The 115,343-nt window shown below is 32.7% G+C and carries 106 protein-coding genes and 18 pseudogenes (2 of these 124 cut by a window edge); 32 read left to right on the forward strand and 92 right to left on the reverse strand.

The genetic code is table 11. The features are described 5' to 3' along the window. A protein-coding gene (locus tag JFU54_RS00560) for an MFS transporter (RefSeq protein ID WP_078205158.1) crosses the window boundary here: on the reverse strand, positions 1-392 show its 5' end (the start). 790 nt of this gene lie to the left of the window's left edge; the window shows 392 of its 1,182 coding nt (coding positions 1-392); it begins with the start codon at positions 390-392; the stop codon falls past the left edge of the window. Between the two features lie 100 nt (positions 393-492). Between JFU54_RS00560 and JFU54_RS00565 the strand changes: the two genes are divergently transcribed. Beyond that, on the forward strand, positions 493-1,368 hold the full coding sequence (locus tag JFU54_RS00565) for a LysR family transcriptional regulator (protein ID WP_078205159.1): 876 nt from the start codon (positions 493-495) through the stop codon (positions 1,366-1,368). 554 nt (positions 1,369-1,922) lie between these two features. On the opposite strand, the pseudogene JFU54_RS00570 reads toward JFU54_RS00565, so the two are convergent. From JFU54_RS00570 to JFU54_RS00615, 9 genes and pseudogenes are all read right to left on the reverse strand, one after another. Beyond that, positions 1,923-2,528: pseudogene (locus JFU54_RS00570) on the reverse strand (APC family permease); the annotation flags it as partial. Further along, positions 2,510-4,851, reverse strand: a pseudogene (locus tag JFU54_RS29355) (type IA DNA topoisomerase); the annotation flags it as partial. The pseudogenes JFU54_RS29355 and JFU54_RS00570, both read right to left, overlap by 19 nt. 895 nt (positions 4,852-5,746) lie before the next feature. After that, positions 5,747-6,886, reverse strand: a complete 1,140-nt coding sequence (locus JFU54_RS00585; protein WP_078205162.1) for an ABC transporter permease — start codon at positions 6,884-6,886, stop codon at positions 5,747-5,749. After that, a complete protein-coding gene (locus JFU54_RS00590; protein ID WP_078205163.1) occupies positions 6,867-7,589 on the reverse strand; it encodes an ABC transporter ATP-binding protein in 723 nt (240 codons plus the stop codon). Before JFU54_RS00590 ends, JFU54_RS00585 begins: the two co-directional genes overlap by 20 nt. A gap of 4 nt (positions 7,590-7,593) precedes the next feature. Then, the gene (locus JFU54_RS00595) at positions 7,594-8,835 is read right to left on the reverse strand and encodes an efflux RND transporter periplasmic adaptor subunit (protein ID WP_201038182.1); all 1,242 of its coding nucleotides are present in this window, start codon (positions 8,833-8,835) and stop codon (positions 7,594-7,596) included. Positions 8,836-8,839: 4 nt separating this feature from the next. Next, positions 8,840-9,070 carry a hypothetical protein gene (locus JFU54_RS00600; protein ID WP_151304135.1) on the reverse strand — a complete coding sequence of 77 codons (231 nt, stop codon included), beginning with the start codon at positions 9,068-9,070 and terminating at the stop codon, positions 8,840-8,842. A gap of 229 nt (positions 9,071-9,299) precedes the next feature. Further along, positions 9,300-9,707: a GtrA family protein gene (locus JFU54_RS30295; RefSeq protein ID WP_078205166.1), complete on the reverse strand. Its 408-nt coding sequence runs from the start codon at positions 9,705-9,707 to the stop codon at positions 9,300-9,302. Beyond that, complete coding sequence (locus JFU54_RS00610; RefSeq protein WP_139359389.1) at positions 9,688-10,668, reverse strand: glycosyltransferase family 2 protein; 981 nt, start codon at positions 10,666-10,668, stop codon at positions 9,688-9,690. Before JFU54_RS00610 ends, JFU54_RS30295 begins: the two co-directional genes overlap by 20 nt. Before the next feature lie 13 nt (positions 10,669-10,681). After that, on the reverse strand, positions 10,682-12,946 hold the full coding sequence (locus JFU54_RS00615; protein WP_201063439.1) for an ArnT family glycosyltransferase: 2,265 nt from the start codon (positions 12,944-12,946) through the stop codon (positions 10,682-10,684). A 239-nt stretch (positions 12,947-13,185) separates the two neighbouring features. On the opposite strand from JFU54_RS00615, the gene JFU54_RS00620 reads away from it, so the two are divergent. Together JFU54_RS00620 and JFU54_RS00625 are read left to right on the forward strand one after the other, a co-directional pair. Then, positions 13,186-13,872, forward strand: coding sequence for a response regulator transcription factor (locus JFU54_RS00620; RefSeq protein ID WP_078205168.1), 687 nt, complete (start codon positions 13,186-13,188; stop codon positions 13,870-13,872). After that, positions 13,869-15,389 carry a sensor histidine kinase gene (locus JFU54_RS00625; protein WP_201063442.1) on the forward strand — a complete coding sequence of 507 codons (1,521 nt, stop codon included), beginning with the start codon at positions 13,869-13,871 and terminating at the stop codon, positions 15,387-15,389. Before JFU54_RS00620 ends, JFU54_RS00625 begins: the two co-directional genes overlap by 4 nt. A 422-nt stretch (positions 15,390-15,811) precedes the next feature. Here JFU54_RS00625 and JFU54_RS00630 read toward each other — a convergent pair. From JFU54_RS00630 to JFU54_RS00655, 6 genes and pseudogenes are all read right to left on the reverse strand, one after another. Next, positions 15,812-16,498: pseudogene (locus tag JFU54_RS00630) on the reverse strand (IS6 family transposase). 82 nt (positions 16,499-16,580) lie between these two features. Next, on the reverse strand, positions 16,581-17,333 hold the full coding sequence (gene aiiA, locus JFU54_RS00635; protein WP_078205170.1) for a quorum-quenching N-acyl homoserine lactonase AiiA: 753 nt from the start codon (positions 17,331-17,333) through the stop codon (positions 16,581-16,583). Between the two features lie 291 nt (positions 17,334-17,624). Then, positions 17,625-18,098, reverse strand: coding sequence for a GNAT family N-acetyltransferase (locus tag JFU54_RS00640; RefSeq protein WP_003193530.1), 474 nt, complete (start codon positions 18,096-18,098; stop codon positions 17,625-17,627). A gap of 171 nt (positions 18,099-18,269) precedes the next feature. Then, on the reverse strand, positions 18,270-19,358 hold the full coding sequence (locus JFU54_RS00645) for a saccharopine dehydrogenase NADP-binding domain-containing protein (RefSeq protein WP_201063444.1): 1,089 nt from the start codon (positions 19,356-19,358) through the stop codon (positions 18,270-18,272). 120 nt (positions 19,359-19,478) lie between these two features. After that, positions 19,479-19,790 (reverse strand): ArsR/SmtB family transcription factor, encoded by a 312-nt coding sequence (locus tag JFU54_RS00650; RefSeq protein WP_000995770.1) that lies wholly within the window; start codon positions 19,788-19,790, stop codon positions 19,479-19,481. 65 nt (positions 19,791-19,855) lie between these two features. Then, entirely contained in the window at positions 19,856-20,050 is a 195-nt protein-coding gene (locus tag JFU54_RS00655) for a hypothetical protein (protein ID WP_002128171.1), read from the reverse strand. Positions 20,051-20,449: 399 nt separating this feature from the next. On the opposite strand from JFU54_RS00655, the gene JFU54_RS00660 reads away from it, so the two are divergent. Beyond that, on the forward strand, positions 20,450-20,725 hold the full coding sequence (locus tag JFU54_RS00660) for a hypothetical protein (RefSeq protein ID WP_002165394.1): 276 nt from the start codon (positions 20,450-20,452) through the stop codon (positions 20,723-20,725). A gap of 355 nt (positions 20,726-21,080) precedes the next feature. Here JFU54_RS00660 and JFU54_RS00665 read toward each other — a convergent pair whose 3' ends face one another. From JFU54_RS00665 to JFU54_RS00680, 4 genes are all read right to left on the reverse strand, one after another. Then, complete coding sequence (locus tag JFU54_RS00665; protein WP_002131164.1) at positions 21,081-21,314, reverse strand: hypothetical protein; 234 nt, start codon at positions 21,312-21,314, stop codon at positions 21,081-21,083. A 265-nt stretch (positions 21,315-21,579) separates the two neighbouring features. Beyond that, on the reverse strand, positions 21,580-21,726 hold the full coding sequence (locus JFU54_RS00670; protein ID WP_000738549.1) for a BC1881 family protein: 147 nt from the start codon (positions 21,724-21,726) through the stop codon (positions 21,580-21,582). A gap of 551 nt (positions 21,727-22,277) precedes the next feature. After that, positions 22,278-22,739, reverse strand: coding sequence for a CarD family transcriptional regulator (locus JFU54_RS00675; RefSeq protein ID WP_002169666.1), 462 nt, complete (start codon positions 22,737-22,739; stop codon positions 22,278-22,280). A gap of 217 nt (positions 22,740-22,956) precedes the next feature. After that, on the reverse strand, positions 22,957-23,865 hold the full coding sequence (locus JFU54_RS00680) for an acyl-ACP desaturase (protein ID WP_201038186.1): 909 nt from the start codon (positions 23,863-23,865) through the stop codon (positions 22,957-22,959). 488 nt (positions 23,866-24,353) lie between these two features. Here JFU54_RS00680 and JFU54_RS00685 point away from each other — a divergent pair, with 488 nt between their 5' ends. From JFU54_RS00685 to JFU54_RS00695, 3 genes and pseudogenes are all read left to right on the forward strand, one after another. Continuing rightward, a complete protein-coding gene (locus tag JFU54_RS00685; RefSeq protein ID WP_078205173.1) occupies positions 24,354-24,839 on the forward strand; it encodes a GNAT family N-acetyltransferase in 486 nt (161 codons plus the stop codon). A gap of 356 nt (positions 24,840-25,195) precedes the next feature. Continuing rightward, positions 25,196-25,495 (forward strand): hypothetical protein, encoded by a 300-nt coding sequence (locus tag JFU54_RS00690; protein ID WP_002204046.1) that lies wholly within the window; start codon positions 25,196-25,198, stop codon positions 25,493-25,495. A gap of 460 nt (positions 25,496-25,955) precedes the next feature. Then, positions 25,956-26,332, forward strand: a pseudogene (locus tag JFU54_RS00695) (hypothetical protein). A 919-nt stretch (positions 26,333-27,251) separates the two neighbouring features. On the opposite strand, the gene JFU54_RS00705 reads toward JFU54_RS00695, so the two are convergent. Together JFU54_RS00705 and JFU54_RS00710 are read right to left on the reverse strand one after the other, a co-directional pair. Then, positions 27,252-28,082 carry an ABC transporter permease gene (locus tag JFU54_RS00705; RefSeq protein WP_002169659.1) on the reverse strand — a complete coding sequence of 277 codons (831 nt, stop codon included), beginning with the start codon at positions 28,080-28,082 and terminating at the stop codon, positions 27,252-27,254. Then, on the reverse strand, positions 28,075-29,280 hold the full coding sequence (locus JFU54_RS00710; RefSeq protein ID WP_002169658.1) for a quaternary amine ABC transporter ATP-binding protein: 1,206 nt from the start codon (positions 29,278-29,280) through the stop codon (positions 28,075-28,077). The genes JFU54_RS00705 and JFU54_RS00710 overlap by 8 nt, the downstream gene beginning before the upstream one ends. 246 nt (positions 29,281-29,526) lie before the next feature. Here JFU54_RS00710 and JFU54_RS00715 point away from each other — a divergent pair, with 246 nt between their 5' ends. After that, on the forward strand, positions 29,527-30,384 hold the full coding sequence (locus JFU54_RS00715; protein ID WP_201063447.1) for a glycine betaine ABC transporter substrate-binding protein: 858 nt from the start codon (positions 29,527-29,529) through the stop codon (positions 30,382-30,384). After that, positions 30,369-30,494, forward strand: a complete 126-nt coding sequence (locus JFU54_RS30005; RefSeq protein ID WP_277956394.1) for a hypothetical protein — start codon at positions 30,369-30,371, stop codon at positions 30,492-30,494. The genes JFU54_RS00715 and JFU54_RS30005 overlap by 16 nt, the downstream gene beginning before the upstream one ends. Before the next feature lie 143 nt (positions 30,495-30,637). On the opposite strand, the pseudogene JFU54_RS00720 reads toward JFU54_RS30005, so the two are convergent. Next, positions 30,638-31,148 (reverse strand): annotated as a pseudogene (locus JFU54_RS00720) (ClbS/DfsB family four-helix bundle protein). 80 nt (positions 31,149-31,228) lie between these two features. Here JFU54_RS00720 and JFU54_RS29585 point away from each other — a divergent pair. Further along, positions 31,229-31,591, forward strand: coding sequence for a helix-turn-helix transcriptional regulator (locus JFU54_RS29585; protein WP_215559711.1), 363 nt, complete (start codon positions 31,229-31,231; stop codon positions 31,589-31,591). A 98-nt stretch (positions 31,592-31,689) separates the two neighbouring features. After that, the gene (locus JFU54_RS29590) at positions 31,690-32,187 is read left to right on the forward strand and encodes a WYL domain-containing protein (protein ID WP_252195580.1); all 498 of its coding nucleotides are present in this window, start codon (positions 31,690-31,692) and stop codon (positions 32,185-32,187) included. A 24-nt stretch (positions 32,188-32,211) separates the two neighbouring features. Here the strand turns inward: JFU54_RS29590 and JFU54_RS00730 are convergent. From JFU54_RS00730 to JFU54_RS00770, 9 genes and pseudogenes are all read right to left on the reverse strand, one after another. Continuing rightward, positions 32,212-32,463 (reverse strand): annotated as a pseudogene (locus JFU54_RS00730) (siphovirus Gp157 family protein); the annotation flags it as partial. 13 nt (positions 32,464-32,476) lie between these two features. Next, complete coding sequence (locus JFU54_RS00735; RefSeq protein ID WP_201063658.1) at positions 32,477-32,626, reverse strand: hypothetical protein; 150 nt, start codon at positions 32,624-32,626, stop codon at positions 32,477-32,479. A 96-nt stretch (positions 32,627-32,722) separates the two neighbouring features. After that, entirely contained in the window at positions 32,723-32,881 is a 159-nt protein-coding gene (locus tag JFU54_RS29595) for a hypothetical protein (protein ID WP_242311614.1), read from the reverse strand. A gap of 473 nt (positions 32,882-33,354) precedes the next feature. Then, a complete protein-coding gene (locus JFU54_RS00745) occupies positions 33,355-33,519 on the reverse strand; it encodes a hypothetical protein (RefSeq protein WP_002187337.1) in 165 nt (54 codons plus the stop codon). Between the two features lie 184 nt (positions 33,520-33,703). Continuing rightward, positions 33,704-33,847 carry a hypothetical protein gene (locus tag JFU54_RS00750; protein ID WP_201063449.1) on the reverse strand — a complete coding sequence of 48 codons (144 nt, stop codon included), beginning with the start codon at positions 33,845-33,847 and terminating at the stop codon, positions 33,704-33,706. Between the two features lie 2,120 nt (positions 33,848-35,967). Further along, positions 35,968-36,153 (reverse strand): hypothetical protein, encoded by a 186-nt coding sequence (locus JFU54_RS29600; protein WP_242488123.1) that lies wholly within the window; start codon positions 36,151-36,153, stop codon positions 35,968-35,970. Positions 36,154-36,483: 330 nt separating this feature from the next. Further along, the gene (locus JFU54_RS30175; protein ID WP_307838303.1) at positions 36,484-36,777 is read right to left on the reverse strand and encodes a hypothetical protein; all 294 of its coding nucleotides are present in this window, start codon (positions 36,775-36,777) and stop codon (positions 36,484-36,486) included. A gap of 166 nt (positions 36,778-36,943) precedes the next feature. Beyond that, a pseudogene (locus JFU54_RS00765) lies at positions 36,944-37,910 on the reverse strand (tyrosine-type recombinase/integrase). Between the two features lie 8 nt (positions 37,911-37,918). After that, complete coding sequence (locus JFU54_RS00770; RefSeq protein ID WP_201038189.1) at positions 37,919-38,527, reverse strand: recombinase family protein; 609 nt, start codon at positions 38,525-38,527, stop codon at positions 37,919-37,921. Positions 38,528-38,977: 450 nt separating this feature from the next. On the opposite strand from JFU54_RS00770, the gene JFU54_RS00775 reads away from it, so the two are divergent. From JFU54_RS00775 to JFU54_RS00790, 4 genes are all read left to right on the forward strand, one after another. Next, positions 38,978-39,430, forward strand: a complete 453-nt coding sequence (locus JFU54_RS00775) for a CBO0543 family protein (RefSeq protein ID WP_078205186.1) — start codon at positions 38,978-38,980, stop codon at positions 39,428-39,430. A gap of 138 nt (positions 39,431-39,568) precedes the next feature. Further along, positions 39,569-39,868, forward strand: coding sequence for a hypothetical protein (locus JFU54_RS00780; protein WP_201063451.1), 300 nt, complete (start codon positions 39,569-39,571; stop codon positions 39,866-39,868). Positions 39,869-39,997: 129 nt separating this feature from the next. After that, positions 39,998-40,330, forward strand: a complete 333-nt coding sequence (locus tag JFU54_RS00785) for a hypothetical protein (RefSeq protein WP_016097133.1) — start codon at positions 39,998-40,000, stop codon at positions 40,328-40,330. Positions 40,331-40,734: 404 nt separating this feature from the next. After that, complete coding sequence (locus tag JFU54_RS00790; protein WP_201063453.1) at positions 40,735-41,016, forward strand: hypothetical protein; 282 nt, start codon at positions 40,735-40,737, stop codon at positions 41,014-41,016. A 235-nt stretch (positions 41,017-41,251) separates the two neighbouring features. Here the strand turns inward: JFU54_RS00790 and JFU54_RS00795 are convergent, their stop codons facing one another. Both JFU54_RS00795 and JFU54_RS00800 read right to left on the reverse strand, forming a co-directional pair. Beyond that, complete coding sequence (locus JFU54_RS00795) at positions 41,252-41,476, reverse strand: hypothetical protein (protein ID WP_078205188.1); 225 nt, start codon at positions 41,474-41,476, stop codon at positions 41,252-41,254. Positions 41,477-41,679: 203 nt separating this feature from the next. Then, on the reverse strand, positions 41,680-42,129 hold the full coding sequence (locus JFU54_RS00800) for a helix-turn-helix domain-containing protein (RefSeq protein WP_078205189.1): 450 nt from the start codon (positions 42,127-42,129) through the stop codon (positions 41,680-41,682). Between the two features lie 195 nt (positions 42,130-42,324). Here JFU54_RS00800 and JFU54_RS00805 point away from each other — a divergent pair, with 195 nt between their 5' ends. The 3 genes from JFU54_RS00805 to hfq all read left to right on the forward strand — a co-directional run bounded on the left by JFU54_RS00805 (position 42,325) and on the right by hfq (position 43,883). Further along, positions 42,325-43,419: a response regulator aspartate phosphatase gene (locus JFU54_RS00805; RefSeq protein WP_201063455.1), complete on the forward strand. Its 1,095-nt coding sequence runs from the start codon at positions 42,325-42,327 to the stop codon at positions 43,417-43,419. Further along, positions 43,416-43,556: a hypothetical protein gene (locus JFU54_RS00810; RefSeq protein ID WP_170972660.1), complete on the forward strand. Its 141-nt coding sequence runs from the start codon at positions 43,416-43,418 to the stop codon at positions 43,554-43,556. Before JFU54_RS00805 ends, JFU54_RS00810 begins: the two co-directional genes overlap by 4 nt. A gap of 141 nt (positions 43,557-43,697) precedes the next feature. Further along, complete coding sequence (gene hfq / locus JFU54_RS00815; RefSeq protein ID WP_078205191.1) at positions 43,698-43,883, forward strand: RNA chaperone Hfq; 186 nt, start codon at positions 43,698-43,700, stop codon at positions 43,881-43,883. A 464-nt stretch (positions 43,884-44,347) separates the two neighbouring features. Here the strand turns inward: hfq and JFU54_RS00820 are convergent, their stop codons facing one another. From JFU54_RS00820 to JFU54_RS00880, 13 genes and pseudogenes are all read right to left on the reverse strand, one after another. Beyond that, positions 44,348-44,761, reverse strand: coding sequence for a hypothetical protein (locus JFU54_RS00820; protein ID WP_137057965.1), 414 nt, complete (start codon positions 44,759-44,761; stop codon positions 44,348-44,350). A 549-nt stretch (positions 44,762-45,310) separates the two neighbouring features. After that, positions 45,311-45,604 carry an ArsR/SmtB family transcription factor gene (locus tag JFU54_RS00825; RefSeq protein ID WP_151304208.1) on the reverse strand — a complete coding sequence of 98 codons (294 nt, stop codon included), beginning with the start codon at positions 45,602-45,604 and terminating at the stop codon, positions 45,311-45,313. Between the two features lie 93 nt (positions 45,605-45,697). Continuing rightward, positions 45,698-46,108, reverse strand: a complete 411-nt coding sequence (locus JFU54_RS00830; RefSeq protein WP_078205194.1) for a disulfide oxidoreductase — start codon at positions 46,106-46,108, stop codon at positions 45,698-45,700. A gap of 33 nt (positions 46,109-46,141) precedes the next feature. Beyond that, on the reverse strand, positions 46,142-46,435 hold the full coding sequence (locus tag JFU54_RS00835) for a hypothetical protein (RefSeq protein WP_201063458.1): 294 nt from the start codon (positions 46,433-46,435) through the stop codon (positions 46,142-46,144). Positions 46,436-46,510: 75 nt separating this feature from the next. Continuing rightward, positions 46,511-46,711: a hypothetical protein gene (locus JFU54_RS00840; RefSeq protein ID WP_078205195.1), complete on the reverse strand. Its 201-nt coding sequence runs from the start codon at positions 46,709-46,711 to the stop codon at positions 46,511-46,513. 65 nt (positions 46,712-46,776) lie between these two features. Then, on the reverse strand, positions 46,777-47,418 hold the full coding sequence (locus tag JFU54_RS00845; protein WP_201063460.1) for a thermonuclease family protein: 642 nt from the start codon (positions 47,416-47,418) through the stop codon (positions 46,777-46,779). A gap of 419 nt (positions 47,419-47,837) precedes the next feature. After that, a pseudogene (locus JFU54_RS00850) lies at positions 47,838-48,308 on the reverse strand (topoisomerase C-terminal repeat-containing protein); the annotation flags it as partial. A 693-nt stretch (positions 48,309-49,001) separates the two neighbouring features. Then, entirely contained in the window at positions 49,002-49,394 is a 393-nt protein-coding gene (locus JFU54_RS00855) for a DUF1878 family protein (RefSeq protein ID WP_201038194.1), read from the reverse strand. 123 nt (positions 49,395-49,517) lie between these two features. Continuing rightward, positions 49,518-49,796, reverse strand: a complete 279-nt coding sequence (locus tag JFU54_RS00860) for a hypothetical protein (protein WP_113709166.1) — start codon at positions 49,794-49,796, stop codon at positions 49,518-49,520. A gap of 41 nt (positions 49,797-49,837) precedes the next feature. Continuing rightward, the gene (locus tag JFU54_RS00865; protein ID WP_242488124.1) at positions 49,838-50,425 is read right to left on the reverse strand and encodes a VanZ family protein; all 588 of its coding nucleotides are present in this window, start codon (positions 50,423-50,425) and stop codon (positions 49,838-49,840) included. Between the two features lie 1,295 nt (positions 50,426-51,720). Continuing rightward, positions 51,721-52,335, reverse strand: coding sequence for a hypothetical protein (locus JFU54_RS00870; protein WP_242489399.1), 615 nt, complete (start codon positions 52,333-52,335; stop codon positions 51,721-51,723). Between the two features lie 421 nt (positions 52,336-52,756). Further along, positions 52,757-53,395 carry a nuclease-related domain-containing protein gene (locus JFU54_RS00875; RefSeq protein WP_078205199.1) on the reverse strand — a complete coding sequence of 213 codons (639 nt, stop codon included), beginning with the start codon at positions 53,393-53,395 and terminating at the stop codon, positions 52,757-52,759. Between the two features lie 16 nt (positions 53,396-53,411). Then, a complete protein-coding gene (locus JFU54_RS00880) occupies positions 53,412-53,795 on the reverse strand; it encodes a hypothetical protein (protein WP_078205200.1) in 384 nt (127 codons plus the stop codon). 125 nt (positions 53,796-53,920) lie between these two features. Here JFU54_RS00880 and JFU54_RS00885 point away from each other — a divergent pair, with 125 nt between their 5' ends. Together JFU54_RS00885 and JFU54_RS00890 are read left to right on the forward strand one after the other, a co-directional pair. Further along, positions 53,921-54,505: a hypothetical protein gene (locus JFU54_RS00885; RefSeq protein WP_201063461.1), complete on the forward strand. Its 585-nt coding sequence runs from the start codon at positions 53,921-53,923 to the stop codon at positions 54,503-54,505. After that, positions 54,489-55,103, forward strand: a pseudogene (locus JFU54_RS00890) (hypothetical protein). The gene JFU54_RS00885 and the pseudogene JFU54_RS00890 overlap by 17 nt, the downstream one beginning before the upstream one ends. Before the next feature lie 53 nt (positions 55,104-55,156). On the opposite strand, the gene JFU54_RS00895 reads toward JFU54_RS00890, so the two are convergent. From JFU54_RS00895 to JFU54_RS00990, 21 genes and pseudogenes are all read right to left on the reverse strand, one after another. Beyond that, positions 55,157-55,792 carry a hypothetical protein gene (locus JFU54_RS00895; protein WP_002069133.1) on the reverse strand — a complete coding sequence of 212 codons (636 nt, stop codon included), beginning with the start codon at positions 55,790-55,792 and terminating at the stop codon, positions 55,157-55,159. Further along, the gene (locus tag JFU54_RS00900; RefSeq protein WP_078205203.1) at positions 55,792-56,421 is read right to left on the reverse strand and encodes a hypothetical protein; all 630 of its coding nucleotides are present in this window, start codon (positions 56,419-56,421) and stop codon (positions 55,792-55,794) included. The genes JFU54_RS00895 and JFU54_RS00900 overlap by 1 nt, the downstream gene beginning before the upstream one ends. 306 nt (positions 56,422-56,727) lie before the next feature. Continuing rightward, the gene (locus tag JFU54_RS00905; RefSeq protein ID WP_201039947.1) at positions 56,728-57,444 is read right to left on the reverse strand and encodes a transposase; all 717 of its coding nucleotides are present in this window, start codon (positions 57,442-57,444) and stop codon (positions 56,728-56,730) included. Positions 57,445-57,460: 16 nt separating this feature from the next. Then, positions 57,461-60,751 (reverse strand): DEAD/DEAH box helicase, encoded by a 3,291-nt coding sequence (locus JFU54_RS00910; protein ID WP_201063462.1) that lies wholly within the window; start codon positions 60,749-60,751, stop codon positions 57,461-57,463. Positions 60,752-60,827: 76 nt separating this feature from the next. Beyond that, positions 60,828-61,055, reverse strand: a complete 228-nt coding sequence (locus tag JFU54_RS00915) for a hypothetical protein (RefSeq protein WP_078205207.1) — start codon at positions 61,053-61,055, stop codon at positions 60,828-60,830. 15 nt (positions 61,056-61,070) lie between these two features. Next, the gene (locus JFU54_RS00920) at positions 61,071-62,162 is read right to left on the reverse strand and encodes a DUF6094 domain-containing protein (protein ID WP_201038198.1); all 1,092 of its coding nucleotides are present in this window, start codon (positions 62,160-62,162) and stop codon (positions 61,071-61,073) included. A gap of 114 nt (positions 62,163-62,276) precedes the next feature. After that, on the reverse strand, positions 62,277-62,411 hold the full coding sequence (locus JFU54_RS30010) for a hypothetical protein (RefSeq protein WP_277956395.1): 135 nt from the start codon (positions 62,409-62,411) through the stop codon (positions 62,277-62,279). Between the two features lie 20 nt (positions 62,412-62,431). After that, positions 62,432-62,844: pseudogene (locus JFU54_RS00925) on the reverse strand (DUF6018 family natural product bioysynthesis protein). Positions 62,845-63,440: 596 nt separating this feature from the next. Further along, positions 63,441-63,661: pseudogene (locus JFU54_RS00930) on the reverse strand (IS4 family transposase); the annotation flags it as partial. Between the two features lie 485 nt (positions 63,662-64,146). Beyond that, positions 64,147-65,034: a DMT family transporter gene (locus JFU54_RS00935; RefSeq protein WP_002065479.1), complete on the reverse strand. Its 888-nt coding sequence runs from the start codon at positions 65,032-65,034 to the stop codon at positions 64,147-64,149. Positions 65,035-65,178: 144 nt separating this feature from the next. Next, a complete protein-coding gene (locus tag JFU54_RS00940) occupies positions 65,179-65,925 on the reverse strand; it encodes an SDR family NAD(P)-dependent oxidoreductase (RefSeq protein WP_201038199.1) in 747 nt (248 codons plus the stop codon). Continuing rightward, positions 65,922-66,662, reverse strand: coding sequence for a 2OG-Fe dioxygenase family protein (locus tag JFU54_RS00945; RefSeq protein ID WP_002065477.1), 741 nt, complete (start codon positions 66,660-66,662; stop codon positions 65,922-65,924). The genes JFU54_RS00940 and JFU54_RS00945 overlap by 4 nt, the downstream gene beginning before the upstream one ends. 511 nt (positions 66,663-67,173) lie before the next feature. Further along, positions 67,174-68,286 carry an RNA-guided endonuclease TnpB family protein gene (locus JFU54_RS00950; protein WP_201038200.1) on the reverse strand — a complete coding sequence of 371 codons (1,113 nt, stop codon included), beginning with the start codon at positions 68,284-68,286 and terminating at the stop codon, positions 67,174-67,176. 11 nt (positions 68,287-68,297) lie between these two features. Beyond that, positions 68,298-68,696: an IS200/IS605 family transposase gene (gene tnpA, locus JFU54_RS00955; protein WP_201038201.1), complete on the reverse strand. Its 399-nt coding sequence runs from the start codon at positions 68,694-68,696 to the stop codon at positions 68,298-68,300. A gap of 515 nt (positions 68,697-69,211) precedes the next feature. Next, positions 69,212-69,307: pseudogene (locus JFU54_RS00960) on the reverse strand (helix-turn-helix domain-containing protein); the annotation flags it as partial. A 272-nt stretch (positions 69,308-69,579) separates the two neighbouring features. Beyond that, positions 69,580-70,035, reverse strand: a pseudogene (locus tag JFU54_RS00965) (Rpn family recombination-promoting nuclease/putative transposase); the annotation flags it as partial. Between the two features lie 43 nt (positions 70,036-70,078). After that, on the reverse strand, positions 70,079-70,780 hold the full coding sequence (locus JFU54_RS00970; RefSeq protein ID WP_201038202.1) for a YrrS family protein: 702 nt from the start codon (positions 70,778-70,780) through the stop codon (positions 70,079-70,081). A gap of 238 nt (positions 70,781-71,018) precedes the next feature. Next, entirely contained in the window at positions 71,019-71,453 is a 435-nt protein-coding gene (locus JFU54_RS00975; RefSeq protein WP_002013690.1) for a hypothetical protein, read from the reverse strand. A gap of 654 nt (positions 71,454-72,107) precedes the next feature. After that, a pseudogene (locus JFU54_RS00980) lies at positions 72,108-72,332 on the reverse strand (DDE-type integrase/transposase/recombinase); the annotation flags it as partial. Between the two features lie 23 nt (positions 72,333-72,355). After that, a complete protein-coding gene (locus JFU54_RS00985; protein ID WP_201038203.1) occupies positions 72,356-72,850 on the reverse strand; it encodes a hypothetical protein in 495 nt (164 codons plus the stop codon). Between the two features lie 53 nt (positions 72,851-72,903). After that, positions 72,904-73,296 (reverse strand): transporter, encoded by a 393-nt coding sequence (locus tag JFU54_RS00990; RefSeq protein ID WP_002187379.1) that lies wholly within the window; start codon positions 73,294-73,296, stop codon positions 72,904-72,906. 487 nt (positions 73,297-73,783) lie between these two features. Between JFU54_RS00990 and JFU54_RS00995 the strand changes: the two genes are divergently transcribed. Then, positions 73,784-75,166, forward strand: a complete 1,383-nt coding sequence (locus JFU54_RS00995; protein WP_201063463.1) for an alpha/beta hydrolase family protein — start codon at positions 73,784-73,786, stop codon at positions 75,164-75,166. A gap of 123 nt (positions 75,167-75,289) precedes the next feature. On the opposite strand, the gene JFU54_RS01000 is transcribed toward JFU54_RS00995, so the two are convergent. After that, positions 75,290-75,850 carry a GNAT family N-acetyltransferase gene (locus tag JFU54_RS01000; protein ID WP_201038205.1) on the reverse strand — a complete coding sequence of 187 codons (561 nt, stop codon included), beginning with the start codon at positions 75,848-75,850 and terminating at the stop codon, positions 75,290-75,292. 647 nt (positions 75,851-76,497) lie between these two features. Next, positions 76,498-76,716 carry a hypothetical protein gene (locus tag JFU54_RS01005; RefSeq protein ID WP_002144183.1) on the reverse strand — a complete coding sequence of 73 codons (219 nt, stop codon included), beginning with the start codon at positions 76,714-76,716 and terminating at the stop codon, positions 76,498-76,500. Positions 76,717-77,080: 364 nt separating this feature from the next. Between JFU54_RS01005 and JFU54_RS01010 the strand changes: the two genes are divergently transcribed. From JFU54_RS01010 to JFU54_RS01020, 3 genes and pseudogenes are all read left to right on the forward strand, one after another. Continuing rightward, positions 77,081-78,181: a response regulator aspartate phosphatase gene (locus JFU54_RS01010; protein WP_151304197.1), complete on the forward strand. Its 1,101-nt coding sequence runs from the start codon at positions 77,081-77,083 to the stop codon at positions 78,179-78,181. Continuing rightward, a complete protein-coding gene (locus JFU54_RS01015) occupies positions 78,181-78,339 on the forward strand; it encodes a Phr family secreted Rap phosphatase inhibitor (protein WP_002144187.1) in 159 nt (52 codons plus the stop codon). The genes JFU54_RS01010 and JFU54_RS01015 overlap by 1 nt, the downstream gene beginning before the upstream one ends. A gap of 701 nt (positions 78,340-79,040) precedes the next feature. Next, a pseudogene (locus JFU54_RS01020) lies at positions 79,041-79,715 on the forward strand (hypothetical protein). Between the two features lie 252 nt (positions 79,716-79,967). Here JFU54_RS01020 and JFU54_RS01025 read toward each other — a convergent pair. From JFU54_RS01025 to JFU54_RS01040, 5 genes are all read right to left on the reverse strand, one after another. Beyond that, entirely contained in the window at positions 79,968-80,681 is a 714-nt protein-coding gene (locus JFU54_RS01025; RefSeq protein WP_201063464.1) for an ABC-2 family transporter permease, read from the reverse strand. Between the two features lie 15 nt (positions 80,682-80,696). Continuing rightward, positions 80,697-81,422: an ABC transporter permease gene (locus JFU54_RS01030; protein ID WP_201063466.1), complete on the reverse strand. Its 726-nt coding sequence runs from the start codon at positions 81,420-81,422 to the stop codon at positions 80,697-80,699. 2 nt (positions 81,423-81,424) lie between these two features. Continuing rightward, positions 81,425-82,330 carry an ABC transporter ATP-binding protein gene (locus tag JFU54_RS01035; protein ID WP_002204111.1) on the reverse strand — a complete coding sequence of 302 codons (906 nt, stop codon included), beginning with the start codon at positions 82,328-82,330 and terminating at the stop codon, positions 81,425-81,427. A gap of 148 nt (positions 82,331-82,478) precedes the next feature. Next, positions 82,479-82,610 (reverse strand): hypothetical protein, encoded by a 132-nt coding sequence (locus JFU54_RS30015; protein WP_002016818.1) that lies wholly within the window; start codon positions 82,608-82,610, stop codon positions 82,479-82,481. A gap of 351 nt (positions 82,611-82,961) precedes the next feature. Continuing rightward, on the reverse strand, positions 82,962-90,560 hold the full coding sequence (locus tag JFU54_RS01040) for a non-ribosomal peptide synthetase (protein ID WP_201063468.1): 7,599 nt from the start codon (positions 90,558-90,560) through the stop codon (positions 82,962-82,964). A 366-nt stretch (positions 90,561-90,926) separates the two neighbouring features. Here JFU54_RS01040 and JFU54_RS01045 point away from each other — a divergent pair. The 3 genes and pseudogenes from JFU54_RS01045 to JFU54_RS01055 form a co-directional block, all read left to right on the forward strand. After that, positions 90,927-91,268 (forward strand): annotated as a pseudogene (locus tag JFU54_RS01045) (aldo/keto reductase); the annotation flags it as partial. A 639-nt stretch (positions 91,269-91,907) separates the two neighbouring features. Further along, positions 91,908-93,560, forward strand: a complete 1,653-nt coding sequence (locus JFU54_RS01050; RefSeq protein WP_201063471.1) for a pyridoxal phosphate-dependent decarboxylase family protein — start codon at positions 91,908-91,910, stop codon at positions 93,558-93,560. 103 nt (positions 93,561-93,663) lie between these two features. Further along, positions 93,664-94,308, forward strand: coding sequence for a GNAT family N-acetyltransferase (locus JFU54_RS01055; protein WP_201053979.1), 645 nt, complete (start codon positions 93,664-93,666; stop codon positions 94,306-94,308). 309 nt (positions 94,309-94,617) lie between these two features. On the opposite strand, the gene JFU54_RS01060 is transcribed toward JFU54_RS01055, so the two are convergent. Both JFU54_RS01060 and JFU54_RS01065 read right to left on the reverse strand, forming a co-directional pair. After that, a complete protein-coding gene (locus JFU54_RS01060; protein ID WP_201053978.1) occupies positions 94,618-95,028 on the reverse strand; it encodes a hypothetical protein in 411 nt (136 codons plus the stop codon). 97 nt (positions 95,029-95,125) lie between these two features. Continuing rightward, positions 95,126-95,323 (reverse strand): helix-turn-helix transcriptional regulator, encoded by a 198-nt coding sequence (locus JFU54_RS01065; RefSeq protein WP_201053977.1) that lies wholly within the window; start codon positions 95,321-95,323, stop codon positions 95,126-95,128. Positions 95,324-95,487: 164 nt separating this feature from the next. Between JFU54_RS01065 and JFU54_RS01070 the strand changes: the two genes are divergently transcribed. Beyond that, entirely contained in the window at positions 95,488-95,847 is a 360-nt protein-coding gene (locus JFU54_RS01070; protein ID WP_201053975.1) for a helix-turn-helix domain-containing protein, read from the forward strand. Positions 95,848-95,950: 103 nt separating this feature from the next. Here the strand turns inward: JFU54_RS01070 and JFU54_RS01075 are convergent. The 11 genes and pseudogenes from JFU54_RS01075 to JFU54_RS01110 all read right to left on the reverse strand — a co-directional run. After that, positions 95,951-96,142: pseudogene (locus JFU54_RS01075) on the reverse strand (tyrosine-type recombinase/integrase); the annotation flags it as partial. Between the two features lie 463 nt (positions 96,143-96,605). Further along, positions 96,606-97,760 carry an HNH endonuclease gene (locus JFU54_RS01080; RefSeq protein WP_201053973.1) on the reverse strand — a complete coding sequence of 385 codons (1,155 nt, stop codon included), beginning with the start codon at positions 97,758-97,760 and terminating at the stop codon, positions 96,606-96,608. A gap of 509 nt (positions 97,761-98,269) precedes the next feature. Further along, positions 98,270-98,542 carry a hypothetical protein gene (locus JFU54_RS01085; RefSeq protein ID WP_000850455.1) on the reverse strand — a complete coding sequence of 91 codons (273 nt, stop codon included), beginning with the start codon at positions 98,540-98,542 and terminating at the stop codon, positions 98,270-98,272. Positions 98,543-98,721: 179 nt separating this feature from the next. Continuing rightward, positions 98,722-98,850, reverse strand: coding sequence for a hypothetical protein (locus tag JFU54_RS30020; RefSeq protein WP_277956396.1), 129 nt, complete (start codon positions 98,848-98,850; stop codon positions 98,722-98,724). 1,112 nt (positions 98,851-99,962) lie between these two features. Further along, positions 99,963-102,203, reverse strand: a complete 2,241-nt coding sequence (locus JFU54_RS01090) for an NACHT domain-containing protein (RefSeq protein WP_201063473.1) — start codon at positions 102,201-102,203, stop codon at positions 99,963-99,965. Beyond that, positions 102,175-103,164: a metallophosphoesterase family protein gene (locus JFU54_RS01095; RefSeq protein WP_201063475.1), complete on the reverse strand. Its 990-nt coding sequence runs from the start codon at positions 103,162-103,164 to the stop codon at positions 102,175-102,177. The genes JFU54_RS01090 and JFU54_RS01095 overlap by 29 nt, the downstream gene beginning before the upstream one ends. 1,328 nt (positions 103,165-104,492) lie before the next feature. Then, a complete protein-coding gene (locus JFU54_RS01100; protein ID WP_201063477.1) occupies positions 104,493-104,834 on the reverse strand; it encodes a hypothetical protein in 342 nt (113 codons plus the stop codon). A gap of 324 nt (positions 104,835-105,158) precedes the next feature. Beyond that, positions 105,159-105,314, reverse strand: coding sequence for a hypothetical protein (locus JFU54_RS01105; RefSeq protein ID WP_176544595.1), 156 nt, complete (start codon positions 105,312-105,314; stop codon positions 105,159-105,161). A 648-nt stretch (positions 105,315-105,962) separates the two neighbouring features. Beyond that, the gene (locus JFU54_RS29605) at positions 105,963-106,220 is read right to left on the reverse strand and encodes a 3'-5' exonuclease (RefSeq protein ID WP_242489400.1); all 258 of its coding nucleotides are present in this window, start codon (positions 106,218-106,220) and stop codon (positions 105,963-105,965) included. After that, positions 106,217-106,375, reverse strand: coding sequence for a hypothetical protein (locus JFU54_RS29610; RefSeq protein ID WP_242489401.1), 159 nt, complete (start codon positions 106,373-106,375; stop codon positions 106,217-106,219). Before JFU54_RS29610 ends, JFU54_RS29605 begins: the two co-directional genes overlap by 4 nt. Before the next feature lie 29 nt (positions 106,376-106,404). Continuing rightward, entirely contained in the window at positions 106,405-108,258 is a 1,854-nt protein-coding gene (locus tag JFU54_RS01110; RefSeq protein WP_242489402.1) for an ATP-dependent helicase, read from the reverse strand. A 489-nt stretch (positions 108,259-108,747) separates the two neighbouring features. Between JFU54_RS01110 and JFU54_RS01115 the strand changes: the two genes are divergently transcribed. Together JFU54_RS01115 and JFU54_RS01120 are read left to right on the forward strand one after the other, a co-directional pair. After that, a complete protein-coding gene (locus JFU54_RS01115) occupies positions 108,748-109,107 on the forward strand; it encodes a hypothetical protein (protein WP_201063479.1) in 360 nt (119 codons plus the stop codon). 113 nt (positions 109,108-109,220) lie between these two features. Next, positions 109,221-109,928: an IS6 family transposase gene (locus JFU54_RS01120; protein WP_201053972.1), complete on the forward strand. Its 708-nt coding sequence runs from the start codon at positions 109,221-109,223 to the stop codon at positions 109,926-109,928. A gap of 358 nt (positions 109,929-110,286) precedes the next feature. On the opposite strand, the gene asnB is transcribed toward JFU54_RS01120, so the two are convergent. Continuing rightward, positions 110,287-112,110, reverse strand: coding sequence for an asparagine synthase (glutamine-hydrolyzing) (asnB, locus tag JFU54_RS01125; protein ID WP_201063481.1), 1,824 nt, complete (start codon positions 112,108-112,110; stop codon positions 110,287-110,289). A 401-nt stretch (positions 112,111-112,511) separates the two neighbouring features. Between asnB and JFU54_RS01130 the strand changes: the two genes are divergently transcribed. After that, entirely contained in the window at positions 112,512-113,081 is a 570-nt protein-coding gene (locus JFU54_RS01130; protein ID WP_201063483.1) for a TetR/AcrR family transcriptional regulator, read from the forward strand. Positions 113,082-113,137: 56 nt separating this feature from the next. Continuing rightward, positions 113,138-113,365 (forward strand): annotated as a pseudogene (locus JFU54_RS01135) (IS4 family transposase); the annotation flags it as partial. Positions 113,366-113,878: 513 nt separating this feature from the next. On the opposite strand, the gene JFU54_RS01140 reads toward JFU54_RS01135, so the two are convergent. The 3 genes from JFU54_RS01140 to JFU54_RS01150 all read right to left on the reverse strand — a co-directional run. Continuing rightward, positions 113,879-114,406 (reverse strand): nuclear transport factor 2 family protein, encoded by a 528-nt coding sequence (locus tag JFU54_RS01140; RefSeq protein WP_137076830.1) that lies wholly within the window; start codon positions 114,404-114,406, stop codon positions 113,879-113,881. Positions 114,407-114,560: 154 nt separating this feature from the next. Then, entirely contained in the window at positions 114,561-114,953 is a 393-nt protein-coding gene (locus JFU54_RS01145; protein ID WP_042889832.1) for a nuclear transport factor 2 family protein, read from the reverse strand. 4 nt (positions 114,954-114,957) lie between these two features. After that, on the reverse strand, positions 114,958-115,343 hold the end of the coding sequence (locus tag JFU54_RS01150; protein WP_201038232.1) for an MBL fold metallo-hydrolase. 436 nt of this gene lie beyond the right edge of the window; 386 of the gene's 822 nt are visible here — the last part of the coding sequence; its start codon lies off the right edge, out of view; its stop codon occupies positions 114,958-114,960.

Here is a 115,343-nt window from a genome sequence, read left to right on the forward strand (position 1 = left end):
GCCATCGCTTTACCTTTTTTGTCAGGAGATGCTAGGTGAGCAGCATAGTTTGTTGCGACAACCGTGAACAATCCGCCACTCATCGCCAATATAATCCGTGATAGCATCGCCAGAATAAAGTTGGAACTTAAAAATGCAATTAGATTTCCAATGAAAAAGATGAACAAAGAAATTGAAAGAACCTTTTTTCTATCCCATTTAGCTGTTAATAACACTAAAAAGAACGCTCCTAATGCATAGAAAATGGAATATATTGAAATTAATTGTCCTGCCGCTGATATTGAAACATCTAAATCTTTAGCAATAATTTCTAGAACACCAGAAACAACAAATTCTGCGGTTCCAGTTAAGAATGCCCCTAACGCTAAAAGATATATCATTAATTTATTCATAAATTCATCTCCCACTAATTTCTTTTTCTTTCCCTAGTTTAAAACACATGTTATCATGAGTAAAATTGATATTTTTAATATAGGAGATGAGTAAAAACTCATGACAATTGCGCGTTTCGAAGTTTTTTCTAAAGTTGTCGAGCTTAGCAGTTTTACGAAAGCAGCCAAAGCCCTGCACATAACACAGTCGGCTGTCAGCCATGCCATCGCTAGTCTTGAAAGTGAATGGGCAGTTAATCTTTTAATCAGAGAAAAAGGAAAAGATTTAGCTCTTACTGAAATTGGAACTAAAATTTTAATTCAGGTCCGTGAAATTTTAAACAGAATGGAACATATTAATCAGGAAATAGCCTTACAAGCGAATTTAGAAATAGGAACGATTCGCATTGGAAGTTTTACAAGTGCATCAGCATGTCTTTTACCGAAAATCATTTCAAAGTTTCATAGGAAATATCCCAAAATTGAATTGAAATTATTTGAAGGATCCTATGAAGAAATTATTGAATGGCTTAAAACGGGGGTAATTGATGTCGGATTTATAATTGAACATGATTTAGATTGTGAATTTGATACCGTTCCACTTATTGAAGATACAATAGCTGTAGCATTCCCGGATAACGGAAGATTCTTAGGGAAAGACGTTATTCAAATTGAGGATTTGAATAACGAACCGTTGATTATGCCAAAAGGAATGTATCAATTATATATAGAGGCAATTTTTAAGAAAGCGAAGGTACAGCCTAATGTACGCTTTGAAGTGCAGGATTGTAATACGATTGCAAACATGGTTAATGAAGGTCTTGGGGTTACAGTTGGTTCAGAGCTATTTCTTAAAACTCAGCCAAATATTTACACAAAAAGGTTACAATTAGCAAGTTTAAGGAAAATAGCATTAGCTTGTATGTCAAAACAGGACACACCCCCGGCAGTTCAATCCTTTTTAAAAGTAGCAACCGAGGTTTATAGTCTTTCATAATTTTACTCTAATTTATTATTGGAGATTCACATTACTATAAATGCTTTAATAGGAATCCATTTTGAATGATGACTTGGTTTGATCGGAATTTACGTCTTCCTTTCAAACCAAAATAAGTCCATTTCTAAAAAAGTATTTTAAAAAGTTCTCCAATTTTATATTTTAAAAAAGACATTTAATTTCTGCTATCTTACCTAATCTTATTATAAATTCAGCCCATTTATTTCTGGTTGATCATTCTGCTTATTCCATATAATGACCCGTTTATTAAACAAGAACAATCCTGCATTTCAAGCAGGATTTTTGATCAAACTTTTTTATAAACGTTACGACTTTCCATTCGTTATCAAGACCTAATTACTAAAAAATGTTTAAAATAAACTCCTCTAACATATCTAATATGTTAGAGGAGTTTTTAAATAAATTAATTACAAAACGTTCACTTTTATTGACACTATAACCTTTGCTTTTGTGGTTATTAGCATTCATACTTACAAGTACCTTAGATACCTTTTCCTTAAACAATCTTGGCTCTAAATTCAAAAGGACTACAGTTATTTAATTTCTCTTGAAATTGGTTTCTCATTTAAATTACTATGTTTTATTGAATAAACGAAATATATTATTACTCCAATAGTTATCCAAATGCAGAAGTACAACCATGTTCTTAATGGTAAATTTAACATCAAAAATACACAACTTGCAATTGAAATGATTGGCAATATAGGTACAAATGGTACCCTAAAGCCGCGCTTAAAATTCGGATGAGTTTTGCGAAGGATAATAACTGATACTCCCACCATTGAATACGTTACCAAACCACTAATATTAACTAAATTCGCTAATTCTTTTAAATCAATAAACCCAGCTATAAAAGAACTTCCTATTCCCACCAAGCCTATTGTAAAAGTCGGTTCTCCAGTATTCTTATTAATTTTCGCGAGTGATTTGGGTAACAGTCCATCACGACCCATTGCAAAGAATACTCGTGTTGCTGCATACATAGAAGAGAAAATAACAGCCATAAGACCAATGACAGCTCCTACAGCAATTACACCAGCGACCTTACCTTGTCCTACTACTTCCATTACATAAGCCATTGCTTCAGGTACATTTAATTCTTTATAGGAAACCATCCCTGTCATAACAAGGCACACAACTTCTTGATCTGACTTGTTGTGATTCTTTTTTCAAGTATCGTACCTGAAATAATGAAATCACAACCTTTTTTATAACGTTCACACAAATAGTTCGTTTTACCTATTATTACTCTCTCTTGGCATAAAGGACATTTACCTACCGTACGATCATCTGTGTTTGGGAATTCAAAACAAATGCTAAGGTCCGGCTTTAATCTAATTGCAGCTGTGAATTCTCCTTTTTCCCCACTAAAACCATTAATGAAGTCTGTTACATTATTATTCACTAGTTTTTTAATCTGGCTATCGGATAATTTCTTGCCTTTAATTTTGGCTGGCAACATAAAATCGCATCCGTTTTGATGTTCTGAGCACCCAAAAAACGTTTTGCGGTTTAGAATTTGTCCCTTCTGACACTTTGGACACTGACCTAGCGATAATTCTTCAACTGTAGGCAAACTAAAGCTGATTTCACCGTTAATAAATGCTAGATAAGCAGAAAACTCTTTGCCATTAGATTTAAATCCTTTTATAATGTACGTTTTATTCTCTTCAAACAGTTTTTTAACTTGTGCTGCAGGAATCGCTTTTTCTTTTATTTTTTGGCAAGACAATATTACAGTTCGGGTGATTGCTGCAACCGAAAAATTCCCCCCTATCTAAAATAATTCCATTTCTACAAGGACATTGGCAAACCTCTATTTGTTGCTTCCAGGTCTCTATTAGATTGTACGAAATGGTATCAGGAATTTTTATAATCTCTTGCGTTATTTTTTGTACAAACGCATTTGTATGTAAAATGAAGTCTTCATAACTCATTTCATTCTTTTCAATACGGTATATCATCCCTTCCATTTCAGCTGTGTATTGGATCTTTGACTTGTTGGACAGGAAATTGTTCAATAAAAGCACGACCAATTGGAGTTGTAGTAATTTTCCTTTTTTCAATGGCTATATAGTTCTTCTCATTTAAAGCTGGGATAAAAGTCGCTTCGGTTGCAACGGTTCCAATTCGCTTTCCTTTCATCAGTTCTTTTAAATGTTCGTCATCAATTTTGCGTCCAGCTGTTTCCATGAAAGTCAGAATTGAGCTTTCTGTGTGTAGCGCGGGTTTCTTTGTTTTGGATTCAAGTAACTCAAAATCGCAGATTTGAAGTTCATGTCCTTTCTGCAGAATAGGAATTTTAAATGCTTCCACACTTTCTTCTTCTTTTTCCTCTTGAAATACTTCTAGAAACCCTTTTTCCCTAAGTACACTTTCTTTTGTTTGATAGATATCACCCATCGAGTCAATAAGCGATACGTCTCTTACTAGATACACTGCAGGACTCATGAAATTACCCACAAAGCGTTTTACTACAAGATCATATAGCTGTTTTTCAATGTCTGGACGGTCTCCCCCGTTATATTGTTTTGTTGTCGGAATGATAGCAAAATGGCTTGATACAAGCTCATCATTGAATGTTTTATGTTTTGTATTAATTGCCTCGATATCTACTAGTTGTACCAATGACGAATAGTGACTCGTTGCTAATGAGTGCATAACACCTTTCACACGCTCTACTTGTTCTGTAGGTAAATGCCTAGAAGAAGAATGTGGATAGGTAATAAATCCTTCTTCATACAAGTTCTGAATATGTTTTCTTGCGGTTTCTGCATTAATCTGCAGATGAGCATGAGCATCTTTGTATAAATCCGTTAAGTTATATAATAATTTAGGGTTCTTCTTTCGATTTCCTTCTTTAAATTCTTCCACCACGAGATATTGACCTTTCAAGTTTTCTCCCAAACTTCTTAATGGCGATGGGTTTAACACCTGGTTTTCTGTTTTCATAACCGGAGTAAGTCCTAAATCTGTTACTAGTTGCAGATGATAATAAGATTGCTCTCTATAATTTTCAATCGCTACCTCACGTTGTCGTATCTCATTTAATAAACACATCTGTACACGTCCAGAGGATAGCAAGAACTTATTCTGTGCTAATTTCGTTGTACATCCCCTCGTTATGTTCATACCTAATAGATAGTCCAAGTACTGTCTTGCTTTAGCAGAATACGCCAGTCCATCGTATTTTGATGCGCTTTCTAATCGATTGAGAGCTACCTCTAGTTCTGCCGCTTCATAAGAGGATTTATATACACGAGATTGCTTTTTATTCACTCCTGCATATTCGTATACTTCCCTATAGATTAACTCTCCTTCGCGGTCCGCGTCACATATGTTAACCGCATGGTCAACATCATGTCGTTGCAGCAGTTTAACAAGTATTTGTAATTGTTCAGCATTTTCTTGTTTCACCTTATAAGCTGACTGATAAATTAAAGGTAAATGCTCTAACATAAACTTCGGTGTTATCTGTAATCTTATGGTGTTCATAGTACAATAACATGAGGTTTGATAACGCCCTTCTGTCTTCGTTTTGTCCCCAAGTAAAAAAGTTCTTTACTAATAATTATTGAAATTCTATATTTCCTGACTAAATAAAGAATTTTTTTACTCATTATTTCAAGAGAAAATTAGGTCTAAAGTTTAACTTGAGTAAAGAACTTTTTTCTTTTGGATTTTTATGCTTCATATTTTTTTAACAATTACAATACCTGACATAAAAAGTACCTTCATCTATAAAAGAGTATTCTTTTACCTGTAAGTTGTAAAACGTACCTTATGGCTTACGAAATATTAATGATAAATAATTTTCCCAGCCCAAAATAACCTAAAATATCGAATCTTCCTTTATATACTTTTATCTATTTTAACGAATTCCCCAAAAGAATTCTCCTTCCTCAAGCGTGTAAAGGGCGTAGCCCAACGGTAGGTGGGAGATGAATTTCGGTTTGGCATAGCCAAAAACTTTTGATAAACTAGCTATATGAAGTTCTTTGATAACTTGATATATGAGGTTGCAGGAAGAAAATAGAGTGCGAAAACCAAGCCATTCGGTTCCTGCGTAAAATATCAACCGTACCAAAAGAGCGTCCAAGCGTTGGACATCTAGGGGTGGAACACCCCGAAGTAACGCTCAGGGAGACGAAAGGGTACTTTCGTCGTGGAACTGAGAAGCTCCCACTTCAAGCTTTGCTAAGTGGCGAGTAGTTCACATAAGATAATATCAACTTCGATGTATTTATTACTACTCCTTTATGAATCAGTATCTTTTTATATAATTACATTTTTAGAATCCTGTTTTCTTATATAGTAAAAAACAAAGCAATCGCTGGACACGATCGCTTTGTTTTTTCTATTCATATCGTAGTGCTTGAATTGGGTCAAGTTTAGACGCTTTATTCGCCGGAAATACACCGAATACAACTCCAACTAATAAAGAGAAAACAAATGATAACAGCATAACCGGTATAGAGTACGCTATTGTTGTACCTGTGGCTAGTGTAAATATTTGAGCACTGATTACCCCAATCCCTATTCCAATTATTCCACCGAACGAACTTAACACAACTGCTTCGATAAGGAATTGAAGCAGAATATTTTTACGCTTTGCTCCAATTGCTTTTCTAATGCCTATTTCTTTCGTACGTTCTGAAACTGATACGAGCATAATATTCATGATACCAATCCCGCCTACGATAAGAGAGATTGCTGCACTTCCGCCTAGCATTAATGTCATAGTATCATTGACTGATGACGCAGTTTCCATTAAATCTTTTGGACTTGATACACTATAACTATCAGTATCACCTAAGATTGAATGCATCGTTCTTTCAATGCGGGTCGATATGAAATTAATCATATCTTCATTTTTCACCTTCACATATGTTGTCCCAACATTCGTAGTAGCAGCTAAACGCTGTCCGGTGCTAAGAGGGACAATAATTGTACTATCTCCGCTTGTTCCTAATGAACTTCCCACTGATTCAAGAACCCCAACAACTTTATAGGATGTTCCGTTCACTTTTACTGATTTACCGACCGGGTCTCCTAAACCGAATAATGTTTGTGCTGTGTCTGAACCAAGTACTGCAATTTTTGAATGATTCCCCTGATCTAAGTCTGCAATGAAACGACCAGATTGCAGCTTTAAATCGCGGACCTCTAAGTAAGAAGAAGTTGTTCCAATCATTGATACTTGTGTATTCGTTTTTTCATGTTTCACTGTTACTCTTCCTGACACTGTTGGTGCAATTGCTTTAATACCATCGATATCCTGAATTTGTTTTGCGTCCGTTTCTTTAAATGTAGCATCTGAATCCGTAACTGTTACAGTCAATACATTTGTACCTAAGCTGCCAATTTGATCTTGTACCTCTTTTGTCGATCCTTGTCCTATCGCAACCATGACTATAACAGAGGATACACCGATAATAATCCCTAGCATCGTTAAGAATGCTCTAACTTTATTTGCTCTAATGCTTTTCAGTGCCATTTTGAGTGTCTGCAAACCATTCACCTCCATTCTCATAGAGCTGTCCATCGTGAATCCGAACGACACGGCTTGCTTTCTTTGCAACATCTAAATCATGCGTAATAAGAATAATGGTATGCCCTTGCTCATTTAATGAATTCATAATTCCTAATATTTCTTTACTCGTTTTACTATCAAGTGCTCCAGTCGGTTCATCTGCTAGTAGAATAGGAGGCTGTCCAGCCAACGCACGTGCTATTGCAACACGTTGCTGTTGCCCACCCGACAATTGAGAAGGCAAATGATTCGCTCTATCTGCCAATCCTACTTTTCGTAATGCTTCTAATGCCGTTTCTCTTCGTTCTCCCGCTTTCATGCCTCGGTAAATGAGTGGAAGCTCGACATTCTCAACTGCTGTAAGCTTCGCTATAAGGTTGAAATTTTGAAAAATGAAACCGATTTTTTCATTTCGAATAGTTGCAAGTTGAGAGCTTTTCATTTTCCCTATCTCTTCATTATCTAGTAAGTATTCACCTGAATCCGGTCGATCTAAGCATCCGATCATGTTCATAAATGTTGATTTTCCAGAGCCTGATGGTCCTATGATAGAGATAAAATCCCCCTTTTGAATATCGAGGGAAACACTTTTTAGAGCCATTACTGTTTCGCCGCCAAGTTCGTAGACTTTCTTCATGTTCTTTATTTGAATAATTGGCTCTACCATAATATTAACGCCCTCCTTGTCCGCCGCCAGCTGGAGCTCCGCCGTTAGATCTTCCTCCAAACTCACCACCAGGTCTTCCTTGGAAATTGCCGCCACCAAATCCCTCTTGAGAGTTTCCGCCAGGCATCATCATAGGTCCTTGAGAAGAATTCCCTTTAGATTGAATTCTCGGTATTTGCACCGTATCTCCTTTTGCTAACCCTTTTGTAATTTCTACATGCGTATCATTTGAAATACCAGTTTCTACTGTCACTTTTTTTGTTGACTGTGTCGCATCGTCTGAAGATGTAGGAACTAGTACATATTTTTCATTTCCGTTTGTATGCACCGCTTCTACTGGAACGTATAATGCGTCTTCTTTACTTTCTATTGAGATACTTGCCTCAGTCGACATACCAATTTTCATATTTTTCGGATCTTCAATTTGTACAGTTACGTCAAATGTAGAAACGCCTTTTTCAGCTGTTCCTTTTGTTGCTACATTTGTTACCTTTCCGCTAAATGTTTCCTCTCCGAATGCACTTGCTGTTATTGTTACCGCTTGACCTTCTTTTACTTTCGGTACATCTAATTCATCAACACTAAGCGTTGTTTGCAAAGCGTTGTAATTTGTTATGTGTGCAATTGGATCCGCAGCCTGTACAGAATCACCGCTTGCAACAGAAAGACTTGTAATTGTCCCAGTTACTGGAACTTGCAAAATACTTCCATCTGTAAAGGTTACGAGTGTTGCACCTGCCTCTACAACATCACCTTCCTTCACACTAACACTATCAGCTGTCAAGCCACTTCCACCACTTGCTTTATCCGAACCTGCACTATTATTCCCTCTCGTTACAGGTGATGTATATCCATTTGCATCTTCCATACGAAGAAGAATTGTTCCTTGTGACGCTTTGCCGCCTTTTTTCGCACTAACTGATTTAATTTCCCCATCATATGGAGCCGTAACAACAGCACCATTTTTAAATATTACAAGTGTGTCACCTTTTTTTACTGTATCTCCAGCCGCTACACTTATACTATCCACAATAAGGATTGTATCTTTCGCTGTTACATCTTGATCTGTATTTGCTGTAACCGAACCCGATCCACTAACTGCTACTTCCAGTTTCCCTTGTTGCACTGTCGTTGTTTGAGATGCAGCCACAACACCTTGTGTTTTATCTGTTTTATGTAAAAAGAACCAAGTGCTTGCTCCTCCTATTACAACAATAATGGTTGAAATGATAATCCACTTTTTCAAAATTCTATTCTCCTTCCCATTGTTGAGTTTGCCCCGATTGTTCTTGCCCCGGCTGGAATTGACCATTACCATTACCCGGGAACATCTTATCGCGCCCTCTTGAGCCCATCTCTGAAAAATCCGGACTTTTACTTTGTTTGTAAGCTACATAGCCTACTCCGATAGCTGCACACGCACTAATCCCTAAATTTACTATGAGTAAAATTTGTATTAACTTTTGTTTCGTTTGTTCCATTTTTTATTCCACCTCGTATATTTTTTGATAAGCCCATTGTGACTTTCATTCCTTAACTTTTTCTTAAAAGTTCAACCTTACATGTAAAATCTCTTACGAAAGTTTTTTGCAATAAAAAAACAAAAAATTAGCCACACGATTTCACTGCAAAAGTTTATATAGTTCTTGCCAATTCCATATGTTACATCTATATAATAATAGAAAACAATTCATTTCATTACATCGCATCTTAATTCACTTGTTTAGTGTGGGAAGTATGAAACACCCAATACCTCGATCCTACATAGTTTATTAAGCTACCAATCAAAGTTGCAGTCACTTTAGAGACAATCAACGACTGCTCCAAGGTATCATACATACTTCTTAGTATTAGAGATACTACAATAAGACTTAAAAGATTAACACACATAAATTTAAATGCTGCAACTTGACTTCTTTTTTGTTCAAATGTCCAAACCCTATTCAGTAAGTAACTGTTAGCTACACCACAACAATAGGAGACTGATTGCGCCAGTAATATGGGCACGTCCCCCATGACAAGTAATGAAAAGATTACTATATCTATGCCCGTATTCAGTATACCTACTATTAAAAACTTAAAAATTCGTATTAAGTCTTTATTCATACGCTGTCTCATGTTGGATCGCTAATTTTTCACTTTCCTGTTCCCCATAAAATTCTCGAACAATATATAAAGGTCGCCCTTTTGTTTCATCATAAATTCGCCCAATATATTCACCGATAACGCCTAACATAAATAGCATAAACCCATTAAAAATTAACATAATACTAATGATGGAAGGCCACCCTTTCATAGTTACTTCAGTAAATAAAGTAAGATATAGCACATATATAAAGTATAGAAAGCCTGAGCTAGAAAGAAGTAAACCTGAATAAATTGCTAACTTCAAAGGTTTATAAGAGAAAGACAGAATCCCATCTAGGCATAGCTTTACCATTCGTTTAAGGGGATACTTGGTTTCACCTGCTACTCTTTCATCTCGAACATATTCAATTGCTATTTGACGAAATCCGATCCAACTAACTAATCCTCTAACAAATCTATTATTTTCGTTTATCTTTCTCATTTCTTTACATACCTTTTGATCCATAAGGCGAAAATCTCCCGTATCTACTGGTATATCAATATCTGTGGAGGCGCGAAGCACGCGATAAAACGTGCTTGCTGACCACTTTTTAAACCATGTTTCACCCTTACGCTTCATTCGTTTTGCGTAGACTACTTCATACCCCTCTTTCCATTTTTCAATCATTTGTAAAATTAGCTCTGGTGGGTCTTGCAAATCAGCATCAATAATGATAACTGCATCCCCATTTGCATAATCCATACCAGCTGTAATTGCAATTTGGTGACCAAAATTCCGTGAAAAATCGATGAGTTTCACTGTCTTATCACCTATCATAAATTGCTTTATAATATCCGCACATTTGTCTTGGCTTCCATCGTTAATAAATAGTAATTCATACGTACCATTTGCATCTTTCATGACCCTTTTCAATCTTCGATACGTTTCTTCAATAACAGCTTCTTCGTTATACATGGGGATGATTATTGAATAACATATATTGCTTTCCACTCTAACCACTCCTTTACAAAGTTATTTTATATAAAGTATTTGAGCGCCCAGGACCACCCATATTCATACCTTCTTTTCCACCATTTTGTTTTGTCTTCCACTCATCAGAAGGTATTTTCTCACCATTTTCTTGAATCCATTTCGTTACTTCAGAACTCCCGCCCCTCATTCCTTCATTTGAAATGAGGAAGTACTTTACTTTCCCGCTTACTACCAACTCTTTTAATTTTTCAACAGAATACACTGGATCAGAACCAGAAAATCCACCCATCGTTATTACAGATTCTCCTTCATCTATAATGTAAGGAGCTGCGGTTTGATAACTTGTTGTAGCAAATAAGTATTGTTCACCAGTATTGTTTTTCTTTAAATATGAAAAAGTTTTATCATCTAAACTCTCGTTATCCATACCTCCTGGCTTGCTTCCTGGTAATCCTGAAGATTTTCTACTAGGGTTTGGAATTTGCATGTGATCTTCTGGTGAAGCATAATCTTTTTCAATATATTCTCGTTCAGTTGGAAGTCCGTTATCACCCGGTCCTCCTTGTCCAGAAAATCCAGGCATTGCTCCTGGAAAAGCCCCTTTACCATCATCTGAACTTGGGCCCGCTTGTGGGAGCATACTATTTCCACCATATGTAATCGGCGTAGCAGCCCAATACAATGGTCCGATTAATAATATAAGTAATCCTGCAATATGCAGCGTAAAAGGCAATACAATCTTCTTACCCTTGAACAAAACAAGTACGAAAGTCATGATAATTCCGGCTACTGCTATACAAAGTGGCCACTCAGCTCCAATGACATCACTGTAAGGATGCATTATATACCATTGGAAACCTGCTGTTCCTACAACTGCAATTGGCAATAACCAAGACTTCCAACCAGTATTATTTTTATAATCCTCAAAAAGCTGTGCCGAACCAGCTCCAAATAGAGCTGCAATAGGAGCCGCAAGCATTATTAAATAATAGTGATGGAAAAATCCAGCAATACTGAAAAATACCATAACTGGAATTAACCATGCGAGCCAAAAGACAGCTTCTTTATGTTTTAAGGTTATATTATTTCTTCTTACACTAGCCAATAAACTAATACTAGCAATAGCAATAAACGGTAACAGCCAACTAGCCTGACCGGATAATTCAGACTGGAATAGACGGAACGGCCCTTTTTCTCCAGTTCCAAACATACCGCCTGCCATGCCACCTGGACCACCATTTTTACCTGTCGGTGGACCATCCCCTTTGTTTATTTGGAATCCTTGACCATTATCACCATTTCCTTGTGGTAAATTAGCTCCATTTTGATGATTATCTTTCTGCACTACTTTATTGTTACCTTGAGGTGGTTGAGATTGATCATTTGCATTAGGCATTCCTTTATCTGCTGGAACTTCCTGTTTGCCATTCTCAGCGCCATCATTTGGCATTCCCCACATATTATTTTGAGGCGATTGTTGATGTTCCTTCGCACCAGGTACTCCCTGATTCCCAGTAAGACGTGATATGCCATTGTAACCAAATGCTAATTCTAAAACTGAATTTGTTTCACTACTTCCGATATACGGACGTTTATTTTCAGGAATACTGTCTACAATTACCGCCCAAGAAAGAGAAATAACGAGCATGATAGCTGTGGCCCCAGTAAGGAAACCAATCTTTTTTTTCCAGTTTATTTTCGCAGATAAAAGATAAAAGAGATAAAAAGCGGGCAGTATCATATATGCCTGTAGCATCTTCATATTAAAAGCTATCCCAATTACCGCGAAAGATCCTAAAAGACTCCAAACACTTTCACGCTTCACACTTTTAAACAAGAGCCAAGTAGCTAACAAAAGAGTAAATACAAGCATGCTATCAATATTATTTGTTCGGCTCACTGCAGCTGCAATTGGTGTGCATGCAAAGGCTAAGGCACTAAGACGTGCAGCAACTACACCAAAAGAAGGTTTAATTAAAAAATAAATCAACAATACGGATCCTATCCCAGCCAATGCTTGCGGTAAAATTACACTCCAACCGTGCAACCCCAAAATATAGGCACTAATCGTTTGAATCCAAAATGCAACAGGTGGTTTATCTACCGTTACTGACCCGGCTGAATCAAGGGAACCAAAAAAGAAATTATGAAAGTTTTGCAGCATACTTGCTACTGCAGTCGTATAATAAGTATTCACATAGTGATCCGTCCAAATATTATAGCCATTTAAAAAAAGTGCTAACAAGATTATGAATATTAGAGGAACATCAAATCGTTTTTTCAATTGTAAAAACATAGAATTACAACTCCTTAATCATTTTATAAAGTTAACTAGGCCCTGAATGTATTATCTTTCTTCTATCTGAAGTGGACTTGAAAATAAGCTGAAAGTTTCCTGAATACATGAAATATCTTTCGTATTAAAAGAGAAAATGACAAAAAAATAAAAAACTACCAGGTATTTGAATGACTTTCAGCAAATTTTAAGCATAATCGTAGATACTAACAATAATGAAGAAAAAGGAGGCATAGAACATGAACTCTCTTAAAGGGGTTAAAATATTAATAGTAGATGATGAACCCCATATTTTACAGTTTTTAGAGATCGGGTTAATGAACGAAGGGTATGTAGTAAAAAAAGCGACAGATGGAATAAGTGCCATTAACTTAGTACAAGAATTTCAGCCTCATATAGCCATCTTAGATGTAATGATGCCTGGTACAGATGGGTTTGAAGTATGTCGAATGATTAAAAAAAGTGGCGCTCTTACTTCCGTAATTATGCTTACTGCAAAAGACGAAGTAGATGATCGAGTGAAAGGATTAACATTAGGTGCAGACGATTATGTAATTAAACCTTTCAGTTTTGATGAATTACTTGCTCGTATACACGCACGTCTTCGTAATCAGTTTCCTAATTTATTCAACGAGATTATTTATGGTCCTTTTAAAGTGGATGACCGTAGAAAAGAACTGCGATTTAAAGATGATATTTTGGAACTTTCTCCTACTGAATACGAGCTACTTAAATATATTGTAATTAACCACGGGATTGTACTAAGTAAAGGTGTGATACTTGATAAAGTATGGGGATATGATTTTCAAGGTGATGAAAATATTGTGGAAGTGTATATTCGTTCACTCAGGGAAAAATTAAAAGATAAAGAACACCGACTCATTCGCACAATTAGGGGAGCGGGGTATCGTGTGGATTTACCATGATTAAAAGAATCCAGTTCTTAAAAAACAAAAGGCTACTGCCTCACTCCCTACGAAAGCAACTTTTAACTCGAACATTATTTATTTTATCTCTTATTCTTTTGAGTATTGGTCTTTTACAATTTTGGGTAATGAAAGACTTCCTGTATAAAAATGAAGCCGAGACATTACGAGCGAAGATGATGTCGTTACCACCAGAAATAGATTTACTTCCTTTTAACTCGGAAAATAATGGAAAAAAACATCCTGATCCTAATCGACCAAGATTTCTGTTTTCACAAGATATTTCACTTGCAATTATCGGACCAGCTAGTGGTTATAAGGACTTCGCAGAGAGTACTGGAATGTCCTCTCCAAAGTTATCAAGCAAAGAGTATGCAAAAATATTAGAACAGTTCTCGAATCGTAAACAAGTAACCTATAAAGTAGTACGTAATAAAGAAGGGATTGAACAATTAATTGTTTTTAAACCTATTCGGAGTCTTCCAAACGGTTCCGATGGAGATTTTAATCAAGTTCCTAATCAAATTCTTCAAATTGGAACAGATACTGCTCCTTTACGTGATGTTCTATTTCAGCAATTACTAACATTCGTTGTTCTATCTGTACTAGCTCTACTTATCGGTTTAGCGCTATATTTACCAGTTCTAAAAAACACATTGATTCCTCTTTCTAACATTGTAAATGCAGTAAAAAATACGAATGCGGATAATTTGGCTGATCGACTACCTACACACCAAGGACAAGAAGAAGTTGATCAATTAGCTTTAGCATATAATAACATGTTGAAGCGATTAGAGGCATCCTTTCAATATGAAAGAGAAACAAAAGAGAAAATGAAACGTTTCATTGCCGATGCTTCTCATGAACTAAGAACACCACTTACATCTATTCATGGTTTCTTAGAAGTATTATTACGAGGCGCAGCTGATCGTCCTGAACAGCTTTATAATGCTTTAAACAGTATGCACGGCGAATCAAAACGCATTATAAAGTTAGTAGAAGATTTATTTTTTCTTGCAAAAATGGATCGTGAGCCTGGACTACATTTATCGGAAACCAATCTCACCAAACTTATCTGGCAGATGAAACCACAATTAAGCGTTTTAGGTGGACATCGACAGATATCATATGATCTAACAGAAGGAGTAAAAGGTACTTATGATGCTGATAAAATCAAACAAATTATTTTAAACCTATTTCATAATGCCGTCCAACATACTGATTCTACTACAGGCAAAATAACAATTTCTTTAATGGTCTTAGAAAATCAAGTAGAAATATCCCTAAAGGACAATGGATCAGGCATAAAATTAGAAAACCTTCCTTATGTATTCGATCGTTTTTATAGAATTGATGATTCCAGAACAAGACAGCATGGTGGATCTGGTCTAGGGCTTGCAATTACTCAGACTATTACTCAAGCACATGGAGGAACAGTATCTGTAAAAAGTAAGTTTGGAGAAGGAACGACTTTTTATGTGTATCTACCGATAATTTCGCCATCACTAAAACAGTAATAAACAGGGGAGAAATGTAATTCTCCCTTGTTTATTACTGACATGTATTCTTTTACTTTTTACAATTTAAAAGCAAAGGATTATACATATGACTCATTCAAGTACTCTGAAACTTATTCATATTGTAGAAATATCCATTTTAAGATAATGATACGCTTCAAAATCTTCATTTGTATAGAGTAACTTTTAGTAATCTCAGTGCTCCTTTTGCCATAAGCATGTTTTTCCTATATCGATAGACGCAATTATGCCTTTTATTGTTTATATTTCTCTTCTAAATTTCATTGCAAATTCCCTGGGACTGTCCGCAAAAGGATGTATTTTGTTCTCCAGATATTTCAATCCTAACCTCTCCATATTCTTTGGGTTCTGTTGCAAAGTTTGAAAAAAGCATAAACAGGTTGGTAAATGAGGAACAATGTTTAGGGAGTAGCTAGTAATTGTTGAAGTTCATTGCACGTTGAAAAGGCGGAGTCTCTTTGAAGACTTCGCCTTTGTTTATATAGGGCATGAATGGTCTCGATACCTTTTATCGTACGTGAAGCATGACGAAGATTTTGAAATCCTGCGGATTTAGCAAAACGTCTCTTTACATGCCTATGATCCTGTTCAATAAGATTGTTTAAATGTTTGATTGTACAATGGATTGTAGTTTGATAAAATCTTTGTTTTCTTAATTTGTTAAATGCGCAAAGTAATGCTGGCGCTTTGTCTGTAGTGAGAACCGTTGGTTCTCCAAAATGCTTTACTAATTTTTTCATGAAGGCATAGGCAGCCTAATGATCCCGTTTTTTACGAAGTTGAATATCCAATGTATGTCCATCTTTATCAATTGCACGATAGAGATAACACCATTCTCCCTTAACTTTGATATAAGTCTCATCCAAATGCCAAGATAAGTGTGCAGATTTATTTTTCGCTTTCCAAATTTGATAGATGAGGCTTCCATATTCATGAACCCATCGCATGATGGTTGTTGGGTGAACTGAAATACCACGTTCTTTCAGGATTTCAGATACATCGCGATAACTTAAAGAAAAACAGCAGCAGTAGCCGACAGCTACTAAAATAATATCTTTCTTGAATTGTTTTCCTTTAAAATATCTCATGTCTGATTCTCCTAAATCCTGTTTTCTAGAGTGTAGCTTTATATAGAAAACTTTGCAACAGAACCACTTTTTATATGCTATATTACAAATAAGCTGGGAACACTTTACAGCCCTTTTCTTGCTCCATATCATGTCCAAAGAAAATAATTGGATTTTCTTTCCTAACAACATCTTTTAAACGTTTTATTGAAGATAAAGCTAAATCCGAATCAAATCCAGCAAACGGTACTTCATCTTCAAAGTTTTCTTTCGTATATGATGCATCAATAGTTAACAACACTGGACCTGATTTTTCCGTCTCAATTAATAATGACTGATGCCCTGGCGTATGTCCCGGTGTATATATTAATTGCACACCTGGCACTACTTCATAATCCCCTTCAATGATTTTATAGTTTAAATTCGGCAATATACATTCTTTCAAATATTCCTCTCTGTGGAGTGCTACCTCATATTCAGCACGCTGTACAATAATTGGTGTATTTGTAAAAACGCCATTTCCTCCTGCATGATCAAAATGCAAGTGAGAACTAATGATATAAAGAAGATCTTCTGGCTCATATCCGGCACGCTTTAAAATATTTGCGATCCTATCGTTCTCATTCATTTTAGGTAAAACTTGTCCTTCAACAATTGTACCTTTAAAAAGATTCTCATTATTAAGAGCACTTTCTGGCATACCTGTATCTACTAAAATAAGTCCCTCTTCTGTCTCCAAAAGATAACACCAAACAGGTAAGTTTAGTAGTTTACCCGGTGTAAGTGTACTATTAACTGAAGAATGATCCAACATACAACGACCTGCTGGGAGGAAATAAAGCTTCTTTACTGTCATTATGTATCCACCTTTACAAATAATTTAGGATAAAACAATACAATATAATATTTCGCTTATTAGAAATAAACTCCTTCTCACCTTTCATTATTTCAACCATTATTTTTTCAATTGTTCACAACTTTTCATTACAAATTCATTGATATTGGAAAGCCTATGCAGGAATTCAGTCCGCCTTTAGGCATAGGATAAAAGTGTCAACTTTCCGTAGAAAAGTTAACGTCAAGTAACTCCAAAATATACAATAAAGGTTGATTTTAGAGTTACTTTTCCACATTGGAATATCTTGTCTTATTCCCCTTTTTCGGTGGATGGGCAAAAACACCCTAATTCTAGAAATTCATCAGTTTCCATAAAACCAAACTTCTTATACACTGGTCTACCCATTTTTGAAGCCCCAAGCCATATTTGTGAGATACCTGAAATCTTAACTTCATCAACTAATTTAGTTAACAGCTTTGTTGCGATTCCTTGCCCACGATAATTTTCATTAGTATACATATTTGTGATATAAGCCTTTTTTCCAGTCTTATTGGTGTAACAAGGTGGAAATTCATAAAAAATTACTGCACCACAAGCTATAGTTTCTTCATTATCTTCCACTAGCCATTGAATTAAAGTACCTTCACTTAGTTTATTTTTAAAGAAAGCATATAGTTCTCTACCAATATCTATATTAGGTTCTATCCCCTCATCAACTAATTGCTTTTTTCTTAACTCGACCAATTTATCAATATCATCGATATTTGCTTTGCGATATTTCAAATTTTCACAACTCCTTTATAAAATTACAACTGACCAGCCCCATAGCATAATTAATTCTCATCATTTTACCATTGATTCTTATTAAACTAAACTGCCATTAAGTTATTTGGGGTATTTGCTCTTCTTTGCTTGATAGCCATATGTGTACTACCACGAATATAACGATACCTTTTATATATTTTGTTTCGTAATATTAACCCCATATTCCCTATAAAAATCTAAAATTACAGATGCATTCATACCCAAATCTAATAAATTTTCCGGAAAGTAAATTTTAGAATCCGGAACCACAATATCAGATGTTTGTAAAATGTTCTCTGCTTGGACAGCTGCTCCTAAAGCAGTAAGATGTGTCTGTCCTAACGGATCTGATATATTCACACATCGTCTATGCAATACACCAGTAGCATCATAACCTTTAAGGTGAATAACTATGTTATGTGCACTTCCCCTTCCGGGTTTATAGAGAATATTTTTCCGTAAATCGGTAAATTTTTCTCCGCTAATCATTTTCCAAATCCCTGTATTCACCAGAGAAACCAGTCCATATGTAGATATTTTACTATCAAAAGCAATACGAAAGTTAGCCGAAACAGCATGAATTGATTCTGGCAGGGTTACGTGATCAGGAGTATCCAAACGATAACATTTGGTTATATAACCTTTGGGAAAGCGGACTTTGATTGGATCAGTCATTGGATAAGCCTGTCGCATTCCCTCTCGAGCTTTGACTTCAAATGGAATCGTTAACCGGTCCATATATGCTGTCGAATTTGGTCCTGCTTTGTCTTGAAGAGAATATAGTGCGTTGATATCAACCGTAACCTCTTGAAGATCTTTTGAATACATTTTAGCAAAAAGGGCTGCTGTCCCTCCCATCCACCCCGAAGCTAATACAACAGGGGATTGGACCTCAACATTTTTTAATCGATCAATAGAACTCTTAAAACGTTCAGTCCAACGAGTAATGTCAACCAATGGAATTTTTTTTCGAACTGCAGATAGCAGTAGTCTATCTTGCGGGTCATTAACCGCATTAACAACTAATGTGAAATTATCATCCAAATTTCTTAAAGGATCATCTGTTGTGTTGTCTACAGTGACTATTTTTACTCTCTCTGATTCAAAAGGTAACGCTTTCCCTAAGGTTCTTCCTCCTAATCTAATTTCCAAATCAGGATGTCGATCATGTAAAATTTGAGCAATTTGACTACCAACAACACCATACCCACCAACAATTAATACTGTTTTCTTATTCATCTGAAACCTCCATTTTAATTAGTACGAGATTATAAGTTTAAACGATTAAAAACTTAAACCTTTTAACGTAATGCCGCTAAAAAAAGGGACAAAATGTGTCCCTAAACTATAAATGAGTACCTAATTCTTACATTCATCTTCAACTAAAGAAACAAGTTCTTTTAAAAGATTTATTGTTTCATTAAATTCAAGACAATAATACATTTCAGTGCCTTTTTTCTGAACTCGAAGTAACCCTGATTGTTTCAATATTTTCAAATGATGAGATACAGTAGGTCTTGACATGGGAATATGCTCCGCAATTTGCGTCACATTCAAGCTATCTTTATCAATTAAAAGCGATACAATTTGCTGACGAGTTGGATCTCCCAACCCTTGAAAACATGGTCTTAAATTTTCTAAAATATGCATTACTTTATCATTACAGTTCATTTCGCTAACATTACCTTCCGTTTAAGAATTTAATCATTTAAACGTATTATAAATTACATTACTATCTAATGCAATAAAGAAGTAGCACCAACTTTAAGTATAAATATAGAAAGTTTCATAAACAGCCATTTTCGATTTTCCAGATTTGTAAGAATGGCGGGTCTTTTTTCTGTAACAATTTCCAAATCCATTCCAGCTACAACCAGGGCAAACCCATGAAATTCACGAAGCCTATATCGGATTGTATCAAAAGCTTCCAACTCAAGTGATCCTGCTTTTCCTGTTTATCCTCCTACAGAAAAACGGGCGAAAATCTCATCGATATGAGAAGAATACAGTCTTTGATATATTAGGTGTCGTTTACAATTGTGCCATGTCTGATAATCAAGCGGCTTAATTCAAAAAAATGAAACCCGTTAGGGTTTATTTCGTATGCAAATCTTTAAGTTCCCTACACGTAGCCTTTAGAAAAAAGAAACAACCTCTACTATAATTGACGTTGTATAATCTTAGCTTGATAGCGATGTGGCGGTACCCCATGGCCATCAAGCTATGTTTGTTTGAGGAGATGTACGAGACAGGTGTGAATTTAGGGGAATCCAATATTTTCTATTCAAATATGATAGAATAGAAGTATATCCAAAACGGAGGAACAACAAATGAACTCAAACACAAAACAGTTTATTTATGATATCCAGCAAAGAAAAAACAATTATATGGAAAATGTATTAAAGGCAATACAACACCCTAAAAAAGAGCAATCTGAACAGGTCATTCAAAATATAGTAGAGAAGATGGATATGATGATCAGTTTAGTTACTACTTACATGGTTATTGAATCAGAATCCATGAAAGAATTAAAAGAGCTTCAGGAAGAAATTATTCATGCGCAAGCATATATTCAAAAACGAAAATTTGAAGAAACACAGAGATAAAACCCTGTGTTTTTATTTGGTCGTCTATGACGCCAATCTATTATAAATCAAATTAAGGGATTAGGTACACTTACCATATTTTGTTCACTAAAGTCATTTCCCTCCAAACAACTCATTCTATAAGACTCCTTTCTAACTTACATTCTTTCTCTCACTATATGATATAAATCCTATAAATATGCTAGAAGGATAATTCATTATATGAACGAAAATAACATTTTAATAAGTTACGTTTTCTATTCCTAAATTACTAAAAAATTATTTATATACGATTCTTTTTTACTAGTTAATAGGTAATGATATAGGGATACTTTGCATGTACATCTAGGTTGTTCCTTTCAGGCTATGTATCATTTTAAATACGCCCTTTATTAGAATAGTGCTCATACTTTTTTTGAGATTCTTTCGTAATACGTGCGTTAAGTAAAATTGCTAACAACAAAAACACTCCATATGTTCCCCCTGTAGCTCCTATGATAACCACACTACTACAAACAAGTACAATTAGTAGGAGCAACGAAACTAAATAAATATGTTCATAGTTCTTTGACATCTTCTCGTATTTTATGCGTTCTTTCCTTGCATCCATCTAAATTCCTCCTTTACATTATCCATTTCACTATCAAATAAATCTCGCCCTTAAAAGGGAAACAATATATCTTTTTAAATAATTAGCTTGTTTTTTTATCAACTAATTTATATAACGTAAAAAGAAATCCTACCAATATTAAGCTTTCCACCATGATAATCCCGACCCTCTCCTTCCGTTTTAACTCCAACACATCAGATAAAAGTAGCAAACAAAAAGGATCCTCCCTTCTTTTAAAGGCTGATCCTTTTCTTCATGCATTCAACTATTCTTGATTAATTAGAATAACAGCTGGTCCATCTACACGAATTCCACCAACTTCGATTTTTTCATAAGGCTCAACTGTAATAGAAATGACCCCTTCCCGCTTCTTTAATTCATTACTTAATTCTTTTGTTAACATTTTTTTCATGTGTGCACTCCTTCTTACTGCTTAATTTATTATTGTTATGTAAATGAAATTAAAAATGGTTTCCTGGTCTGGAAACCATTTTTTGTAGTTGACCATATGGTGTTACCAGTTCGTTTATCAATTTTACGTAAAGAAGAGATAAACAATTACCTATTCACTGTCTCAGTAGATGTAAGGAACTCTTAAAGAGATAGCGGTGAGATCGATTGTTTTTTCTTCTAGAAATAATGACTTAGATAATATATTACCTAAAACAATGAAAGCCCTACCTCTCTTTCATCCTTACGGATCCTTGTCCGTGCCAGTGTGAATCAGGATTGCAAAAATCAAGTGACTATTTGATCGCGTTATTTGATGAAACTTCGAACGTTCGTAAAAGAAATGTAAAAATAAAAATGGATTAGATTGAAGTAATAACAAAAGAGGTTCCTACTCTAAAAGTGAGTTGAAGAAGTTGAATGTCTTTGAAATGATTTACTTTTAATAATCATCATATTCCCGAAAAATTCAGGATATTTTTGGGGGATGTAATACATTATCTATAATGAACCCTAACAGAAACTTTTTAATTGATTTTCAGTGATCCCTTTAATTAATCCCAGTTCACTAATCAAAAATTCATGTGCGTTATCCAACATTTTTTTTTCGCTTGTATTCAGTGCTTTTTCTTTTTTCATACGCATTAGATCACGTACAACTTCAGCACCTTCTTGTATTTCACCCGTTTTTATTTTGTCCGTGTTCACTTTATACCTTTGTTTCCACGGCAGTAATTCATCTGATTCTCCATGCTGAAAAATGTGTATAATGTGTTTTAATGCAAGTATATCAGTAACTGGGCGTATACTCGAACTTAATATTTTACCCATAGGAATCATGACTTGCATATTACTGATTGACATTTTTATAACAAAATACTGTTGTTTTTTCCCAGAGAATTCTTTTTCTTCTATGGCTTCAATTATACCTGCTCCGTGCATTGGATAAACAATGTTATCGCCAATTTGAAACATATAATCCACCTCCATATATGGTAACCTTCTTAACCTTAACATATATGTTATTTTTTATCAAATATTTTATAATATCATAAAATTATATTTATTGTCAACTACTTTTTTCTTTAAAAATTAAATCAAATAAAAACACCCCCAAAACAATAGGGAGTGTGTCAGATTCTCAATAAAGGGACGGTCAATTTGCCCATATACATCCTAAAATATCGATTAATTAACGTAGATCCGTTTTCCCTTGAAAACGACCAAATCGATCCCGTATTTTTTTCAATCTTGTGTGGTACTCCAAAATCTCAATTCTTGCTTTTTCAGCTAAAGGTGCAATGGGTCGTAAGTCTTTTAACCCCCAATAATCAACCACTACATCAAGTACTTGATCAAAATATTGTAGTGGTCCATAATTCGCTTCTTTTGCAATTACAGTCATTCTATTTTCAAAATCAGGCATGACGGCACCTGGCATTTTAAAATTCTTAATCACATTGGCAATATGATAGCAATAATTAGGTTCTAATTCCAAATGTGTTCGAATGACGTCTCGATAAAACGCATAATGAAGAGTTTCATCTTTTGCAAGACGGCGTAATAATGTAGCAAGATCTGGATCGTGCTTACTTGCAACCTTAGCTACATTATTGTAAAACACCATCGTTGCAAGTTCTTGTAGCGTCGTATATGTCATTGCTTCGATTGGTGTGTGAAAATCGGGCTCAAATCCACCCTCAACGACTGACTTTCTTAATTCATGTAATCGTTTAGGGTTCACACTTCGAGTGAGTAGTAAATATGTCTCCAATAAATTCGAATGTTGATCCTCTTCTGAAGTCCAAGTATGAATAAAGTCTGTAATAACAGAAAGGGACCCTTTAAAAGTCGCAGATAAATACGTTGTAAACCATGGTAAATTCACTTCTGTTAATAAAGCTGTTTCAATGGCCGTAATTACACCAGAAGGAAGAGTAACTTGACTTTCATCCCAAGGAACTCTTTTAAAGTCCATTCCCTTATCCCATGGTAAAAACTCATGATAACCCCAGTCTATCTTCTGCGCTCTTGTTTTATGTTGTTCATACAGTTCTTTTAAACGTGGTTCTAATCGGAAATCTAAATCATTTGTTAGCATATATAAGTGCCCCCTTTTCTTATCATAGATAATCATCCTATTTTTACATTCATTTTTATCCTTAAAAATTTTCTACAAATAAATATTACTTTCCTTTTTTTAAGTCCAACATAATAATTTTGTAACAAAACTCCTTAAGAGCGCTATGTTTTTATAGGATTTTTTCATATAAAAAGGGATACTGAGGATAACATTCATGGATGAAGATACTCGTCATGTTTTAAATCTTGGTGAGTGTAAAAAGGTGCATGCCTATAAAGAATCGTTTTATTGTGGTTTTAAAATGAAGCTTGATAATTTTAAAAAAGATTGATAAGAAATCCTATTAGCTTTAAGAATTAATAGGATTTCTTATTTCACTAACGGTACAGATTAGCTCATTAAATATCAGATTCCGAATAGTTAATTTAATATTTTGAAACATGTTATAATGTAGTCCAAGAGTATATATAGCTTATCTAATTTTAAAAATTATTTGGAGGAATAATATGAAAATAAAGTTAGCTACGCTAGATGAAGTTAATCAAATAGAAATTTTATATCAAGAACTTTTTTTAAAAATGTCAAACTTTCAGCCGAAATATATAAAGCCTGCTAAGCAGGATGTAGAGTTTATCAGGAAGACAATCAATGAAAAGGATTCGGATATTTTAATAGCTGAAATCGATAACGGTACAGTAGGTTTTTTACTTAATCAAGAACTAATCACACCATCCTATAAGTGTTTGGTTGAACATAAATACGCTTTTATTACTGATATAATTGTTGGAACCAAATATCAAAATCAAGGAATTGGTTCCGCTTTGTTATTAGAAGCAAAAAAATGGGCTGAAAATCGAAATTTAGATTACTTAGAGTTAAATGTACTGTCTGAAAATATTGGCGCTATTACTTTATATGAAAAGCAAGGATTCAAAGATGTAAGACATACAATGCGCTATGAATTTTCATTGAAAAGACATAAGGAGCATTAATGTGTTGAGAAACTATTTATTACAGGTGCGTTAGTACAATAAGGAGTATTAAAATAATCAAACTTTTTTATAAAAAACTCGTACCTAGCTATAAAAGAAACTCCATTTTGATCAATCTTTTTTCAAAATGGAGTTTTTCTATTTATTGTTAAATAAAAATTGATAGTATTTTATACACATTATCAACTTATTTAGACGTAAGATCCAATTTATTAGATTAAGCGCTTGAAAAACAAATACAGTTGATGAGATAACCTTAAACGACAATTCCCAACAAGATTACTGTACATTAGCTATGATGAGTTAGACCTTATTTTTGGAAACAGTATACAGCTCAAAGGGAAGAGGCGATAAACATGCAGTCAACGGAAGCTCATATGAAGGAAAAACAACGTAGAGAAAAAATAGAAATAATATTTAGTCACAGGGTAAAAGGAGAGAGTTATTTTCATGGTTCCTCCTATCAATGGAAAAACATTGTATACCAAAATTTTAATAAGATACAACAAAAAGAGTTGAAAATGGAACAACTCATTTTTGAAATGGAAAAAGAAGGGATTCTATTTGCGCAGCACCGTTCACTCATACACTATCCCGTCATTGATTTTATTAAATATATAGCTAAGGTTTATAAGAAAACCATTGAAATACAATAAAAATGATTATATTTTTAAAATAAATAATTATATTCAAAGAAAACCTTTACAAAAAGTTTATTTTTGAACATTGTTAACAAAAAGCTCAAAAACTCATTCAAATATTTTTTATTCAAAATACTATTCGTTTTTGTTATAATAATAACCATAACGTATTATAGTCGTTTGTATATCTTCAGATTTTGTGAAATTTATTACACAAAAAGACAGCTCTTAATTAGAGTTGTCTTTTATTTTTTCTCGATATATATAATACTGTTCTCACCAACCCTTTATACGATGATTTTATCATAAAGGGTCGTTAAAGTTAATTTGATTTTGACAATAGTTTTGATAACGTAGTTAAGCGATTTAGAAGGGTTAAATTTCTCTCACTTTACATTTATCAAAAACCATCGTTTTTGAAACACCTATAAATAATAAATCTAATAATTATGTACTTTGTAATAGGTAAGAGTTTATGATAAAAATAGGGAATATCCCAAAAAAAACACACGAGGGGCGTTGATTAAGATTTTTTTTAAAGACTTTAACTACAAAAATGAAGGTGATTATTTATATCCAGTTGAGTATTATCAATTTCGCGAAGCAAGCACACATAATACATTCAAAGTTGAACTATTATGTTTTGATGATCGTTATGATTTCCATTTAACAATTGATAATGAAGCTATCCCTTCAAAGTATAGACTTGTAACAAGCATCTCCTTTGAAATTTATGAAGAATTTGGATTTGAGCCTTATGATTTTAGTTCTAAACACGCTACTCTACAAAGGGCAATTGATATGGCAAGTGCAATTGCAAAGAAATATTGTGAAAATCCAATTAATCAATAATAAGTAAATACTGGATATTATATCCAGTATTTTTTGTATTTGCTGTATGTTAAGGTGATTTTTCTGTTAAAATATCACAATTATTAATGCGTCTTTTAAATTTGAGGTTAAGGACTCAAATTTAAAAGAAAAAGAGAACCCAAATGGATTCTCTTTTCTTGGCATATTTACAACATGGAGAATACTGAGACAACTCTTTCAAAACTTTATTAGGGGAAAGTTTTAAAAAATGCTCTTATAACAATACTTACATAAATGTAATATATAGTAAATTGAAAGAATTTAGACTGACTATTCTCAACTTCCGAAAAACTAAACCCTCGCCATACTAATGTGGTTAGATATCCAGTACTTCATGAAACATTAATAGAAATTGAAATTACTCTTCGTCTATCTCATATTCATTAAGATATTAATAATTGGATGTATCTGTTCATGAAATACCTGATATGTTTTCACTGTTCCTTGATTAATACTTCTCACAATACGAGCTCTTTTCAATTTTGCAAGGTGTTAAGAAGTAGTGGCTTGGGGAATTTTCAACATATGATATAGTTCGGTCACAGTACAACCACCTCTTCGTATCAGTTCCTGAAGTAATTGAAGTCGGACAGGGTGTGCAATATTTCTAAGTACATCCGCTTGTTCTTCATATATATGAAAATCATTCATTTTGGTTTATCCTCCATATTTTTTCTCTTTCCTTTTAAATGTCTCTGCATATTTTTGAAATGTTGTTCTTTTTTTGCCATTAAAATATCCCTTCAAGTATAGTGTAACATTCCACATTAAGAATGTAGTCTTTTTACACTGTCTACTTAAAAGGGATAATACCAACTAATATTACCTTACTTACACCAGCTTTAAGCAATAACTTTCTAGCGGTTTCAAATGATAACTTTTAGTATGTACATTATAATTATTTTTTATGAAAACCTTGTGTAATTCGATCTAAAATAATTGCAATTACTACAATAGCAAGGCCTGCTTCAAAGCCCATACCTATATTAACTTGTGTAACCGATCGATAAACGTCTACGCCAAGACCTGGTGCACCGACAAGAGATGCAGTGACAACCATTGATAGAGAAAGCATAATACTCTGATTTACACCAGCCATGATTGTTCCAGTTGCAAGTGGAAGCTGTACTTTGAATAGTTTCTGTGACGATGTTGAACCAAAGGCATTAGCTGCTTCAATTAAATCTTCTGGTACTTGCCTAATCCCTAACTCAGTAAAGCGAATAGTAGGTGGCATTGCAAAAATAACAGATGCAATAATACCTGGTACTACTCCAACACCAAAGAATGTAATTGCCGGAATAAGATAAACAAATGCAGGCATTGTTTGCATAAAATCAAGAGTTGGTTTTAAAAATTTGGAAAACCTTTCATTCTGAGATGCCAAAATCCCAATTGGTATACCTATAATGATAGAGATAATAACAGACGTCAAGACAAGCGCTAGTGTTTGCATGGTCTGTTCCCAATAGTTAACGTTAAGGATAAACAGAAATCCAATTAAAGAAAATACTATCAGTGAAGTTTTACGGGAGGTGTACCAAACTAATAGGCATGTGATTGTAATAAAAATAATGGCTGGGATAAATATTAATAGATTTGTTAATAAATCAACAAATCCTCCGATAATAAAAGAAAATCCTTTGAAAAACCCTTCAAAATGCTGATACAAACTTGTAACAAGTGTATCAACCCATTCTCCTAAAGGAATCCGTGGAATACTATTCATTATCATTCACCTCTTCCTCTATATTTCCTGCTAAAGCTTGAATAATACTTTCACGCTTTATTATCCCTCGTAATCTATGTTTATCATCTAGAACAGGAAGAGGTAACTTTGCCTTAACCATTTTTATATACATTTCTTCTAATAGAGTATCTAAATAAACAGGAGGAATGTCTGTTACTAATAAATCCGCTATCGGAACCTGTCTTTTAACAGCTTTACTAGCATTATCAGCAGTTAAGACACCTAAAAACTCATGTTTCTTATTCACTACATATACGCTAGAAACACTAGCATTTTTCATGATTTGGAGTGCAACACGTGGACCGCGATCAATTAATAAGGTTTCCGGTCTTTTCATAATGGATTCAGAGGTTAAAACTTTTCCTAAATTTACATCAGCAACAAATTGCTCTACAAATTCATTTGCAGGGCTCACCATAATTTCTTCTGGTGTTCCAATTTGAACAATTTCTCCGTCTTTCATTAAAGCAATACGATCACCAATTCGGAGTGCTTCATCTAGATCGTGTGTAATAAAAATAATCGTTTTTTTCATTTTATCTTGCAGTTCTAATAATTCATTTTGCATTTCTTTTCGAATAATCGGATCTAACGCACTAAATGATTCATCCATCAGTAGGACATCTGGATTATTTGTCAGTGCTCTTGCGATACCAACACGCTGCTGCATACCACCACTAAGTTGTTCCGGATAACTATCTTTATTGTTTTCTAAACCTACTAATTTTAGAGATTCTAACGCTTTTGTTTCTCGTTCTTCTTTTGATACTTTTTGTATTTCTAAACCATATGCAACATTTTGTAAAACCGTTCGATGAGGGAATAAGGCGAATTTTTGAAATACCATACTCATTTTGTTTCTTCTTACTTTTCGAAGAGATTCTTTTCCCATTGTTGCGATATCTTCACCATCAATATATATATGGCCAGAAGTCGGTTTGATTAACTGATTTAACATACGAACAAGTGTAGATTTCCCACTACCGGATAATCCCATAATGACAAATATTTCACCAGCATAAACATCGAATTTTGCCTGCTTCACGCCAATATTCATACCAGTTTCTTTTAATATAGCAGCTTTGCTTTTTCCCTCTTCTAGTAAAGCGATTCCTTTAGAAGGATTCTTTCCAAATACTTTTGTAACGTTTTCAACACGTAATTTCGTTTCTTTCATTCTTTCACTCCTTTTCTTTGACTCTATACAAATACTGTAACTATTTCTAAACCAAATAGTACATTACAATAGTTCATCAAAGACTTTTTTTGATTTTTTTGTTAAGCTATTAATAGTAGTTTATATTATTCATAGTTATAATTATAAAATATTTATTTATAATTATAAAGTATTTAGCTTTACTGAAATAATTTTCTACGTTAGTTAAAGAAGAAATATCTAATCATAGAGACTAGGAGGAGCTTGATGAAGAAAAAAATATGGCTTCTGTGCATACTATTATTAATTAGCATAATTACTACTTCTTGTAGTGGCGCGAACAGTAATGCAAAGGGAAAAATTAAAATTGGTGTAACGAGTTGGAAAGAAAACATAGCTACCGCAAATATGTGGAAAGTATTACTTGAGGAAAAAGGTTATAAAGTTGAATTGTTATATTTAGAAAAGGCAGCCGTTTGGACCGGGGTAGCACGAGGAGATGTGGACGCCAACTTAGAGGTCTGGCTACCAATTACTGATAAGCCATTATATGAAAAATATAAGGATGATGTTGTAATAAAGTCAGCGTGGTATAAAGGTACTGGTCTTGGTTTAGTTGTTCCTTCATACATGACAGATATCAATAGTATTGAGGATTTGAATGCAAATAAGGATAAATTTAACAATAAAATCATTGGTATTGAACCTGGTAGCAGTTTAATGGGCTTAACAGATAAAGCGATACACAAATATGGGATAGAGCTAAATCTTGTTCAATCTTCAGAAGCCGCTATGATGAGTGAATTAAAAAAAGCATATAGTCAAAAGAAACCCATTGCAGTAACATTATGGAATCCACATTGGGCTTTTTCAGAGTTTGATCTTAAATATTTAAAAGATCCTAAAAAGGTGTATGGAGAAAAAGATGATATTTATTACTCTGTTCGTAAAGGATTTGAAAAAGATTATCCAGAGCTTATAAAGTATTTTGATAACTGGAACATGACCGATGAGCAACTCGGAACGTTGATGACCATGATTAATGAATCGAATGACCCTGAACAGGCCGCTGAAAAATGGATAAAAAAGAATAAAAAATTAGTAGATACATGGATGAAAAAGTAATCATTTATGGGGTACGTCAACCATTCCTTCTTTTTGGAGCCACTCGTAAATACAAAGAAAGAGAAGTGATGCTTTCATATAATCATTTCTCTTTCTTTGTATTAGCTTGATAGCGATGAGGTTCCTTCAACAAAGCGCGAATTTCGTACACTAAGAAAATTCAAATAAATAAAGTCCATTTCTTTTAGTGTATAAGAAATGGACTTTATTGTCTTTTGTCTAACTTTCTGGATACTTACTTTTCTTAAATTACTTATAAAACTATTTTTTTCCATTTGCGAATTTTAGTTCTGAAATTCATAAATGGAGCAACTGTATTGATATGCACCCATTTTCCAAACAGGCCACATTGCTTTTGTTGTGGCCCATTTTCTTTGTTCTGATTGGAATAATTCTTTTTCAGAAAGATGATTTATCCAATCGACTAACTTTCGAACTAACTTTGTCAATTCTTCCTCCTGCTGTTTTAAGGTTAAAACACCGTACTGCTCATAAAAAGATTGATAAAGTTTACCTAAGTTATTCCATTTGTAGTCTGGAGTGGGCGTTTGTACGTCAAGTCCACATTGTTCGTCTTTTTCCCACGATAACAACAAGTTGATCCACCCCAATTGATAAGAAAGTATTTCAGAAGGAGATTTATCCACTTCAGAGATATGTTTATCTCTCAACTCTTCAGGAATCACCTTAAATTCTTCAATAAATTTCTTATAGGCTTTATCGATTGATTCAATTAATTCTTCAGCATTAGAGTACTGTTTCATAATACTTTCACACCTTTATTTTTGATACCTTCAGTATATGATAGAATAGTATCAAAACATGATACCATTAGGAGCTTTTTATGAAAAAAGACGAGCGACTCATTCAAGAAATGATCTATATCAATTCAAAAAAGAATTTTAACCTTAACGACTTGATTGGAGAATTCGATATTTCTAGAAGTACCGCCTTACGAGACATTTCTTCCTTAGAAGAACTAGGTGTTCCTCTTTATTCTGAAAAGGGAAGTCATGGTGAATATCACATGTTAGAAAATCAACTTCTACCACCAATTTATTTTAGTAATAATGAATTACATTCTATATTCTTTTCGCTACAACTATTAAAAACATTGTTAAAAACTCCATTTGATAAAGACTACAAAGAAATTAAAGAAAAACTATTAGCTATACTGCCAAAGAAGCAAAAAGAAATGGTTCAATAGGCGGATCAAGTCATCCAATTTGTAGGAACAAATCAAAAAAAGAGTCTCCCTTTTTAGGAGAACTTTTCTCTGTAATATTCAATAAAAAGGTAATAGAAATCAGTTATTGTCGCTATGGCAACAATCAAAGAGTCATTCAGCCCCTAAGATTATTAATTACGGATGGAAATTGGTATTGCTTTAGTTGGGATTTAGACAAAAATGAATTTCGAAATTTTCGTTGTGACTATATTCAATCCGTAAAGTATAAAGATAAAGAAAGCATTCCTTTTACTGAAGAGACAATTAGTTCTTTATTTAGAAAACAATTAAATACACAACGCCCTTTTTCTTTTAAAGTCAAAGTTAGTGATAAAGGGTTCGAACAGTTCTATAAACGCATTTACGATAACATATCTCTTCAAGAAGAAGAAAATAAATACATTATTGGGACTTTTGGAGAAAAGGAGATAGATTTTCTAGTTCAGTATTTTTTGTCTTTCGGTAAAGAAATTAAAATCATTTCTCCAGAAATGCTATGCTCCAAATATAAGGAATATTTAAAAGATATATTGGCGGATTGTTATAAGATAGAAAGTAGATCACATACAAAATAGTAGGTCAAACTCGCACAAAATAAAATAACATTCCTTATTTAAGCTCTTACAGTTGTTTTCTACCGCTCTTCTACGGTCTGCTAATCGTTTTTCTTCTAACTTGATAGCTTCTGTATCTGCTTCAAGGTTGCGGATTAATAGAGCGATATTTTGCGCCTTATCTTGAATGCTTTCTTCAATTGCTTGTAATGTATCTTCCAATGCTGATGGATCTACGCCATCCTCAATCATCATTTGTAGTTCGCGGTAATTATTTGTTAAGTCATAAAGTTTCATAGTTTATTTCCTCCTAGAACGGCATTTCGCCATGTGGTTTATTTGTTAAAACTGTGATTACATAGTCAAGATCTATCTTTTTCACACTGTCTTGTTCTTTATCAGACATTTGCTTTAAAGTTTCGACTGCACGTTCTACATGTTTATCTTTAATTTCAACCACATCTTTCACCCCATCCGATTGTTTTCCCGCAATCTACACAATAGTCATACTGCGGTTCCATAACTGCTTCACCAGGGATGTATCCATAATGCGTATCTATGTTTTTGTGCTTGCATTTAGCTTGTTTTTCTTTTTTTTCCTTTCTAGAACCACTGAGCAATATTGTTCTTCATGGACTTTTGCGCCGTGTTTTGTAAGTAGGCGTTTTCCGCAATGATCACGTTGATACAAGGTTTGATTTGTTAAAACTTTCATTTCCACATTCCTCCTTATTTACTACGAAAAGTCGATGTGATATAATGAAGGCATCTTAATCTTTCGACTTTTCGAGAAACGCCCTGTCTCCCAACTGGGCGTTTTTTCATTTTTAATATCCAAACCGTCTTAGGGGTAAGTCGTTTTTTTATTTTGTTTTGATAATTTCTAACTATTCTGTTAAAATATAATTACCGTTGTGTTACAACCGGCCTGTGCTTCTGTACGGGCTTTTTATTATGCTAGTTTTTAGCTAGCGGATACATTATTCTCACTCCTTTCTGATGCTTCGCGCATCGGAATATCCAGGAACCCATTTGCTAGGTGGGAGATACCATTAGATTACTGAATATTCATACAGTATGAGACTTGTCTATATTTGTGAATTTGTGGTATTATAAGTTTGTAAGGTCGCCAATTCGACCTTACCCTTATAAAATGAGCCGTTGTGTTTCACACTCATGGCTCATTTTTTATTTAGCTTTAGACTCTTTTTTTAGTTCTAAAAGCGTATGGAACGTATTTCTTTTAATCGTTTCTAACAGTTGAAATGCTTCATGTGGCGTATAATCTTCTTCCTCAACTAATCTCGCAAGACCAGTAATTATTAGCTGTTGACCAAAACTCTCTAGATTCAATTCCCATTCCCCTCTCTATTTAGCTAGAGTGATATACTCTTCTAAGGGCTTTTCAATTGGACACATTTACCACTTTTTATTTTTGAAAATTATGATAATATAACTTTACCGAGTCCCTTCATTCTCGGTACAACTCATATTAGAGAGCCCCGAATCCCTCAACATCCCTTTGCTCGGGGCTCTTCTATTTAATTAACTCCGCTAAAACGATGTATCCATGATGATTTACAATAGCTTCCGCGCTGTTATGTACTCCTCTAGCCTTTAAATCTCGTATCATTATGATGATGTTTTCTCGTTCTTCTTTATCTCGCTGCTGTTTATCCATTGCCTTACCACCTTATTTATCTATTAGGGGTCACCATACATGCCCATCAACCTAACAGAACAAGTTGCCCCCAAAATGAAATTTCTATGTTTGATTAAGCCCTTTTTGTTTTAAAGATTGTATACTACTTTATAGTGATGACAATAGTAGCTCTAAAAAAATAGTGTTCTCAAGATATTTAACTTAAGAACACTATTTTCTAATTCAGCTTTATTTAAAATACTAACGGTGATTACTATTTGATACGCATATTCATCCTCCTTTAGTCCAAAATGAAGGTTTCATAAAAATTCATTGCAATGTATTTGAATATTATAATTTATTTATATTGCATATAAATAATGTGTTAGTATTAATTATGAAGATATTTACCAACTAACTTTTATGCCCTAGTCGTGCGCCGCACTAGGGCATATTCTCATTTTTTTAAATACATAAAAAATTTTAAATCAATATATCGCGTTATTAATTAAAGTGATATATTATATTTAGAGAAGAGTAAGGTAAGAGTTACTCTTTGCCATTTTAGGAAAGGGCCTGCTATTTATAGCAGGTCCTTTTTTGTCAAACTACAGCTAAACTAGTTGCGATAGGTAAGACTTTGAAGTTATCTCCATCTTTTCCCCCGCTTAGCACTGTACGTGCGACTTTCATCGCATACAGCGCCCCATCTTATCCTTTTATAGGGTGCTTGCCACATCGCTATCAAGCTAATAAAAAGAAATGCCCCCTAGAAGGGGTCACTTATGTATTTTAACGGATTCATTTTACTTTATGTTTTTAGGGATTAATTGAGCAGGTCCTTTTGAAAAAAAAAGACGCCATAAGGCGTCCCCCACAATTGGGTAGATAAGGTTTAGTTTTCCAATCTAAAGAAATTATGTATCACACTTTGAAAGTATATCATAATATTCAATCGACTTAATATGCATTATTACATACCCTTTTCCAAGCTTCTAAATTGCATAAAGAAAAGACACCCTAAGGTGCCTTCCTCCGACTTGATAACCACTTTAATTTTAATAATATGCATTTGGATTTTCATCCGAATAATATTTTACCACATTAATTTATATTGTCCATTGAGAAATATGATTCAAATCTATATTTTGTTAATTAGTCATTTTCGGGAAGTTTTTCTAGATAATCATTGATTTCTAGTCTTAGTTCTGTGCATTCATGTTCTAAAGTTTTACTATTTTCTATATCTTGTATGTTTATAACCCTACCTTTTATTATCTTTGTATTACAGTTTAAGGATAAATTTGTATGGGTATTTCCTAAACGATTATAGCTATTTTTAAACATGTCATATTTTTCTTGAAGTTCTGTAGGTTCGTTTAAAAACGTCCCGTGTATTTCAGAATGTAAAGTTAACAGACCTTTTTTGATAAAATCTAATTTGATATTTATATTTTTAAGAGTTATATCTGCTTTTTGATTTGTAGCAAGTGAGGTAGATAATTCATTAAGTTCTATTTGTTTTTCTAATAATTCATCGATTTTTTCTTGAGCTATGGTAGTAATGGATTTAGATCGCTCAATAATTGTAGCGGCTTGATTTATTTTCTTTTGCGCTTGTCTATTTAGATATGTTACGTATGTAAAGGCTCCGGTTACGACTAGACCAGCAAGCCCAGCTACAATTCCAATAGGTGCTCACATATTAGGGGTAACCATATCAAAAAAAGAAAATTGTACGTTTAGACACAGTTTGGACAGATTTTTACTGGTTTTTAACCTTTTGTGTAATACATTAAATCTATGTTTTTATCCTAAATTTTTGCATCAAAACCGATTTTATTAATTAAGGAGATTATTAAGGGTGCTCTCTCGTTTCTTTATATTCATCAATAATATATTCTGAATAGGTAGTAGATTGCCTTTCATATCCAATTGCGGTTAAATTTATACCATTAATCCATTGGAAATAATGCGTCAACTCATGCGCAATAGTAACCAGATAAAATCCTAATGCGTTATCTTTTCCATTTTTCTCTAACGTATCATAATAATCCCCTGTTGAAATGCGAATATACGGTTCATCATTTCGATCAAATGGCTCGAAGAATATTCCATAAACTAACTCTCCTTACATTGTTTTAATTTTATATACAGATTTAATGTATATATAGGCACTCTAATTGGGAAAAATATTCTTGTCGCAACCATTTACAAAATTCTTTAATTGCTCTTCTTATTTCAGGATCAACATCTTTATCAAATTTCAACTGTAATCCAGTACGGTGACTCTTCTCTTCAAGATTATAATGTTTCTGCCAATTCGTCAGTGTCCAAATATGCATATTATCACCCTAGCTACTTAATGTTTTTATGCTCCCGACTTGATGAATGTTTTTTGGTTTGGAAGGTTTACTAGATTAATTTATGTCTAAATTGCGCCTAAACTTACAATTTTCTTTTTTTGATATAGTGACCCCATATACGTCTTCCATACCACACCCCTTTTAACTTCACAACTAAATTATACCATATTGTGGAATTCAAGTGAGGATGTCTACATCAGTTAATATAACCCCACCTAGCAGAAGTGCAATTATTTGTAGAAATATAGATTTTGCTAAACGTTAACTTTTTATCAAGCCACTTAATAATAAAATATGAAGTTATCAAAGCTATTCCATTAAACCGACTATACCAAGAGAAATTATAGTAGTTATCATTGCGATAACTGCTATAAGAAATTTAAATCTGAATTTAATCTTAATACCTAGCTTATCTGGAATAAAATATATTCCCAAACCCATACTAATACGTCCTATTAATATATACAATTGATATAAAAATTCGTTATTTATTTTTGCCTTAATATACACTTTACTGTAATCAAACAATAGGACATATATTAAAATTATAATTAAGTAGAGAAAGAATAATTTCACATAGTTTCTCAGTTTAGTTTTTCTCAAAATACCCCATACTCCTTTTAGATGTTCAATCAACTTATAAAAATTAAATACCAATCTGATGTGAAGTTCACATAATCACCGTTAACGGTAGTAAAAAAAGCTTAATTCTTATCTTTTTCATTGTAAATCTGTAGATATATATAAATTACATATTAAGAGATTGTTTCTAATCTGTATTCGCTGTAGTTTTCTTATAGTAATTGTAATATCTTTTTAAGGATAAGTGAGATTTAAATCCAATCTGCTGCATGATTTGTTCAGGGGTGTTTTTCTGTTTGATTTCCCTTAAAACAAAGAAGTTCCGAAAGTGTTGGGCAGAAATTCCCTTTCGAAGATTAGCACGTTTCACTTCTAAACGGATCATTTTTTGTACCGAGATTTCAGTTAGAAACTTTGGTGCATTATCGTCATAGCTCCAATGGTATGTCCCACGAGTAAAGTCAAAAGCAATAAATAATGGATCGCTGCTGTGGTATTTTGGGCGAACAGGTTCAGGAATAGTTTTATAGTAATTATATAAATGTAATTTGTCCTCTTCTTTCAAATGGATTGTACGATTTATTTTTGAGTCTTCAGCAATAGATAACGTATTACTTTCGAAATGAACGTGGTACATTCGTAAAGACACAAGCTCTTTTAAAGATAATCCATAGTCCAGAAGCAACTTAACGATAGAAATGTTCCGTTCTAAGATCATTGGGCGTGTTGATCGTTGTTTTTCAGTCAGTCCTTCTAATGAAGGAGATAACTTCTTTTAGACGATTCTCTTCTTGGAAAGAAACAAAATCCTGACTGCGTAATGCCCGATCAGGTGGATTTATATGAATAATTCCTTCAATTGGACTTGGTAAATCTAAGTATTCGTACAATCTATTTAAGACAATATATATGCCGTGTATAGTTTTATCAGAGTATGGACGAACTTCTTTTAAATAATTAAAAAAAGCTTCGAAATCTTTTTTATGGAGTGATTCAAAAAGATTATTTTCAGTAAACCTTTTTGATTGGTGCAGCCATTGAATAAAACTTTCCACATCGTATATATAGCGCTTGATTGTAGAGGGTTTTCTTCCTTTGTTAAATAAATAAGCTGAAAATCCTTGTATTGTATTTTGGAGTTCTCTTGTAAAGATATTGATTTTTATACCTCCCTATTTTCATATCTTTTGACCACTCTGTAAAATGTAGGACTAGTCATATTGCATCTTTTCATGGCGTATAGCGCTGTGACCTTCCCTTCTTTCCATTGATTATAAGAATCAATGAATTCTTGGGTTATCTCGGTTGTGGGTCTCCCTAAATTCTTTCCCTTTTTCTTTGCAGCTTCAATGCCTTCACGTTGGCGAGTTTTTATTTTTGTCCGTTCTTCTTCAGCAAGCCACGATAAGATTTGAAGTACCAAATCAGTAATAAGAGTTCCTAAACTATCTTTATATTGAGTTGTATCTAAAAGTGGCATATCTAATACGACAATATGAGCTTGTATATTTTGGGTAATATCTTTCCATTCCTGAAGGATAGCTTCTTTATTTCTTCCGAAACGATCTAAGGAGTGAATATATAAAATATCATCTTTTCTTAACATGCGTTTTACAAGTTGGTATTGTTCACGGTTAAAGTCTCTTCCGCTCTGCTTATCGACAAAAATATCTCGTTCGTCAGTGATGAGTTGTTTCATTGCTTCAATCTGGCGATCTTCATTTTGATCTTTGCTACTGACTCTTATATATCCGAATTTTCTTGTATTCAAAAAATAGACATCCCTTCAAAATTGTTTCTATTGAAATTATAAAAAAAATACTTCAAAAGGTCTCATTAATTATTTAGTACTTCAAAAATATGTTTTTAAACCTTTTGAAACACTTTACAGACGTATCAAGGATTCTTTTTATCTTTAGATATATGAAAATAAAAAAACCCATAAGTATAACCTTTTGGAACTGTGAAACATCTAAGGGTTTTCTGAAGGGATTCTTTTAGATTCCTAAATATATTGGATACCGATAATGATTGGTTATGTAAATTAGATTTGTATATGGGATATATTTTTGAAAACAAAATTAGAATTAAGCAGTCTTATAATTTAATCATACCTCAGTGGATTGTAATTATCATATTGCGTTGGTTCGGAAAACTTTTTTAGTTTAAATTATAAGGAGTAAGGTGAAGATGGTTATAAGGAAAGGAAGGTAGAGTCAAAATGCTATTTAATATTCTAATTGCATTTATGTTACCTTGGGCTGTTGGAATTTTTCATCTTTACAAAAAAGAGAGAAGGATTATACCTCTGATTGGTTCATTTTTTTGTGTTGTTGCTTTTGTTGTAAATGAATTCGGCTTTTATTGTGGTTTTTGGAGAATTGCTCCTTTCCTTAATCAAAAAACTTTGTCTGGCTTATCTTTCAATATAGGAGTTTATCCGATTTTGGCAAGTTACTTGATATTCTTTATAAAGAAAACCAAAAGACCTTACTTGATGGTCTTTTTCATATCGCTATTTACTACTCTTCTTGAAATGACATTAGTTTTAAGCGGGAAAGTCGTATATGGTAACGGCTGGAATATTGTTTGGACATTTTTCTCCTATATCATCCCTTATATGTGGGTGTACTGGTATTACCTCTATTTAAGAAAGTTACAAGTCATTAGCTAAATCCTGAAGGCAACATAATAGAATTCGAATGTTTTTGATTGTCGATAACGGCTATTATGTAAAATTTATCAATACCTAATTACCTCTAAAAAATATATATTTTAGTAAATGATGCTTAATGAAAAAGGGGGTATGGAAATGAAGATAAAAAGGAAACAATTAATAACAATTACATATCCAGGTCAGTTATTTAGCACTGCAATTTTACCCGAAGGCACAAGGTTTTTGAAATGGGAACTAGCTGGTGGTGGGGATTTAGATCATATTCTTTTTGATGTAATGGAAGATAAATTTCGGGACATGGATGACCTTATTTTTAGCGATATTTTACACGGAAATCGAACTGAAGTAGTACAAAAAAAAGAAATGTACATTGATAATGTTAGGAATGCTACATCATTAGTTGGAATAAAAATATATGCTTTAATTTATGAATAAAGAATTTGAATTAATAAAGAAGTCTCAATATTTCTCAATACCCATTTTTTTCTACAAATTGTATATTTTAGTTAGGTTGCTGTAGTAACCTGACTAAAATATATCTTTATTATGAAAAGGGGAATGGATATGGAAACAAAAGCGACAGTAGAGATTGCAAGAGTAAGATCGAGTAAAGGACCACAACCAGGACAGAAAAATCGTTCCAGTGGCAACTTTAGTACTGAAAATCTTCCTGCAGGAACAAAATATTTAAAATGGGAGATTGAAGGTGGGGGAGATCCGGATTTTATTAGTTTTAATGTAATGGAAGATAAGTCCGCTGCAACAGATCCTACTCATTTCTCTGGTGTATTAAGTGGCAATCGAACAAGTGTCGTATCTAAAAGATCTCTTTATATTGCCAACCCTAAAAATGCTACGTCTGAATTTACTGTAATCGTATCTGCTATGGTTCAATAAGTAATATACAAAAAAAGGACTAAGAAATATTTCTTAGTCCCTTTTTTGTATATTACTTTGGTGAACCTTTCTGTTTAGCTTGTTTAGAAAGTTCGATACTTGGGGGTATTTCCTTTTCTTAGCTTGATAGCGGTGTGTCTGTACCCCTAATTGTACTTTTGTGATTTCTAACATTAAATTACCTCCGATTAAGTAGTTAATTTAACTCACATTTAGATTCTATTTAATTTATGTCAATAAGAAAAAAGTTGAGAAATATTTAAAATCTAAATATTATGACTATTTTGTTAACATATCTTTAACCGTGTATACAAATATACAGTATTAATGTACAGTAAATATGAAGTTCATAAGAACTATCAAAAAACCGTATCAGGAGGAATGAAATAATAAAAAAAACTATCATGTCTGTACTCGCAGCTTCTATGCTATTAGGCGAAGGCACTCTAGCAAGCGCCCAAGAAACTTCAAATCAATCTCAACCAGCATTAGATAAAACATACAACGTACAAACTATGGCAGTAAACACTCTTCAAACTTTCAATGGACCGGTGGACAAGTATATCGCTAGTGGATCTCAACCTTATGAAGCAATAGGAAAATTCTATTTAGAGAGTAATAAGAAAGTTACGATACATGGATGGCAAGAGTCTACAGCTAATGGTGGTTCTCCAGATATTGCATAACATTTAGTAGATACAGCAACTAATAAAACTGTAAAAACTATAAGATTAAGTTCAGAATATAAGCAGCATGGCACTTGGTATAATGTTCAATTTGACATGTCTGGGGGAACAATACCTAAATACTATAAAATTCTAGCAGAAAATAAATCTTCTAATGGGGTTAGAGTTGGATTTGATTTATACGTGGATGTTTATAAATAAGAAAGAAGACACTCGTTTGAGTGTCTTCTTTCTATTATTTTTGTGTGATTACCGAGCCACCATTAACTTCAACCCAGCCATGTTTGATTCTAGCTTCTTTCTCCATCTTTTCAAGTACTTCAGGAGTTAGTGATTGTTGAACTTTATGGTTTGCATCAGCTTGACCTTGAGCCTCGATACGAGCTTTTTCAGCATTACCTTCAGCTTCGATCTTCTTATTTTCCGCTTTTAACTTCTCATTCTCAGCTTGAATTTTCAATTTCTCAGTTTCTTGAGAAGCAGGGGGTATGTGTAGCAATGGAACCAAAACTTACGTTAAGTATTAGCGGACATCATCAGTGAAATATGATTTCACGCTGCTTTTGTTTTAGGTGCGATCATGTCTTATTGGTTTGCAGTAATTGCCCATTAGAACTCCTGATGTGATTCTTCATTGATAGCCACTCCCTTATCTTATTTTTCTTATCGATTATTTGAACCGAAGACACAGCGCATCCCAAATCTAGTCACAGCAAATGTTGTACCAATTTTACGAATTGAACCTTTTGGAAAATCATTTATTCTTTTGCGTAATGTAGATGCTTCAATTTCCCATTCTTCTATTGCATCCTTACTACTTAGAATTTCGTTATCCAATAGATTAAGGTCTCCCCATTCAACGTCTTCACAATTAAAACCATCCAGCTCTAACTGTTGTAAAAGGTCTCTTTCATCCCCTTTTACAGCAACCAAATTATGATCATCTCCCTGGTGTACTTCTTCTAATGTGCATACATCTAGAAATTCATGTCCAGTTACCTCAATCGTACTATTCTCAGATACATAATAATAGATACCTTCTTTCACCTTGAATATAGCCTTATTCCATACTCCATCTTCACTAGTACCCTCAAAAATTCGTTCTGCTTTCATTTCTAAGCACTCTCCTTTCACGCAAACATGAATTGGTATAGATGAAAGTATTAATATAAAGAAAATTGCTATAAGTTAACTATTTTTTCTGAATTTTGTTGAAAAATAGTTTAAAATCACTCAAATAATGCTTCTAGTTTGCTATGATGGTAATAAATAGCATTAAGTTACTTCTATAGGATGGGGGAATATATAATGATTGTTTCAGTAAAGGGGAATGAGCAAGTTACCAAAATGTTAAATGACTGGTATATAGAGATTCGTGCCAGACACATAGGAGAGGCGCATAAATTAAAACTTGAGATTGACCAAAAAATACATAGCATTGAGGAAGACCAAAATCTACTTTTATACTATTCTCTACTAGATTTTCGTCATCAATATATGATTGATAGTTTAAGTATCGGGAAAGAAAGCTTTGATAAAGTGGATTCATTGGATGTACCTGCAGATCAGTTTTTACAATACTACTACTATTTCTTTAAAGCTATTCATTCGAATATTACAGGTAATTTCACAAGTGCAAGGGAACATTATAACAAGGCCGAAGTACTATTAAACCATATTCCGGATGAAATTGAACACGCTGAATTTTATTTCAAACTATCAACTTTTCATTACCATATCTATAAGCCTCTTGCAGCAATCAAAGAATCTACCAAAGCAAAGGAGATCTTCAAAAAGCATGCAGGATATGAGACTACTATTGGATTATGTGATAATTTAATTGGATTGGCTTGTACGAATTTAAAACAATTTGAGGAAGCTGAAGAACACTTTATTACAGCTATTAATACATTTAAAAAATCTGGCGAAGAAAAATACATTACGTTTGTACGTCACAACTTAGGTTTAATGTATTCTAGCCAAAATTTATCGGAATTAGCAATACGCTATCTATCTGAAGTTACACAAGAACTCCCTAAAGATTATAAAGCGATCTTTATCAAAGCTAGGGAGCATATGAAAATTGGCGAATACGAAGAAACTTCTAACCTTATAGATAGAGGATTGGAAATTTGTAGAGAACTTAAAAATGAAGAGTATGAACATCACTTTTTAATTTTAGAAAAATTAAATCAACAAGTCACTGCTGACGAATTAGAAAAGACAATTAAAGCAGGAATTTCTTATTTTAATAGAGAAGAGCTACATGAATATGTGCAAGAATACGCTAAAAAATTAGCAGTTTTATTCCATCAAGAAAATAACCGCTCAAAAGCAAGTGATTATTTTTATCTTAGCCATCAAGCAGAAGAACAAAACTTTGAAAAGGAGGCTTTAAAATGAAAAAAATAATATTTAGCTTAATTGGATTAACAGCTGTATTCACGTTTATGTTTAACGCTAGCAATGTAACTGATACACAGAAAGCTCTTAGCGAGGATAAAATCGTACAATATGCTCACGGCCATACTGGCGGATGATAAATAAACGAAGGTCTTCACTTCATTGTGAGGGCTTTTATATTTTATAAGAATCTCCATAAAAATGTTATAATTACACCATTACATTCCTAAAAAGAATTTTAAAAAATTAGAATATTTATAGAGATGAGGAGGCTATTAATGTATTCACAAGAAAATTTTTATAAAAAATTAATTGAAGAAAAAAGAGTAGTAAATATTTTTCTAATCAACGGAGTTAGAATACCTGGAATCATTATTGCAGTGGATAAATTTTCAGTGCTGATCTCCAGCAATGGAAAACAACAATTCCTTTATAAGCAGGCGATTTCAACAGTTGCTGTATAAACTATCATGAACCCCAGCATTTCATTATTAATATACTACATTTTAGAACTTTATTTAAATTATATTAATATATGAAGCAATAAAAAAAGAATCCTTAGTATAAGGATTCACTCCAAGAAGATATGTAGAGAGAAATACATAAATAAAAAGAATTATCTATATTAGAATATAAAAATGAACAAAATATATTGAGAAACATAAAATAAGATTGAATTTTCTTACTATTGTGCGTAAAATGGATATGAGACAAGTAACGACAGCTCTCTAATCCCTTCTAAAAGAATCCTTTATGACATGGGGATTCTTTTACTTTAGACAAATTATTCTTATTTTAACATTTGCAGATGTTCTATAAATACTGTAAGAAGATTTGCTGCTAAATATGCATTTTTTCATTGTATCCTGTATAATCTGAGCTTATTAATACTAAAGAATCAGGTATAGATTTATAGCCATGAATTCTTCTATTTGTACATATAATATTCTTTATATCGTTCGAAATTCGTTTTTTTTGTTTGTGTTGATGTTATGGGTGATTTTAATGATTTAGATGCTGCTACCTGCTTTGGTATTTGTAATGCGCCCCGTTTCTTAAGTTCTCTATACAAACTACTCACATTGCACCTCAGTATTTTTGCAATAGTTGGATATTCCTCTCCTTTATTAAATAATTGTACTGCTTTTTTACATTTTGTGTCCCATTTTTCTTCTGTCGTTTGAAATTTTTGAGTTCGTTTTTTAACTATATTTTTTTCTAATTTAATACTCTCTCTTTCTATTTTACATTGCTTGGCAGAATACTGTTCTGCGTCTGCCTTACGACCAAAATGCTCCTCTTGTAAACGTATCATTTGTACTTTTTTCGCAATTTCTCTCAAGTTACAGTCACCTCATTTTGTTTGATAAATTCTACCAGTACTTGATCACACTCTTGTTTGTATCCCCAGTCACCGTTTATAAGCAGGCTATAAATGCTCACATTACCCCTTTGATAGCTTTTAATCTAATATTTACGGAAAATTATAATCAGTTCTATTTTTACATAATTGTAAACTATAGTAAATTGATAATGTTGACACAGAATATTCTAAACTTTAATCTTCACTATACACATCAATAAACTCGATATTTCCCTTGCTTGAAAAGTCGAAAGTATCGTTTTTGCATAGCAAAACACGGTACCCCCTATTCATAGTCGTACACAACAAAATACTTTATCTATTGTATCTAGGGCACAATAAAAAAGAATGCAGACATGTTCTGCACTCTTTTTTATTAACTCTCTTATATCAATTTTTCACCACAGTCAGCTCCTCCATTATTAGAAGGACTACACTCTAAGCTTGTGAATTTATCATTCTGCAGTACATCAGCTGTTGCAGCTATATTTAACAATACTCTTTCTATCACTCTATTTTGAGTTAGAATTACAGACCTAATACTCCGACAATCTGGCATGCTTTAGCATTCGCAACATGGTAGTACATCTCCAATCCTTTTCTTTCTGCACGAAGAATTTTCCCGCGCATTTTAGATAGATGCTGAGATACGGTAGATTGAGGTATATTTAATAGCTCCGTTAACTGTGTTACATTGCAAATCTTACGATGTTCTAACTCTTTTACAATTTGTAGTCTAACTGGGTGAGCCATGATCTTAAGTAATTCTACATCTGCCTCTGGAATTTTGTTCATTTCTTTATTTAGTTGCATTGTTGTCATTTTTGTTATCTCCTTAATATTTTTTATTTTATTTTGAATAAATTTGTTTGTATCTAAATTTGTAGAGTTCATACTTATCGTTCTGTTTGACTACTACTTACTATCTGGTTTTATATATAAAAATACTATAATAGCTAAAAATCCAACAAATGATAGCATAGGTATCGAGATGAAACCGAATAAATTTAAGTAATCTTCTGTACAAGAAACTCCTACTGAACAAATCTTCATCTCACTAACAGGAAAAGCCTGAATCGTTATTTGATAAACGGCTATTAATAAGCCAATACATGCAAATGGAAATGCATATGTACTTACGTATGGATCTTTTCTATACATGCCTATACCCAATATTAATACTAATGGATACATGGCCATTCTTTGGTACCAGCACAAATCACATGGCGGCAGCTTCATCCATTCACTGAAAAACAAACTAATTAACATTGCACTAGTAGCTATCGTCCAAGCAATTGCAATATGATACTTTCGAATTAACGCCATTCTTCATTCACCTCATTTAATGTTCTGCTCTACTTAGCGTCCGTATGTGATTAGTTTATTTCCATGCTTTGAGAATCCTGTCTCAATGGAAAGTATCCAATCGTTGATATCTTCCCAGTCATATCCTTTTTCTTTTAGTTCTATCGGGAACTTATTCTCGAAATCATCCCGCATTTCGTACATACTTTCCAATGCTTTTTCCATTTGACCAAATTTATAAAAAACGTGCGTGTTTACACGTTTGTTTCTCTTTTCTGATACAGCCAAATATACGTATCGTTTTTCTTTCGCTAAAACGAATTTCAAGAATCCCGCTACCTGACTCATCTATTCCATCTCCTTCACGGTTTTCCTTACTACTCTCTTTTTAATGTGAGTAAGGAAAACTTTCTCTCTTACAGTTTAATTCAATGAATATCTCATTTTTTTGCTTTGAACATACAAAAAAACACTCATCATCACAATGTTTATTACACCAGCTGCAGCTCCAATTTTTGAAATAACATAGATGTATTCGTTATTACTGAAAGGCATCATGCTCGAAAATATAAAGACAATCGAAATAACAAACGATAAGATCATGTTTCTTTTATTCTCTTTCACACTTAAAAACCTCCTTATTTTAATCTCAAAGCATTAGTATTCTTACTATGCTTGAGTGATATGCGTTAAGCGGCATCATTTCGGTTATAATGATGTTTCTTTTCATCCACAAAGCCTTTGATACTCCACACTCCACTTTTAGTTGATTTTGCTTTCTTTTCTGCATCTAACATTTGTGGAAGCAGTGTAGTGTTCGGTTTAGTAATATAAGCTACAGTCCCGTATCCTAATTTGACCATTAATTCATTTACATGTATTCCCTCGCAAAATATGTACGCTAATTTTCTGCCATACTTGTCTTCTTTTTGTCCATGATCATATACCAGGGTTACATCTTTTCCTTTTATTTGTTTCTTTAGAAAAGAAGATGCTTCTTTACCCATCTTTTGTGGCGGAATCTTTCGAGAAACAGATTCAGGGGTGTCTAATAATAGTAACCTTACCGTCTGCTTCTTCCCGTTTACTTTTACATCTACTGTATCTCCGTCTTTTACATGTATTACTTTTCCTTTACCCGTTTCTAATCCTTTTAATTTGTCCCTGTATGCTTCCGGAATATCAACATTACTCTTTCCTTCTACATTCTGCTGGATTGCTTCCTGGGCCGTTTGGGCAGGTTTTGAATCATTTGTTTGTGTTGAACTGCTACATGCTGTAATTTGAAAGACTAATGATGTTATACAAGCAATCTTAATCCATGGTTTCATACCGTAGTATCCTTTCGTATTAGTATCACTCTACTTAATATACAAATGGACTATATGCTGGATTAACTTCTTTATAATCACAACACAAGCAAAAACGAACCCACTTTGGATGTTCGTTAAACGTAGCCCTGAATGATTGCTTTTTACATTTGGGACATACTGATATTTCATTCCCCTTATTACGCTTATGACTCTCCACATTCTCAAAAGATACATCTGTAGATGGTATTTCACTCGTAAGCAATATATCTTCCCCCTCTCCCTTTTTTAGGGATTTATAGACAACGAAAAAAGGACACACCTATGGCATATGTATGCGTAGGTGTGTCCTTTTGCAGGTAGATTTAGAAGTATTTTGTTACTTTCATCATATCATAATTCTTATTAATTTTATATATGAAATTTAGGATTTTATAATATTATTTCTTCTTCTCATATACAAAGGTTATTCTCTTCTGTGCAGAGTCATATGTTAATTTTGCACCAAACGATTTCCCCGTTTTTTTCGATTTATATCCTTGGATTGTATCTGTCATATTCTTTTCTAATAACTTCTTAATCTGGCTTGCTGTAATTCTTTTTTCAAGTATCATACCTGAAACGATGAAATCACAACCCTTTTTGTATTGTTCGCATAGATAGTTTGTTTTCCCTATAATAACTCTCCCCTGGCATAATGGACATTTACCTACCGTACGATCCTCTGCAGTTGGAAATTCAAAACAAATACTAAAGTCTGGCTTTAATCGAATGGCAGCTGTGAATTCTCCTTTTTCCCCACTAAAACCATTAATGAAGTCTGTTACATTACTATTTAATAGCTTCTTAATCTGACTATCCGATAATTTCTTACCTTTAATTTTAGCTGGAAACATAAAATTACATCCGTTTTATTAGTGGGAGAGTGACGATGCTTACATACTTGTGTAGATGGCTTAGAAGTATAGGATAACTATGTTGTATGCTCATACCTAGGTGTAGTCGTCCCACATGATTGATGTAAAAGTAAATGAACGATAGTAAGTATTGATTGTTGATGCTGATTAACAATGTTGGTTGCTGTATTGGATAATGCCTCTATTACTACGAAAGTAAACTAATAGATAATAATTTACATTCGAATATTTACATTACTGATTTTTAATGAAATAATTAAAATACTTTAGGAGGTTGATACACTTGATGAAATTTTTCTTTATTTTATCAGCTCTCTCAGTAATAATATTACCTTTGCTAAATAAAACATCATTAGCAATTTTATTTGCAAGTTTATTTTTTGTACTTGCTATATTTTTTAGTAAACCTCGATTTATTCAAAAATAAGTTAAACTCCCAAGATTAATATGAAACTTGGGAGTTTAACTTATTTTTCACTTTTTTCATGAAAGTAAACTTTTAAATATTAGTTTACATTCATTTCCTCTTAAACATTGACTTCATCCCAATTCCCCTGATACCCTCTAAATTAACAAGGAAAGTATACATTCAAAACACTGTAAATAAAAAAGTTTGAACATCCATAAACAAAAAAGAAAAAGCTAGATCCATGCTAACTTTTTTTACATAATACCTGTTAGTAAAATTTATAATTGTTCTAAAAGATAATCACAAACATTTACAAAAATATGTTGTTTTTTCAGACTTAGTAACAGATATTCTAATTTAAACTCCTGGTAAAAAATCTTAGTAATATATCGTTTAAACTCATTTAAATCAGGCTCTTCTGAGCTATATAATACATCTAAAGGAAGATTAAACTGAGAAAATAAATGATCACTTTGAGCAAAAATCGACACTTTTCCATCAGTTAATCGATCATTAAACGTAAATAAGACTTTTAACAAGGCGTTTACTTGTTCTTCCTCAAATTCATGATCTATAACAAACATGAAAAAAGGATATTCATCTGATTGAATCATACGTTTCATAAGTTCAAATTGATATTTTAATAAGGTAACTTCTTTAACTAAATCCATATTCTTTCCCTCCACATTTCCCTATATTAACCATCCTATCACATCTATGTTTATCTCAAAATATGAAGATTCATAATGTACAACATATACATGTTCAGTTAACATAACCCCACTTATCGGTAGTTAATCTTTTATATTAATGTTAGCTAGCTGTTGCTTTAAATCCCAATACTTTGGCCTCTTTTTTGGATCAAACCATATAGCTCCTTCTTGAAGCCAATTCTCACGATATGCTTCAATAGTCCACCCGAGTTCTTCATCATCATATCCTGGTTGAAAAGCGCAACAGGCACATATTAAACTTACGTTTGGGATTCCTTCTCTAATATAGAATGGTCCTGGTAAACAATTATAGCCACAAACTAAACAGACATATCTTCTTATAAACTTTCTAAACAACATACCAACTCCTTTATCATTGAGGTATGTTTACATAAAATCCGTTATCGGAAGTTATTTTGTATATTAGTATTCTTGTTCGATGTTTTTAAAAACTTTGGAAATAGTGTATAAATCAGGTTCCAGAATAAACATCCCAATAATGTTCCAACGGTGTTCAATATTACATCGTCTATATCTGATGAACGTCCTGACGGAAAGACATATTGGATAAATTCAATTAACAGAGAAAATATAAAGCCTATCATTGTCACTTGATAAATAGAAAGTTTTGTGTGATTTTTCCATAATAAGGTGAAGCCAAATGGCATAAATAGGATTATGTTAAACAATATATTTTTGATAGGAACCATAATATCGACATAATTGGTCATTAACTTATACATACCAATAAAAGGGATTAAGTTTACTACTCTAATTTGTTCCATCCCTATATGTCTTGGTGTAACAGTAATCAGTAAAATGGCAATTATCGAGAGAGGGAAAATTATGTTCATAATGATTGTGTTTTTATGTACAACTGTTTCATTCCCCTTCTTTTTTACTAATACAATTGCAATTCCACATACAATAATGGTTGCAATTAAAAACAGGGGAATTGCATATCCAAAAGATCTCCATAACTGTGTCATATTTTCCCATCCTTTTTATTCCATTTTAGCATATTTAAAGATATAAAAGTAAAATGTATATCGTATTCATGTAAGGTTAACATAACGTCTCATTATCAGTAGTCAATAATGAATAGAAATTTCATTATTGGGAGATTTTGATTCTCTAGGTTGATGGCGATGTGGCGGGACCCCATGCCCATCAAGCTAAGATTTTTAACAACCCCGATTATGAAAATTTTATTTTTTCGCAACTAAAGGACAAATAAAAAAAGGTCCTTAACAATTTGTTAAGGACGGCGGAATAAAACCGCAATTTGGGTTAAAACCCAATCAGTTTGTAGAAAATAAATTGCGATTATGATAGCAATTGTATTCCCAAAAGCAATGTTTCAAATGAATTTTAGCATACCTGTAACTATATTGGTATCAATAAAATATGGATTGGATTACAAATAGTGGTTTTGAATATTAGAAAAAGTTTAAAAGGTAATTACTTCTCATGAAGAAAAAACCTTAAGAAGAACCTGTAGCGATAAATTTTTAGAGGAAGCATCCATAGCGGCTTCTTTTTTCTTTGCTATATAAAATTTATATAATAAATGAGGAAATTAACTAATCGGACAATTAAACACGGAACTCATCTTCATAACTAAAACATTTTAAACAAACGTTTATTTAATTCTCCTATACCTAATTTCTTCATCACATAAATAAAAAAGATAAGAATACCCCATTTACATATATTCAAGAATTATAGTTAGTTATAACATAAAATTCATTTTCTTATAGTTAATTAATCCTAAATATAATTATATGTTTTTCTGTAAGAACACTATATTCTTCTCTATTTACCTATACTTAAATTTTTAATAATTTATTATGATATCGATATTTGGTTAAAGTATTTTGTATGAAATAAACAAATGGATTTTTCTTCGGAAACAAAATACACCTTAAAATTTTAATAATTCACATAATTTTCAAAATCAAAGTCTGTGGATGTTAATATTTGTTATATAATATACTTGTCAAAGCATTACCCCTGTAGTTTCTATGATGAATCTGTAAGATAGTTTGTTTGTCCCGTATATTCACCTGAAACTAAAAAGAACTTGTAGGGATTCCTACAAGTTCTTTTTGCTTTCTGGGATAGCAACATTTTTATATTGTCCTACTCAAAAATGAAATGAAATCTGACGTGGATTTAAAATAATGTTACGACTTTTATAAAATCTTAAAATGTTATAGTGACACCTCATAAATAATAATTGAAAGGTATGTTTTTACACATCATTTACTTAACCTGTTTATGTTCATTGTGGTTCATCATTTTCTTTAAACTCATTTTTTTCTTCATTAATAAAACCCTTTTTACCCTTTAGAAATACATATTTTATATATTTGTTACACTTTTCAGGCGGTTTATTTTCTACGAGGATAATTTGATGATTAGCACTTAACTCAATCAAGATTTTATAAAATTCTTCGTATACTTCTGGGTCATTTATCAAGTTTTTTTCTTCGATTTCAGTTAGACCTTCCACAGGTTTCTGAACTTGTTGAAGATCTGAATTTCCATCAGGCTCTTTGCTTTTCTGTTCGTTCTTTTTTAGTGTACCTACATACTTACTAATTGAGTCTAATAATAAAAATCCTGGGTGTCCAGGAGCATATCCTTCAGTTTTACTTTTTAAGATTGCTCCTAAATACGATAACTGCATACACTCTAAGAGGCCACCGCTTTCATGAGCGTAAACACTTGCACCTTCATAGTATGGAATATACTGATCAGGATGAATAAAGGTTTCATCATTTGTATCATACTTCAATCTTGTCATAAAATCTTTGTATTCATCGTTTAAAAAATCAAAAATCTTTTTTTGATCCTTGCCACTTATTTGTAGTGGTGTGATTTCTATGAAAAACAATGTGTCAAAAAGTTCGAGATAACATTTTGCAGTACTTCATAAATACATAGACCTTTTGAATCATTTTAAATTAGTATCCCAAAACCGATTATTTTGGGGACAATCAAATATCGAGAGGTTTTTGATGTTATTTTGTCGAAAAACTTCCCAATACAATAAAATGTAAATTTTCTCGTTTTGAGGGTATTTACATTTCTTAGCTTGATAGCGATGTGGTGGTATCCCCTTATGCGAATACTAAAGTCCATTTCAATTGAAATGGACTTTAAAACATTTTATCAGAAACCTTCTACTCTTTTTTTTTTATTACAAAATCCCTCGGATTCCCTCTAAGCTTGTAATACTTCATGTTAAGACGAATAGCTACTACAGATATTACTAAAAATCCTATTACATATAACATTGTTCCTTTCTCCATTTCTTATTGTTTGGCCAACTTATTCTGTAAATACTTTACATGCTTCTTTTCAATATCTTTATCCGTAATGTTCGCTCGCAATACTGTTTGATAGATATGCAGGACCTCGTCATTTGTTAGTTGCACGTCATTATATGATTCAATACATTTTTGTAGATCGTTATAATACAGAACATGTTTATCTTTAGCATGAACATTTACCCTTTTTAGACTGCATTTTGGATGAAATGTAGCAATAGAGATACAAGGCAGCTGTTGCTCCATCACCCATTCAATTGCTTTCATATGTTTATAATTTTGTCGTAATGGATTTTGAAAAGATTGTTTCTTTCTAAAGATACCTTTTGTCCATCTTGCTGCTTTCTCATTCCCATAGATCCAGCCCTCGTAGTTCTTCGTCTCTATGACAAATACACCTGTTTCCGCGATAACAATATGGTCAATTTGCGTTGTATCACTATACTCCGTATTAACTGTCACATCATGTAACACATAATAACTTTCGGGATTTAATTTGCTTAAGATGCGTGTCACCATTTTTTCTCCGGCTTTTCCTTTCCATTTTGGTACATGTTTTTTTACCATGATATTAAACGGAATCAGAATCGCAATGAGAACTAATTCAAATATTAATACTTTCATAATATAAGCCTCCCTTTCACACTCTTGCGTTTCTGCGCATTAAACGATACACATGAGTTTCTAATCCTAAAATAAAATATGAGATACATAGGCCTTTTATCACCATTTCTACAAATCCCAATGCTAATGAAACAATAAGCCCACCCCGAAATTGAAAGGGTCTTGTCACCCTTCGATTCACTGGCTTTTCAATGACACCAAAGTTAGCCCAGGTTGGTAAACGTTTTTCCACATTCTTTATGGTGCCCATTAATCCATATTTAAGCGACAAAATGAAACATCCGATTAATAAATATACAATGGAAGAAAAATAGACAGATAGGCCCATAACGATAAGTGTGAGTAACCAACCTATCAAAATGGAATTTCGTAAAGCGATATATTCTCGATTTCTTTTCAAAACAAACAGTCCTTTCAAAATAAATTAGCACATTTTAAAATGGAAAATATTTACATTTTAAAATAAGCATGATATGATACATCTATATTAATTTCAGAAATAGCCTAAAAAGGATTGTGATAGACATGTTAAAACTTGTAGTAGATAATACCGTAACAGAACAAGAAACAGATTCAGCTTTTTCAAACCTTTTCACCTGCAAAGACTGTGTATACTATCTTTCAAAATCGGATTCTTGCAGTCTACAATTAGCAGCTGATTCAAATAACCCCCTTATCCCTTATGAGTGTGGGAATTTTGAGGAAACCTATGAAATCGGAACGGAAGATCCATTGAATTCACATATTCATCAACAACTTCGTGAAGAAAAAGCACAAATACTAGCTGAAAATTATCCAGCACAACCTTCTATTGCTCCGATTCATAAAGAAGCATTATGGTATGGAGCAGCAGATTATGGTTGTTGGATTGTAAATGATGCAAAGAAACGTTTTGCTCTTGCAGGACAGGTTCCTTTCGGTGATAATAATATGTCATCTAAAAAATACGCATCTCCTTTCCCTTTACATGATCATGGAGCAAAAGAAGGTATTAGGCACTATATGTGCTGGTATGTAAACGAAAAAGGAATAGGCGAATACCATCTACTTATTGGTGGTGTCATCATGAAAATTGCAGAAGGAGTTAAGAAACTTGGATTCAATTACTAATCACATCTACAAGAAAAGAATGTTAGAACATACGATATTATTTAGCCTGGTACATCTGGTGCCAATCCTCATCTTTACCGGCATCATATACTTAGTACTAGAGCTTTCTAAGTCGGAATGGCATACTTGGCTTATTTATGAAGGAATCTTTACCATCCTGTTCCTCATAACGAGATTCTAAGTCTTTCAAACGAAAAAAAGTATTCTTTCTATGAAGCAATACGAGAAATGGTTTTCGAAGTTAAATATTATTTTAGTTTCTATTTTCCTTGTCTGTTTTGCAGGCATACCAGCTCTACTACAAATTGTGTTCATTCTACAAATGGCACTCATTTTCTACCTGTTAGAGCGTAGTTGTCTGTATATCGAAAGATTACCAATACATAACGTCTATAAAATCAAGGCAATTATTTACGACAAAAAACAACTGAAAATTGAACGAATTATTCCCAATAACGAGGAACACGGCACTCTTACAGCTCAAACAAAAGATGAACAATACTTTTTATATACAGCTGTATATCTAAGTGGCATATTATCCCCTATATCACCGGAGGTATTTGAAGAATACGAACGAAGAAATCATATGGGTAGATAAAAGGTACTGAATATAGATTCAGTACCTTTTTCATTCCTCTTATATGTGTTTCTTTACATATTCGCAAATAGCCATGGAGCGAGTACGGCTAACATACAAAGTAAACACGATCCCGTTATGACACGATTGGACCAACGATAATACTCAGGTTGTTTCGTACTCTCATGAATTTTTCGTAAACGAATACCTGCAATTAACATAAATGGTGTAAAAATAAGTGCTGTTGATTTAAACAGGTCTAAAAAATCCGTAAAGATGTTCATAAACGAAACTACATCGGAACTGAATAAGAAGTACACACTTAGTCTCATCGCCATCATACTAACGAATGAAAAGATCATACTCCCTGTCGCCCACTTCATCCATTGACCATTCTTCGTAATTAATGCCATAACCATGACAATAACGCCTAATACGAAAGAGATAGAAAAGATATTTACCCCTACTTTAAAGGCAGGTGCATACATACCCTCAATTTTTTGTATTAATGATGAACCGAATGAATCATCCTTCTCTGGTGTTTTGGTTCGATTGTTTAATCCCTCTTTAAAGGATGACGAAACATCATTCCCTTTTAATTCATTAAAGTCCACTTTTACAGATGCATGAGCTGCTTGTAAGGGGATAAGAAGTAAAACCATCAAAACAAGCGTACATAAGACTCCTATCATCCCTTTTTCTTGTTTCATCACACATCACCCGCTAATTTTGGTTTAACGCTCTTTAATTTGATTTGATTTCCTTCTGCAACATAATAGAGATCTGCTGAGTAATAGATATTTGCTTTTGTATATGCTCCCATAATTGCATTCGCGATTTCTTCCTTCTCTACTGCCATGTATGTTTCATTTTCATTATAAAATTCAATTTCAATTCGATTAATATTATTATTTAATACTGTAATATATAACTCTTTTAAGCTATCTAAACGATTTCCTAATCCACACACTAACTTAAATACTTTATTTGCAATCGTTGGTGGTTTGACATAAGTCGTATTAAAATGAAGAGTTTCATCATCTATCACACCATCTTCCTCAACTGCACACTTCATAATGAAAGAATGATTTTGTTTTTCAATTTCTTGTTGACTCAACTTGCGATCAATGACATATTTCACGCTTATTGATAGGTTTTCTATATACTCATCTAGTTCGGTATTTGAAATTTTAACCTCTGAGAATTCCGGGAAAATCATGTAAGCGTGTATATTTGAACTACTTTTACTTACACGCAATACCTTTACTTGTTTCTTTTCGTAGCGCACCGTCTGTTCTAATTTTTCCACTACATTGTTGCTCATATGATCTATTATCATATTTCATCAGCCTCCAGTAATTTTAATATAATAATCTTAAATACAATCTCATGTATATGAAGCATTGTAATATTACAACGAGTTCTCAAATCGCATATTTTAAGATTAATAATCACTTTAACCTTAGAATATTTTAATATTACAATGACGTACAATTTCTCATTATAGTCGAATATCCTTATATGGTGAATCGTTCTGTCCCACTCATTTGTACAAAAACAAAAAAATTTTGTCCTTGTACAAATGAGTGAGAACCTAGTGTGTTTAATGCTATATAACTAAGAAAATACCAACTAGGAAATAGATTTATATACTCCCTAGTTGTCTATCACTCCACCCGACTAATGTATAGGAATAAGGTGAATCAACCTCTAATTCTATATACATTAGTTTATTTTCTGGTAATATCTCTCCCTCTGTATGTATCCAATAGCGCTTCCTATTAGACATATTCATCACACGTGTCAGTCCTTGTTCTCGTCCTATTACTTTTACAGTCCACTTTACCAAATTCATATCATCTACCCCTGATACTCCTTGTTGAATAGGAACGATATGCTCTGTTTCTAGTGGGATCGGCAACTGTTCTAGTTCCAGAAATGTCTCCTCATATTCTAATAATTCCTCTGGTATATCCTCATCGCCAGGAAAAAGGATATCGTATACTGCTTCAGAAGCAGGAGTATGGTGAAAATCTTCAGCATACTCCTCTTCTTTTGCAACTTCCTTGTCCTGTTTTAACGTTTTTTCTTCTTCACCTAAATTCATTTGAACCGACGAAGCAACTAAATCATATATACTTGCTACATCTTTTTCTAAGGTGATTTCCTTCGTAGAAGCAGTAACACGCTCTTGTTCTCTACCAATTGGTCTGTTTTCTCGCGGGCACCAATAAACGGGACGTTCCACCGGTGCCTGTTCTATTTCTTTTTTCTTTGCTTCTTCTATTAGCATGTTTTTTCTGACTTTGCGAACTACAAAAAACATATAACAAAATAAAGCGATAAAAATCGTTGTAAACATGATTTTCTCCTCTCGGTTATGCAAATAAATCGAACTCAAACTGTCCCTCGATTACTTTGCTTTTTCGTTTCCCTTTCTTTTTAGCAGTATCCACTTCAACAATCACTTCATCCCAGAATGCAATATCTTGTTTTTGAACCAGCATACGCTTATCTGTATTCAGCGTTGTTAATGTACGAATGATACCTTCTACTTCCCCATCTATTTCAAGTTCACGTTTCTTCACTTGAACACCAGGTACTTTCCCTTGTTGAATAAATTCAACAGCCTTTTGTACAAATTGGGCATCTTTCATAAATGCAACATCCATTGTTCCTGGTAATTTTTCCACCCAGTTCGTAAATTGAATTTCAATCGATTCAAACACAGGTGTAATCACATTACCGATATTTGCAAGAACTCGTTTCGATTCTTCTGATGCCGCTTTTGTCCATTCTTCTGTTGAGCCTTTTAATTGGTTCCCACTCTTAATATTTTGAATTAATAAAGTCTGTAAATCCCCTGTATCACCGAGCATTGCATTTAAACCATCACTTGTCGCATCACCATTCATTGCTTCAGAAGCTTTATTCTTCTGAGCTATCAACTGTGCCATTTGCGCTTGGAAAGTCTCTCGATATCCAAGGTAGAATGTTCTACATTGATTGGTTTGACCAATACGCCAATGTCTTCTTGCTGCCTGATTTAATGTGAATAAGCTGAATGATAATTGATAAAAAATCAGGGTCGGTGTTGCCAATAAATCGAGGCCCACCTTCACAAGTTCTTGCGAACAAATGATTACATTCACACCGTTTTTCACTTGCTCTTTTAGCCATTCACTACGTTTTGGCGGAGTAACTGTATTGGTACGGAGAATGGCTACTTTCGCACCAGGTACTTGCTCTGCAACCTTCTGCAAACGAGGCTGAATGTCTCGTTCTTTCACTGTAGATCCTGTATCAGATACATAAATGATAGTTGGACGACCTTCAGAGATTTCAGTATGCAATATTTCTTGCAATTTCTTCTCCTTCGGCTGCATACAATCCTCATCGAATCTATATTCTGCATTAGACCAAACAACATTTTTTTCATTCCCATCTAAGTAATACTTAGGATAACGATTCATGTTATCTGGGTATGCATTTCCTGTACGAATATAAGAAAGCCACAATTTGCCGACATCTGGTGTACCTTTCGCTGCCTCAATTGATTTTTCAAATGACTCTTTCATATGCTCATAGGCTTGTTTTTGCTCTTCAGACATATCAACAAGAATCGTAGGTATATTGATTAGCTCAACTGGATTTGGCCATACATCTTTTAAACGTACATTTATTGTTGTATCCATTAAAAATTGGGTAAACACATATGGTGAAATACCAGGTACTACTTTAGTTTTATCTAGCATTCTTTGTGCACCACGTGAAGCTACATTAGATACAACCTCACCATCATGGTAGTACGTTCTCTCGATGTTTCCGTAAGTCTCATTCCAATCCATTAAAGAGCTATATTCAAACCCACTCTTCACCATCTTGGAAGGATACAAGCGCCATAACGTATAAAATACATCGCTCGCCTTACCTCCAAAAAGAGTTCCTGTTCCACCTACGAATTTTTTACAAACTTTAACTAAACTTCCTAGAGCAGTTCCTTGTGCAGTTTCGCTTTTCAGCTCATGTATTTCGTCAGCGATAAGAGCATCAAAGAAATGCTTCATTTTCCTACGAATATACTCAACTGTAGCTACTTTTCGATACGCTCTTCCTGAGTGTTTTGCACTATAAGGTTTGTTGCGATTTTCTAACTCTAGTTGTTTCTGTAAAGGTTTATTTCCCTCTTTAATTGCCTGCACTAATTTTTTCTCATATTTCGTCCAATCTTTAAAACTTGCATATTCTATTTTTACCTTCGGACTCCAAATATTTGAATTACAATCGGCACATACACTATTTTTATTTGTTTTAGAATCTAAGTCACTTGCTGTAAATTCTTTATACTGACAGACTTCGTTCTGTTCACCATTGGCTTGTTGAACCATAATAGAAGACACTTTTTTACGTAACCTAGCACCACAATCTGGACAGTAATAGCCCTTCTTATAATATCTTTGCACCTCTTCTTCCGTTTTTTTAGAAAAAGCGGTCTGCTTATAAGGTAATGGCATCTGTTTAATAGAATCTCCTCGCATTGTAGTAAAACTAACGACAAAGAAGGTTGGTTTTTGTGGTTTTGGTCTTCCAGCCTGAATCCAAGATTGATGAATTCGAATCAGATCCTCTGTGCGTTTAATAAGATGTATCTCTGCGTCTGGTAATAAGTGTCGTATTTCTTCTTTTGCCCACTTCTCCGTAAGAGTTGGTGAAACAAATACGCAGGTACGATACCCTTTTTGTCCTTTTAAATGAAAATAGCCATCTACTGCAGCTGTCATGATTGCACTTTTCCCCACGGACATTTCACCCTGTATAATAATTCCTTTTTGTACTTGTAATGCTTTTGCTGCACCTGTTGCTACATGTGCTTGTACAGGGAATAATGGTCTTTCATACGTATCAAAATGGGATAATGCTTGGTCTGACATCGGTTGATGTAATGGCTCATCCAATTTTGTTACCTTATCAAGCATGACAGGCGAATATTCCAATAGGTATTCATTTAAATCATTTACTTCATTGATTTTTTCACCTGTACCCTCTTGCGGGAATTGACATTTCCCAGACCGGATCATTTCTGATAAAAACTCTTTACAATCCTCTGCTTTTAATACGACTTGTGCAATCGTTAGAGAAGAAAACTCATTCTTATCGAAATACACTTCTAATGGTTGTAACAAATTTCTTGTTAGCATCTCTTCATAAATCGGCTTCGCCCATTCTTCTAAGATTGGTAGACCATACGGGTGAGCCATTAAGAAATCTCTTACTTGCATTTCTGGTGCTTCATCAATTGCAACAATATACTTTTCTTCTATTTCCTTAGAAAACGCAATAATTGCCTTTTTTCTATTTGCTGTTTGTGTATTAATAAACTCAAATTGTCCTGTCGAAATTACATTCATTTTTTTTCCTAACGTATAATGTAATTCTTCTTTTTGTCCCTCTCCAAAATACAAACGACGTGTACCCATTGATATTGCAGCACGGAATGACTTTAATGTACTCTCATTCGCACCTAATACTGCAAATTGGATTTGATGATGACGATTTACTGCCATAGCAAAGCAAAAAGCAGTATGTGAAGCAGTAGCCGTCTCCAATTGCAACATCGCTGGTGTTTGTTCCTGGTCAAATGTATGTTGTTGAATTATTTCGTTTATCATAATATTCGTTCCCTCCTAAAAATAAAAAACCCATCATAATCGATACGTTTCATGTCCTACTCATTTAATTTATTGTTTAAAAATCTATAAACTGTTTCCACTCTGTTAATGAATGCTCAGCCGCATGTAGAATATCGTCTACACCTTGGAATAGTGAAAAATGTTCTAACACTCCCAAATGCGTACCTGTACTGATCTGAGATGCACAAAGGCAAACTACCGTTAGAACAATAGCGATTCGGAGCACACGATTACTAAACTCCCAAGCAATATATAATGCTCCTATTCCTAATAGTACAGACATAGCCTTCTTCCTTTCCTAGACAAGTTCTTTGACTTCACCAGTTGGTGTTGCAATGATAAATTTCGCACGGCGTTTTTGTAATACAACTTCTTTCGTTGTTTTTTCCAGTTGCTCAAATGAAGTTTCAAAAAACATATTTTCAGATCCACGAACAGCATGGAGCGTATTTCCTTCACCAAGCAAACCGTCTGCCACGCCTGTTATCAGCAATAGTCCTAATTGTCCGGAAGCAATTGGCATCTTTGCTCTTTCAGCATCTGTTTTCTCATTTTGAAGTGAGTAACCATTCCCTCTATTTAAACGCTTCTTAAATGTCGAGATACCTTCCGATTTCCCCACACCTTCATAAGCACTTTTATAATCCACTCTTGATGTAAAAATTAGTTTGTTTTGATGACGCAATGCAGGTATAGCCCAATCCTTACGATTTACCATTTCTGCTAATGTATTCACATGTTTTTTGACGAAAGTAAGGTCAGACATGTTTTCACAGAAATTAGCGAACCGATCGTTGAAGTACGTGTCATTTTTCGTAGCAGCACGCTTACGTCCAACGAAGACACACTGTTTAAATGCATCGAACTCCTTATTTTCATCACCAAAACGCATTAAGCCTATTTCCTCATAATTTTTTGCTAAGAAATAACTAATGTCGTCTCTAGCAAATCTGTCGTAAGGAATGACATACACCATAATCCCACCATCTTGTAAATAATGGTGTGCACGCTTTAAGAAGTTGAACTCCATTTTCTCTGGTTTTGCATTTTCTGTACGAAGCTCCGTATTATAAGGAGGATTTAAAAAAATAAGCGGAAAATAGTCATGACTAATCTTCATACTTTCAAAGCCCGAGCGTACCACTACATCTAATTGCTCTTTTGCTTTGCCATATCGATTTGCATCTATTTCTACAACATATGTATCAAGTTGTATGCCAACTTGCTTCACCTCGTCTGCAAAACTTCGTAAAATTGTTCCTTCTCCACAACATGGATCAAAGCAAGCATAAGCTCGCCCTGGTTCCATTTGTAATAGTTGTATTAAGTGTTTCCCTTCTGTTAGTGGTGTTGGATAAAATCCCGCCGCTAAATCATTTCCTATACGCATAATCTTTCCCTCCAAGTTCTATTTTGCAATAAAAAAAGGAAGATCCAAGTATATACATCACTTAGTTCTTCCTTTTACCCTCTATACACTACCTCGACTTGTTTCATATATCTTTTAAAATGGTAGTTGTTCATCTGTAATCTCCGGAATCTCATCCAAACTAGCAAAAATATCATCTTGTTCATCGGATGGTTCTTTCGCTTCCTTCTCCTTTGGGTCATTTAACACGCGCCAAATATCTTTTTCCATCATTTTATCCCCTATTCCTTTTACTTTTCTGTTTCATAAACACTGTCATCATCATAAAAAAGAAATCTTTTACTTTACGCATGACTTTACGAAACTTTGGTTCAGCTACAATCTTTGTGCCATTGTAAAAACTTTGTTGACCGACAAAGCGCCATAAGATTACATAGCCTTCTTTTACTTCCTGGATGCCCTCAATAAATAATGCAATTTCTTGTATAGCTTCTTTTTCATGAATAGAGTTTGGTTTAAAATATTGCATTTTACCATCAGGTAATATAATTTCTGCCTCTAAACAACCTCATAATTGATTAATTCTCGATTTAGGTTCAGTTAACATTGCTGATGCAGCATATGACTTCTGATTTTTTTCTATTCGTGCTTTATGTTCCTCTACTGTTGATACTAGTCGTAAGTGTCTACAATCTTTTTTCATTTTACTATCTCCTCTATTTTGTAATTTATTATGGTTCATAACCCCGCCTGCAAACTTGAAAACAACACAAAAAGGGCTTCTTCAAGTCGATTAAAAATGTGCATAGCAAAATAAGCTATATATACACTAATCGGCTCAAAGAAGCCCTTTCACAATTGAAACAAGACGCAACTTGCTTCTACAACTCAACCACAACACAAAAAGGTGTGGGAATAAACGGAATCAAATAAACTAACAATATACCTATATATTATATAATATCGTTATGCATTTCAAGAAGTTTTAATTAAATTTAACGCATTACCTAAAAGAATCCTTCTTCCTCAAGCTTGTGAAGGACGAAAATCCAAAGGTAAGTGAGAGTTGAATTTCGGGTAATGCGTAAACTCATAATAAATTACTATCAAGTATCTTACCAGTCTTAACCCACGCATCTACTAGAAATGCGACGACCGATAAGGTTAGGATTGTTCTGGCTACCTTTATTCCAATCCCTACGCCTAAAAGAGGCCGGACATGACCAGTCAAATCATCATGAATTATTATAACAAATTTCAATACGCGCACCTACAAGAAGAGGTGCGACAAAATCAACACGATGCTTCTAAACAGCTAGATAACTGAATTAAAGAAGTAGTAGCGACATTTTGGCTCATCCATACACATAAAGCAAAGCGACTAAATCTTTTGCTTGGTACTGACTGGTTCGCTGCACAAAACCAACATCTCTAGCAAGATCTCGTAAGATATTTTGGGATAAGAACCTTTGAATTTCTTGAGCAAATAGTAGTAATTCATCAGATACAGAAATAGACATACAAAAACGCCATCCTTTCCTATGATTTAAAGAAAGAATAGCGTATTTTTAATTTTATGGAGAACTAATTATTTCTTTTTTTATAATAAGAAAAGAAATTTATTATCATATTAATTAAACATATAAAGATAAATGAGTACTTGAAAATAGTACTTTTATAGTTTCCAAAAAACAAAAATAGTATAGCTAAAAGTGATAGTATGCTAATAATTAAATGATACATATATTGAGACTGTTTCTTCATTAATCATTCCCACTCTTTATATTATCACAGTAAAAATTAAAATAAATAGAATATACCTAATTGGATATCTAAATAGTTAGATACTTCATAAACTTAAGAAAAAATAAGATGAATTTCCAAAGAAATCACCTGTAGAAAAAGAAAATTTTTACTGTTTTGGGGGTGTTTCTTTTCACTAGATTGATGGGCATGTCCTGCTACCCCAATTATGTCGCAAGTGTTTTTTTATGATTTGATTGTTTTACAATACACGAGCGTCGTCTTCTATAGTTTGTTTTTTAAATTTTTGGGTCTTATTTTTAGATTTTTTGAAAGTTAGAGCCATACCAACAAAAATTAGAGTAATCCCTGATACTTGCATTAAAGTTGGTCGGAATCCTGTAAGCACCGTGTCCAATAAAATTGCTACAGCTGGATCTAAAAAAACTAATATCGAGATTAATTTTGTTGATAAATCACGTAAGCTATCAAAGAATAAGTAGTATACCAATCCTGTATGGATAAGGCCGGTTGCTATAATATACGTCCAATTACTTTGAGTCAGTCCATGGAATGCATCAAAATCTATAAAGGGTATTAGAAGAAAAATCCCTAAAAATGTTTGCAAAAAGGTCATTGCATAAGCACTCATGTTCTTAATACCTTTCCCAAATAAAGTTGTAAATGCATAAAACAGAGCTGCGAGAAGTCCCCAAACCATGCCAGAAGACATTAACGAGTCGAAAGAGAAGTTTTTGTTTATACCAGCGATTAATAACGCTCCTACAAAGCAGATAATGATAGAGATAACAGATAATACTGTTAATTTTTCTTTAAAAACAATACTTCCAATGATAAGTACAATTATTGGAGCAAGGTGATAGACTGATATTGCAACTGTGACTGACATATTTTCAAACGCTTTAAATAAAAATACCCAATTAAATACAAGGAAAAATCCACATATCAAGACTTGAATAACTTCTTTTCGTTCCCATTTATCATGTTTGTACTGTCCAGTAATTAGCCAGCATAGACTTAAAAATATTGTAGCAAAAATGCATCGTACAAATACCAACTCAAATGAAGGTAAATTTGTTTGTACGGAAAAAAAGCCGACTGAACCGAAAATAACCATTGATATTATCATCTTCAAAGCCGGTAATGATTTTCTCTCAATAGAATTTTGTTGAATCAATTTAATCCCCCCGTTAAATATCTAATTTTTAGTAAGAAAAGCACCGTCCTTCTATAAAGGGCAGGTGCTTTTAATTTATCTACAAAAAACACTTAATTATAAATTCTTCCCAGCTGTCCAACCACCATCTATGACAAAGTTGGAACCTGTAACAAAGCGAGCCTGATCAGAAATTAAATATTCAATACACGAAACAATATCCTGCGGTATTCCCCACGTATCTAAGGATTGATTGCTTTTTATAAGGGATACCAAACGTTCATCACTAAAATATTCTTCTGTAAGCTCTGTCCTAATGACACCCGGAGAAATACTGTTCACTCGTATGTTTTGCTTACCAAACTCCATAGCCATCTGTTTAGTAAGTCCAATTAGAGCATGTTTTGATGCAACATAAGCCGCTCTTTCAGGTTCAGCCATTAATCCTGAAACAGATGCTATATTTACTATGCAACCTTTTGTTTTAAACTTGTACCAACGCTTAGCAGCTTCCCTTGAAAGAATAAAGGGTGCTACTAAATTAACATCTATTACTTTTTTAAATAGATCATCAGAAAGTTCTAATACAGGTGTTATTTCCCTGATACCAGCGGCGTTTATAAGTATGTCGGGACAAAGGGTATCTGTATCCAATTGTATAAAAAGATTATTAATCTCATTGCTGTTACTTAAATCTATTTGTACTAACTTAAAAGACGTATGTGTTTTTGTATAGTCTACTAATTTATTTGTATTAATATCAAGAGCTATTACATTGAATGATTTTTCTAAAAAATATTCAATACAAGCATTTCCTATACCACTGTTGGCGCCTGAAATCATAATAGTTTTATTTTTTATCATTTTGGCTCCTTATAAGAAAACGTTACTAATAAAATGTCACGTACGGCTTCTGTATTACACTCTGTTCCTAGTGGTGTTACAGCGTGGAATACCTTTTGTCCAAATACTAAAGTTTCTAGGGGATCCTCCAAACTTATAAACTTGTTAATTTCCCTAGGGCTGTTTGCAATTAGATTGTCTCCGCCAAGAGCTGTATTACTTAAATTCATGAGATGTAAAAAGACAATCGGCTCATCATCCTTATGTAGCCAAATTGGAGAGCTAAAAGAAGGGTTTTCTCTCGTTGCCTTATATCTTACTTGATGTAAACCTATAATTATATCCTTACTTGTATCAAGTATGTTTGTATTAAATGCAAATTCACTATCAAAGCGAACAATTTTCTCAATTAATGAATTATGTAAAAATTCATCTGTTATACTGTTGAAATTTCTAATTTTCCCACCATCGTCATAATTATATTCTTCAGATTGGAAATATCCATTGTCTGTATCTAGAACATAATCTGAAGAACCAGCGTATTTTATATATCTTGAATAGGCTCTAGCGCGACATTCGCCATATGCGTCGTTTTGTAAGCTGTAGTAGTCTAACTGTGCTTTCGTTAGTAATGCCTGATCTTCTTGATCTTGTAAAAAAATATCATTAGAGATTTGAATGTATCCATTTGATTCGAATTCATGTACATTTTGTTCTACGTCAAAACTGCTTGTCTTATTAGAAACTGTTGTTAGCATAAGAGCACCTCAAACTTTCAAATTATATTTTTCCCACTGTATATTCAGAATGAAGCATGGGTTGAGGAGTAATATGTTTAATAACCTTAAATATAACTTGTTAAATTAATACACAACATTAACTATTTGGTTATTAATAACTCCTATTACAGTATAAACCATATTAGAGAATTTTTGCAATTTTTTTCGAATTGTATGAAATTTTATTTTAATTAGTTTTTTATTCTGAATCGCTAGGCTTTTTCTCTTTATTCCCCATTTTTTCTTGTCTCCTCCAAAATGTAAGATGTATCATTCAAATGAATTTTTGCAAATAACATCTATTAATCCTTCTGTATAAAAATACGCATATAAAGACGAGAATTGATATTGTGAACTACCCGCCACTTAACGTCCTAACGGACTGTTTGAAGTGGGGGCTTCTCGGTTAGTCGTTACTTTTGATAGCTAACGAATTCGTCCTAAGACAGCCGAGCTAACCCCCTTGTTCCAAAGGTTATTTTATTGCTATTTATGCTAACGCTAATAGGCGTATTGCTTCATTTTTGATATTGATAGCTGCGTTATAATCTCTATCGAGATTTACACCGCATATGCAAGAATATACTCGTTCAGACAATGTCATATTTTTTACATTTCCACAACTACTACATGCTTTTGTGGAAGGAAACCATTTGTCTATTTTCACAAGTTGTTTTCCTTGTTCGTTTAGTTTATAAGCTAAGAAAGAAGTGAACATACCCCACCCATTATCAGCAACACTTTTTCCAAAATGAAGTGCTCGTGACATTCCTTTCATGTTTAGGTCTTCAATAGCCACAACATCAAAATGAGTAGCTAACTCTTTAGACTTATGATGAAGGAAGTTCTTACGTTGGTTCGCTACTTTTTCATGTAACTTAGCTACACGGATACATTGTTTATTCCGACGAATAGAACCTTTGGTTCTTCTTGATAATACTCGTTGTGCCTTTGCTAATCGGTCTAACATTTCACGATAGAACTTAGGATAATTGGCTTTCTCATCCTCAGAACTAACGTATAATCCATCCATCGCAAAGTCTAATCCAACAACTGTTTCTACTTCTTTTTGTACAATCTCTTTTTCGTATTCAGTCAAGATGGACACATAGTATTTACCAGTAGGTGTCATAGAAATCGTACATGACTTGATCATATAATCTTGTGGTATCTCTCTATGCTGTTTGATACGTACCATTTTCAGTTTTGGCAATTTGATATGACCAGTAAGCAACATAATATTTCCGTTTACTACATTCGTTGTATAAGACTTTCTGTCTTTTTTACTTTTGAATGTTGGGAAGTCATTTTGACCACTAAAGAAATTCTTATAGGCAGTTTGCAAGTTTAGTTGAGCATTTGCCAAAGCTAATGAATCAACTTCTTTTAACCACTCAAATTCTGCTTTATATTTCGCAGGAGTTGGAAGCTTTTGTTTCTTTAGTTGTTCCTTATCATCTTTGTATTTTTCGTACGCTTCTTTCCGTTCAGCTAACATTCTGTTATACACGAAACGTACACAACCGAAGGTTTTACGCATAAGATATGCTTGTTCTTCTGTTGGATACAAACGGAATTTATATGCTTTATTATGCTTTGTCATATCATTTCACCTCACTTTTCACCTTGGTTTTCAATATATTTCTTTACTACATCTATTGGCGAACCACCAGTAGTTAGTAAGCAAAAACTTCTTGACCAAAACATCTCTTTCCAAAGTTTCGTTTTCACTTGTGGAAAGTCTCTCTTGATTAGTCGAGAACTTGCACTTTTATAAGCATTAATAAATTTTGTCATTTCTGTATTCGGATGTGCCTTGAACAAAATATGAACATGGTCTACATCATGATTCCACTCTACCAGTGTTATGTTGTAATTCTCGGATAACCTGACAAACATGTCTTTTGCATAGTTTGACATATCATCATCAAACACATTTCTTCTGAATTTTACGACCAACACAAGATGGTAATACAACAAGAATACTGAATGGTTATTGCTGTCTAATTTCATTTATATACCAACCTTCGAACTTTATAAGACTGATTATATCAGAGGCAAAATAAAAAGCAAATCCTTTTGGCTACGCCAAACCGAAATTCATCTCCCACCTACCGCTGGGCTACGCCCTTCATGCGCTTGAGGAAGGAGAATTCTTTCGAGGAATTCGTTAAAAAGGTAAAATATTACCTTGTATTAGCATAATTTTTCATCTCTATATTTTTATTATTTAAAAAACTAAGTATTAAATCAAATGCAAATATTCATATCGTTATTTCTTAATTATAAAATATAAAGAACCACCACTGCTATATGGGATGGGACGCTATGCATGACCACCGTCATCCTAGTTCAGCGCTAATCTATTAGCAAAACAGTGTATCCTTATTTTGAGTGCCTTCTCTTTTTATCTTTTTTTCCAACAATGTTTTGCTAATTTAATATTCAGTTGTATGCAGTGTTGTCACCCTTAAAAAATCAGTGGTCTTTTATTTAGAGAAGAATTTAGCTAATTAATTTCATGTTTTGAATACAAAGCGATTGCAACCAATGGTTTTAGCAATTAATATTTCTTGATTCTTATTTAGATAGATATGAAATTTATATGCTTTACTTACTAACATAGGGTGCACCTCACCTTTTTATAGGATATCTACAGTATATAAAAAACGTAGGCTTACGCCTACTGATATTCATCTCCCACCTAAAATTAGTGTTTCACACCTTTATATTTTTGAGGAAGGAGTTTTCGGTCTTGGATTATTTCGTTTTCATTAGCTTGATAGTGATGTTTCCGTATCCCCTAAAAATAGAAAAAAAAGATTGAGACATCTCATCTTCTTTTCAGGCAGAGTTAGAGAAAGCATTTTATTGGATAAAATGCTTTCTCTAAGAACTAGCTCTGCAAAAATCGCTGTATTTCTATTTCTGGTAATCCTGTAAGCTTTGCAATGTCTTCTACAGACACACCATTTTTATGCATGCCTCGAATGAGTTGCATCTTTCCTTGCTCAACCCCTTGTTCGATTCCCTTTTTAATTCCTTGTTTTTCTGCATGAGCAAATTTTACTGCCTCATCCATTAAGGCCTTTTCTCTTGCTTCATATGCTTGACGGAAAGAAGAATCTTGACTCAGACGTTCCCATTTATTCATTGCTTTTTGTAAAATCGGATCTCGGTTCATGGCAATATCCTCCAATGTTTGTGTGAGATGTTCATCTTCATTCGCAGGTAATAATAATAACCAACGAACAAACGAATCTTCCCCCGGATTGACTTTCTCTTCGCGCCATTGCTGCATCAACTTTGGAATCTCTACTATATGAACTTCTATATCATCACTTAATAGCTTAGTCGCTCACAACAAGAGAGGATAGCATTTACATTTTGCTTATTTATTTTACCACTTGAACAGATACTGGTTTCCAGCCCTGATTCTCTACCCAATCAATATCAACCTTATATTTTTTATTACTTTGCTTATCTCGTACATTACCGTAGGCTTTATTTTCACCATTATTTCCAATAAAATCAAAAATCAATTGACCCTCTGGAACATCAACAGCATAAGAAATTGCTTTTTTCATCTCATTCCAATCTACTGTTCCTTCTTTAAATTTCATTGCAGGTTTTGCTCCTTGCTCTGTACCAATTGGCTTCCAAGAAGGATTAGTTTGAGAACCCTTTTCTTGAGATGCCGTTTTTTCTCCCTCTTTATTTTCATTTCCGCTCGTTTTTACCGATTTTTCTGCTTTTTGTTTCTCTTCTAACAGTGCTGCTTCTCTCTCTTCACGTTTCTTCTCTTCTAACAGTACTGCTTCTCTCTCCTCACGTTCCTTCTCTTCTAACTGCGCTGCTTCTTTCACTTCACGTTTCTTCTCTTCTAACTGCGCTGCTTCTTTCTCTTTATGTTTCTTCTCTTCTATCTTTGTTGCTTTCTTTTCTTGAGCAATTGCTTTCTTTGATGTATCAGAAGGGGAAAACAACTGGTATGTCACTATACCAACTGTCACTAATACCAAAGTAAATGCAATATTAAAAATCACTTTTTTACGACGATTTTGTTGTTTTTCTTGAAACCTGCTTCCTTGTCCCATTTTTTAAACCTCCGAGTTTATTTTCCCTTCTAATCTTTATGCATTATCCTTATAATTCTTAATATTTTCATTAAACAATGGAAATGAATTACAATTCCCATACAAGATTTCATATCATAATAAAATTTGTGTTGTTTCAAGCATCTGACATATGTTATTCAAAAATATTTTAATACATTATAAATTGATAAGCATCTGTTCGTAAGAAACCTTCCATTTTATTCAAAGGTGATTCCAATTACGTCCACATTAGATCTCCTGTAGAAATCTTTTTAACAATTAAGCCCCTTCTTCCCTTATTTATAATTTTCAAATTAAACTGCCCTCTATGGTACAATAAAGATGTGTTGTTTTCTACTGGGGTATGTCGTAAAATCAAAAGGGATTTTATCTCTTTTACCTTTTTTTCAGAGTAACTTTCACCACTAGGAGACTCTATTATTCCTAATGTAATCTTTAATTCGCTTTCATCAAAAATCCAATCTTTATTAAGTTCCCTTATCTTTTGTATAAAGCTTCTTTTGGTTTTTCCTATATAGATCAATGTTTCATTCTTAGCATATACTCTAGAGATTGCAAATATTCCCTTCTTAAAAGCTTCTTCTCTATTATAAAAATCATTTAAACTATACAATCCATACCATTTAATATGTACTGTTTCTATTAACCTCACCTCATTTTTTGATAACATTATAATTTCTGAATGTTCAAATTATTATGGATACATAGCCTTGATTACTTGAATTATAAATAGTGCTTTTCAATAATACATTTTATTATTACTAATTTCAATAATGAATATGTACATATGTAGTATTGGATGGCCGCAAAAAAACATGGGAATTTAATTCAAGCCCTATATCAAAATGAAAATAAAAAACACCTGTGATATACACAAAGTGCTTTTCTCTTGTCAATTTATCTATTTTCTTTTTATAACTCAAACTCCTTCGAATCGTACTTTTCTAGAGTTTGCTGCAATTCATTTTTTTCATATGGAATATGTTTATCTGTCTGTATATCTTCAACATTTTCTCCACCCGCTAATAATCTCCTGTACTTAAAAGAGTGCCCTGTTAATAATGGTGTAATTATGTTCTATGGCCCTCCTTTTGTTTGATTACTTGTATCATAAAACAAGTATCTGAAGCTGATATGTGGTCTACTTTACTGATAAAAATAACAAATAAAAAAGGAAACCTGCATGTTCGTTATAGTGATTTTCATGTTATATATACTCATATAAATTCATTAATATGCAATATTACATATTAGGTTCCTGTATCTTCATGATATTGATGTATTTATGATATTTTTATCTTCATATTTAGAAAGGAATACTATTGTACGTTGAAAAGGCGGAGTCTCTTTGAAGACTTCGCCGTTGTTTATATAGGGCATGAATGGTCTCGATACCTTTTATCGTACGTGAAGCATGACGAAGATTTTGAAATCCTGCAGATTTAGCAAAACGTCTCTTGACATGCCTATGATCCTGGTCAATAAGATGGCTAAAATTTTTGATTCTACAATGGATTGTAGTTTGATAAACCGAGAGACCCTTTAGAATAGAAATCACTTTTGACACAAAACAATGATTTTATATGGTGTAGTTTGAGCTGGTATACTCATTGTTGTAAAACTATAAATAGCTATTAAATTTCGATTTACAAGATTACCTGTAAAGAATTGACCATTTGTTAATAAAATTTGAGTAGAAGGAGAAATATTTAATTTTAATTTTCCATCACTACTCTCCAACTGTTCATTAAAATAGTCTACTTTTACATTTTGATACGGTGTATATTTTGCCATAACAATCGCTTGAAATTGTGGTGGAAAAATGAGAAGAGCAGGAGCGTTAGCATCGTAAAACCCAGTTACTTTATCTCCTACTACTACCGTTGCATAGTCGATAAAATACGTATTTGGTTTCACTACAAATTTTATTAGATTCCCATAACCATTATCTACGGACATTAATTTATTACATCCTATATCTTCGTTTGACCCTGTTACAAAATCGTTAATCATAGTTATTGTACCATCAAATGATTGAAATTTTTTCATTCAAATACCTCTTTTGTTTATATAATTAAACCTCTATCGTTACTCTATAATTTTTAAAAACATGTAAATGAAATAATCCTTCTCGTATCAATTCCAAAAATAACCCAAAACCTACCGTTCCATCTAAAACCAGCAACAGACCTTGGTCCTACAAAAATTGGGAAATACCAAAACTGTTCACCATTACTAAGCCATATATAAGTATTTCGAAATAAACATAATGAAATTGCTCCTGGATCAACAGCAAATGGTGAAGCAGTTGATTGTTGAGGAATAAATGATGGGGGAGGAGATGTTGGAGCTTGTGAACTTTGCTGTCCTGGAAAACTTGGTACACCCGGAAAACCTGGCATTCCAGGTATACCTGGAATCTGAGGACCAGGGAATTGACGATCGAAGCATTGATCATAATTTATATAAGGAAAATATATTGAATCATTATACATTTAAAAACCACCTCTTTATTTTTAAAACCCTCTAAATTATTAATATGTAATGTTGTTCGTATAGGAAGCTTATTCGCTTCCTATACGAACAACATTTTAAACAGGAAAGTATACCTATACCCTTTTTTTCGGTATGGGGTAATGGAAATTCCAGTGTCATCTTTGCTACTACACCCTGTTACCAATCAAACATGCACAATGTAGAAATGAACCATAAAAATTTCTTCATCGTATGCCTCCCTCTCTTCTTGTTTTTCTTCCCCTACATCATAACGGGATTGGAATCATTGTTGGAAAAACGATCGATTTCTATGATTTAGCAACGAATTATGTATAAATCCATTGCTTAACTCCTCCACTCTTTCAAACGGGCTTTTTATGATATGTATGCAGGATTCCCCCTTACAAGTAACGAAACCCCAATAGGGAAACATTCCACTAATTACCATACCTATTTCATACCATTACATTTTGGGGGTTAAACAGGATGAAAACAAAGAAGTTACAAAAATCAGCACTTTCTTTTACCCTACTCTTTTCTTTAGGTGTTTCTTCTTTTCCGCTTACAACAGCTATTCATGGGGATACACAAGGGGCACAAACTGCAGAAAAGAAACAAGTCTCATTAACGGAGCGTACGTCTTTATTTTTTGCATATCTCCAACAAGGTAAATATGCAAAGGCACTCCAGTTGACGTCTGCAGCTTTTCAGTCCAAGTTTACGGCAAACATATTACAAAGCTGGTGGACACAAAGTGGCGGGAGCAGAATTACAAGCATGGGAACACCTGTTATAAAAGAACGAAACTTGGTCCATCAAACGGTTGAAATTCCAGGAGCTATCGAAGGAACTACTATTCCACTACTCCTTAAATTCACGCCTGGCGGCAAAGTTGATGAGGTTGGCGTAAGGACGGCGCCAGAGAAATCTTATACCATCCCGCATCCTAGCTATGACCAACCTGATTCCTACCAAGAACGAGAAATCGTCATTGGAAATGCTACATACCCGTTACCAGCCACATTAACGGTTCCAAAACATAAACCTGGCGAAAAAGTACCTGTTGTTGTTCTTGTTCACGGTTCTGGGCCGCATGATCGTGACAGTACATTTATGGGAGCTAAAATCTTTAGAGACCTTGCAGCTGGTCTTTCATCAAGCGGTATCGCAGTGTTACGTTACGAGAAACGTTCCTTAGAACACGGTTTTAAAATGAGTGCAGAACCTGTAACGTTAGACCGAGATACTACAGATGATGCCATATATGCAGCAAAATCAGCAGCGCAGCAGGAAGGCATTGACCCAGATAACATTTTCATTCTCGGACATAGCCAAGGTGCTGGCACCATGCCGCGCATACTAAGCAAAGCACCTTCATCACTTGTAAGAGGAAGTATTTTAATGGCACCACCTGCACGTCCGTTTACTGACATGCTCCTTGATCAGTATCAGTACCTCGGAGCACCTAAGGAATATATTGATGAAATAAAAAAACAATTCGCTTACATTGAGGACCCTACTTTTGATCCAGATCACCCACCAGCTGGTTATAATTATCTTCCTCCACATTTCATGTATGATGTGACTCGTTGGCGTCCAGTTGAGGAAGCGAAATCACGAAAAGAACCATTACTGATTCTGCAAGGCGCACGTGATTATCAAGTAACAGTAAAAGACGAGTTTACGAAATGGCAAGAAGGGCTTTCAAGCCGCAGTAATGTTCATTTCAAAGAATATCCGAAATTGAATCACTTCTTCACGGAGGGCGACGGGGAATTAAGTCACCCTAGTGAATACGAAGTCCCTTCCAATGTTCCTGCGTATGTCATCAAGGACATCGCTACATGGGTCAATGAGACAAAGAAATAAGAAAACAACAAAAGCCATCATGCAATCATCATTGCGTGATGGCTTTTTTGATATTAATGATTCCATACACGTGATACGGTTCTGGTGCAAAAATAGCACCCTGTTCTTGAATAATGTTCAATTTCAAACGAATAAAGCCATTAATATTAAATCTTGATAGCCTCCATCCAATTTTACACCCTTTGCTTTTCTATCCTCTTCAAAAAAGCCTTGATTCTTATATAACTTGATTGCACCTAAATTATCTTCCATTACCTCAAGACAAACTTTTTCAATCTTACAGTTATTTTTAGCCCAATTGATTAACGTTTCTAGAAGAGCTCTTCCAATACCATAATTTCGATATTCAGGTAGTATGGTCATCGCAAAAAACCCTTGATGACTAATTTTTTCTTTGTTTCCGTTCTTAAAATCTATTGCACCGACTAACTTACCATCCACTTCAGCAATAAACTGTACAAAATTTGGATTTTCATAATAAGCTTTTAACGTTTTTTGAATAGCATCAACACTCATCTGCTTTACATCCTCAACCGTACTTAGCATGTATGGAGCGTTTATTAAAGCTCTTGAAGCAGAATTTAACATTCTTTCTGCATCCTGTTCTTTAGCTTCTCTAATTGTTACTGTTTTTCCGTCCTTAGATTTATAAGTAAAAACGTTAGTTGATAGTATATTAAACACACCTTTCGGAATATAATTACTCGGATTTTTTACCCTTCCACAATTCTTAAGTAAGAGAAAATCGTATCACCTTTTTCTACAATCACTGTCCTTTAACTTAATAATAATTATTTCAAACATTTTAAATTTTCACAACATTCCATTCCGTTATATGGCCCGATTGTTGAATAACATGACTGGCGTTTTTTAAAGAACCTTATTTTGTTTTAAACGACTTTATTGTAAATTAAACAACCTTATTATCTCTGTGCATGTAAGTTTTGTTCAACATACGTGTACGTACTCGCATTTAGTACGACAATTGTGGTCAGGTAATGCCTGTCCACATAAAAATTGCAATATCAATGTACGATTTAATTGTCACAAATAATATATTTCAAACCAGAAAAAACGACCTACAATGAATTATGATGCCTCTTCTCTTCACTTGTCGGTGCTCTCCTGTAAATAATCTTTTTCTGTCAAACAAATAGTACTAAGTCCCCCTCTCCTTGCCTAAAATAACGATTCCTTTCATTCGCCATCCTTCTCCTTTACTATTTTTGCAGTATTTTATCATTTTTCTATTTGAAGCAAAGGCTACATCCTCATTTCTACGCAAAATAAAAACGCCTCCTGTAAAGAAACGCCCCATAATATCAGTTTTTTTATCCTTCTAAATGACTTATTATATATCGCTGCTTATTTATGTCTTGACGTTTTAAAGCCGTCACTAACTCTCGATTAACATCTGATACTGGTAACGGTTCTCCGTATATATCAAACAACTTTATTCCTAACTGACTTATAATCTTTATATTATTACGATTCCTACTCTCTTGTGTATAACTAATGATAGTGCGTAAATTAATCCCAAAACTTATCATACTAACCAACGCCCCTTTTTCATTATAAATAGATATAGGTATACTTCTATTTATCTTCGTGGAATCCCTTGAAGTTTAATATCGCTATATATTTCTCAATACACTAGCGGTGTATACCATCTCCGTTTCTGTCATAATTCTACGCCACCTCCTATAAGAAAAATTCAGTAGGAACGGTTTAAACATCTAAAAAATCCATCGACGAAACTCATACTTTCTTATATTTTGTCGCATTAAATAAAGTATGGACACTCGATTGATTTAGAATATTCTGTATATTTATGAAAAAAACTCATAGTGAAATTTAAAGTATCTAATTCCTGTTATTATCAGAATAAGCCTATACGGAGAAAAGGGGGATATTATGACTGTTCAAGAAAAAAGCAATGAGCAATTGATGAAAATATTAAATGAATGGTATGAAGAAATCCGTTCATATCATGTAAAAGAAGCAAAACAAACATATCTAAAAGTACAAGAAAATTTAAAAGGAATAGAAACAGACCAATATTTATCATTCTATTATTCACTACTGAATTTTAGATATAAGGTCTTGGTAGATGGAATGAGTATTACTAAAGATTCTTTTAATAAAATAGAAGAGCTCCCTAATATCAAAGATGAATTTTCATTTTTAGCTTACTACTATCATTTCTTTAAGGCAATCCACTCTACAATTATAGCAAATTATACTGAAGCGAGAACACATTTTGAAAAGGCGGAAGAACTTTTAATTGATATACCTGATGAAGTAGAAAAAGCCGAGTTTAAGTATAGAATTTCAACTTACTTTTATCAGTCTTATCAACCATTTGAAGCGATTCAACATGTAGTAAAAGCGAAAGAAATATACCTGAATCATGTAGGATATGAAATCAATATTGCTTTATGCGACAATGTATATGGTTTAGCTTGTATAGATCTAAGAGAGTTTGAAAGAGCTGAAGAATGTCTCAATACGGTTATTGATGTTTTTAAGAAGTATGATAAAGAACATTTATTATTAAGAGTACGTTACAATTTGGGCTGGTTATATAATATTCAAGATTTATATCCATTGGCGATCCGACAGAGTTCTGAAATTATAAATAAAATACCGAACCATTTTAAAGCATTATTTGTCTTAGCAAGAGCATATTATAAATTAGAAGGCGTTGAAACAGCAAAATCATATATCGAACAGGGAATGAAATATACAAATGAATCCGGAAATGAGGAATATAAGCACCGTTTCGCAGTTTTAAATGAACTAATCACAGAACTGCCTAGAATTAAACTAGAAAAAGTAGTTACTGATGCAATTTCTTATTTTGAAAAAGAGGGCATGTGGGATTGTGTAAAAGAACATGCAGAGATTTTAGCACTCCAATTTTACCAGGCAGATAATCATGTTAAGGCGAGCAAATATTTCTACATTAGCAATAATGCCAATAAGAATCATTTGAGAAAAGGAGCGTTAAAGTAATGAAAAAAATAAAAAAAATTGTATTAAGTATGGTAGTAGTAAGTGCATTAGCATGTAGCATGATTAGTTTACATGTATCACAACCTTCTTCCTTTAATGGTGGAGATACACCATCACCCACAATACCGAGTGTCTCTGTTGAAGTATCTATTGATTAACGTAATATCATTTGTCCTGCTTAAATAGTCAAAATATCCAACTTTTAATCCACAAAATTGTTTAATCAAAATGAGAGAAATTGTGAATCCCTAGTCCGAAACAAATGTGTTTCGGACTATTCGCGTTACTATTTTTATTTTGAAAAGGATTGGTTAAAACAAATCTATTCTCTATTTTAGGCATTCTCCCCTCCCCCCAGGAACTACGTATTAACTAGGAAACGAACCCTATTAAACAATTATTAAATCTTCTTTCATCCAAGGCAAAGTAACTACAAAGTTTACTTCTCATTCCTACTACCTTCTCATACATAGATGCCTTTACAACAGCCTTTAATTTATTTCATTTGTTGTTATTCCATTTCTAAAAATTTCTGATATCCCCTTTTGAAAATCCCCTGCATTAATTCCATTTCTATCTCTCACAAATGAATGGTATTGCGTATTATACCCAACCAGTTTATAGATTTTAATAATATTAATTACAAAACCTTCCTAAATTCAAATAGAAGGACTATTTTATTCTGTCAACTCCCCCTATATTGATAAATATGAAATATTCAATTTATTTGACATTTCAATGACTTATAACAGGAAAATATATACATTAAATGAAACCTAATGTATCTTTGATTTGTAAGTCGTGGTTAGTTGGCCAACTTTCCATGCAATTTAATAATAAAAATTAAGGGGGACCTAAAATGAAACAAGTATTAAGGAAAAGTAAGAGAAAAATGATATATCTAGTTGGTTCACTTCTAATTGCTCTATCAATGTTTGCAACTACAAGTTTTGCAGCTACAGAAGGTGCTGTAAAAAGTGTTACAAATAGTAACTATACCGGGATTGCAGCTGATATAAATCTACCAAAATCAGTTGTTGTTAAGGATGGATATGTGAATTGGTATTTAGGTATTTGAGCATCTAAAGTTGAGGGTGGTATTTCAAAAACATCAAGTGGATATAAAGTATTTCTTAATTCAGGATATAATGAATCAGGTCAAAACAGTAAGTATTGGAACACACAGTATGATACATCAATTAAAGATGGTGATCGAGTAAACCTTAAACTAGTTAATAACGGAAATGGTACGGTTACTATGTATGTAAATGGAAGTCCTAAATATGTAAATCAACCTGTATATGGTACGTTTTCTCAATATGAACCAGTAAAAATGGTTCAGGGCGTTGAAGATACTGGAAGTAATTCTTTTAGCCAAGCTAGCTTTTCAAACGTACTTCTAAGAGCAGATACATCTGGATCTACCTACAAAAGTTGGAACAGCTCAATTTCTTCCTCATTTTCTCAACACGGTACTTATGGTAGTAATTTCAAAGTTTATTCTCAAGTACCATTAAGCGCAAGTTTACGTTAAGGTTTTTATTTGCATAATAATGTTTGTATGAAAAAAAGTAGCTGCGCTTTTGTACAGCTACTTTTTTTAAATAGAGTAAATTAGTAATAGATATTCGAGTGACCATAAGTGACATCTATCATACTTTAGCTTCTTCAAATTCAATAATATTTGATCCGCATGTCTTATTAATTGGCTTAACGTATCGAGATCCATATTGTAGTAACTACAACATGTTTTATTATTACTAATGCTACACTCCTCATTGTAACCTTAATTCCATCTCATTGATTTTTTATTATATAAAGTAGACAACATCAATATACAACTTAGTAATGATAATAGATATACAAAGAGAATAATATACAATTGTTTTGTTTCAATGCTATCAATATAAAGACTCCTAATTGGATATGACCAAGGGAATAGTATCCAATAGTTTGTATGAGAGATAAAAAAGCTACCAAGTCCACCTATAACCCCTACTAATAATGAAAGTAAAGGGATTTTATAAAATATTATATTTATTAAAAAATGTAGATTCACAATAATTAAAGAGCTAATTACCATAAAAAGTATAGAAAAACATAAACTTTGATAAACAGTCCCGAGATTATCAACCGTTAATACTATAGGTATACTCGTTATGATTAAAGCACATAGTAAATAACCAAAAGTAATTATTAAGCAAAATAAAAACTTATTACTTAATATAGTTTTTAAAGTGATCCCGTGATAAATAGCAGACATATATCCTTTTCTTCTGAATTCGTTTACAAAAGAAAATGACACTAATAGACCTATCGCAATAGGTAAAAATAACCTACAAAAAAGGCTCAGAATCGCTATATGCATGAAAACGCCATCTTTTAATTGAGACGATACAGTTAGTAAAACTTGAAAACTAATTGGAATCAACAGAAATACTAGTAACAGGATATACAATCCATTATGAAGACTTTTTTTATATTCACCTAAAATACCCACTTGTTTCACCCTTTATTATTCATATGTATAATATTTAAAACTCACAGACAATAACATAATTCCTAAAATATATATTGAAGAAATTGCAAGATATAATAAAATAATTGTTTCTTTAAACGCTACGTCACTTACTATATTCAATGAATAAAAGATTGGAAATGTCTTTGTAAATATTAAAGGGAATAATCCATATGTTATAATGAAAAAAAGCCAAATAACTGACAAGGATGCCGCAAGAATTCCCTTTTTTATAATTAAATGAAAAAGCAATTGAGAATATGGTATTGCTAGAGATAAAATCGTACAAAGTATCAACATTTTTAAAAAATAAAGTATTGATATTTCATATCCATTTATAAAAGTATAGATACCCATAACCGAAAAATTCAAAATATTAAAGACCAAATAGAACAGTATAAACATTAAATTTTTAGTTACCAATAATTTAAGTTTCGAAATGGGCTGTGTATAAATAATGGCCCAAGTACCATATTTATTTTCCGAAGAAATGATAAAATACCACATACAAGCAGAAAAAATACTTAACGTTAGTGTATTAAAATTTACTGTAATTGCTATAAGATTTGTAGATAGAAACATGTCGGGATGATTCTTATTAAAAATAAAATAACTTATACACAAAAAGCTTGATAATAACGAAAAAAACAAAGAAATTAATAATAATTTTCTCCCACCAATTTTTCTCATCTCACTATTTACACTTTTAAAGATAAATTGCATTATTATAATAACTCCTTTTGTTTAGTGAAAGATAAAAAAACTTCCTCTAATGTTGGCTTTTTAGGGCTAACTTCAAAAATATCTATATCATTTCTAATTAATATTCTGGTTAAACTAGGAACACTATCTTGATCTATTGTTATTCTGAATACCCCTTCTTTTTCAATACTATAAGGTATACCTTCATTACTTAAAATTCTTTCTGTAGAAGTAGTAGTATTAACATGAATGATATATTCTCCAGAAGTAATAATACTGTCTAATTTCCCTTCATAGAGTAAGCTACCCTTATGTAGTAATGCTATGTGATCTGCTATCATTTCAATTTCAGCTAAATTATGACTAGAAATAAATATAGTCTTCCCCTCATTTTTTACCAAATGAAGTAATAAACGCCTTATCTCATGTACTCCCTCTGGATCTAATCCATTTGTTGGCTCGTCAAGAATTAGTATTTTAGGGTTATTAAGAATAGCAAAGGAAATACCTAGCCTTTGTTTCATTCCTAAAGAAAAATCTTTAACTTTTTTATCTTTTGCTTTATATATTCCTGTAGTTTTTAATACTCTATCTATTTCATCTAAAGATTTATTAATCATTTTTTGTACATAGGCTAAATTTTCATATGCTGTTAGATTAGGATAATAAGTAGGTGAATCAATAAAACAACCCACATTTTCAAATAATTCTTCTTTCCATTCTTTTATATCTTTATTATCAAACAATATCGTTCCCTCATCTGATGGAATTAATCCTAATAACATTCGCATTGTTGTTGTTTTCCCTGCACCATTTGGTCCAATAAAAGCATATAAACTTCCTTCTGGAACAGATAAGTTTATATCCCTTACAATGGATTGATTTGCAAAAGACTTTGTTAAATTTTTAGTTTGAATTGCTAATTTCATTTTGTCCCTCTCTCTCATCCCCGCATGAAATTAAGTATCGATTTTCGTATAATCAGATTTACAGGAGATATCATTTAAGTTAATTTTACCATAAAAAGGGATTTATTAACTCAATTTCTTTTGTTTTCTAAGGCTTCACCAAAAAAGTTTAATACAAAATTAATTTGATATATTTAATTACTATTGCAACCATTGGAGCCTCTGCTGCTGTTGGAAGTTCTGGGATGACTGCCGTGGCTTCTGCCGCAATGATTGCTTCTTCTCCAGAATTAGGTCGCATGGCATGTAGAAGAATTTATCCTGAGCATTAATATCAATCTACGTAAAAATGGCCACCGGAAAAAGTTAATGATTCTCAAACATTAACTGATGATCAATGGGTTTGGTCTTAATATAAAACTGTATTTTTTCTCTTATTGAAAAGAATTATTTGTTTTAGTTAATTTCTTCTGTTAGTAATATGAAGAATTGAAATATTATCCAACCAACTAAATGTATAAACCTTTTAATCGAAAAGAACTTGTAGATAAAACTACAAGTTCTTTTTAATTTTCCAAACGTTAAGGAGAAGTAAACGAACATTCAAAACTTCATATTTATAGACCAATCTGTTCAAAATTGATAGTATATTCTATAACAATATTGGTTCTTTAATGGTTGGTAAAAACTCTATACTCATGGCATAATTTAATAACAAATTGATATACTCTTGATTTGGTTCTAAACAATGTACATTCTTCAAATATCCTTGCGTATACAAACAAGATGGTATAGCTACTGATAGCTCTTCTACAGATTCTAATAAAGGCATTATGAGCTCTAAAGCTTTCTGTTCATCAGTAGTTAGATTAGTATTAAAAAACTTCTCTATATACTTTTCTTGCCTCATTAACATGATATCGTATCCAAAAACTTGTAAACTATTAATAAATTGTTCCCATTTAAGCTGAGTTGGATTACAAATATGCATGGTTCTATTTACTGTGTTGGCCTTATAAGATAGTTCAGTAATGGCTAAACTTCCATAGTCCACAGGCGTTAAATCTACATACGTATTGATTTCAGGTGCTATGTTAGATAAGCATATCCCTTTCAATAATCTATAAAAGGCGTTTTCATTAATATTGAATTGAAATTTACCCGTTTTAGAGTTACCCACTAAATTCCCCACACGGTATATCGTAGCACGAACTCCTTTTTCCATTGCTTCTCTGACCATTTTCTCGCCTTGAAACTTACTTTCTAAGTAAACATTATCTAAATTTTGCCCTCTATCAAAATTAGACTCAAAGAATTCAAATTCTTTTGGATCACTTTCAGCCTGCCCTACTACACTTAAAGTCGATATATAATGATAACGTGCATTTGTATTCTTAGCTAATTCCAATAAGTATTTTGTAGACTGAACATTTACTTTTTGAAAATGCTCACGTTCTCCATAGTGTCTAACTTCTCCACCACAATGTATGATTGACTCTACGTTACTCTTTAAATGATCCAATTGCTTTGAATCCAGACCTAGATTTATCAAAGATAAATCTCCTTCAATTAATTCTACTCTCTCTTCCAACTTTTTAAGAATTTCTTTACCGAAATAAAACCTCATTCTTTCTTTTAACTTTGCACCAATTACTTGATTGTCATTTTTTCTTACTAAACAGTAAATAGTCGTAGATGGCAACTGTAATAACCGTTCTAGAATATGTGCTCCTAAATATCCTGTTGCTCCTGTAAGGAAAACTACTCTTGGGTAATTCACCATATCTATCTCACATTCTTCTAATTTCTTTCTTTTATAAACAGGAGTCGGTTTCGTTTCATTTTCAATACATGCTACATTAATATTTTTCTCTTTCTTTAACGACATATTTTCCATCTCTTCAATATGAGAGGCTAATTTTTCTATTGTTCTATATTTAAAAAAGTCTTGAATTTTCAAGTTAGGATATAACGGTTTTAATTTAACTAATGCCGGCATAACTTTTAAAGAATGCCCACCTAAATTAAAGAAATCATCTTTTAAGCCAATAGATTTTATGTTTAAAACTTCAGACCATACTTTTGCAATGTTTTTTTGCACTTTAGTTTGAGGCTTAAGTATACAATCATCCTTTTTCTCATTATCAAACTCTATTTCTGGCAGTTTTTCGAAATCAATTTTCCCATTAGCCGTTATTGGTATTTCTAACACATGAGAGTAATATTTAGGGATCATATATTCTGGCAATACATTTGATAAATGTAAAGCTAACTTATTTTTCTCTATTTCTATACCGTCCACTGTTTTATAGTAAGCTTGCAGTAGCATTCCATCTTTCGTTTGTGTTACCACAGCCTGACTTATCCCCTCAAATTGTAATATGGCATCTTCTATTTCCCCTAATTCAATTCTATGCCCTCTAATCTTAACCTGCTTATCTTTTCTTCCCATAAATTCTATATTTCCATTTGGTAACCACTTTGCTAAATCACCTGTTCGGTATAACCTTTTACTATTATCTTCTGAAAATGGATTTGAAATAAATGCCTGTTTTGTTTTCTCTTCCTGTTTCCAATACCCTTGGGCCAATCCTAAACTCTCAATATATAATTCGCCCATGCCCCCTACCGGACAATGTTGCATATATGAGTTCAAAATATGAACCTTTGTATTAGAAATTGGAATACCAATCGGTATACTACCTAAAATATTATTTTCGCATTCTAAGTCTGGTATGAAATAATACATCGCTGAAACAGTTGCTTCAGTAGGTCCATACTCATTTACCAGTTGCACTTGGTTTTTAAAAGTATTTTGCCAACTCCTAATAGCATTTGTGGATGCAGCTTCCCCTCCCATTATCATAAATCTTAAAGAACGTATCTTATCACTATCCAATTTAGTCAATGAAGTCGATAATTCATTAAAAAATACTGTTGGCACGTCAGAAATAGTTGCTTGTATTTCTTGGATAGCTTGAGCATATGCTACAGTTGAATAGCGCTGTTCATCACTTAATAAATATAGTTCCGCCCCATTTAACAAGGTAGAAAAAATTTCCGATACAGAAGAATCAAAACTATGGGAATAAAACTGTGTTACTTTATCATTTGGGGAAATATGAAATACTTCATTTCTCCATTCAGCTAAATTTAATACTCCTTTATGAGTTAATAATGTACCTTTTGGTTTGCCTGTTGACCCTGAAGTATAAATTACATATGCCAAGTCATCTGGTTTATTTAAAATTTTAACATCATCATTTATTGTCGTACGATATATATCCTCTATTATTGAAACGTTATAATTACTTGAATTCAAATGATTTTTGTATTTGTAATTCGTTATAATTCTACATGCCTCGCTGTCACTTACTATATAATTAATTCTATCCTCGGGGTATTTTACATCGATTGGTATATAGGCAGCGCCAGCTTTTAATATTCCAATCATAGAGACAATACTATTGATACTTCTATCTAAAAATATGGCTACTTTGTCACCTGTTTTTATACCTTTTTCGAGTAAATGTTGAGCTACTTGATTAGAATTCATATTTAATTGTCTATATGTTAAAGACTCTGTTTCAGTCGCTATAGCAATCCTATTTGATTGTCTTTCTACTTGCTTATAGAATTGCTCCTGTATATTTTGAAAATAAGGATACGGTCTTTCTGTATGATTTACCTTTCTATATAGAGATTCCTCTTCCAGTGATAGGAATGAAAGATTCTCATATGCCACTGTTCTTTGATGAATAAATGCGTCCAGTATATTAAGTAAATTTTGAGTAAACCTATTAATTGACTCTTCCTTGAAAAGATTAATATTATACTCAAATGAAATCTCTACATAATCCGATCCTTCTTCAACAGCTAAAGAAATGTCAAACTTACTAACATCTTGTTTATTAGGTAACAATTGAAGCTTGTACGCATCATGCTGTTGCAAAATATCTTTCTGATAACTAAACATTGTAGAAAAGATAGGGTTATTTCCAAAACTTCTATCAGGATTTATTTGCTCAATTACTTTATCAAATGGGTACGATTGGTTTTGGAAAGAATTCAAACATTTTTCTTTAACGACTTGTACTAGTTGTTTTAAATTTTTCACATCATTTAATTGTGTTCTAATAGCTAAAGTATTTACAAAAAATCCTTGTATTTGTTCAAATTCCTGATAATTCCTTCCAGCAACCGGTGTACCTACAATAATATCTTTTTGATCCGTTAGATAGTGTAACAATTGTATATATGCTGCCAAAAATAGCATATACATAGACACATTCTCTTGTTCACATACTTGTTTCAAAGACTCTTTCATTTTATTATCTAACTTCATTTCAAAGACTTTACCTTTATTTGTACTTTGACGATCCCTACTAAAATCTAACGGAAGATTTAGTAGGGGAAGAGGCGCTGCAAGCTCGGTCATCCAATAAGATTTTTCTGTATCCCACCGGCCTAATTTTAGCTGCTTCTGTTCCCACTCAACATAATCCACATATCGATTAGGAATAGTTGGTAACTCGGGATTTCTTCGATTAGCAAAGGCATTATATACCTTCATTAATTCATCTAATAAATTCCTTACACTCCACTCATCGGTAATAATATGGTGTAAATTGATATATAAATAGGATCTTTTCTTATCAAGATTAAAAATTCTAATCCGGAAAAGTGGTCCATTTTCCAAATCAAATGGTGTATGATCCGTTTGATTTATTGTTCTACGTATATATTCTTGTTGTTCCTTTTTAGTTATGTGTTCAATATCATCGTGAATAAGGTCAATAGATATTGATTTTAATATGACCTGTCTAGGCTCCCCGTTTTTTTCAATAAACACTGTTCGTAGCATCTCGTGTCGTTCAACTAAAAATCTTATGGCGTCTTGTAAAATATTCTTTTTTAAACTTGGCTCAATATTTATGTGTAGTTGTGTATCATATACTCTATTAATAGCGTTATACTTATTTAAAAACCAGATTCTTTTTTGAGCACTGGATAACTTATAACATTCCTTATCTGCAACCTTTAATACTTGCATATCATGTTCTTCTCTATCCGTATTTACTTCCATTAATTTATCAATGTAAGCAGATAGACTAGCAATTGTTGTATGCTCAAAAATATCTCTAATTTCTATTTTCAAATGAAACTCTTTTTGAATTTGATTTAACACTTGCACAGCAATTAATGAATGTCCCCCAAGTTTAAAAAAGTCATCATCTCTGCTGATTCTATATTTCCCTAAATTTAAAATCTCTGACCATGTTTTTACCAACCTTTTTTCTGTTTCACTTATTGGTGGTACATATTGATTCTTCATATTTTCAAGTAAAGATGGGATTTGTAATTCTAATTTTTTTCTATCAATCTTACCACTTGGTGATAATGGAAATGTTTTAAGGTGAAATACATAATTTGGAGTCATAAAATCTGGTAAACTTTCACTTAAGAATGTTTTTAAGTCCTCTTGTTTTATCTCTGTATTGTCTTTTGATAAATAAAAGCTAGCGATTTTGTCATTTTGATAAGTTACTACTACTGCATCTTTTACCTCTGGGTGTTTAAATAATGCTCTTTCAATTTCATCAAGCTCAATTCGATACCCACGTAGTTTTACTTGATTATCTTTCCTTCCGATAAATTCTAAGTTCCCACTTGGTAAAAGACGTACTAAATCCCCAGTGCGATACATTTTTTTATTGAGATTATAGGATTCTTCGAAAGAAATAAATGCCTCTTCTGTTTTTTCCTTTTGATTTATATATCCTTTGGCAACCCCATCACCACCAATGAATAACTCACCTACTACTCCTGACGGACATAACGTGTTGAACGGACTGACCACGAAAACTTTACTATTAGCAATTGGGTTACCTATTGGGATATTAGAACTTTCTTCTTTTATCTCATGATTTACTTCATAAATGGTTGTACATACAGTAGCTTCAGTAGGACCATATGCGTTAAGAACTGGAATCTTTAATCCTAATTTACTTTGCCATTTACGAACTGATTCAGCAGGTAGGGTTTCCCCTCCCACAAATACACATTTTAAAGAATTTAATGTAAGTAACATTTCTTTTGGCATATCAGCTATTAATTTAAAAAATGCAGTTGGTAAAAGAACATATGTAATACCATTCTTTTTAATTACATTTATAAATTCCTCTGCAGAACGTTTTTCGATTTCAGAAATTAAATGCATTCTCCCTCCGCATAACAAAATCGGAAATATTTCCATAATGGAGGCATCAAAAATCATCGTTGCAAATTGTAAAAATACATCATTTTTGTCTAAATTAAATTGATTCATTAATGAATATGATAAATTAATTACTCCTTTATGTGGTACACCTACTCCTTTTGGTAAACCTGTCGAACCTGACGTGTAGATAATATACGCTGTATCTTCTATGGTATGTGTAGGTACAATATTTTCTATAGAATTAACGTAATGAAAATCCTCTAGATAAATTGTATGAATCGCAAAACTTTCAATTAATCCCCTGAATTCTTTCTTTGTAATAATCATTTGACTTTCACTATCTTTTAATATATATTCTATTCTTTTTTCAGGAAACTTTGGATCGATTGGTACATAAACTCCACCTGATTTTAGTATGCCTAGAATCCACACAATTGTATCAATCTCTCTCACCATAGTAATACTTACACGCTGTCCCTTTTTTATATCATTTTCACGTAAATAATTCGCTATTTGATTTGACCTTTGCTGCAAGTCATAATAGGTAATCGATTTATCCCCCATTGAAATCGCTATTTGATTTGGCGATTTTAATGCTTGTAGATCGATTAATTGATCTAGTGTTTTTGAATTAGGATATGCAAGAGTATTTGAGTTTATATCTTTGTATAAACGATGATCCTTTTTTAAAAGTAAATCCAATGAATGAATAGGTTCATTCACATTCTTCATTAGTTTTTGTAACAAATATATATATCTTTCAACTAAATCATTTATACTATCTGGTTTATATAACGCTGAATTATAGTCAACCTCAATTTTATTCTCTGTTTCCCCTTCATATCTCATTATTCTCCAGATCATGTTAAAAGGATTTACTCTTTTACAATCTGTTAAAACTGTGGACTCAATATCTGGAATTTTCAACTGAGGTATCCTTACCGTATTAAATGCTGTTGAATATATCATATTATGATGTGTATTATTATTTAGATTTAAATCTTTTACTATATGTGAATATGGATTATGTTTATACTTAATAGCCAAATGAACAGATTTATTCACCTTGTTAAGTATCCCCTTAAATGTATCCCCCTTTTCTATTGTTATACGTATAGGTAATGTATTAACAAAATAACCAAAAGCATTCCCTTCTTCCGTGTGTGGTCTAGTATTAATTGGAATACCTACAATAATTTCTTCAGCGTTTGTCATTTGATGAAGCAAGGCACAATAAGTACTTAACATAGCCCGATAGACACTTATGTTATTTCTTTTAGCAAAACATTGTATTTGATAAAATAGATCGGCATCAATATTCTTGCTTATATTTTTGTTCGTATATATCGGTTCATTCATTTTATTAATAGTAGCAGGAAACTCTGTAGGAGGTAATTCACCTTGTAAATAATCTTTCCAATAGGATGATCCTTCTCTATATATTGCACGGTCAATAAAACCTTCCTCAAATTCTACAAGGCTCTTATAAGGAGATTCTGATACTAAACCCGTATTTTCTTGAAGTAATTCACAATAGATATGAGACAATTGTTGGATAAAAATTCCTAAACTACATCCATCATAAATAATGTGATGAAAAATCATATGTAAAATAAATTCATCTTCACACAATTTAATGATGTGGAATTTAAACAAAGGCCCTTCTTCTAAATTAAATTTCTCATTCACTATAGAGTCTAAGAATTTTTTAAAAATAAATTTTTGTTCTGTGTTTTTAAAAGCAGTTAAATCCTTAATTGGTATATCAAAATCTATACTCTTTTGAATGAATTGTTTGATTTTTTCGTCCCTCTTAATAAATAGTGTACGTAGCGCCGGATGAGATTGCACTACTAAAGTAAGCGCTTTCTTAAAAGTATCTATTTGAAGATTTCCTTTTAGCTTTATTATGGTAGCTTCATTGTTCATTCCATTTTCTAATTCCATTTGATGAGCTATCCATAATGCTTCTTGCCCTACTGTTGCATCTAATTCTTCTACAATATCATATTGCTTTTGTATTTCTTTCATATGAATTTCTCCTTTTATAAATATTTTAAAACGGATAATATTTACAGTTACAACTATATGTACATATTCTACGATTTGTAAATGTATATTTTTCGACTAAATTCAACATTTATTTCGCTTATTGCATAGTTATTAAAATGATGAATAAAATTCATATTTATACCGTAAAAGTTCATACTTTTATTCAATTCAAGCATAAAAAATCATTTCACTAATAATTCTAATTACTTTTTATAAAGTAATCTCATATATATTTATTAAAATATACACTCTAATTTATATCCCGAAAATAAATTCAAGGATATTCCAACAGGTCACTATATATATTTCTAATAATATAAACTGAATAGGAGGAGTCCGTACATAATGGAATATAGATTATTAGGTAACACGGGATTAATAGTTTCAGAGATAGGATTTGGTTCTTGGGCGATTGGTGGAGATGAATGGGGCGCAGTAAAAGATAATGAATCCATTGATGCAATCAATAAAGCAATTGACCTAGGAGTTAATTTAATTGACACTGCTGATGTTTATGGACTAGGTCATAGTGAAACACTCGTTGCGAAAGCCATAAATAAACGTAGGCAGGATATCATTCTTTCTACAAAGGGTGGATTAATCGGTCATTATTATGACCAAAATCAACCAGCAGTTTTTGGAGATCCTCAAAAGATTATTGATGCGTTTGAGGCTAGTTTACTACGGCGTGAACTACTCGCCACTTAGCAAAGCTTGAAGTGGGAGCTTCTCAGTTCCACGACGAAAGTACCCTTTCGTCTCCCTGAGCGTTACTTCGGGGTGTTCCACCCCTAGATGTCCAACGCTTGGACGCTCTTTTGGTACGGTTGATATTTTACGCAGGAACCGAATGGCTTGGTTTTCGCACTCTATTTTCTTCCTGCAACCTCACATATCAAGTTATCAAAGAACTTCATATAGCTAGTTTATCAAAAGTTGTTGGCTATGCCAAACCGCAATTCATCTCCCACCTACCGTTGGGCTACGCCCTTCACACGCTTGAGGAAGGCGAATTATTTCGGGGAATTCGTTAAAATATCTACTACACTAGTTGAATACATGTTAGACAACATACAAATTAAATAAACAATTAATTCAGATATATTTTTAGAAACTTCATTATCTCACAATTACTTTTTTTAAAATCAATCAAAAAATTTTTCTTTACTTTAAATTCCATAGTTCATATAATTTTCTATGGAATTACATTTTTTTCTAAATATCTCCTCATTTCTAAATATTTGAAAGGATAATTACAAATTATTATACTCTTTTGTTTAACCAAGTAAAATAAAAATCCAGATTTTCACAAGGAGAAGTGACTGCATGCAAGATATTTTAAAACTATTTCCGAGCGTTGACGGAAATGAAGAAAAACAACAACTTTTATTAGAATCTATGCAGAAAATAATTAAAAATCTTGACCAATTAAAAAATGAAGAGCGAGCTACTTTAGGTAAATGTGAGGAAAAATCAGAAGGATACTACAATGGCTTAATTCAACAAAGTCATATACCACTATCTGGAATCACTATGTCTGAGGTTATAGAAGAGCTAAACCAATTTATGAATGGCCATCCTTATCCAAATAAATACTACTTGTCTAACGCTGTACCACTACCAAGTATTCCATCACTATTGGGTATACTAACCATGTCCCTTTTAAATGGTAATGGTGTTTGGGATGTATATGGTCCAGGGGCAGCAGAAGCAGAAGTAAAAGTTGTATCCATGCTTTCAAAACTGATAGGTTATAATCCACATAACAGCGGTGGCTATACAACATGGGGTGGACAAGGATGCGTGTTTTCGAGCTTGCGCTTAGCAATTTCTAAACAATTCCCATCTGCAAAAGAACATGGTGCTCCACAAAATGTTTATTGCTTTGCTTCTGAAAATGCACATTATAGTTTATTAAAGTCAGCTGAAGCAACTGGCATAGGGTCAAATCACTTAATAAAAGTGAAAACTGATCCCTATACAAATTCTATGGATATAGATGATTTAGAGGCTAAAATGATACAAGTTATTAAAAATGGAGGTATCCCCCTTTATATTCTAGCTACTATGGGGTCAACAGATACATTTACCATTGATGATATAAAAAAAATTAAAGAGAGCGCTGAAGCAATACAAAAAAAATATAAATTAAAACCTATTTATATCCATGCTGATTCTGCAATGGGCGGATTCTATAGTTTCTTTAATAATTATAGTTTTGAAGAAAATTTACTCTCATTTGAACCTAATGTGAAAAATGCCTTACAATACGTACAAGATAAAATGCAATATATGTCCCTTGCTGATAGTGTATGTTTTGATTTTCATAAATTAGGACAAACACCTTATGCTTCAAGTATATTAATCGTAAAAAATCATACTGATTTACAACTGATGGACATTGAACAAGATGACACACCATATCTAGGCAATAGGTCATATGGAAGTTATCATACAGGCTATACCTTAGAATGTTCACGAGCTGGTAGCGCTATTCCCATGTATATCAATCTATTAGCCTTTGGAATTGAAGGATATCAAAAATTATTAGCAAATTATGTTCGTGTAAATCTATTATTTAGAGAGAAGTTGCGTGAAGCTCTACCTCAAGTCGCAATCACAAATGATTTTACATATGGACCAATTACAACTTTCCGTTTCTATATGAATGGAGATGGCCAAGAAAATTGGGAAAAAGAACGAATAGGCCTTGCAACAAAAGAAGAGATTGAGGATACAAACCGATTAAATATAGAACTATTTAATTACCTAGGAAAAAATCGCGATCAAGTATTTTTTGGCGATACAACTCGTTCTTGTGTAGTAGATGTAATAAACAGTTATGATAGAAATCCGATTTCTACATTAAAATTCTTTTCTATCTCTCCATATACAACTGTTGAATGTATAGATGAGATCGTAGAATTTCTTTATAAACATATTTCGATTGCTACTAAACAAATTTATTCATATGTTTAATAACCATTTTTGTTAGCGCTTTAATAGTTAAACTTAACTAAATTAAATAAAATTTTTAATCCTTTTAATTACTATTCACTATATCAGGAAAGAGGAAAAACATATGAATATAGAGCTACTTGATACACACCACGTGAAAGATGCAGCACATTTACTTGCACATTCTTTTGTGAATAATGAACCTCTTGTAAGCAGTTTACAAATTCCTTTTGCTTCTTTTCACAAAATGTGCGAAGAAATGATGAAACAAGCTGTATCTCAAGCCATGTCATTTGTAGCAATAGAGAATTTTCAAATTGTTGGGGTTCTTTTAACAAAAAAAGTAACCCAGCCACTAATAGATACAGATAAAGCGACTGAACTATGCCCACAAATGGAACCTATTTTTCAACTTTTAGATACATTAGAGACAGAATCTATTGAGTTTTCTCATTTAGATAAAGAAAAATTGGTCTATCTAGATATGGGCGCTTGTCATCCAGATTGGATGGGGAGTGGGATAATCACCACCCTTCTTTCACATGCCATTCAAGAGATAAGTAAAAAAGATTTTGATTTTATTGCTGCTTGTACAAATAAAATTTCTCAAAAAATCCTTAAAAAACTGTATACGACCTTTGAAATGAATGAAATCGTGTATAGTAAATTTCTTTATAAGGAAGCATATCCATTTGCTAATACAACAACTTCCTTAGCAGCCCAATTACTTTATATACCTCAATCTCAATTTGTCATCGAGGCCATATAAATTGGTGAAGAAGACTAGCTATACTTGAGTGCAGCTATTTTTTATACAAAATAAGTTAGTAAAAGATATTCAAGTTAACATAAGTGTCACCTTTCACAATTTTACCAAATCATTAAAGGAATCTCCTTTCCCCTATCGAATTATTGTAGAGGAAAGGAGAGGAATACATGGAAATTCTAGGATTAGCTCCTCGCGCATTAGCAACTTTAGGTGCACTTGAATACACCAATCGACGCAATAAATTAATTGAAGACTCGGAGAATAACATATACGAGTGTAAAGAAATAAAAGAAATACTTCAATCACTCCCTAAAGAGAAGCAGATTGAGGTTCTTGAGAATCAAGCTCACTTTGAAGCAGTGGCAAAGATGATTGAACAAAACAATTTAATTCTTTTAGAACAGATGAAAGCTCTACAGCTAATTCAGAAATAACAAACTTATGATTAATTAATTCTACATATGCTTCCATAAATAATGTATCTTTATTTATATCATCAGCCTCTGTTTTTACAGGGGCTTTTGTTAAGCGTTGATTCATATTTTGAATTTGAATGGTTTCTTTCACATGTACGAATAGATCTTCTAATAAACCTGGTGTCGTCTCTAATTCTTGTTTTTCAATTTCCTCTGTGACAGCACTTATAAACTCCCATAGTACTTTTGCACCTAATAGTTCTGCTAAGCGTTTTTCACGCATTTCAAATGTTTTCATGTTCATATTGAACACTTCCTCTTCTGTATTTTTTACTATTAATTGGGTTATATGACAAAACCGATATATATGGTAATTAAATTCTATACCCTCCTTTCGTAAACTATAGTTTACAACGGGGTCCAAAAATAGATTCTACATTTGTTCCCAGACTTTCTGCTATTTTTATAGCTAACTTGACGTTAGGTTGTTTTTTATTATTCTCTATTTCGGAAATATAGGTGCGGGATAGCCCCACAAGTACTGCTAATGTTTCTTGTGACATTAGTTTTTCTTTCCTCAACTCAGCTATCTTATTCATTTATCTAATCCCCTTCATTCTTGTATTCATTCTTGTATTCATTTGATTACAAAACTATTGTAAACCATAGTTTACTTTATCGTCAACAATGTTTTACAAGTTTTTTCTATATTTTTGTTTCTTTTTGTAAATTATTGTTTACAATTGTACTAGGAGGATTACACATGAAGAAAACTCTTGGTGAAATTATTAAAAATTATCGTTTAACAAATAAGCTATCCTTGCGCGATTTTGCTCAAAAATGTGATGTTAGTCATACTTATATAGACAAACTTGAAAAAGGCGTAGATTCCAGAACTGGAAAACCGGTAGAACCAACACTATTAGTAATAGAAAAAATAGCAAACGCCATGAATATAAGCACAAAATCCTTATTAGAAGAAATAGGATTCATTACAAGAGATAATATTGAGGTAACTGATACAGAATTAGAACAGTGGTTTAAAGCTATTAAAAGTGCCTCTCCTCAAAAGCAGGAGGAATTAAAGAAGTTTTGGGAGTTTTTAATACAAAAGAAAAACTAAATTAGCTAAAAGGCCTCCACCTTGATAGGGTGGAGGTTTATTTGATTACTTTCATACTTTATAACACCAATGTTCACAGAATTGGTCACATTACTTACAAGATCTACTCAATTTTGTTGAATGCATCCTCTGGCATTGTTCGCAGCACACGCGAGTATGTATTTAATGTGATTTTAATGTTATTATGTCCTAATCTCTCAGGAATAATCTTAATATTCACATCCTCCTCTTGTAGTAACGTTGCATGGGTATGACGTAAATCATGAAAGCGAACCTTAGGAACGGCGGCCGCTTTATAAACATCCGTTTTTTTTCATTTTTGTAAAATGCGGTAATACAGAGGATATTTTCTATACTTTTATAAAAAAGGAAGCCTTCCTTTGAAACTTTAGCTTTAAATATCCTCCCATTTTTCTCACCATCTCCATAAGAGTACTCTGAGAATATCGGCTCCTCTTCTCGATTATGTATCTTCGTGTCTAAATATGAGATTATATAACTCATCAAAACACGTTGCTCCATCCAATTCACAGTTTTCTTAAACGAAATTCACATTAATTCATTATCTTAAATGAATAACTTCTCCTGATATAAATTCCAAATTTAAGTACCTTTATTATATATAGGTGTAATATCACACCTTTTTAAAAATCAAACTTCACGTGCAGCATAACTTTCACCTATTCCTTTACGATAAAACATCATATTAAGGACTTATTCATATCATTATGTGTTACATTGTAGATTTTTTAATCTGTTTATATAAATTTCCATTTCGATTGAATTAAAACCCTCAGCTCTTCAACAGTAACCAGTGGTTTACGATGAATCATACTATGACAATTAGGGCAAAGCATTGCTAGATCTTCAATTTTAGTCGTTTCGTCATTTTTCATTTCAGATATCGGTTTTCTATGATGTGCCTCTATGAAATTCTTTCCTCTATCACCATAAACTTGTTCAAAGTCCATTCCGCACGCCTCACAATAAAGCCTCCCGTGTACTTGGATAAAGCGTTCCTTAGCTTGTTTAACTAATTTATTATTACGTTCTCTATATCTGTGTAATCTAAACTTTTCTTTCCCTTCAGGAAAATCATCTTCTTCATCCACATGTGTATCAAGAGTTATTGTTATAGCTTCTTCACTCAATCGTATTAGAACATCCTTAATAGGATTAAAATCTTCCATTTCTTTTTGTAACAGAGACAGAGCATCAGAAATATTTATTCCTTCAAAGATTCCTTTATGGTCATTCTTTATCCCAATATGATGTAGAATACCCATAGCTTGATAACCTTTGCTCTCCTTCGAATCTAAACCAAGGATATTTTCATCAATCCAGCGGTGACTTTTCGCATTGAATAAGTACTCATATACAACAGAATCTCTTATTTCCTCTCCATAAGAACTATACTCTCGATTTCTTTTAACAGGTTCTAACTTTGAAGTTGAAGTAACTTGAACAGAACCTATTCCTTCATATTCTTCCAAACTTGTAGAAAAAGAAACCTTATAGTATTTCTTATCTATCTTTTTAAAAATCATATACGGTACGTTATCCTCAACTTTATTATCCTTTCTAAATTCTTCATATATATTAGGATACTTCATTTGAACATACTCGGTTAGTTTACTAGGCCATAATAATTTTGTCCTAGCTTTTTCTCCCAACCCCTTTCTAATCCTAGCAAGATAGTCTTGTTTCATAAACTCTAGAGTTATTTGAAAATTGCTATTTTCCTTCATTACATCTATCTCAAAAAAAGACCTTATATCAATAGGAATACCTGTTTCATTATTAATAAAAGAGGATTTATCCATTTTTTTCATAGCAATATTATTTGATTTTAAAGCCCATGAATGTTTACTTATTTCTTTTAAGGCTGAATTAACCATACTATTTAGATTCATCATCATTCTCCTGTTCTTGATTATATTTAGAATCAAATAAGTCTTTAAGGTTTAAATAGAAGAGCGAGACTTATCTCAATTCATATACTATCATAATATTATTACTAAGATACAAACTCAATGATACCAAGGGTTTGATCCGTTTTTATAATGTTTTACTGATACTTTCGAATCCAAATCTAATAAGTATGATATAACGATAAATAAGCGAATAACAGGAACATTTTATTTTATTAAAATCAGGTTACAAAAAACGTTACATTTAAATTGCATATCAAGTGCTAATAAAATATTGATTTTATTAAAAACACTCTTAGCTTAGCCCCTTTAGCAAACCATTCTAGAGACTCCATTCTTCTCCATATAATGAGCAGAGAGTTGAATCTGTACTATCCCGTAATTCATGTCCTGCTTCGTAGAAACAAAAGTAAAGATAAAAAAAGACCTCCCTAAGGAAGTCTATTTTTAATTATATAGTGTTATTGACGGTTCAAGTATTTGTTCTTCACTTACTTTTCCTTGATAGCTCTTAGAATTGAACCAGTTGCTATTAACATCGTACCTGCTACAAAGAATGACGCACTAAGTACAAAGAAACCTGTAAGTACATTTGTATTGATAATATAATTATACGCATCTCCGCCTACGTAGGCATATTTATTCGAATCGGTATATGTTTCAGAATTTTGATATCCTCCGAGTCTATCGAACCCTAAGAAAAGTAATACTGCTGAATGAATGTAAAAGATAATTCCCCAAATTGTCCATTTTTTTGTTTTCACGATAATTCTCCTTTTTGTGTCTGTTACTAATTAATTAATTTATTTATTTATACAGTTTAATTGTTTTTTAGTAGAATGTAAATCATATTAATCTCGACTTTCTTAGCCTCAACATCTATTCCTAGCTTATCAACTTCTGATGTTAATTGATTCTTATTATCAACAAGGTTTAAAACCTCTTAGAACCCTGTCCTTCTATTGTCAAGTTTCTTTCGCTCAGCATCCATGCCTTCTTTAACCTTTCTCTTTATGTTTGTTAATTCATTCTCTTTATCATCAATTTTCTTTTTCAGCTTCCACACTCTCATATTTCTTTCTCGGACACTCAACAATTCCATACCATGTGTCTGAACCAATCTATACCTATTCTCTCCACAAGTCCTCCTCCGATTGTGAAAATCCCCCCTCTACATCATGAGTCTCCTCATTCTCCTTACCGTTATACAGACAGCTAAGAACATAATTTTGTGGCCACAAATGGTCACAGAACTTACAATAATCATTACCATTATTGGAGAATATCAAAACAGATTTTATGAAGGTTCGAATAAAAAGAAGTGAACAAAATCTCCAAACTACTTAATGATTAGTATCACACCTGTTGTCACAATGCGTACTCCACTTCCAACATAGACACAACTTCATTATTGAGCCAATGCTCATAAACAATAAATTTGTTCACTTTTCATAGTTCATTTGGATTAAGTTTATATCTTCTTATAATCTGAATTATTTTTTAAAATTTATTTCGTAAATCTTTTTGATTCGTCATTTTATCAGATAAATGTTTAGTCAATTGTTCTTTTGTTTGTAGCAATTTAATCCCTCCTGATATTGTTGTATCTAGAAGACAACGAATGTAAAACACAATAAAAAATTTATAAATCAGAATATTCTATATAATCAAGAGGGTATATTCTTATCAAATGAATTAAGGAGCGACTAATATGGGAGATGTAATAATTAAAAGAAGAAGGACTTTTGATGAAATTGAACTTACTGCCGAAGCTGTCATAGAAGCTATCCAAAGTTTAAGTAATGAAGAAAGATGGAAGTTGTAGGACATTTTATATGATGAATACTACAATTCAACATATAAAAAAGACACTCTTGTAGATTATTGAGGTGAAAAATAACTTTCACAACCCTAAAATGCGCCAAAACCCTTTAAAAGATTCAGAATGACTTGTGTTGAATTTTACAACCTTTAAATATTATTAAATTAAATCAACTATCAGAATGATTTATAAAACAATCTGAGAACTCATTTTTTTGATGTTCTAAATAATAAAGGGAAATTGTATCTGCATACTTTTACAGATACGATCTCCCTTTATTTTATAAATTATTAAAAATAAAATTGATATTTTAACTATTAATACGCTTAAATACTTATTAAAAGTAAAATATTTAATCAGCATTAATTAACTTCTTCAAGCTCCCCATCTTTAGAGTGAAGCATTTTCTTATTTTTCGAATCCACAATTTTTGATATAATACGACCTTTTCTATGGAAATCTCTCTTTCCGTTCATAGCGGTATCATCTTTTGTAATAATATCACCAATAAAGTTTTTATAGATACCCTCGTCTAATTTAGAAGTTGCTTTATAATAATAATATTGAAGTAACTTCATAAAAATCATATCTTTCATATAATGTCTTTTTGTTACTTTAATTAGATTTGCTATGTGCTTATTCGCGCCATTTCCTTTTAAATCAGAATACGTAAATACACATAAAAACTTTTCAAAATCTGAGACACTTTCGTCATCCATAATTTCTTCTAATCTTTCCTCAATTACTACTTTTAACTTCCCTGTTCCTAATGTCTGCAATAACACAGACTGATGGATTAATGGCATTAAATTTTTTAGTATCTCTATTTCTTCTTTTTTTTCTTGCCTTTGATCTTCTCCATGTTTTTCTTGGTAACTTATTAAAATAAATTTATATATAGAAGCAAATGCCATTGAACACTTAACAATTTTATTAAATGAATCTGTTTTTAATCCTTCAACCATTGTATCTTCCGTATTTTTCAAAATCTTGGCTGCAATAATCCACACACGGGCAAGTTTATCAAAATTAGATATTTCTTCATCTTTCTTGCTAATACCTTTTTCCTTACATGATTCACTTAAAGTATTGTCTTGTATCTCCTCTATTTCTTCTTCAGTAGGTTTATCACCTGTAGTAATTTGCTTGATATCATCTGCACTAAGTCGATCAACAATAGTACTTAATGTTTCAAAAACATTATCATAATTATACTGTAATTGTTCAATTTTCTCGATAATATCTTTGTATTCGCTGTACATTCTATTAACTACTAATTCAAGTAATTTATCATCATCTTGCTTTAGTCCTGAATAGTAATCAAGTTCATTCATGAATAAAAGATAATTATCATCTGAGAGTACATATTCTTTAAACTTTTCGTCTTTATCTATATTTTTCATTAAGAAAAATTGGAAAAAGCAACTAAATTTAAATCTTACTGTTCGTTCAATACCTTCCTTATCGACAGTTAAGACACCCTTATTAATAAAATGCTGTAGTAAATGCTCCTCATCAAAATCAAATTTCTTAATTTTTAAGTTTTTATAGATAAATTGCCTTAGCTCTTGATAATTCACACCATAATTTATATTATCTTGTTCAAACATGTAATACGCAATTTCAGTCAACAATCTTTCTTTATTCTTATAATTAAATTCGCTTGCATACATTTCTTTTTCAGAAGTTTTCCGGAAAAGTCTCTCCAAAAAGTTTTCCAACATTATAGAATTATTAATTGGTGCATAATCTTCTTGCTTTTCTATAATCCAGAGAAACATAGACACTGCTAAAGGGGTTCTGGGTAGATTCAAAGAACTAAAAGTTTTTATGATACTATCTAATTTTTCTTTTTTATCAAGGTTAAATCTTTCATTTAAACTAAACCAATTTTGCATTAATTCTCTTATTTCTCTAGTTTTAAAGTTTTTCATATATGCCGTTTTAAAATAATTAAATATCTCCGCATCTAAAGCTTCAATCGGTAATTCACCATCTATATTCCCACTACATGTAGCTATAATTTTAATTCGGGAATTTTCCTTAATTAACTTTGTTAGGCTAATTAAGATGGCATTATATCTTTTATCAAACTTAAGATTATCTATTAGCAGAACTATATCACAATTTTTCAAAACTTCTAACCTTAAATACCTAATACTTACGTTTAAATATTTACTAATCAAGGTCTCTAGACCGTTTCCAATCGCTTCCTCGAAATCAATGTATACTGGAATCTTATTATAAGATTCGAAGTTATTAGTCATCTCAATTAATACTCTATCGAGTAATACGGTTTTACCTTGTTCTTTTGTCCCTATTAAAAGTATATTTTCATCACTTTTACAAATATCTTCTAAATCCAATAATTCTTCATTTTCTTGCAAAGTTTCTTCATTAAATTGAGCCGTATCCTTATGTATAATTCTAGGCATCACAAATATATCTGTAATTTTTTTGGGCGCCTCAGTATCGGTATCATAACTTATTAAGTGTTTATCAATATGATTAATATGGATATCTTTAATACTATTTATTATCCCAAATAATTTATCTTTGTTTACTAACTCCGTTTTACTTGGTAAAAAAATCAGTTTGTCCATTTTCATCACCCATATCGGTGTTTTTAACAAACTTTTCTTTATTATGAGAATACCTTCTATGATATGTAATTATATTCCCATCTTCTTTATTGATATCTATAATTGAATATCCATTAGCAAAGTCACTATTTTTTGTTCTTACATTAGTTGTCCAATTAGCAGGTGATACAGATATTAACGTAGTACCTAAAGAATTCGTTTTTGCCCATAAACTCCCCTCATGAACATGCCCACACAAGAGAATATCGTAATCTTTCATAATCATTTGTTGAATTTGTTTTGATTCAAATGGAGCTAACTCATCCAGCGGATGATGTACCATACCAATTTTCACCTGACAATCTTGTATTACTTCTCGAGCACGTGTAATTTGCCTTTCACCAATTATTATCTTTTGGAAGTCTGTATCACTATCGTAACTTCTCCATGATGAATTAAAGCATGTAATTCCGACTTCAATACCTTTTATCTGCAATTTAAATGCTGATTGATAATCCGAAAGCTGAGCATCACCACTAAAATCTTGATAAAATTCTTTTTCGTATTCCTTAAAAGGCAACACCCTATTTATCCCATTTTTATCCTCGCTATCAATAAAACTATTCACCTTCTCTGAAGATTGTAAAATAGTTGTTAAACCTGCTTCACTCACTTCATTATCAAGACTTCTAACAACATCATGATTTCCAGGTACCATAAAAAATCTCTCTAATGGCAATCCTATACTTTCCATAAGTGGCTCAATTACTTCTTCTTGGAAAGTATAAAAAGCAAGCATAGTATCTCCAGTGAAACTAGCTCCCCCTTTGTCTACCATATCCCCAGAAAATAATATTAAATCAATTTCTCTATCATTATGAAATTCTAAGAGGTCTTCCTTCAATGGTTTAATAATATAATTTCTTAAGTCTTCTATAGAATTAAAATCAAGATGAAAGTCTGAAATATGAACAATACGCATAATCATCACCCAAAAATTTTTTATTTAAATTATAACATGACAACCATAGTTTTCCAATCACTATTAATATATAATTATGATAAATAGATATTTTTATGATTTAATGTTAATAAATTGTCTTGATAACTTCATAAATTTATTTTTCTATGTGATAATTATCCCCCTTAGATTTAACAGAGTATGGGCCAATTGGTACCTTAGGTGCGAGTGGAAATCCCCTCGTTATTACTGACGATTTAAGGTTTTTTCTAAATTGGGAGGCGATACTTCTTGGGATTTTTTTGCGATATTTTCCACCTAAAAAAATTCCCCAAAATAAACTCCCACAAACAACTCATCCAACCCACTCAATAACAACTTTAAACAACTCCAACAACTTCCTTGTGATTGCTTTATCAAATGCTTTGGTTGCAGTAGTTATAACTTCTTACCAACTACCTTCAGCAACAATTAGTGATGTCTTTAATACCTGCTTTATTATTCTCTCTCACAACAGTTATAAATGTAGTTTAATATACTGTTATATCTGATCATACATCTGTTTATATATCTGTTATAACTGCAGATTATATGCTGTTTATATCTGTCTATCTCTTATGATCGAGATACAAATTCATAACGATATACGTAACACCTCACATCCGTATATAATGCTGCACCTTATAGATGCATATAACGCACACCTCATCAGCATCCTATCCATATATATCTACTAGTGGTAAATACTTTTATTTTGTGGATATAGGTTATTACGAATAACACTAAACGAAACCCCTATTGATATTAGAAATAATTATATCAATTATATTGAAACATCTGTAAAGAATGGAAACACGTATGATATCGCTGTCTATGGTACTTCATCTAGTGCAAAAATAATTTATGCCATAGTTTCATTGATATTTTTAAATAACGAATTTATAGCATCTGTAGCTCAAGACAAAAACATTAGAGGGATCTTTAACATTTTTAATTAAATGAACAAAGTTTTATCATTAGGAGTTGCAATTAAAGATTTACTCGGACCAATTGTGGGTTTATTACATAAATAATTACAACCTATTAATCTTATAGAAGCTTTATCTCAAGAAAAAATATAAATATAAAATAAAAAGCCCCCTATCGTAAGGGGCTTTTACACTTCAAATATGTTTTCCTTCAAATAAAGAATAACAGCTAAAACGTTTAGCTTCCATTATTCCCTAATTAGATCCAATATCAACTAACAATTGATGTTTTGTATGATCTACGAACAAAATATTTTCTCATAGAATACTTATCCCAATTACTAGTTATCTGCTAAGAAATATAGAATACATCAATTAATTTTAACCTTGTCCAACAATTACTGTAATTGTATGATCTAATACACCATTTCTATAAACATATACTTTTGCTGTTGTGGAAAAATAAGTTGTTAATTGTCCAGTAGAAGAAACTTTTATCAAATCATTACTAGTACGATAAGTCATTCCTGGCTCATGATAAGTAAGTTGATATCTACTAAAAAATGTTGGCAAAGTAACTGTGTAATCCCTAATGTTGAGAGTTTGTGTTAATTTTCTCTGGTCTCCCCCATTAAAATCAGTGGAAGCCTGTGAAACAGTGGTTCCGATACCGAAAATACTTAGAAAAGCAACCGACGTTACAAGAGCATAACGAAGTTTCATAATATTAACTCCTCTCTTTATAAATGTTTTAAATAGCAATAGGGGTTTCTCACCCTACTAACAAGGTAACATTTAATATATGGAAATAAAACCATTTAAATAGGAATTTTCTATGGATATATATTTTATCAACAATTGTACATAAAAATAGATTATTGACTATCTTATAAAAAATTAACAAAAATTTCTTGAATTGTATTACTTCTATCTAATAATGTCATCCTTCATCAGTTTAAAAAAGTTTATATTCTTTTATTAATCATTGGAGAATTCCATTATATATTATTTTGAACCCGAAAATTTCCTTCTTGTAATCCGCTCTTTCTATTCACCTTGTTGAATAGGGAGATTAATCTCTTTTAAAAATCTCGATCTTTTAGAAGGTTTCCCATTAATTGTTGCTGGGAATGTAATATATAGATTCTTCTTTGGACGAGTTACAGCAAATGGTGATAGGTAACCCTTTGAATTCATCTCCAAGTTTTCCCCCACCCCACACCGTACGTGCAACTTTCATCGCATACGGCGTTCCATCTTCTTATATATTCCTTAAAACTATTATATAAAAAGACTTGAGACCTTCCCTCCGCCACTTATTATCATGGTTTCATTGGTACTACATCTCTACTGTCATCTCTACTCACAACCCTTTTTACCAGATTATTACTAAACGTTAGAGACTTCAAACGTTCCGATATTGCTAGGTAAATAACTATACTTAGGTTCTACCTTTACCCCGAATTCACGTTATTTAAACTAAAGCAACCTATTAGCTTTATCCATCAAAATCTGTACGATAATTTCTTTGGAGTGAATTTTTTTATTTTATACATTTCTATATAAAGCTTTTCAAGGTGTACATTCAGTAGTTCGTCATCAATTATGTTGAATACTAACCATATATAGCTCCCTGCCCGCATTACTTTCGCAGTAGTGTTTAACCTTTCCTCAGCATTATCTGTTAGGGCTACTCAATGCGTCTTCACCCAGCTTCATACAAAACCGTTACCAGTTATGCATGTGGGAGTATCAGCAGCCATCTTATCATAGGATTTTTTTAAGGTATCCTACTGTGGTCTCACAATATCAGTTATCATTATAAAAATTTATAATGTGGTTTATCCCTCGTTAAGCGATTTCAAACCAACGTTTCGCACCATACATTAAGCGCCTTTCTTCTTCTATAGTAGTCGGTGGTTCAGCTTTCTCTATGGATTCCTGGATTATTTCTGGAGTAACTTTTGTTGCTTTTTTACTTGGTAATCCTTCATCATATAAGCCTATTAAAAATACATTTTTAAATGATAATCCTTTACTCTTATGTATAGTTAATAAATAAATTGCATTAATTGTACCTTTATGGTATTTATCTAACTTTTTCTTCATCTCTTCTTTTTTTGATTTAACTCGTTATACCTCTTAACCATACCTTCCCATGAATGAAACTGTTCTGTTTCTTTTTCTATCCATTTTATTTCATCCTTTGTTAATTGGTTTCTAACGAGTGGAAATTCTAAGAAGGTTTTAATAGTATTTGCCATAGATACTGAATTATTATTTTTTAATCTTACTAACCCCTCAAAGTAATCAATAATTTCTTTTTTCTATCCGAAAATTTATTTCCACAAATAAAATCAGCAATTTTTTGTGGATTTATATATGTTGAACTATCCCCAATAAAATTAACAACTTCTTGTTTTTTCTTGTAGAATGCATATGAAGTTTCTGCAATTATATGATTCCATCGTTTTATTTTAACACTATCTTCATTAGCTATTAAAAAAGCTTTCCAATATCTATATGCCTTTCTAAATGCATCTAAGTTAAAGATCCCCATTAAATCTTCATTAGTTTCTATTACAAAAGGAATATTATTTACTTCTAGTTTATGGAGTAATGTTTTAATTTGGGAAGTGGAACGATATAAAATTACACTTCCTTTATAATCTGGGAAAGGTTTATTTCCTGACAAACCGATATGCTGAGAGTGATCTATAATCCATTCAGCTTCTTCCTCTGGTGTAGACAAACTTCGAATATAGCAGTCGCCCTCATTTTTATGAAATGGTTTCATTGATTTTTTTATCCTATTGTTCTCATTAAATGCAATTACCCTATTCCCAGCTTGAACTATTTTTGAAGTAGAACGATAATTTGTCATAAGTTTAAGAGTTTTGGTTTCATACATTTGGTCGAAATCTTTTATGTATTTTGGCTCTGCGCCTCTAAAATAATAGATACTCTGATCATCATCACCAACAATGATTAATTTAGCTCCGTCCTTCAAATCTGGTGGGCAAATAAGTTTAATGATATCCATTTGAAGAGGATTAGTATCTTGAAACTCATCAATAAATATATACTGAAATCTTTTTTGTACATATTCACGCGCTTGAATATCATCTTTTAAAACATGAAGCAAATTTAACATGTAATCGTCAAAAACTACAATTTTATTACTTTTTCGTTTATCATAAAATTCCCGCATCATCTTTTGAAATCTTTGACTTAAAGTTTCGTCACTTGTTGGTTCAAGCACATTAAAGTGCTTCTCTATATATTTTGTCATCATCTCTATGGAGAATCCCATATTAGTCCAATAACTTATTTTTTCAAATAAATTTTTCTCTCCAGCATTTTCATCTAATTTTTTCAAATTATAAACTCTAATTAATTTATTTAATTCTTTCTTATAGCTGCTCTCATCCGGATTATCTCCAATAATGCCCATTCGCTCTACATATGGAAATTGCTTTTTCAATTCATTATACAGGCGTATAAAAAAGCTATGAAAGGTGCCAACTGCTACTTTAGATTTTTCCTCGCCTAAGAAAAAATTCACTCTTTCTCTCATCTCTTCAGATGCTTTTTTCGTGAACGTAATCATGGCTATTTTTTCCTCAGGGACATTCTTCATCATTATTAGATATGCAGTTTTCGCACAAATTGTCTGTGTTTTTCCACTTCCAGCACCCGCAATAATTCTAAGATTCTTTTCCATATCATATCTAATAGCCTCAATTTGCTCATTATTAAAATCATTATTATCATTTTTAGGCTTTAAAAAATCAAAAAAACCTTTATCTTCATCATACTCAGAAAGAACATGTTGCTCTTTCCCTTCATCATACTCAAGTTCTCCATAAATACCTTGATAAAGGTTCATAACTTTTTCAGCATGCACTGATTCTTTTATTTTAGTATTAATAGAATCTTTAGCATGTTCAAGCTCTACTATACTTCTATCTAATGTTTTATCTAATATTTTCTTCTCTTCTTTTAACTTTTCATTACTTGCATATAAATTTTTTAATGAATTATTTTTTTCCTTAAGTTCCCTTTCTAAAATTTTTATTTTTTCTTGGAATTGTTCTATTTCTTTTACTAACTTTTTTTTACCGAAAATATCATCTAAAAAACTCATTATTTCCTTCCCTTTCTTTTTAAATACAATATCTTTTTATAAAATAATTTGCTATAACACTCTAATTATCATACACTAACCAGGAAAATATATCCTTATTAGAAGGCCAATTCTTAATTCTAAAATTAGAATGAAGGAAGAATTTTTTATATTTTCAACTTACTCCAGCGAAAAATAAATTACAAAAAATCATAAACAAAAAATTTGTGAAGCTTACTAATCTTTCATTTTTCTAATACTCTAAAGTGATAGATCGTTCTTACTAAACATTTTTTGAAGAACACTACATGCAATCATAAATTAGAAAATAGCAAGTATATGCTTTTGAAGATTCAACAATTTTAAGACAAGATTTTGTAGTCGAGAATATACTATAGATCAAAAAAATTTTAAAACTTATTCAACTCACAAAAGAGGAGATTCAAAAATATATTAACCATTATTTTCATGTATAATTAAGTTAAAATACATAAATGAGAGGAAGGTTTTATGACTGATATAGTTAAAGATGCAGTTAAAGAGTCCATTGAAAAACTAACAATTAATCAATTACACTCTATAGTTGACGTTATAGAAATTAAAGGCTTTATTACTGATGAATGCAAAACAAAAGATGGTTATGTTCCATTCACCAAAGTAATGATTAAACATGGTTCTAAAATTCTAATTAGAAGATTGCAACAAGAAGTTGGCTACGAATCCCCCCTAGATTCTACCGGATTTTACCATAATAGCTATGGTGAAGTATTGGCTATATTTAGTTGTGAGTCTTTTAAAGACACCCTTGATTTCAAAAGGAAAGCACTCATTCCTTTTATTGAAAAAGCAATAAATAACATGTATCCATAAATATTGCATCATAATAAAAAGGGTTCTGGTGCAAAAACTTTGAAGTAGATGAAAATGGTCTATCAAACTTGGAAATACTGATAGTACTACTCTATAAAAGGTGTGTGATCAGTATGGAAAAGGAGAATTTATTTAAGTGGAAACATTATCAACCAGACATCATCTTGTTAACTGTACGTTGGTACCTACGGTACAACTTAAGCTTTCGTGATTTGGTGGAAATGATGGAGGAACGAGGGTTATTCCTGGCTCATACAACTATTATGCGATGGGTACATCAATATGGACCGGAGTTTGATAAACGAATTCGACGTCATCTCAAACAAACGAATAACTCATGGAGAGTGGACGAAACATATATAAAAGTAAAAGGACAATGGATGTATTTATATCGTGCTGTTGATTCTGAAGGAAACACGATTGACTTTTATTTGAGTAAATCTAGAAATCATAAGGCTGCAAAGCGATTCTTCAAGAAAGCCTTGCGGTCTTTTCATGTCTCAAAACCTCGTATCATCACGGTTGATAAGAACCCTGCTTATCCAATTGCTATCGAACAGTTGAAGAAAGAAAAAAGGATACCAATAGGCACCAAAATCCGAAGGATAAAATATTTAAATAACATAGTAGAACAAGATCATCGTTTTATTAAAAAGCGTATACGCTCTATGTTGGGATTTAAATCATACAAAACATCAGCCTCTATATTGAGTGGCGTTGAAGCCATGCATATGGTCAAAAAAGAACAAATTGATTTGCAGGACCATTCTGTCCAAAATCAGAATATTTTTATCAACCAGCTGTTTGGATTAACTGCTTAACAGATGATTCCGTTAGGAATCCTTGATTCTTTTTTATTTATCATCTTTTTGCACCAGAACCGTTTTTTCTGACTATCATAAAATTTTAGAAGGTATGATTTTAATATGGAAAGACCACATTTTGTTTGAAAATATCCCTTAAGTTAATGGAGGTGGGGTACCTCCAATTCACATTATTTCCCCTAGTTCTTTCTATGTTCCTTATTTGATTCTAATTTACTAACTGATTAGCGTTATTGCAAATCAAGATAATAAAACCGCATCTCCAAATGTTAGATAACTATCTAATACATTGGAGATGCGGTTCACTTAGGTCATTGAGGATTCATCTATCCTCTTTATTCGAAGATTACATTTATCATACTAATTTAATATTATATTCCTGAAGCCAACTATTAACTTGAAGTAAATAATCTATTATACCTCGTGCATCATTACCAGAAATTACTTTGTCTTTTCCTTCTGCAATAGCACGAACTCTTTCTACATTTATTAATGGTAAAATAGGTGATTGAGGATCGTTCAACACATGTAACATCCAATCACTAATACCTTGTAGATAAGAAGCATCCTTTGTGCTTGGATATGCACTTTTTTTGCGATAAAGTACATCCTCTGGAAGTACATTTTCAAAAGCTCGACGTAAAATACCTTTTTCAATATTGTCTATGCTTTTCATTTCGAATGGAACATTCCATAAGTATTCTACAAGCCGGTAATCGCAAAATGGAACTCGTACTTCAAAGCCATTCATCATACTTGTACGATCTTTTCGTTCTAGCATAAATGGCAAGAAACGTGTAATAAACATGTAAGACATTTGACGTTGCTTCATTTGCAGATCACTTTCACCTTCTAAAAAAGGAACCTCAGCAACCGCATCTTCAAATTTTTGTTTTTGATATTTTTCAGGGCTAATCTTTTCTTTAAAATCCTCTGATAAAATTTCTGTACTATACCATAAATTAACACTCCAAGGGAATATCTCTGCATCTAAAAACTTCTCTTGATGGAACCATGGATATCCTGAGAACACTTCATCTGCGGATTCGCCTGAAAGTGCAACTGTTGCGTCTTTTTTCATTTCCTTAAATAGCAAATAAAGTGATGTTTCTAGTTCTCCAACTCCAGGTAGATCACGCGCTCGCATTGGAATTAATAAATGCTCTATTAAACTATCTGATCCTAACTCTATAGAGTGATGATTTGTTCCTACATATTCAGCCACACGTTTCACCCAAGGTTCATCACGATCAAAACGAAGGAAGTCTTGCTCAAAGTCTTTTTCATCATTGATGAAATTCAGGGAATATGTATGAAGACGTTCCCCTTTATTCCCAAATTCGTTTCCTGCTAAACCTGTTAGACCACTTGAATCTAAACCTCCGGAAAGCATAGATACCACTGGTCTATCAGCAATTAACTGGCGTTTAACAGTATCTTGTAAAATGGAGCGGATTGTCTCCACTGTCGTATCAATATCATCTATATGTTTTTTACTTTCAAGTTTCCAATACTGTGTCGTATTTGAACCATTAGAGGTAAACGTCATATAATGACCCGCACGTACTTCATGTATATCCTTAAAAATCGCATGACCAGGAGTACGTGTTGGTCCAAGACAAAATACCTCAGAAAGTCCTTCTTTATCTACTTCTGCATTTACAAGCGGATGCGAAAGCAAAACTTTTAACTCTGAACCAAAGAGAATTGCGCTTCCTCTTTGAGCGAAAAATAAAGGCTTCACACCTAGATGATCACGACCAAGCATCAATTTCCCAAATCTTTCATCCCAAATACCAAAAGCAAAAATCCCATTTAAGTGTTGAACACAATCTTCTTGCCATTCTAAATAAGCATGTAGTAATACCTCTGTATCAGACTTTGTCTGAAATTCATGACCTTTCCCCTCAAGTTCTTTACGTAATTCTTGATAGTTATAAATTTCTCCATTGAACGTAAGGCCAATCGTATCATTTCCATCTTTATACAGCATAGGTTGAAGGCCACCTTCAGGATCAATGACGATGAGACGTCGATGACCTAATGCTGCTCGTTTTGAAAGCCAATGCCCCTCTGCATCAGGCCCTCGGTGAGTGATAGCATCTGTCATTTTTTTTAACGTTTCTTGTTCATTAGACAGGTCTTTAGACCAGTCTATCCACCCTGCAATTCCACACATAGTGTCTACCTTCTCTCAAATAGTATAGAAACCGACTAAAATTAAATATCAGTCGGTTTTCCGTAAAAAAATCCGACTAAAAACACCTTTTAGTCATGTTTATATAATAAAACGAATTGAATAAAAAATCAAATAATTCAATCGAGAAAGAAATGACTGTCCCCTTTCACTTGAATTCTCATTGTCCGATTAAAAAGTTATTACCTTAAACTTTCATTTTTATCCTAAGTTATAAAGTTGCATTCTATTATAGTTATATACTAGAAATGAGAATGGTGTATGTTATTCTATAAGAAGCAAATAGAGGACTTTCTATTAGGAGTTAAAAAATTACAAATGGACTGATACAGAATGTAATGAAAGAAAACTTCGCTAAATATTTCAAGGATAGGGTGTAGACAATGATCAAATTAGAAAAAGAAAATAAAAAAATGAAAATCATTCAATCTGCCACATTACTGTTCTCTATGGGTGGTGTCCGTAACACAACGGTCGATGAAATTGCAAAGAAAGCTAAAGTTGGTAAAGGTACTATTTATTATTACTATACAGATAAAACTGAAATATTATGTGACTGCTATATGCGTCATATTCAGCTTATACGTTCACAATTATTTGATTTATATAAAGAGGAAAAAGATGTTTTACTTCGAATACAAAAAATCCTTCATTATATCAGCCTAGAATATCATCAAGATCCGTTTGTTTCTACACTCTTTCAAGAATATAAAGAGTACCATTCACCTGAAATTACAGCTTGTTTTAAAAAGTCTGAAGAAGAAGCAATTAAAATGATAAGTAATTTGCTCGAAAAAGGTTATCAGCAAGGAGCTTTGCATAAGGTACCATTACCACTTACAGCTTTTATGTTAGTACGAATGATTTTTAACTACGAACAGGATTACATAAAAGATGATAAAAGTGATAAAGAATTTCTGCAGTTGCTAAAACATATGCTTCTTAAAAACTAGTTTTAACCACATACAAAAAAAATTGCGGTACAAATATATGAAGAAGAACGTGAATAATGGATGGTTTAATAAGCTCTTTTCAGTCTGGACAAACCTGCAAAATATCCAACGCTTATGTAGGAATGACTGATAAAAGAACAACAGCGATTACAAGATCAAACTGTAAGGGAAAAAAGAATGAAATAAAGTATTCTGCTCGTAGTTCAGTTTTAGCAATATTAATGAGAAATACCAATCATTTACTTGTGCTGATAGGAGAAGTAAATGATTGGTATTCTTTACGTTAGCCAATATGATTTTAATTTAACTAATTCCCCGAAAGAATTCTCCTTCCTCAAGCGTGTGAAGGGAGTAGCCCAACGGTAGGTGGGAGATGAATTTCGGTTTGGCATAGCCAAAAACTTTTGATAAACTAGCTATATGAGGTTGCAGGAAGAAAATAGAGTGCGAAAACCAAGCCATTCGGTTCCTGCGTAAAATATCAACCGTACCAAAAGAGCGTCCAAGCGTTGGACATCTAGGGGTGGAACACCCCGAAGTAACGCTCAGGGAGACGAAAGGGTACTTTCGTCGTGGAACTGAGAAGCTCCCACTTCAAGCTTTGCTAAGTGGCGAGTAGTTCACTAATCTAATAACAAACCTTTAATTTAAACAAATCTAGTTCAAGCAAAAAAAGATGTCCTAGTACCATATCTACTAGGACACCCCTTCATTTTAATCATATATACATAACTTCTCTAAATTTCTAAATTCTATACATCTCTATCAATTAAATAATAATTAGATATATCTCCTATCTAAAACATAGTATTATTATTAGCTGTTTCATTTGGAATCTCTTGAATTACATCCCAGTGTTCGACAATCTTACCATCCTTTATACGAAATATATCCACTATAGCAACTCCCTTATCTTGAGAGTTAGCACGAGAATGTACATGAAGAGCAACTGTATCTCCTTCAGCTACTACACGTTTAATTTCTGCAGAGGAGTTAGGGTTTTTAACAAAATCCTCCTTAAAGAAATCCATGAAAGCTTTTCGTCCATCAGCCACAAAAGGATTATGTTGCTTATAATCTTCACTTACATATTTAGGGATGATATCGATATTATGTTTGTTAAAAACTTCATTATAGAAATCAACTACCATCTTTTTATTCTTTTCTTTTTCTGCCACATCATCTTTCGATACTGGTGCAACATTCTCGCTCTTTATTGAGTTACCTTTGGCATTACCAGTGAAGGATTGAAATGTCAAAGTCGATACAATTCCTAAAATAAACACAGAAATAATTATTATTATTAAATTTTTCTCTAATTTCATATATATCTACCTCTTTTAATTTTATAATTCACCTTCGATAACACGCTTAATAAAGGAAAAACATTTCCCAGAATGTGATGTAAGAAATATTGTTAGGAAAATCCATCTATCCTAACAATACTCCTTATACGAGGCATATTTGAAACTGGTAACTCTAACTTAATACCTCATTAACAGTTGCACTGTCCACAATTTGAATAAACTTCTTAACCTTATCGTTCTCATCAAACTCATAAAGATGACAAAAATCTGCTATGAATGATTTCCCTGTTACTTTATATGTTCCACTATATTTTCCATACACGATAACAGTATTGTTATTAAAAGCATAAATTTCATCTTTAGCGCTATAGTTATCCCATTCAGTTCCAAGACGTTCATGTACATTTTTCACTACTTCATCAGGACCTATATAAGTGCCCGCATATGGAAACCCAGCAGCTTCTGTCCAAGATACATTTTCACTTAAATATGTTTTGAAAGCATCCATTTTTCCCTCGCCAGTTAACACATACGTTTCATGTAATAGTTTTTGATATTTATTCATAGCATTAACCCCATGGCATTTCTTTTGTTACAACTTTTGCACTTAATTCCAATACACCTTTATTAGCATAGCCTGGATATGCTGTTTCAAGCTTTGCCACAAAATCTTTTGAAGTGTTACTTTCTTCAGAAGCTTGAATTGCAGTTCTTAGATAATCCATAGTTGCAATAATCGCTTGATTATCTAAGGATTTTTCGATTGATCCATGGCTTGGTACAATAATGTCAGCATTTAACGCTTGTAATACTTTCAAGTTCTCAATCCATGCCTCCATTGCTGCTTTTGAGCTAGTATCTGCTAAGAATAGATGGATTTCGTTAAATACATCAATGCCTCCAATCAATAATTTTAGCTCTTTATTAAATAAGCTAGTTCTGTAATCATCTAAGC

This window comes from Bacillus sp. TH19 (assembly GCF_016651075.1).
Lineage (GTDB): Bacteria > Bacillota > Bacilli > Bacillales > Bacillaceae_G > Bacillus_A > Bacillus_A mycoides.

Excerpts from the sequence above, each read along its gene's own strand:
- JFU54_RS01040 (WP_201063468.1), bottom strand. The coding sequence starts at position 90,560 with ATGAAAGAAATACAAAAGCAATATGATATTGTAGAAGAATTAGATGCA.
- JFU54_RS00590 (WP_078205163.1), bottom strand. The coding sequence starts at position 7,589 with ATGGTAGAGCCAATTATTCAAATAAAGAACATGAAGAAAGTCTACGAA.
- JFU54_RS00650 (WP_000995770.1), bottom strand. The coding sequence starts at position 19,790 with ATGAACTGTAATGATAAAGTAATGCATATTTTAGAAAATTTAAGACCA.
- JFU54_RS00715 (WP_201063447.1), top strand. The coding sequence starts at position 29,527 with ATGAAGAAAAAAATATGGCTTCTGTGCATACTATTATTAATTAGCATA.
- JFU54_RS00895 (WP_002069133.1), bottom strand. The coding sequence starts at position 55,792 with ATGAAACAAGAAAAAGGGATGATAGGAGTCTTATGTACGCTTGTTTTG.
- JFU54_RS01095 (WP_201063475.1), bottom strand. The coding sequence starts at position 103,164 with ATGCGTATTGTTCATATTTCAGACTTTCATCTTGATTTTAATTCTATA.
- JFU54_RS00775 (WP_078205186.1), top strand. The coding sequence starts at position 38,978 with ATGCTATTTAATATTCTAATTGCATTTATGTTACCTTGGGCTGTTGGA.
- JFU54_RS00600 (WP_151304135.1), bottom strand. The coding sequence starts at position 9,070 with ATGGAACAAACGAAACAAAAGTTAATACAAATTTTACTCATAGTAAAT.
- JFU54_RS00805 (WP_201063455.1), top strand. The coding sequence starts at position 42,325 with ATGATTGTTTCAGTAAAGGGGAATGAGCAAGTTACCAAAATGTTAAAT.
- JFU54_RS00625 (WP_201063442.1), top strand. The coding sequence starts at position 13,869 with ATGATTAAAAGAATCCAGTTCTTAAAAAACAAAAGGCTACTGCCTCAC.
- JFU54_RS01090 (WP_201063473.1), bottom strand. The coding sequence starts at position 102,203 with ATGGACAAACTGATTTTTTTACCAAGTAAAACGGAGTTAGTAAACAAA.
- JFU54_RS00900 (WP_078205203.1), bottom strand. The coding sequence starts at position 56,421 with ATGATAATAGATCATATGAGCAACAATGTAGTGGAAAAATTAGAACAG.
- JFU54_RS00905 (WP_201039947.1), bottom strand. The coding sequence starts at position 57,444 with ATGTTTACAACGATTTTTATCGCTTTATTTTGTTATATGTTTTTTGTA.
- JFU54_RS30005 (WP_277956394.1), top strand. The coding sequence starts at position 30,369 with ATGGATGAAAAAGTAATCATTTATGGGGTACGTCAACCATTCCTTCTT.
- JFU54_RS00985 (WP_201038203.1), bottom strand. The coding sequence starts at position 72,850 with ATGAAAAAATTTCAATCATTTGATGGTACAATAACTATGATTAACGAT.
- JFU54_RS01060 (WP_201053978.1), bottom strand. The coding sequence starts at position 95,028 with ATGAACATGAAAACATTTGAAATGCGTGAAAAACGCTTAGCAGAACTA.
- JFU54_RS00705 (WP_002169659.1), bottom strand. The coding sequence starts at position 28,082 with ATGAATAGTATTCCACGGATTCCTTTAGGAGAATGGGTTGATACACTT.
- JFU54_RS00830 (WP_078205194.1), bottom strand. The coding sequence starts at position 46,108 with ATGGCGTTAATTCGAAAGTATCATATTGCAATTGCTTGGACGATAGCT.
- JFU54_RS00585 (WP_078205162.1), bottom strand. The coding sequence starts at position 6,886 with ATGGCACTGAAAAGCATTAGAGCAAATAAAGTTAGAGCATTCTTAACG.
- JFU54_RS30295 (WP_078205166.1), bottom strand. The coding sequence starts at position 9,707 with ATGAGACAGCGTATGAATAAAGACTTAATACGAATTTTTAAGTTTTTA.
- JFU54_RS00670 (WP_000738549.1), bottom strand. The coding sequence starts at position 21,726 with ATGAAAAAAATGTTAACAAAAGAATTAAGTAATGAATTAAAGAAGCGG.
- JFU54_RS00810 (WP_170972660.1), top strand. The coding sequence starts at position 43,416 with ATGAAAAAAATAATATTTAGCTTAATTGGATTAACAGCTGTATTCACG.
- JFU54_RS29595 (WP_242311614.1), bottom strand. The coding sequence starts at position 32,881 with ATGAAAGTTTTAACAAATCAAACCTTGTATCAACGTGATCATTGCGGA.
- JFU54_RS00970 (WP_201038202.1), bottom strand. The coding sequence starts at position 70,780 with ATGGGACAAGGAAGCAGGTTTCAAGAAAAACAACAAAATCGTCGTAAA.
- JFU54_RS00950 (WP_201038200.1), bottom strand. The coding sequence starts at position 68,286 with ATGACAAAGCATAATAAAGCATATAAATTCCGTTTGTATCCAACAGAA.
- hfq (WP_078205191.1), top strand. The coding sequence starts at position 43,698 with ATGTATTCACAAGAAAATTTTTATAAAAAATTAATTGAAGAAAAAAGA.
- JFU54_RS00945 (WP_002065477.1), bottom strand. The coding sequence starts at position 66,662 with ATGCTAACAACAGTTTCTAATAAGACAAGCAGTTTTGACGTAGAACAA.
- JFU54_RS00785 (WP_016097133.1), top strand. The coding sequence starts at position 39,998 with ATGGAAACAAAAGCGACAGTAGAGATTGCAAGAGTAAGATCGAGTAAA.
- JFU54_RS00835 (WP_201063458.1), bottom strand. The coding sequence starts at position 46,435 with ATGAGTCAGGTAGCGGGATTCTTGAAATTCGTTTTAGCGAAAGAAAAA.
- JFU54_RS00935 (WP_002065479.1), bottom strand. The coding sequence starts at position 65,034 with ATGATAATATCAATGGTTATTTTCGGTTCAGTCGGCTTTTTTTCCGTA.
- JFU54_RS00615 (WP_201063439.1), bottom strand. The coding sequence starts at position 12,946 with ATGTTTTTACAATTGAAAAAACGATTTGATGTTCCTCTAATATTCATA.
- JFU54_RS29605 (WP_242489400.1), bottom strand. The coding sequence starts at position 106,220 with ATGAAGAAAAAGTTAGATAAATACCATAAAGGTACAATTAATGCAATT.
- JFU54_RS30010 (WP_277956395.1), bottom strand. The coding sequence starts at position 62,411 with ATGGAAAAAGATATTTGGCGCGTGTTAAATGACCCAAAGGAGAAGGAA.
- JFU54_RS01010 (WP_151304197.1), top strand. The coding sequence starts at position 77,081 with ATGACTGTTCAAGAAAAAAGCAATGAGCAATTGATGAAAATATTAAAT.
- JFU54_RS00565 (WP_078205159.1), top strand. The coding sequence starts at position 493 with ATGACAATTGCGCGTTTCGAAGTTTTTTCTAAAGTTGTCGAGCTTAGC.
- JFU54_RS01035 (WP_002204111.1), bottom strand. The coding sequence starts at position 82,330 with ATGAAATTAGCAATTCAAACTAAAAATTTAACAAAGTCTTTTGCAAAT.
- JFU54_RS00865 (WP_242488124.1), bottom strand. The coding sequence starts at position 50,425 with ATGACACAGTTATGGAGATCTTTTGGATATGCAATTCCCCTGTTTTTA.
- aiiA (WP_078205170.1), bottom strand. The coding sequence starts at position 17,333 with ATGACAGTAAAGAAGCTTTATTTCCTCCCAGCAGGTCGTTGTATGTTG.
- JFU54_RS00800 (WP_078205189.1), bottom strand. The coding sequence starts at position 42,129 with ATGAAAGCAGAACGAATTTTTGAGGGTACTAGTGAAGATGGAGTATGG.
- JFU54_RS01080 (WP_201053973.1), bottom strand. The coding sequence starts at position 97,760 with ATGAATCTAAATAGTATGGTTAATTCAGCCTTAAAAGAAATAAGTAAA.
- JFU54_RS00825 (WP_151304208.1), bottom strand. The coding sequence starts at position 45,604 with ATGACAACAATGCAACTAAATAAAGAAATGAACAAAATTCCAGAGGCA.
- JFU54_RS00690 (WP_002204046.1), top strand. The coding sequence starts at position 25,196 with ATGCAGTCAACGGAAGCTCATATGAAGGAAAAACAACGTAGAGAAAAA.
- JFU54_RS00845 (WP_201063460.1), bottom strand. The coding sequence starts at position 47,418 with ATGAAACCATGGATTAAGATTGCTTGTATAACATCATTAGTCTTTCAA.
- JFU54_RS00790 (WP_201063453.1), top strand. The coding sequence starts at position 40,735 with ATGTCTGTACTCGCAGCTTCTATGCTATTAGGCGAAGGCACTCTAGCA.
- asnB (WP_201063481.1), bottom strand. The coding sequence starts at position 112,110 with ATGTGTGGAATTGCAGGGTGGATAGACTGGTCTAAAGACCTGTCTAAT.
- JFU54_RS00920 (WP_201038198.1), bottom strand. The coding sequence starts at position 62,162 with ATGCGTATAGGAAATGATTTAGCGGCGGGATTTTATCCAACACCACTA.
- JFU54_RS00710 (WP_002169658.1), bottom strand. The coding sequence starts at position 29,280 with ATGAAAGAAACGAAATTACGTGTTGAAAACGTTACAAAAGTATTTGGA.
- JFU54_RS00645 (WP_201063444.1), bottom strand. The coding sequence starts at position 19,358 with ATGAATAAGAAAACAGTATTAATTGTTGGTGGGTATGGTGTTGTTGGT.
- tnpA (WP_201038201.1), bottom strand. The coding sequence starts at position 68,696 with ATGAAATTAGACAGCAATAACCATTCAGTATTCTTGTTGTATTACCAT.
- JFU54_RS29600 (WP_242488123.1), bottom strand. The coding sequence starts at position 36,153 with ATGCATATTTGGACACTGACGAATTGGCAGAAACATTATAATCTTGAA.
- JFU54_RS30020 (WP_277956396.1), bottom strand. The coding sequence starts at position 98,850 with ATGAGAGTGTGGAAGCTGAAAAAGAAAATTGATGATAAAGAGAATGAA.
- JFU54_RS00620 (WP_078205168.1), top strand. The coding sequence starts at position 13,186 with ATGAACTCTCTTAAAGGGGTTAAAATATTAATAGTAGATGATGAACCC.
- JFU54_RS01005 (WP_002144183.1), bottom strand. The coding sequence starts at position 76,716 with ATGATAAGTTTTGGGATTAATTTACGCACTATCATTAGTTATACACAA.
- JFU54_RS01130 (WP_201063483.1), top strand. The coding sequence starts at position 112,512 with ATGATCAAATTAGAAAAAGAAAATAAAAAAATGAAAATCATTCAATCT.
- JFU54_RS01140 (WP_137076830.1), bottom strand. The coding sequence starts at position 114,406 with ATGAAATTAGAGAAAAATTTAATAATAATAATTATTTCTGTGTTTATT.
- JFU54_RS01055 (WP_201053979.1), top strand. The coding sequence starts at position 93,664 with ATGAATATAGAGCTACTTGATACACACCACGTGAAAGATGCAGCACAT.
- JFU54_RS01070 (WP_201053975.1), top strand. The coding sequence starts at position 95,488 with ATGAAGAAAACTCTTGGTGAAATTATTAAAAATTATCGTTTAACAAAT.
- JFU54_RS00915 (WP_078205207.1), bottom strand. The coding sequence starts at position 61,055 with ATGTCTGTACTATTAGGAATAGGAGCATTATATATTGCTTGGGAGTTT.
- JFU54_RS00990 (WP_002187379.1), bottom strand. The coding sequence starts at position 73,296 with ATGTATAATGATTCAATATATTTTCCTTATATAAATTATGATCAATGC.
- JFU54_RS01110 (WP_242489402.1), bottom strand. The coding sequence starts at position 108,258 with ATGAGTTTTTTAGATGATATTTTCGGTAAAAAAAAGTTAGTAAAAGAA.
- JFU54_RS01065 (WP_201053977.1), bottom strand. The coding sequence starts at position 95,323 with ATGAATAAGATAGCTGAGTTGAGGAAAGAAAAACTAATGTCACAAGAA.
- JFU54_RS00750 (WP_201063449.1), bottom strand. The coding sequence starts at position 33,847 with ATGGATAAACAGCAGCGAGATAAAGAAGAACGAGAAAACATCATCATA.
- JFU54_RS29610 (WP_242489401.1), bottom strand. The coding sequence starts at position 106,375 with ATGGCAAATACTATTAAAACCTTCTTAGAATTTCCACTCGTTAGAAAC.
- JFU54_RS00940 (WP_201038199.1), bottom strand. The coding sequence starts at position 65,925 with ATGATAAAAAATAAAACTATTATGATTTCAGGCGCCAACAGTGGTATA.
- JFU54_RS00860 (WP_113709166.1), bottom strand. The coding sequence starts at position 49,796 with ATGTTGTTTAGAAAGTTTATAAGAAGATATGTCTGTTTAGTTTGTGGC.
- JFU54_RS00685 (WP_078205173.1), top strand. The coding sequence starts at position 24,354 with ATGAAAATAAAGTTAGCTACGCTAGATGAAGTTAATCAAATAGAAATT.
- JFU54_RS01115 (WP_201063479.1), top strand. The coding sequence starts at position 108,748 with ATGACTGATATAGTTAAAGATGCAGTTAAAGAGTCCATTGAAAAACTA.
- JFU54_RS00675 (WP_002169666.1), bottom strand. The coding sequence starts at position 22,739 with ATGTTTCAAATTGGCGATAACATTGTTTATCCAATGCACGGAGCAGGT.
- JFU54_RS00780 (WP_201063451.1), top strand. The coding sequence starts at position 39,569 with ATGAAGATAAAAAGGAAACAATTAATAACAATTACATATCCAGGTCAG.
- JFU54_RS00665 (WP_002131164.1), bottom strand. The coding sequence starts at position 21,314 with ATGGATGCAAGGAAAGAACGCATAAAATACGAGAAGATGTCAAAGAAC.
- JFU54_RS29585 (WP_215559711.1), top strand. The coding sequence starts at position 31,229 with ATGAAAAAAGACGAGCGACTCATTCAAGAAATGATCTATATCAATTCA.
- JFU54_RS00995 (WP_201063463.1), top strand. The coding sequence starts at position 73,784 with ATGAAAACAAAGAAGTTACAAAAATCAGCACTTTCTTTTACCCTACTC.
- JFU54_RS00910 (WP_201063462.1), bottom strand. The coding sequence starts at position 60,751 with ATGATAAACGAAATAATTCAACAACATACATTTGACCAGGAACAAACA.
- JFU54_RS01015 (WP_002144187.1), top strand. The coding sequence starts at position 78,181 with ATGAAAAAAATAAAAAAAATTGTATTAAGTATGGTAGTAGTAAGTGCA.
- JFU54_RS00855 (WP_201038194.1), bottom strand. The coding sequence starts at position 49,394 with ATGGATTTAGTTAAAGAAGTTACCTTATTAAAATATCAATTTGAACTT.
- JFU54_RS01050 (WP_201063471.1), top strand. The coding sequence starts at position 91,908 with ATGCAAGATATTTTAAAACTATTTCCGAGCGTTGACGGAAATGAAGAA.
- JFU54_RS01145 (WP_042889832.1), bottom strand. The coding sequence starts at position 114,953 with ATGAATAAATATCAAAAACTATTACATGAAACGTATGTGTTAACTGGC.
- JFU54_RS01120 (WP_201053972.1), top strand. The coding sequence starts at position 109,221 with ATGGAAAAGGAGAATTTATTTAAGTGGAAACATTATCAACCAGACATC.
- JFU54_RS00660 (WP_002165394.1), top strand. The coding sequence starts at position 20,450 with ATGAACTCAAACACAAAACAGTTTATTTATGATATCCAGCAAAGAAAA.
- JFU54_RS00680 (WP_201038186.1), bottom strand. The coding sequence starts at position 23,865 with ATGCTAACAAATGATTTAGATTTCCGATTAGAACCACGTTTAAAAGAA.
- JFU54_RS00885 (WP_201063461.1), top strand. The coding sequence starts at position 53,921 with ATGTTAAAACTTGTAGTAGATAATACCGTAACAGAACAAGAAACAGAT.
- JFU54_RS30015 (WP_002016818.1), bottom strand. The coding sequence starts at position 82,610 with ATGCGACCTAATTCTGGAGAAGAAGCAATCATTGCGGCAGAAGCCACG.
- JFU54_RS01100 (WP_201063477.1), bottom strand. The coding sequence starts at position 104,834 with ATGAAACTTCGTTATGCTCTTGTAACGTCGGTTGCTTTTCTAAGTATT.
- JFU54_RS01030 (WP_201063466.1), bottom strand. The coding sequence starts at position 81,422 with ATGCAATTTATCTTTAAAAGTGTAAATAGTGAGATGAGAAAAATTGGT.
- JFU54_RS00875 (WP_078205199.1), bottom strand. The coding sequence starts at position 53,395 with ATGAAAGTATTAATATTTGAATTAGTTCTCATTGCGATTCTGATTCCG.